The organism is Nocardia otitidiscaviarum NBRC 14405 (assembly GCF_000308635.1).
Lineage (GTDB): Bacteria > Actinomycetota > Actinomycetes > Mycobacteriales > Mycobacteriaceae > Nocardia > Nocardia otitidiscaviarum.
Window position 1 is genome coordinate 1 of the sequence record NZ_BAGD01000279.1, and the last position, 96738, is coordinate 96738.

The following is a 96738-nucleotide window of genomic DNA, read 5'->3' on the forward strand; positions in this document are numbered from 1 at the left end:
GTCGCCGGGGCGCAGTTCGGGGGCGGGTTCGTAGAGTGGCCGCAGGAATCGGGCGGTCTTCTTGACGTGGAATTCGGCGAATCCGAGCTCGTCGGCGCGGGTTCGGGCGGTGTCGATCTCGTGTTCGTTGTGGGCGAAGGCGATGTAGTCCCATTGCGCGTGCCCTCCGGCGTCGATGAACGCTTTCGCGTTGCGCAGGGCCTTGTCGGTGTCGACTTTGCGTCGATACACCGCATTGGTGTCCAGGCCGTCGATCGCGAAAATCGCTGAGACGCCGGGAATTGTCGCGAGCCGTGCCCACCAGTCAGGGCTGCGCAGGCCGCCGTTGGAGTAGATCCGGATCGCCGCCGTCGGGCTGGTGGCGTGGATGTGGGCGCAGATGTCGAGCAGTTCGGGAGCGATGGCGGGGTCACCGTAGGCGCCGCAGATATCGACGGTGTGGATGTGGGCGAGCACGTCGTCGGGGACGCAGCGCCGCAGCCGGGCCAGGTCCATGGAGGTTTCGGTGAGCCCGGGCGCGGTGCGGCCGAACAAGTTCCGTGCACACATGGGGCATTCGGCGTTGCAGCGGGTGCTGGTTTCCAGGTGCAGGTGGCGCAGGTCGGAGACGGTATACACGGGTCAGTCACCTCGGTTCGTGGGGAGCGGGGCGGTTTTGGTGGCTTTGATGCCGGCGATGCAGTTGCACGACGCCGCAGTGCAGGTGACGCTGTCGACGGGAAGATTCGGGTGGGAATCGAAGATCGACCCCAGGGGGCCGCCCTGGCGGCAGGAGGCGCGGTAGATCTCGTCGAAGCGGATCCACAGCGTTTCGGTGCCGACCCGGCAGGTCCAGCCGGGCCAGTGGTTGGCGTCGGCGTCGATGATCTGCGCGGGCGTCAGCACCGAAACGCTGCCGTCGCTGAACTCGACGTGCGGGTCACCGCCGAGCACTGCCGCGGCGCGGGAGACGGGCTGGGTGGTCTCGGTGGCCAACGCGGCGGTCAGGGCGGTGTGCTGGTCGGGGGTGTAGTCGGCTGGAGTGCGCCAGCCGTCGAGGAACATGATCTTGCGGTGCACCGGGGCGCGGCCGTCGGATTGGATCGTCGCCGCGAGGGCCATCACGGCGGCGAAGGCGGCCGGGTCGATCACGACGTTCACATCGACGCTGGTCTGGTCGGCGACGGTGGCGACGACGGTGCGGAAGTGGTCGCCGTCCGCGCGTTCGTGGTGGTAGCTGAGCAGTACATGGTCGAATGCGCGCGCGTGGGTGGTCCACCAGGAGATCGGGCGGGTGCCGTTGGACAGGATCGCGACCGCGATGCCTCGCGCGCGCAGGTCGGCGGCCAGGCGTGGCAGTGGCGGCCACAGGGTGATTTCGCCGCCGCTGAGCAGGAAGGTGATGTCGCGGCCCTGGTAGTGATCGGCGACGATATCGACGAACCGGCGCACCGAGTCGTAGTCGGGCCAGCGAACCCTGTTGTCGTGCAAATAGATCGGGCAGTAGTGGCAGGCGTAGTTGCAGACGCTGCTCATGATCCATTCGACGACGACCCGGCCGCGGGTGTCGGTGGGGCTGGTGGCGGTGATGGCGAGCGGGATGCGGGTCACGGTCGTGCTCCGTCCGGGCGGGTGGCGAGGATCAGGTCGGTGTGCAGCGGTTCGGTGAGCACGGCGTCCGCGCCGAAGGCGGCCACGAGCGCGGCGCGCAGGTCGGCTTCGTAGGCGGTGTACAGGTCCGCGCTGCCGAAATGGCGGGGTGCGCTGTAGGAGTAGGACAGTTGCAGTCCCACGATGGAGTCGATGGTGCGGCGCGTCGACCAGGTCCAGGACCGGGTTTCGATCTGCGAGAACGCCGAGTCGGCCAGGACGTCGACGTGGTCGCGGTCGGGGTGGGTATAGGTGCCGGACCCGGCGCGGCGCTCGGCACCGAGGTAGCTGGTGCGGATTCGGGTGACGATGTCGTGCCAGGGCGGTGGTGGTGTGGTCCCCGGTCGCCCGCTTCCGACGATCACGACCGCGCCGGTCGGCGCGACGAGCTGGTCCAGGGCGGTCAGGAGGGCTTCGCGATCGGTCCAGTGGAAACTGGATCCCATGGTGACCAGGTCGAGTGTCGGCAGGTCGAGGGTGGTCACCCGGTAGGAGTCGCCGTCCCGCCAGCTGATGTTGTCGATCCCGGTGGCGCGCGCGGCACCCTCGGCGAGCATGTCCGGGTCGGGGTCCACGGCATGGACGTGGGCGACGGTCGGGGCCAGGTGCACGGCGATCTGGCCGGTACCGCATCCCAGATCGAGGACCTGCTGGGTGCCGTCGAGCCCGAGGCGCTGGGTGAGATAGGTGAACAGCTGCGGTGGGTAGCCGGGCCGGTGGGCGGCGTAGTGGGCGGCGGTGCCGGTGAACAGGCCGCGCGGGTCGTAGCTCATCAGGCGACTCCTTGGCTGTCGGTACGGGTCGTGGCGTGGTCGAGCAGGTCCCGTGCGGTGCGGGTCAAGGCTGCGGCGGCCATGCCGGAGTGGTCGAGCAGTTCGTCGGGGGTCATCGGGTGCGGCGGGTCGACCCATCCGCGCACGGTGACCGCCCGTGCTGCGCCGCGCTCCCCGAACAGTGCGTGCACCGGCGCGGTGCGGCTGATCGTGGCGACGAGGATCGGCACACCGGGCGGGAACAGCTGCTCGAAGACGTCGGCCGGGATCGCGGCATCCCGCTGGCCGGGGGCTCCCAGGCAGCTCAGGTCGTGCACGTGCACATACCGCACCCGCGCTGCGGGCCGGTCGGCGCGCAGATCGGCCGCGGCCCGGCACAGTTCCCGGGCGGCCACGTCCCCGGCTGACACCAGGACCAGTTCCGGATCCGGGGTATCGGCGATGTGCGGCCAGATCGCGTACCCGTCGCGCAACTCGGCGGCCAGGGTGTCGCGGGGATGCTCGGGCATGCGGTGTTTGGACGCGATGACCAGGGCGGCGCGGCCGAGTTTGCGGACGGCGAAGGTAAGCGCCGCCGCCGTGCGGGGCGCGTCCGCTGGCAGGTAGACGTGCACGCGGGGATCGGCGAGCCCGATCACGACGTCGACCATGCTCGGGTTGGCGTGGCTGATCGTGTTGTGCCAACCGAGGCTGGTCAGCAGGTAGACCGGGCTCGGTCCGGGCGCGCGTCCGGCGGTGACGGCGAGCCGGTTGGTGATCAGCTGCTGGGTCAGCAGGGAGGCGGTGATCGGCGCGAACGCCTCGTATCCGAGGACCAGAGCGCGGCGGTCGACCAGGTGACAGCCCTGCGCCCAGGCGTGACACAGTTCCTCGTTGAGCACCTCGATCACCCATCCGGGGTCGGCGGGCGAGGTCGGGTCGACCCGGTTCGAGGACAACTCGTCCGGGCTGAACACCCGCAGCCCGTAGACGGTGTGCAGATCGCGCAGGGTGCGCGATATCGCGGCACCGAACTCGGCACCGGCGACCCGATCAGCGGCCATGTGCGCGGCGGCCAGGCAGCGGCGCGGCGGCGCGACGGTGGTCTGGGTACCGCTGCCGCCGTCGAGAACCGTGCGGACGGCGACCGCCGGTGCCGCGTCGGCGGTGAACAGTTCAGCGGGCCGATATCCGGTCAGCCAGTGCTGCAAGGCGGCGAACTCGGCCGGATTGCGGCGCGGGTCGCGCAGCGGGGTCTTGTGGACTCGCGGTGTGCGGGCGATCGGTGCGGCCCCGACGGTCTCCGGGGCACCGTGCCCTTTGTCGACGGTGATGACCAGCACGGTGGACGGGCCGTGCTCGAGCGCTGCCAGGCCGGTCAGAGCATGTGCCAGTGCGGTGGTGATCTGCGCGGTGTCGGGTCCGGCGGTGATGACTCGGTAGCCCAGCCCGCTCAAGTGCTGGGTGAGCGCGTCGGTGCCGAGTCCGGCCAGCAGGGCGGGTGCGCCCATACGCAACCCGTTGGCCAGCACCACCGGCAGCACGCGGCCGTGCGTGCCGGTGCCGGTGAGCGCGCGGGCACCCAGCCAGGCGGCGGCGGTGGCACCGGTTTCGCATTCGCCGTCCCCGATCAGGGCGACCACGAGCCGATCCGGGGCGTCGAGGGCCATACCGTGCGAGATCGCCAGGGCGGGGCCGAGTTGTCCGCCGAGATGGTCGTGGCCGGGGATCAACGGGGTGATCTCCGAGCCGTAGCGGGTGCGAGGGAACTGCGCACACAGCCGCCGAAGCCCCTCACGGTCGTGGCCGTATCCGCTCTCACCGCCGTCGAGCGCGCCGGTGATCCAGGCGTGCGCCAGCGCCGACGGGCCGGCGTGCCCGCCGCCGTGCACCACCCGCACGTCGATGCCGGGCAGTCGCCGGTAGGGGCCGAGCGCGGCGAGCATGGCGTTGACCGGTGGACATACACCCCAGTGCCCGGCCGGTATGGCTTTCACGTGGGCGGGGGTGAGCGGCTCGTCGCCGATGATGTTGTCGCGCAGGTAGAGCTGGGCCAGGCACAGGTAGTCCAGGGCCCGGCGCGCGGTGTCGACCTCGTCGACGCCCGCCGCTGCGGCGGCGGCGATTCGGTGTGCCCAGCCGGTCATGATTGCACCGCCGCCTGGTCGGCGGTCGCGGCGACAGCGGTGACTACCGCGGTGATGCGGGCCGCGCGCACGGCCGGATCGTGGGCTTCGATGACCATCTCCACCATCTGCGTCAGATCGGCGTCGGTGAGGTGGTCGATGGTCACTGCGGCGGTCTCGAGCGCGGCGGCCAGGTCGCGGGGAATCTGGTGGGCACGGCGATCGGGCAGTGCCCGCAACCGCAACCCCACCTCACGCTGCTGTGCCCAGGGTGGCGGGCGCAAGGCGGCGCGACCGTCGAGGTGGAACACCACCCGCGTGCATCCGGTGGTTCCGGGTTCGGCGTCGATGGGGTCGACGCGGTATCGGCAGCCCCGACGCGGACCGCGCGGTGCGGCGTAGTCGAGCACGATCACCGTCGCGCCGCCGATCGAGCGCACGGTGCCGATGGTGGTGATAGGCGTGGTCGGCAGCTCAGGCAGCATCACGCACCGCCCGTCCCAGGTCTACCGCCACCACGGCACCGCCGGGGCCGGTACCGGCGTGGCGGGCGGCCTTGGCCTTGAACAACGCCCGATCGAGCTGGGACAGCACCGTTTTCCCTCGCTGGGCGGGATCGGGTGTCGGCCACCGTATCTCGGGGCCGACGACGGTGGTCGCGAACGACACGGTGCACGGCAGCGCGGCCGCGCAGCGATCGCGCAGATCGGTGATCGCGTCGCCGAACCCGGTGCGGGTCACATCGGTGGCCACCACGATTACCTCGTCCCCGCCGAAGGTCGCCACACACCCGGCGGGGATGGTCTCGGCGAACCAGGTGCGCGCGAGCGCACCGAGCCGCGACATCACCACCGCGCCCGCCAGGTGGCCGAAGCTGTCGGGGTCGCTGGCGTTGACGCGTTCCATGTGGACTCTCAGGTCGTCCACGTCGCCGATCGCCACCCCCAGCACCGAGCCGCTGGCGGCCACGGTGCGCAGGGCCTCGGCGAAGGCGTCGGGGTACAGATCGCGGAAGGCCACAAGCCCGGTGGCTGGATCGGGGCGCGCGCCGGTCAACCACTCCGCGCGGCAGGGCACTTCGTCGAACAGGGGCTCACTCATGACAACCGCACTTCCTCGCCGGTCAGTAGGGGAATCACGTCGGACAACGCGCCGATGCGGGGTACGTCGGGGTGCGACGGCGCGGCGGGGTCGCGCACCAGATGGATGGCCGACCAGCCCGCCGCCAGCGCGCCGTCGATATCGAATCGGGCGCTGTCGCCGACCATGACCAGCTCGCCCGGGTCGAGGCGCATCGCCGACTCCACGGCCCGAAACGCCACCCGCGATGGCTTGCAGGCACCGATCTGCCAGCTGTGCAGCACCCGCTCGACATGCTCGACCTGTCCCCACGCATGCCCGGTGGAGTCGGGATCGGGGCCGATGGCGTTGGACAGCAAGCAGATTCGGAAACCGGCGTCCGCGACGGCGGCGAGGGTGGGCAGGGCGTCGGGGTACAACGGCGGATTCGCCATATCGGCCAGGCGTGCCCGCAGCACCGCCGCCACGTCGTCGGTGACCTCGGGGGTGGCGCAGGTGGTGGCCAGGATGTGCGCGAGCCGCGTCACCGGGGTCCGGCGGCACTTGCCGTGTTCGATCAGCACGGCGCGGATGTGTTCGACGTCGGCACCGAGCAGCGCGGCCAGTTCGGTGGCCAGCACTCCGCGGGGCATCTGGACCAGCACGCCCCCGATGTCGAAACACACAGCGCGGATGGTTGTTTCACGCATTGGCACCGGTCACCTCGGTCGTGGCTAATCGGTATCCGCTGGTCAACCCTGGTGCCGTGCGTGGGGTCAGCGTGCCGTGCACCGGGATCAGCGGATGGAGCTGCGCGGCTTGGCGCAGCGGCTCGAGGGTCAGGTGGTATTCGATCGCGGGTACCAGGTGCGCGGGGGCGGCCTCGGCGAGAGCGAGCGCGGCCGCCAACCCGCCACCGTGCGGGATGGTGCGGATGCCGCGCAGCCCAGCCAGTTCCACCATGGCCAGGGTGTGCGCGAGCCCACCGCACCAGCTCGGGTCCGGTTGCCAGATCTGCACGTCACCGGACAGGGCACGCAGCTGGTCGGCGGGATCGTAGTCGTGTTCGCCCTCCGCGCGAGCCAGCCCGTAGGCCAGCAGATCACTGGCCGGGACCGCCCCGGGTTCCTCTATCCAGCTCACGCCGACCTCGGCCAGCGCCGGCAGCATCTGCCGGGCGTAGTCGAGCGGCCACCGGCCGCCGACATCGACACAGAGGCGGGCGGCGTCGCCGACAGCGTCGCGCAAGCGCCGCAGCCGTTGGGCATCCCGGGAGGGCGGTTCACCGCGGTCCGCGCCGGGTAGCGCCCATTTCGACGCCCAGAATCCGGTGTCGGTCAGCCAGGCGGCGATATCGGCGGCGAGGGGGTGATCAATGTCGATGCCCAGCGCGGACGCGTACACCGGGACCTGTGTCCGGCGCTGCCCGCCGACAAGCGCGCCGACGGCAGCACCGTGGTGGAGACTGCGCAGATCCCACGCTGCCAGCTCCACCGCCGAGACCGCGAGCCGCACGTGCGCGCCGTGCACGTGTCGACCAGCCAGCGCCGGGGAGGCCAACACCCGCCAGGCATCGACATCGCATCCGACGACCACGGGCGCGACCTGGTCACGCACCACGGCCGCGACACTCGCGGACACGGGTCCGAAAGTGCCTGCTACACCGGTGCTATCGACGACTTCGACCGCGAACCGCACCGCGCTCTCCGGCCACACCCGGCCCGCTGGTGGCCGTTGGGCCGGGCACGCCCAGTCGGGCAGGACCTGACAATCGGGGGCCTGAGTGGGTGTCGGCGGCAGAGGTCTGATGCTCACCGCGGTGATCGTGTCGCCCATCAGATTCGAACCCCGGTCAACGGCTCGTCGGCGAAGCTGAAGTACCACAGCGGCCGGTAGTTCTCCCAGGGCTGCGGGCGCAATCCGGTCGGCCCGAATTGCTCCTCGATCTGGCGGCGCGCGGCCAGGTAGTACTCGATGCGCCGCGCCGGTTCGGCGACGTAGACGTCCATCAGCGGCGTATGGGACTGATACACCTGGAATTTCGGGAACGCCGTGCACACCGGAGTGAACTCGGCCAGCCAGCGCGCCATCACCTCCAGCGGGTCCAGGCCGATGATGTAGGTGAAGTCGGTGCGCACTCCGGCCGCCATCCCGTCGCCGAGCACGCGCACCATATCCGTGGGCGTGAGCGCGGCCTTGGAGTCCTTCAAGATCAGGTTACGCTGGGTGAACGCCTCCGCCGTGAGCGTCAGGTGGAACGGGCCCAGAGTGGCGGCCTCGGCCAGCCCGGCGGCGCTGGTCAGCACACTCGACAGGAAATGCAGCTCCCCCCGGCAGTTGTGGATGGTCATCGCCTCACGCACCTGCCGCAGATGCTTCAACGCCAGGTCCTCGAACCGGAAGCAACCGGTACACACGCAGATCTTCTGTACCGATGCCAGGTCGGGTTCGCCACGCTCGTCGGCCAGGGTCGCGAAGTAGGCGGCGAGATCGCCGAACCCCAGAGGCGGGTCGTTGGCCTCCTCGAGGGTGTTCGGGCAGAACACACACCCGGTGCACGCGCTACGCATGTTCGAGTTCAACGTGAGCACGCGACCGGCGTTGCGCCAGTACCCCAGCACCGCGTCGTCGGCTTCGTCGGCGTCGATGTCGGCGATCGGATCGCCGTGGAGCAGGATCCGATTGCCGTCCAGCCGGAACGGGGACCGTGACCGCCCCAGCGACAGGATCATGTACAGCTGATCATCCGGGCGCGTGCGCAACCGCAGCCGGAACCGCAACCGCGACACCCCGATATCGGCGTCCAACCCGCACGAGTTCAACGCGATCAACACGATGTCGTCGGCCCCGACACCCCACTGGTCCGCCAACCGATCCGCATGTGCCCTGCTGTCGAGCATGTCCAACCCCTGTCATTGATGTTGTCGTGCAACGAGATTCGCGCCGATATATCGGTGCTGCCGCGCGGTCGCGGCAGCACGGATCTGAATCAGCGGCCACAGGCCAATCGGGCATGCCCATCAACTCCCGTGCCCTGTCGTTGCCCCCGCGCCGACCGCGCCGTGCGGCGATCTCGCCTGGGTGGCAACCGTCGGCCCACTCCGATAGTGTGACCTACAACACGGTACCTAGCCACCAGGTGGTTGTCCACCAGGTGGTAGGCGGATGGGGGGTGTCCCCTGGTTGCGAGGTAGTGTCCAGCTGTGTCAAAACAGCCCGAATACGTAACGATCGCCGAGACACTGAAAGCCGAGGTGCTCGCCGGCGACTACGACAGCGAGCCGCTACCCAGCACCGGCACGCTGGCCCAGCGCTTCGACGTCAATATGAAGACCGCGGCCCGCGCCGTGCAGCACCTGGTCGCCGAAGGTGTACTGATCGCCCGCCCCGGGATGCGCGCCGTGCCCGTCCCGCCGGAGATGCGGGCCACGAAATGGCCGATGACCGGCCGCTACGCACGAGCTAGAGCCGCCCAGGGCCTACTATTCGGCAGCGACGTGTCCGGCTCGGTGCGCAAGGACACTGTCGCGCGCGAGTGGATCCCCGCCCCGCCTCCCATCGCCCAACTGCTGGGCGTTGCTCCCGGTACCCGGGTCTTCCGCCGCTCGAGCCGCACCTACGTCAACGACCGGCTCACCGAAGACACCACCATGCATTTCCCGGCCGCGATCATCGACGCCGCCCCTGGACTCGAGACCGACGACCGAATCCGTGTGGTGCCGCTGATCGAAGCGGCCGGTCATGTCGTCACGCGCACGGCGAACGAATTGCGCGCCCGCCATCCCAGCGAAACCGAACAGCGACTGTTCGGTATCGACGCCACCAGCATCGTCATCGAGCACAGCCACGGCACCTACGGTGCGCGCGGCGAAGCGCTCGAAGCCGTCGTCAACGTGCGACCGGCCGCCCACACCGTTCTGACCTTCGACACCTACGAAGGACCCGACAACGACCAGCAGGAGACCCGCCGTGCCCAGTGATCTCACCGCCGCCCGCGACCATCTGGCCATTGCGCTCGACACCGCCGACATCGACACCGCCGTAGCCATCGCCCGCGCGGTCCAGCCGCACATCGCCATCGCGAAGGTCGGGCTGCAACTGTTCAGCGCCGCCGGACGCGACGCGGTCAAGGCCGTACAAGACACGGGTATGGACGTCTTTCTGGACGTCAAACTGCACGACATCCCCAACACCGTGCGCGGTGCCAGTGTGGCGCTGGGAAATCTCGGCGTTCGGTACCTGACCGTGCACGCGGCGGGCGGAGAGAAGATGCTGCGCGCCGCAGTGGACGGACTCGCCGAGGGTGCCGCCCAGGCAAACCAGCCGACACCCACCGTACTCGCCGTCACCATCTTGACCAGTGAACCCAACGCCACCCCCGCACTACTCACCGAACGCCTCACCGCCGCCGTCACCGCAGAATGCGGCGGAATCGTCTGTGCGGCCACAGATCTGGCCTTGATTCGCGAAACGGCTCCTCAGATCACCACCGTCGTCCCCGGAATCCGTCCCGCTGGCAGCCCCGTCCACGACCAGGCCCGAGTCGCGACACCCGCAGAAGCCATCCACCATGGAGCCGACATCCTCGTGATCGGTCGTGCCGTCACCAGCGCCGACAACATCGCCACCGCCGCTGAGGACATCGCCGCACAGGTCGCACAAGCTCGTCGATCCGACCAATAAGGACGTCAGCGGAGCAAGCCGACCACGTGGCGGTAGGCCCGGCGGGTATCGGAGGCCAGGCGGCTCCAGGAGATCTCACCACCGGTCGCGAGATGCTGGTCGTAGGGGATCTCGACGACGGCGCGCACCCACGTGCCGAGATAGGTCCGGGCGTGTTCGGCGACCTCAGCCGTCGCGGTCGCGCTCTGACGGGTGACGACAAGGACGGCATCGGCGATGTGGTATTCGCTGTAATGGTCGTCGAGCCAGATCAGGGCGGGTTTGAGCCGGTTCACCGCGTCGGCCCGGCTGGCGAGGGTGATCACCAGCGCGATGCGCGGATCGCACAGCAGTGGTGCGACGGCGCGATTGGTGACCGGTGAGCCCCCGTCGTAGACGGGCAGGCATCCGGCCTCGCACAGGTCTCGATGTACCGACAAGTAGGACTCGCGACGCGGAAGCGCCTCGGGACCTCGGGGTAGCACGCCGGTGGTCGCGCTGGTCTCACCGCAGCTGGCCAGCACGACGTCGGCGAGGCTGCGATTGGTCATCGTCAGCCAGGACTGCACAGTGCCTGCGGCCTCCACCCGGTCACAGCCGCGCGAGGCCAAGTCTCCCCCCGTTGGCGTGGCATCGACGACGATCGGCGACACGGTCTCGTCGGTATCGGCCGTCGTGATCGCGGCCGCCAAGCCGAGCGCGGTCGTAGTGGTCCCGCCCCCGCCAGCGCAGCCGATGACCAGGACCGGAGGGATGTCGAGACGCAGCAGCCGCCCATCCCGGCCGTTGAGTGCCACCAGCTCGGTGGGCGAGCCCGGCGGGGCCGGAGCATCCAGGTCGATGACCTCCTCGCTGGTGTCAGCGTCGCTGATAGAACGCAGTTCAGACACTCGATACTCCTTCGCGTGGTCCGTCAACGCATCCGTTGACAGGTGGTTTCAGGCTTCTGGTCCCATCGGGTGGTCGGTGGTGCGCAGGCGGTGGGCGTCGCGGGTGAGTTCGTCGTAGCGGTCGGCGCGGTCAGGGTCGTGGTCGGGGCGGTCGCCGAGCAGGGTGGTGGGGTCGGTGATGTCGTGTTGTTCGCGCCAGGCGGCGATGTGTCCGGCGGTGGTGATCCAGTCCGCGCGCGAGACCGCGCCGGCCGGGAGCGGCCCGAGATGCGCCGACCACGCCGGTCGCTCGGCAGCGACCTGACCACCGAGCCACACCGTGCGCTCGAGGTGGTCCCAGTGAGCGTCCAGTTCGGAGTCCAGGCATGGATCCAGCGGGAGCGCCGGCGCGGGAGCCGCAGCCGGTTCCGGCGCGGAATCAGGCCCTACCCAGAGAAGTTCGTCCAGGGTCGAAGGCCCGAGGTAGACGGCGGCCAGACCCGCGCACTCGTACTGCGCGTAGGCGGCGGTGAGGATCTGGTCATCGGCGGTGCTCCATCGCTGACGGATCGCGTCCGGGATATTGCGTAGACCCGTCATCTGCTGGAATTGCTGACCTTCGGTCGCTAGTTCGCGGCGGATGAGGATGTCGTCGAGCAGCAGGTCCGCGACGTAGTACAGGCGCTCCCACAGGTCCGTATCAGGGTGTCGGGCCTGGACCTGGTCGGCGATGGCAACCATGTGCTGGTAGCGCATGATCTGCTGTTGGAGAAGGTGGATTTCGGCGATAGTGCGCAGCGACTCGGCGATGTCGCTGGCTTCGGGGAAGAGATCGTCCTCGGCCATGGTCATGTCCTTGCTGGGGTGGACCCGAGGGGGTCCGGGAGGGGAGGTAGATCGCCGCGGATGTCCCAGACCCAATGCGGCAGCTCCGATTCGGCGATGAGTTCATCCACGGCTTCCCGATGCTCGTCGGTGTCGACGAGGTAGAGCGCGGTCGCCGGATCGGTGTCGGTGAGTACGGCAGACGCCAGCGCTGTGGAGCTGGCCAGGTTGTAGCGCAGGCCCTTGACGAAGGCCCGCCGCTGGTCGGTCAGGTGGTCCAGCAGCAGTTTCTCGGACACCGATTCGTAGGGAATCCAGTTTGCGGTGACCGTCATCAGCGTCAGTTCTTGGAAGGACGGCACCCCGGAACGGTTGGCGCTGATCGTCCCCGCGACGATGAGCCGAGTCCCTTCGTCGGCTGCCCACAGGTCCAGCTCGGTGGTGAACCGTTTGGTCATCCGCTTGTGCAAGTCGTCCGGGAGCAGAAAGTAGATGTCGGGGAGTTCGGTCAGGGCCATGCGATATCCGATCCGGCCGTTGACGATTCCGGCGACCTCGCCGATGAGGAACAGCAGCCGTCGGCGGCGCCCGGTGTCGCCGATGAGGCTCATTGCCTTGGCGTGCCGGGCCGCCTGCTCGGTTTTGCGGGCGGGCGCGAATGCCTCTGGGAGATAGAGACTTTCGTTCAGGGGAGCACCCTTGGCCGTCTTGTCCCGCGCTGCGTCGAGCAGGTGCTTGCGCACTACGTACCAGTTGCGTTTGCCGCCCATGCCCGGTACCCAACGGTGGAAGCCCGCTTGCTCGTATAGGTAGTGCAGGGTTCCGCGCATCGTGAGCTTGGCGGGGTCGGCGCTGACGGAGTCGCCGGGTTCGCTGTCGCTGGCTGGTGTGGGTGCGGAGCCGTTGACCGACAGAGTGAAGGCCAGCCGCAGTTTTGTCTCCGGGCCGTCTTCCTCGATCGCGGCTCCGAGGAGCTGACCGAGGCCCGACAGTTCAGCAGGCGGTTCGTAGCTCTCGCACCCGGGTGCGTGGGCGGCTCCGGAGAGGGGCATCCGTTTGAGGATCAGATGGCCGCCGGGCGTGGCGGCGATGTACATCTCCACCCCCCCGCTCACGCACATGCAGCGGGGGCGGGTGTTGGTGTTGCGCGCTTCGGAGAGGGCCGCTTGCCACTCGGGATCCCCGGGTGCCAGTGTGCGGCCCGCGACGGTGAACGTATGGATCATGACCATCCTCCGAAGGCACCGAGTTCCAGGAACACAGCGGTCAGGGTGAGTAGCCCGCCCGCTTCCAGCCCGAGGGACAGGCGCCAGGATTTGTGTGCCGCGACGTGCTCGCAGCGGCAGGTCAGTGCGGCGCTCGTCAGCGAGGCACCGGCGGCGGCTGCCAACAGGAACAGCGTCACGGTGGCCCACTCCCGCGCTGTTCCGAAGTGGCCGCCCAGGGTGACCGTCATCGCGTGGACCCACATGCCGGTACCGAATTGCAGCAGTGCGAGTGTGCTCATGAGCACGGCGGCGGCTGGGATGCTGCGGAGTGAATCGTTCATCGGAAAACCTCTTCCCCCCAAGGGATGTGCCTACGTCGGTTCCGGTGCCCGAGGAGGCGGGCCGGGCGGGCTGGTCGCCGCCCCGGGCACCGATTCCGTCGGACCACCGCCAGGACGCTGAGCTGGTATCGCGCGGCCGGGCGGGCTGGTGCGCGATATCAGCGGCATCGACTGGTCTAGGTGGTGGTCCGCGGTCCATGGGCTGGCCTACCTTCGTTGCTGCCGTCGGTAGAGTCCGGCGTTCTGGTCGAACTCCCACACCTCGCCCTGATAGCGCAGCGCGCGATCAGGGTCGGAGGGGTAGACGGGTTCGGCGAGCCCGGCCTGGTAGGCGCGCGTCATATCGTCGGTGGCCATGGTCGGCTGGGCCTCCTCGGCGCCGGCCGCAGGCTGGTCGATCTGAATATCGGGGCGGTCGGCCAGGTCGAGTGCTATGCACTGCTCGAGGCCGCCCTTGTCGTCGTGCAGGAGCGGAGCCGGTGGCTTGTCGGTGTATCGGCAGGCGTTGACGTCGCACGAGGCCATCTGTTCACCGACTCGGGCGAGGCAGGGGCCCATCCACTGCGTGTGCCAGGCCGTGAGATCGTCGCGCCAGTCATCCACCCGGGAACCGGGGCGGTACGCCTTGCGATGCGCGACCATGAGCGCCAGCAGCTCATGCCGGACCGGCCGGTGCCGGTACCAGCATCCTTTGACACGGGTGAGCCGGTAGTCACGCCGCCACCACTCCACCCAATCCACGAGGTCGATCCACACCTCGAGTGCCCGCCCGCGCGGCATCGTGCGCCAAGACCACACCAGATCCACCGGTGCCTCGCCGATGACCCCACCGTCTTCGCTCAGCCACGCGATCAGCGCCGTGAGCCGATCGGCCTCGGGGGGCGTGTCCTGCGGTGCGGACAGCGGATCCTGCTGGTCGGTCACCGTCGCCACCCCTTGGTGAAGTCGGAGACAGCCAGCGTGGTGATCTCGATACCGTCGGTGGGATCGACCTGCGCTCGGGCGGGCGCGCCGACGGGAAGGTACCGTCCGGTAGCCACGACCTTGTCGTAGTAGGCCAGCGACGGTTTCACCAGCGCGGCCTGTTCCTCATCGCCTTCCCACCACGCCCGCACACGCAGCTTGATCCCCGGCAGGTTGCGGTAGATCAGCAGCGCTTCACCGGCATCCATGGTGCGAATCTCGTTGGGGCTCATGACCAAACGCTCGTGCGGCTGGTCCCGCCACTCGCCGTTCGCTCCCGGCACGGCCCGCCAGGTATCGACTTTCCCCAGCAGCTTGGAGGCCCGCTCGAGCAAGTCGTTGTCGTGCAATCCGGGCAAGATCAACTGTGCGCTGACCGACCCCAACAACTGCTCCGCCTGCGTGGCACCCCACCGGACCCGCAGCTGATCGCTGCCGTGGGCGAACATACGAATCTGGATCCCCCGCCCGCCCGAGTCGGTGACCTTGGCCTCCAGCTCAGGGATGGGGGCAACATTGGCGACCTCATCGAGTACCAGCTCCATCGGCGGGTCCAGCCGACCTTCCGGCATCCGCGACGCCCGTCGTTTCGCCGCGTAATGCAGCTCGTTGAGCAGGGCAGATACGAACGGGGCCATGGAACGGCCGGAGCCCTCGCTGAGCAGGTAGAGCGTGTTCGAGCCGCTGATGAGGGTGTCGAGGTTCAGGCTCTCTTCCGCGGAGACGTCGATGGCGGCCATCAGCGCCGGGGAGGCGAGCGGTTTGAGCAGGTTCGCGACCGTGCTCATGGTGTTGCCGTCGGTTCGGTGGTCGCCGGAATCGGTGGCCTTGCGGAAGTCGATGGCCCATTCGGGCTGGTGCTGGTCGAGGATCTCGGCGACCTCTTCGTTGGCCCCGTGCGCGGCCCACCGCCGCACGTCGGTCATCCGTTTACCCGCTGTCGCGGCCGCGTGGAGGTAGCACTGGATGACGGTGGTGGCTCGACCGACGTAGAACGCGGAGGCGTCGGAGCCCTGCCCCATCGGCCGGGCCGCCACCATGCCTTCCGCGCGGCGGATAGCGGTGTCCGGGTCTTCGCATCCGGCGATGAGCGACCAGCGGGCTTTGTTCGGCCATTCCGAGATGTCCTCGGGGTCGAACACCTTGATATCGCCCCGGCCCGCGCGGGCCCAGCAAGTGGCCCGCAACACATCGTGCTTGGTCGAAGTGACCGCGACGAAACCGCGGGCGAACAGCACCGGGGCCACGGCGGTGCGCCAGGTCTTGCCCGAACCGGACGGGCCGAACACCAGCAGGCTGTCGGTGGGGTGCAGGGCGATCGGCTGACCGTCGGCGGTGTTGATGCCCAGCCTGGTGACCAGCTCGTTGGCGGTGAACTCCGACGCCGAGCGGCCGTGCAGTGAGGGCCGCAGCGTCAGCGCCTTCGCCTTCGCTCCGTCTTCGTCGAGAATTCCGGCGACATCTCGCGTGGTCGACAACCCAGGGGTGGCGGCGGCGCGGCGGCGGCTGTGCCACCACACATAGCCGAACCAGAAGGCCGTGAACAGCAAGGCAGCGACGAGTGCGGCGAGGGTGTAGACCAGCCAGCCCGTACCCGGCCGCGGGTCACTCGCCCACGCGGCCGCCGGGTCGGCGGGATTGCTGATCCACCCCGACAATGTGGCGCGCATGCTGCCCGGCGTGGCGAACCCGTGCCCCGAGAGCAGCCCGGACAGGGCGGCACCGCTGAGCAAGGCTACGAGTGCGGTCCCGATGATGCCTGTGCCCCAGAGTATTTCGGGCGGTATGAGATGGCGGCGTGGTGTCGGCGGCGTCTCGGGGGGTCGTACGCTGGCCATATCAGCCCTGCCTTCCCTTGATAGCTCCGTCGGTGTCGGTGAGGTAGCGCTCGAACGGACTGCGGATATGCCGCATGAGAATCGGATCGCGGGAGCCGATCTTGACCAGGCATTGCCCCTGCCCGAGCTGCATGATCGTTTCCACCGATCCGGCCGGCAGCTGGTACATCGACGCACAGGCCGCCGCGTCGTCGTAGCGCTCTTGGCCGTAGATGTAGGCGATGGCCGCTTCCTGCATCAGCGCGCGAGCAGGGCTCTCCAGCGAAAAGTCGCTGATGTGATGAAACGCGGACACGGTCGAAAGCCCGAGGCCGCGACTGAGTTTCATGTTCCTGCGCAGCAACAGGCCGGTACTGCCCTCACCCAGATGCCAGCCTTCCTCCACCAGCATCTCCGTCTGCTGGTAGCGGCTGGAGCGTGCAGCCAGCCGGTTGCTCAACCAGGTGTTGATCAGCGTCATCACAATGCGCAGCGCGGGCCCGGAGTCGGGCAGCTGCGACACATCGAAATGGACGAGGGGGTGCTCCAGGGCGGCGCGGACATCGTCGGTCGTCGGCTGATCGACCAACCCCCGCAGATCGGTCTCGGCGAGCCGCCGCAGCGCCAACGCCACATCCCGGCCCCACAGCCGGGCTTCTTCCTTGTAGAGAGGGCCGAAGACATCGGTGTCGCCGTCGTTGGGGTACAGCATCCGCTGGGCCACCATGCCGATCAGCGGCTCATGTCCCTGCGCGACCGCCTCGTGAGTGACGAGGGACAACGCGTTGGTCGTCGCGGCTTTCTCGGTCTCCGACAGCGTCCGCCCCATGGTGTCCTCCACCACGGCGAAGACCAGCTGCGACTGCCCTTCCGGCCGATACTCCGCGCCTTCATGCTCACCCTGAAGGCTGATCGCGGGATCCAACAAATTGAGCCGCGGGCCACCGGTCCCGCCAGTGCTGAACACGATGGACGGCGCTTGGACCGCATCAGCGACACGGCTGTACTCACCGCGCCCCGACTGACGCTTCTTGTCGATGACGATCACCTGCCGCCCCAGAGGCAGCGTGCGGGTGGTGAATACGGTCTTCAGCAGAGAGGACTTCGCTTTGCCGACGTCACCGATAGCAACGACGTTGATATTGCTCACGTCCTGCCCGTACGCGGTGAACTGGTCGAGCGCGATCGGAGCATTGCTGGTCGCGTCGACGCCGTTGATGACGCCCTCATGTCCGCTGGGCATGCGCGAAATCGCCAGGTTGAGCGCTTCCGCCTGCCGCGTGGTGGTCGCGCCACCCTCGGGCCGCGGTTCATAGAAGCCCGCTCGATCCAGCACACGGCGACGCTTGGGCAGCGGCCGCCGGGGTGGTGCGACCGGCACGGGGGCAGGCTCGTCGGCGAGTTCGTAGTCCCAGTGCAGTCGTGTGCCGAAGTGCGAAAGCTCGCTGACGGACACGATTTTCGTCGTCATCGCTGACCTCCTCACGCTGTCCGCGCGGGCGCGGAGCCTGCCATGCCCCGGCACAACGGGAGCGTCGCTACCTGGGCCACGTCGTGGAAATTGGTCTGCCAGTCCAGCTTCGTGATGGCGGAATCGCTGGCGGCGCTGGTCACGCGCATACAGGCGCGCCGGACATCATCGGGATCACGGCCGGTGACCGCGACCCACATCGACCACGTCACGCCATGAATGCCGGACCCGGGCATGAGATCGCGCCGCCGCCGCACCGAGGCACTCATCATCACCTCGGTGCTGCCGTCGTCGATCTTGCCTTTCTTGCCCTCACTGGCCTGAACGGCAGCGTCCTGCGTCAGGTCGGAGGTGGCCTGCTCACGCGCCGCGTAGTCCGGCGTGAAGTCCATCCGCACACAGATCGTGCGCACGGTGGCCGAGCGCGGTTGGTCGTCGCCGCCTTCATCGGCTGGCACGCCGACCAGCAACGGGTGCAGCCACAGAGGCCCCAGTGGCGTCGGCGTGAGCCCGCCCGGCGGAACGTGAGCGACCCGGGTATACCAGCGGTTGTTGATCAGGACGTAGTCCTGATCACCGAAATAGCTCTGCCAGCACGACTCCCAATCCGGGGCGTCGCGGTCGTCGTCGAGGGCGTAGGACGGATCCATCAGCGCACGGATCACCGCGCAGGTGCGGTGCTCTCCGAGAACGGTCACCTCCCCCATCCCCGCCCCGCGCACCAACTGCTCGAACCGCTCGAGTTCGTCTTTGACCACACTGGCCCACCCGATTTCGGCGCGCCGATGCTCGCCCCACTGGTCGCGGCTGGCTGCCTCCGACAGGAATTGCCCGTCCAGCGGGAACTTCAGCACGTACCAGACTCGGTGTTCTTCGGCCAGCGGCCGGATCTGTTCGAGATTCGACCAATAGGAGTCGACCATCTTCTCGAGGCGGCCGTCGTCGCCGACGATTTGGTTTTGATACCACTCCAGGTGCGGAGTCAGGTCGTAGGCCACACTGCGGTGCAGCTGTTGAAGCCCTCGAATGAAGCTCTCGGGCTTGGCGAGCTGGGCGAGGACGTAGCCGTAGGACTGCCAGCTCGCCGCGTATGCCGGAGCCGACCGCAGTCCACCCTTGAGTCCCTGGACCTGCACCACGCACGACAGGTAGGCACCCTCGCCAGGGTTGGCGTGGCGCACGATGAACAGCCCATCGAAGCCGGTACCCGTCAGATCCAGCGGTTCGGCGCGCCCCACCGGAACCGGGCGCTCCCAGGCCGGATCGGCATCGGGGTTGTAGTCCTCGGACGGCTGTCCGGTGCGGTCGCCGCGGTCGGCCACCGAGAAATAGATGTGCTCACCGGATCTGCGCCGCAAGCGGTCGCGCCCCCACAACAGCACGCGCTGGGCATACGACGGTCCACCGGCGAACTGTTTGGTGGTGATCCAGGTCAGCCCGAGCACAGCAAAGCCACCGACCGCGCCGAGCAGACCTCCCAGCGCCATCCATGCGAGCACGGCCACGAAAGCAGTGACCGCCCAGGTGGTGACCATGGTGCGACTCATCCCCAGCAGGCCGCGCTTGCGGACCTCTGGATCGAGCTGCGCGGTGCGGGATTCCATGGTGGGTGTCGTCATCGCCGCGCCTGCCTATCGGTCGTCGTCGACGCGCGGTGCGGCGTCGTCGGAGATGGATTTGGCCTTGTTGACAGCGGAACTGACCGCTTGCGTGCCGACCGCCGCCGCCAGTACCGCACCGCCGGTCGCCGCGCCCGCTGCGGCCTTCCCGCCGGTTTCGGCCGCGCGTGTGCCCGCTGCAGCGGCACCATCGCCGCCGCTGTGCACGCCCGGGTGGGCACCGGGGCCGCCCACGGCCGCGCCGGAGCCGCTTTCGGCGCTCTTCTCCTTGTAGGTGCGGGTCAGCGGGTTGGTTGCGCCCTCGCCTGTGGTGCCAGAGCTGCCGCCGCTGGTCCCGTTGCCGCCCCCGGGCGTGCCGACCGAGGCCGGGTTCTCCGCTGGCGGGCTGCCGTCGGCGCGCGGGTTCGGCCGCTCGCCGCCGACGCCGCCGCCGCGGGCGAAGATCATGGCGTTGCCGGTCGATCCCAGCACGTCGCCGACGGTCGATGATCCCTGTCCGATGTCCTCGCTGTCGGCGGCCGTCGGCAAGATCGGGGCCCACTTCAACAGGGCCCACGGGGCGAGACCGACCATCACCATGGCCAGAGCGACAGTGAAGACCTGTGCGACCTGCCCCAATCCGGCACGGTCTTCACCGAAAACCTGGTTCGTCGTGGTGAAGATGCCCGCCAGCAGCAGAAACAACATCGGTACGGAGAACGCCAACCCCACGAAGACGTAGACCGGCCGCAGCGCCTTGTGCCGGTATTTTGGGTGCACGAGCATGAACAAGCTGATCGCCGAGACCATGCCCGCCAGCGGCAGGCCGAAGTCGTGGACCATGAGCCCGACCCACACCATCAACGCACCGACGAGCATCAGACCGAACATGACGATGGCCATCAACGATCCGCCGGGGAAGTTGGCGCTGGTCGCGTTGTTGAAGCTGGCGATGTTGGCCAGCAGCTCGCCGGTGGGCTGGCCGCCCAGTTGCGCCATGTCCTCCGTCATCGACGTGGTGACCTCGAGCAGCAGCGCGGCGAAGCCGGGCGCGAAGGTCGCAAAAAACAAGCTGAGCGGCAGCCAGCCGAACAGCGCCTCCGCCAACTCTCGGGGAGAGCCCTTCCTCGAGCTGCGCTGGATGGTGCCCACCGCCAAGACGGCCATCAGGATCAGGCCCAGGCCCATGCTGACGGCATACAGGTTGCGGAACCACTCACTGCTGGGGTCGAAGTGCGACGCCCCCGCCAGCGACTTGAGCACCTTCGTGGTCAGGTCGATCGAGCCCTCTTTCATCGCATTAGCCCACTCGTCGGGTGCCCCCAGCGGGTTCTCAATGAACTTCAGCGTCGCGGTCGAGGCGGCCGCGAGCCCGGATAACGCCGAGACGACCCACCGGCCCATGTGCCATTGGTTGGCCACCGCCACGGCTCCGCCGAGTGCTCGAGCGACCCGGTCACCAAAACCGGTGTTCTGGTCGATCCAGTTCGCAGTGCCAGCGAACAGATGCCCCACCCGCGCGTTCCAGGCCCGGCATGTGCTCGCCGGCGCGGCCTTCGGGTCGGTGGCCGTGTTGTTGTCAGCCTTGGCACAGTCGACGAAAAACGCGTGCGCGCAGTAGATTCCCAGTTCCTCCGCCGAGCATGGTTCTGTCCATGCCTTCTCGGGTACCTTGCCGCCGCCGGAGGTCGACCGCATCGCTTGCAGTGAGCTGCTGTCGGGTTGCTTGGCCCACTCGAATCCCCAGGTGTTCGAGGAAGCCGTCGCCCAGGACTTCAGATCATCGGCGCAGACATCCTTGGGTGGATGATATTCGGCATCCCCGGCAGGAAAGACCTTCGGCATCACCGACTCCGGTGGCTCCTTGCCCTCCCGCACGAGCTGCTCGGCTTGCGCCCGCAGCTGCTCGGTGCCGGTCGAATTCTGGGCGGCGAGGCCCTGACTGGCCATGAGCAGCTGTACACGTGCGGTGTCGGGCATGCTCCACCACATCAGCCGGTTCTCGTTGGTGAGCATTCCCGCCAGGTACGCGCCCATGTCACCGCCACGCGAGGCACACGCCCCTTGAAACCACTCCGCGGCGCGGAATTCCTCGGTGCCGCCGATGTACTTCTTCAGATCCGCCGGGAAGTCCGACGGCAGCGTGGTCGACGACACCACATCCGACGGGGTGGGCGGCTGCGCCGCCGCCCCGCCACTACCGGCTGCGACCACCGTGGTCGCCGCCACGAGCGTCAGCACCAATCGACGGATCATCATCGCCCCTTTAGTTGACGAAGAAGCTGTAGTAGCCCGTCTCGATGGGCTGTCCGGAATTCGACGGGGCCGCTGCCTCACCGGGCTCCGGGCCCGTGCGGAACCGCAGGTCGATCGCCTTCCAATCGCCGTCCTGCCAGACCATCTTCAAATCCGTGGTCGACCAGATGACTTGCAGCGACTTCTGTCCGGCGGCGTTCAGGACGAACTGGTCCGCAGTCAGCGTCCACACACTGATCTCGGCCACATCCTCGGTCAGAGACTGCACGGTCACGGTGGCCGGCACGGTGTTGAGCACATCGTGCTGGGCGGACGGAGAGGGGTCTTTGGCCCGCTCCAGCTGCACTTTCAGGGTCGAGCTCGGGTCACGGCCGATGAGCGCGGACTGCAAGGTATCGACCTGCCCAGGCTTGACCCGAGCCAAGGATTGCACCAGGTTGACCGCCGCTGTCGCCGCGCCGCCGCGGTCGCGGGTGTAGCCCGACGGAATACCGTTGTCGAAGTGCGTCGGTCCGTGCACCGTGCCGAATGACGGCGCGGTCGCGACGTCGTCCTCGCCGCCTCCACCGATCACCTTGGCCATGACCAGGACAACGACCAGGACCAGCACTGCGGCCAGCAGCACATACAGCCGCCGCCGCGACGGGCTGGCGTCGGCCCACACCGAGGCGATGCCCCTGCCGGATCCACTCGCCGTCGCGGTCGTCGACGATCGCGAGGTGGCCGCGGGCTTGTCGCCCGCGCGCACCTTGGAGAAGTCCTTGCCCATGTCAGAGCCTTTCTCTCGCTAGAGGTTTCAGACGAAGCTGGTAATGCCGACAACAATGACGGGCAAGGCCGCCAACGCGATGAAGCTGAGCAGCGCGTTGCCGAACTCCTCCTTGTTCTCGCCGATCTGTCCGGCGTACCCGGACTTTTTCGCCGCCCCGAACTTCGCGGCCGCCTTGACGGCCTGGAACGCGGAGAAGGCGAATGCCAGCGCCCAGATGCCGCCGAGCAACTTCTTCCAGGCGGTGTTGAACTCCACGCCGAACACATCGAAATTGGGGGTGACGCCCTCGAACGGATTCACCGCCGCGGCCAGCATCGGCGCGGCGTCGGCGGTGCCGGTGGACACGAGGACCGTCGCTGTGGCCGCGAGTGCGACCGCGGCCGCGCGCGGCAGAACTGTGCGCATGGGATGCGAAATGGGGGTGCTCATGATGGTTTTCTGCCTTCCTCTCAGGCGCCGAAGCGCAGCGAGCGAGAGTCGATCGGGTGGACTGCTGCGGACGACTCTCGCGCTGCGGCGGGTTCGTCCACGTCGTCGGTATGAGTGGCGCGCCCGCCGTCGGTGACACCGTGCTGGTGCAACTCGGAGGACGCCGCCAGCGAGGTGGCGGCCATGGCCGCCACCTGCGTCCACGCGGCGACCGTGTCCTCCGACAATCGGGCGTGGTCGACCAGCCCGCCGCCCGCCAGCACCGGATCGAACGGGACTTCGGCCATATTGCGAATCCCGCAGCGCTGCAACGCGGTCTGGATCCGGGATCGAACCTCGGCGGTCACGCCGGTCGGTGGCACGGTCAGCACGACGATGGCGTTGCTGATCAGACTGTAGAGATGGAGGCGGTCGTGCAGGTCGCTGAGCATGCGTACCACCGCTACCGCCGAATCCTCCCGCAGCGTCATCGGAATGACGAGCAGGTGGGCGTTGTAGACACACCACAGCCAATTGCTGCGGCGGCGATTGTTGCCGGTGTCGATGACCACCAACTCGCGGTACCGGCGCAGCACCGCGTCAATGACCCGGCAGTGCTCGGCAGAGATCAACGCCGTGCCATGCGGATCTTCGTCGGCGGCCAATACCTCGGCCCGGGAAGGCTGCAACCGCACGAACGAGTGAAAGGCCGCCCGCTCGGTCGCGGGATTGGTCAGATCGTCAGCGTGCTCGAGCAGATCCCACACGGTGGCGTTGTGGCGGCCCGGAGAGACGCGCGCGGCCAGCGTGCCCTCGGCCTCGTTGGCGTCCCAGATGACGGTTCCACCGCCGCGCTCGTGCGCGAAGATATTGCCCAGCATCAGCGCGGCGATCGTGCAGCCCTCGCCGCCCTTCGGATTGGCGACCACGATGCGCTGGTGACCGACCCACTGCTGACGGACAGCTGCGACAGCGGCGCGGGCGGTCACCTCCGGAGTCTTCGGCTTGAGCTTGAGCAGCCCGCCGGTCGCGGCATTGGCCCAGCCCCGGAACCCCCACCGTGCCGGATCGGTAGCGGCGTCCTCGGTCGAGGGACGCAGCTGGCTCAGCTCCGGCAGCGAAGGCCGCGCCTCGGCCAGATCGGCGGCAGTCGGCTCGAAGTGGTCGACCTCATCGGCGGGCAGGGCCGTGTCGGGTTCGGCCGTGGTGGACCTGTTGGCGAGGCGGCGGAGGTTGACACCGCCCTCGATGGGGTAACTGCGCTCGCTCATCACTGCACGTCCTCTCGATTGCCTGCTGCCGCTGGTGCCCGTCGCTGGTTTGCGCGAGAAGTGTTGTTTTTCAAAGGAATTCGCCTATCTGGTTGAGTGTGGGAGGAGTCGGACTATCGGCGTTCGACAGAGGCCACCTCCCAGCCGTGCGCTCCCTTCGCCAAGGTCACTGCGACCACCGCGGGAATGTGCATGGTCACCGTGCCGTCGGGCAGCGTGACCGCCTGGTCCACGACGACCAGTGCGTAGGCCGTCGTCGCTGTTGCGGGGGGAACCGGTTCCGCGCCGGGCCGCACCGTCGCCTCGAGTCGGGCGCGCTGATCGCGCCATGCCATCCAGTCCGCGCCGGGCCATGCTTGTGGTGCGCCGCTGGTCAGGGCTGTCGCATAGGACGGCGTCAGCAGCGGTGCTGTCCGCGCGGCCGCGTCGTCGGGGCCGCTGTCGGTGGTGGTGTCCCAGGTGAACCAGATCGTTGCGACCGCCAGCGCGACCGCGTCGGGGTCGGTGCGGTCCACGTCGGTGAATTCCGGCGGCAGGGTGGTCGCTGGAGTGGCTGCCGCGCGCTGTGTGGGTGACTGCATCCCTGGTGTCCACTGCTGTGCCCACGGTGCTGTCGACGTCGGCGCCGAGGGGCCAGAGATGTCGCCGCCACAGCCGGCCAGCGCGATCGCGGCGCTCACCGCGATCACCGTGACCACCGCTCTGTTCGTCGTCGGGAGGCAGGTGCTCATACGAACCTCCGAGCCTGGATATCGCCCGAGGGCAGGGGCGAGAACTTGACGACGTCCCCGTGCTGTGGGGCCTCGATGACCTGACCGTTGCCCGCGTAGATGGCTACGTGCTGTGGATCCGATCCCGCCGGGAAGACGAGGTCGCCGGGCATGAGCTGGTCGGCAGGGACGGCCCGACCGCGTGGGTCGTTGAGCTGGAGAGTGGTGTAGTGCTCCAGCACGATTCGCCCGCCGCTGGCCGCGCTGACCGCATAGATCGTCAGGCCCGAGCAGTCGAACCCGAGAGTGCCGTCGCTGCCGTGGGTGGGGCCGTCGGGATTGCCCCCGCCCCAGGCATAGGGAGTGCCCAGCCAGCGCCGCGCCGCGCCCACCACCCGGGTTCCGAAGTCGCCGTAGAGCGGAGTGGCGGTAGCGGCGGGCAGTGTCCAGCGGCGGGCGGTGTCGGGGATCTCTTTGACGTAGTTCTGTGTCTCGGTGTACGGGCAGACCTGCCCGAACTTCTTCGTACCGGGTCCGCCGCAGTTGTAGAACGACAGCATCAGCTCGATCGGATCGCCGGTGAGCGCGCCGGAGGCGAGTAGCTCTTTGACTTCGTCCAGGGCGCGGCAGTTGTAGGCCGCCTGCGACATCACCGCATCAGCGATGGAGTTGGGGTCTCTGGTGCCGTCGCCGTCGCCGTCGACAGCCACGGCTTCCCACGTGCCCGGCATGAACTGGGCGTAGCCGAGCGCACCGGCTGGAGACACGAGTCCCTTCCGGAATCCCGATTCGTTGCGCAGCTGAGCCGCGATCAGCGGCGCGGGAGTGGCCGGACAGGCTTGCTCCCCCTGGAGAATCCAGGGCACGAACGGTTCGGAGGCCGGGTATTCGGCGACCATCTTGGCGACGTCGAGACCGCCCGCGCCGACCGTGGGGCCACAGCCGACCCCGCCGTTCGGGCTGACGGCGGCCGCGAGCCGGACATCGCGGGTGACCGTCGTCCCGTCAGCGCGGATATCCGGGCCGGTGGGCTCGGGGGCGGTCTTGGCCTTGGCGAGCCAGGCCATCGGGTCGATCTGGCGGCCGCCGTCCAGACGGCCGCCGGGCACCACCTCGAAGTGCAGGTGCGGGCCGGTGGATTCGCCACCGTTGCCGACGTCGGCGATATGGTCGCCCGCGCGGACCCGCTGACCTGTGCGGACGAGGACGCCGTCGGGGTACATGTGGCCGTACACGGTCGAGACCTTCTCGCCGTCCACGATCGAATCCAGCACGATCCATTGGCCGAAGCCCGATGCCGGGCCCGCGTCGCGGACGACGCCGTCGGCGACGGCGTAGATCGGTGTTCCTTCGGCGGCGGCCAGGTCGACGCCGAGATGTCCTCCACCCCGGGAGCCGAACACGTCGCTGACCTGGTAGGTGCCTTCACGCATGGGGAAGATGACCGAGCCCGACGGCGCGACGATGCCATCGTTGGGCACCGGTAGGCAGTTCCGGGTGTGTGGCGGCTCGTACCCGCCGCCGGAGAACATCAGGGCGGCACCAGCCAGCACGCTGCCGCAGAGTGCGGCCGCTACAGCTTTCGAGCTAGTGCTCATCGAGAACACCGTCTTCCGTGTCAGACTTTCGTCGTCCCCGCCCAGGGCACGAAAATGTGGACTGTGGTCGGCGAAATCAGTACGCCCGCAACGGGTCACCGTGGCAGGGCGCGGCACCTCCTTCGCTGGTGGGAGAAGCGGCAGGCCGGGCAGGTGATCACGACGCGCAGCACAGTGCCCGCCCAGGCCGTCCGAGTCGTCGTGATCACCTCGCCTGTCCCTTCTCGTTGTGGTCGGTCGGATACCGGTGTCTAAGAGCCGATTTGGCGCAGGATGAACTGGAGCAGCTGTTGCACCCCATCGCCGTAGTTGACGTGGGCTCCGGAGGCGTAGAAGGTCGCGACCTCGATACCCTGCGCGGCGACGTCGACCAGATCGCTGATTCCCTTGTCACCGGCGGTCTCGAACAGCGCACTCGCCATCCCGCCCAGGTCACCGGCGCTGACCGCCTTGGAGAAGGCCACGCTCTGCGCGCCGACAGCGGTCTGTCCGCCCAGCCGCTCGACGTCCTGTTTCGGTGCGCCGGTGAACATGCCCGCCACCGCCGCCGCCAGGTCGATGCCCACCGGTGCCAGCCCGGTCATCTCGGCCCCGGCTCCGAGCAGGTCGCCGCGGGCCAGCTTCTCCACTGCCCGCCAGAGCACCTCTTGGGCTTGGCCGATGTCGTTGGCTATCCGGACGATGTCCAGATTCGCCAGCACGCCGACGATCAGGCCCGCGATGGCAGTCCAGCCCGAGGGGTCGAACATCGAGGCGGCGGAGATGATGCTGGCGATGAATCCGAGATCCACCCCGGCGGCCATCTTGATGATCGGCGAGAACAGGTTGTTGATGTCTCCGGCGAGCCGGTGCGCTTCCTGGATGTTGCCGGTGGCGATGGCTCCGGGCAGTTTGACGAAGGTGTCGAGGATCCTCGGCATGTTCGCCGCCGTGGCCGCCACGCCGGTGCCCGCGTTGGTGATCTGTTTGATGATCGTGTTGGGCTTGAGCAGCTTGAGGATGCCCAGACCCGAGGTCAGCGTCGAAGTGTCCAGCGATTGCAGCGCGTTGGTCGTGTTGGCGAGCTGCTCCACCCGAGGAGTCAACGCATCCGACGGGTTGACCGTCGCGGTGCCGGGCTGCCCGGCACCGGCTCCGGAAAGAATCTGCGAGGCGGTATTGGCCAGCGACACCGCTTGCGTGATCGCGCCGACGAGGTCGACCTGCGAGGCCGTGTCGAGCACCTTCGCGGCGTCGGCTTCCGGCGAGCCGGTCGGAGCCTGCTTGAGCTGATCCACCGCGTAGGGGTTCTGCTGGGCGAACTCGACCACATCTTGCAGCGGCTCGAGCGTGCCGACCAAGGCGTTGGCCCCCGCACCGACACCGGCCACCCCGGTGGTCGTCTGAATCGAACTCAGGTCGGTCTCCGACGGCAGCGACCCGGCGCGATCGGCGAGTGTGCCGACCGCCGAATTGAGTCCGGCGAGATCCGCTTTGGAGAAGTCACTGATCAGGCTGCTGGTCAGCTGTCCTTCAGCGCTGGTGGGGTCGGCGTTGCCCCCGAGAATTTGCCCGATGGCGCTGACGAAGGGGCTCGACTCGTCGACGCTGCAATACAGATCACCGCTCCCGCAGATCGAGCGCACCTTCGGAGTGAGGGCACCGAAGCCCTTCTCCCGGACTCCGGCGATACCGTGCCCGTTCTGGGACGGCCCCAGACTCTCGGCGGTGCGCGGGTCTCGCCGCGGATCGGACAGTAGTCCGACCGCCACGACTTGGGCGGCCGGGATCGGCCCGGTCCCGTTGCCGATTTCGGCCGCCACATCGCCCATGACGTCCGCGCCCTGGCTGTAGCCGCCGAGCACGACCTTGGTCTGCGCACACAGCCCGGTCAACATGTCGTTGACCTTGGCCACGCCCGCACTCTTGGACTGGTTGTAGGCCAAACCCTGATCGAATGCCGACGCGGGGTAGGGCGCGTACATGACGGTGACGTTGTTGCCGAGCCGCTGCTTGAGCCCATCGCCGATCGGCTTGAGCATCCCGACGGCCTGATACGGATCGGCACCGGCGTTGGTCTCCCAGGTCCCCGGGACCATGATCGCGGTGTACTGCGTGCACTGCCCCGGGGAATACACCGTCGGCACCGCGACGCCCTCACCTGCGCCGGTGCTGGCCGCTCCGACGCCGATCGCGGCGACCGCGGTGGCCGCTGCCAGGGGTTTCCACCACTTCCTCATTGCTCTTACTCCCCTCACGCGGGCGTGATCGCGGTGATGAACACGCGACCGTCGCGGGTGGTCGTCGAAACTCGCTGGGTGTACAGCGGTTGGGTGCCGTCGGGCCGCACTTCGGTGATGCCGACCAGGAACCGCTCGGGCTCTTCGGTGCGCACGGTGATGCAGTGCGCTGTCCCGGATGGAATGGTGTCGATGCCGGACTGAATGCGGTCGGCGGACGGCACGCTCGAGTCGTCGGTGACCAGCTCGCGCGCCCGGACCGCGTCGCGGTCGACGTAGTAGTGGTACTCGAAGGCCAGGATCACGTTCGGGCCGGTATCGGTCCCACCCGGCCCTTTGCCACGCACCAGGCCCGGCTCGGAGGCGGGGCCGCAGATCGCGGGATCGTCGGAGGAGGCCGTGACCGGCGCGACCGGAGGTGCCGAAGCGGAAGACGCGGGCGGCTGCGTCTCCGCCACGGTTGCAGGGACACCGTCGCGGTCGTCACCGATCACGGCCCAAGCGCCGACCGCCAGCGCAGCGACAGCGCACGCTACGACGACCAGACCGCTGCGTCGGCCGCGCGAGCGGGGTCCCGCCGTTGTGGGCGCGGTCCACTGCTTGCGCGGTTTCGGCGCGGTCACCAGTAGCGATTCGTTCTCCGGCCGCCCCGTTGCGGCCGAAGCATCGAACCAGTCCAGGAGTCCGGCCGGGCGCGGCCCGGTCTGCTGACGGTCGGCGCGGCTCATGGCAGTACCGCCGCCTGCACTGCGCCGAGTACGGAATTGATCGGGTCGGCAATACCCGCTCCGACCTGGTTCGGGTCGAGCATCGGCATCTCGGCCACCGCGTCCCGCAGTGTGTTCACCGCCTGCTCACCGGCCGGGCTCGATGCCGAGACATCCTCGAGGACGGTCTGCACCTGCGGAGTGGAGTCGGCGACCACCGTCGTCGCCTGGTCGGCGACCTCGGTGACAATCTCCACCGGATCCGGTATCGGCATCGGTGCGGGAACAGGCGCAGGTGCGGGTGCTGGCACCGGCTCGGTCTGCTGACCCCCCTCGGGGTCGGCGGCGCGCTCGTCGAGCTTGCCGCCCATCGCGGCTCCCAGCGCGGCACCGGCGGCCCCGCCGACCGCCGCGCCCAACACCGCCGCGGGCACCCCGACCACGACCGAACCAGCCACACAGCCGACACCGGCGCCGATCACCGCGCCCAGCGGGATAGCCACACCCACCGTGGCGGGGGCCGCGAGAGTGCCGATACCCGCCCCGATCAGGCCACCCGCGACCGCGCCGACACCACAGCCGACCAGCATCGGCACCGGGTAGGCCACCGCCGCACCCACGGCCGCGCCGCCCACGCCACCGGCCAACGTGGCCGCCGCACGGTGGTCGGATGCCTCACGCGAGTACCCGACAGCGTCGAATGCGCCCGCGACCTGCCATTCGGTCCAGTCCGACGCCGCCTGTGCGTCGTGCACGACCGGGGTCGGAACCCATTCCGGGGCCTCGAAGATCTCGGTACCCACGCGGATGAGCCGAGGATTGATGATCGGCGGCAGCGGAGTCTCGACAACGGTCTCCTCGTCGCTCTTCTGCTCCTGCGGCTGCGAGGGCTGAACTTGTGGGCGCGGCTGCGGGATATACGGCTGAGTCTGCTGCTGTGGTCGCGGACGGTTGACGATCGGCGGCAACGGCATCTCGTCGACCTCCACCGGCGCGGGCAAAGCCTGCGGCGTCGGAGCCGACGGGGTCACGCCGGGCTGCTCACGCGGTGCCGTCAGCCCCGGCTGCTCGGGATCGGTCACTCCGGGTTGATGTGTCGGCGCGCCGTAGGCCACGCCAGCGGTAAACACCACCGCCGTCAGCGGCAGAGTCGCCACCGCGATACGCGCACGCCGCCGGGCCGCCCGATTGGGCGCAACCGCAGTGCCCTGAGGGTCTGGTCGGTCGTTCACCTTTACTGTGGACATGCAGAGCTCTCCTAGTTTCTGCGCCAGCTCCGTGCCCGGTTGCCGCCGGTCATGGAGTGATTTCCGGGCTTCCCCCCGGTTGCCGCCGGGGGGAAGCCCTCTCTGTGATCACGTCGTATCGGCGCAATCACCACCTACGAGATCGCCGCCTGTCAGGCCGCCCTGGCGGCGATCTTGATCCGTCACCTCCTCAGTCTCGCTTTTTACAACCGGATTTGGCAACCGGCTGTGACAATCGGATATAGACGAGGCAGGGTGGTGCCGGTGAGTCGTACCGTGATCAGCGGCTTCGATCCAGCAGCCCTGGCGGCCGCCATGGACCGCGCCGGATTCGACGTGAGCGCCCTGGTGCGAAGGTCCCGGGTGGGGAAATCGACCATTCAGCACTGGCTCGGCGGTACGCGACGCCCTCAAATTCATCAGTTGGCGAAGGTCGCCGAGGCGCTTGAGGTCAAGCTCAGTGACCTCATCGTCGTCGCACCCGAAGCGCGGATGTTGAGCTACTACCGCAACATCCGCGGCTGCACGCAGGTCGACATCGCCACCGCCGCGGGATTGCCGACAAGTACCGTGTCGACCATCGAACGCGGCGAGCTGCTCTCCCTCACCGATGCGGTCGTCACCAAGCTCGCGGCCGCACTGGAGATCAGCGAGGCCGAGTTCCGCGACGCGTACCGTCGGACACAGGACCGCCCGCCCGGCACCCCCGCCTGAAGTCCTTGCCACGAGGCGGCAAACCAGACGGGCCGATGGCCAAACTCTGCCCGCACGGGAGGCGACCACCGAGCGCGTCGCCCCGGTGCCCCCGCAAACCGTGAGTAATGCCATACGTAAATGATACGAAAACTGACACGCAAAGCAACTGGTTTGTCGGCTGAGGTTTTCGCAACCATGGAAGTGCCAGTAGGAGACCATAAGAGGCCCGTTTGCCAGCAGGTACAGGTTTCTATTGAGAGAATCAGACATGATTGACGAGGCCCTGTCAGTGAGAAACGCTTGCGCGTACACTTTCGTATATGTGCGCATACGTCCTCGCGGCAGGAGCGTGATCTGATGGATGAAGCCACGGCGGCCCGGCTCGCCCGGCTCGTGCTCAAACGGCGACAAGACCTCGGAGTCAGCCGTCGGCAGGTCAGCCTCACCGGCGGACCCACCGAGCCGACCATGCTGAAGATCGAACGAGGCCAAGCCCGCCGCATGGAGCCGGACACCATGCGCAAGCTCGATTTCGCGCTGCGGTGGGAACCCGGCACGGCCGCGGCGATCGTCGCCGGCGACGATCCCGCACCGCTCCAGCGCGGGCGCGGTCGCCACGTCGCCGTCGGCCCCCCGTTGATCGAGGTGTCGGCCGAGACGATCGGACAGCTGGTCAGAGCTGCGCAGGAACTCACCGAGCTGGCCCCGGGAGAGTCGCGGAGGATGCAAGACGCAACCGAGCGGCTCAACACAGCGATTCAGCCGCTGTACGCGCAGTACGTCACCAAGCTTCTCGAGGCCAACCGCCGCCAGGGCGGCGCGCTCGCGCCGCTGGTGGCTCTGCTCGGCCCGTTTCTCGACCGGCCTGTCGGTCCGGCCGATCATGATTGGGAGGATGCCGCATATCGGCGATGGCTCGCCGGTATGCAGGTCGAAGGGATCGACGATGCTATGCGCAGGCGGTTCGAGGCGCGATTGGAGGAGGACACATGACCACGGCGGCGCTGTCGGTGGCTGAGCGCGTGAACATGCTGTTCTACGCCCTGCACAGCAGCACCGATCCCGAGCCCACGGCCGACGATGTCGCCGAGGCTCTGCGCGGCCGTGGCATCGAGGTCGATGCCGACTACCTGACCGGCATCCGCACCGGCCGTATCGCCGACCCGCCGCCGACTGTCCTTGCGGGGCTCGCCGAGCACTTCCGGCAAGAGCCCTGGTATCTCACCGATGACGGTGGCAGCGACCGTGTGCGCACTCTGCACATCCAGCTCGACACCCTCGCGGCACTGCGTGACGCCGGGGTAGGCGGCGTCCGGCTTCGGGGCGCGCCGACCTCGCGCGACCGCCAAGCCCTCATCGACAGTCTGAGAGACCGGCAGCGCCGGACGTCCTGACTGCTTCACCCCCCGCACCCCCTTCACTCCTGGATGGTCGCGTCGCTCGCCGAGTGGCGGCGCAGCAGCTCGCACGGGCATATCGTCTGAACGTCGACCACAGCGCGGAAGCGGTCGGCCCATCCGCCGACCAAGTGCTCGGTGGTCGGCACGATCAGGGTCGAGATCCCCGAGGCTTCCAGGGTCTCGAGCAGGAGCGCGAAGTCGTGATCACCCACCACGGCACAGATCCCCCGCAGATCGACGCCACCCTGCCGGGCGAAGGCACGCAGCGCCTCGACATGGTGTGGGCCCGCCGACCCCGCCAGATCGGTGCGCACGATCCCATAAGCGCGCGTGGTCATATCCGGATCCGTGGGCCGGGCGCGGTGGCTGCCGCCGAGCTGGTGAAGCTCTGGTGCGGAGGGTGCTCGGCGAGGTGGCGTCCGAAGGCGCCGACGGTATCGGGCCAGGGATTGGTGACCACGCCCGCCCGCTTGAACCAGGAGGGAGTGCCGTCCTGCCACACCGTGCGTGCGAGAGCGGAGTCCAGCCAGGCTTGATAGCTCGCCATCGCCACGTCGCTGATCTCGATCGGGTTACCCAGGTCGGCGGCCAGGCGCAGAGCCTCCACGATGTAGCGCGCCTGAAGATCCTTCATCGAGGGATTCGAGTTCGCGGGAGTGAAGGAATGCGGACCCGCGATCATGTACATGTTCGGGAATCCGGGCACGGCCAGCCCGTACCACGCTTCGGGACGGCCCCCCTGTTCGCTCCACATCTGGTGAAGATCGAGTCCACCGCGGCCTCGTACGGTGATGCCGCCGAAAAACTCGGGGGCTTGAAACCCGGTGGCCCACACGATCGTGGCGGCGGGCCGTTCGATACCGTCCCCGGCGAGGATCCCCGTCGGGGTCAGGCGCGTGATGCCGGTGTTGACCAGCGTGACCTGCGGCCGTCCCAGCGCCCGATAGAAGGCACCGTCGTCCAATAGGATGCGCTTCTCGCCGATCGCGTACGGCGGCAGCAACTTTCGCCGCAGCGACCGATCGCGGACGTGGCGGTACAGGTGTGCTCGGGCCAGCCATTCGGCCGGACGCGCGGGCCAGCCGCCCCGCATGATCGGCGCGAGAAGCTGGTCACCGGCGAGGCTCAGAGCAGCCCGGTTGAGGTGATGCGCGCCGGGCACCCGCGCGAGGATCTCACGCGCGACGGCCCCGAACTCGGCATCGGGTTTGGGCAGAATCCACGCCGCGCTGCGCTGGTACACCTGCAACATGTCCGCCGTCCTCGCCAGGTGCGGCACCATCTGCACCGCCGAGGATCCGGTACCGACCACAGCCACGTCGCCGCGCAGTCGCGGCGTGGCCGCCCATGCGCCACGGTCGGCCGAGTGGAAGGCGCGGCCGCGGTAGTCGTCGAGGCCGGGAATATCGTCCGGGATGTACGGGCGGTGCAGCTGACCGATGCCCCAGACCACCGCCGTCGTCCGGATCTCCCCCGAGGCGGTGGTCAGCGTCCACTCCCCCGCGCTGTCGTCGTAGATCGCGCTGCGTACCGCGGAGTTGACGCGCAGGTGGCGGCGCAGGTCGTACTGGTCGACGACTTGGTGCAGGTAGTGCAGGATTTCCGACTGCTGCGGGTAGCGGACCGTGGCATCGCGATAGGGAGCGAATTCGAAGGAGTACAGGTGCGAGGGCACGTCACAGGTGCATCCGGGGTAGCGGTTGTCCCGCCACACCCCACCAGGGACGTCGGCCTCTTCGAGGATCGCGAACTTCTCGATCCCGGCCTCCCGCAATCGGTAGGCCATGGTCAGTCCCGCAAAACCCGCGCCGACCACCACGACATCGAACAGGGCATTGGGTGAAAGGGTTGCCGACATCGGTTCTGCCTCCTCTGGGATGCGAGGACTCCCGCGTATCCGGGTACGTAGGGTCGAATGCGGATGGATGACACTGTGCCCGCCTGAAACACGGCGAACTTTCAAAAATTGTGAAAGTCCAAGTAAGACCGGGAATTCAGGCGGTTGAGGCTTCCCGGCCTCGAGTGAAAGTAATATGGTCTTAGCTAGCCGTCACGGCGAGATAGTTTCAAGCGCAACCCCTCCGGTTTGAGCGTGATTGTTTCCTTCACCCGAAGCCGGTAGTTCGGATCAGGAGTCAGGTCGAAATGTCGCAGTACGGTCGCCAGCACGAGTTGCATTTCGTGGTAGGCGAACTGACGACCGATGCAGGCCCGCGCTCCCACCCCGAACGGCCGATACAGTTCGGGGTGGCGGCTGCGGTTCCGCTCGGGAGTGAAACGATCGGGATCGAAGTCCTCGGGATCGCCGCCCCACAGTTCGTGTCGATGCAGCTGCAATAGCACAATGAATACCCACTCGCCACGTTCGAATGGATGCTTGCCGCCGAGCATGGTGTCTTGCTTCGCTTTGCGGAAATAGCCCGGAGCGGTCGGCCACAGCCGTAACGTCTCATCGATTATGCGCCGCAGATACCGGAGTTTCGCGACCTGATCGAACGTGATCTCGTCGGCGGTCCAGACTTCCGCGATTTCCTTCCGCGCCCGATCGGCGATCTCGGGGTGCAGCGACAAATAGTGCAGCGCGAACGCGAGCACTCCCGCCGTGGTCTCGTGGCCGGCGGTGAGGAAGGTCAGGATCTGATGGCGCACATTCGTCGGGTCCAGCAGCTCACCCGTCTCGGGATCCGGCACGGTCAGCATCCGGTCGAGCAGGTCATCGTGCTCGCCGGTGCCCTCGCGCATCCGCCGGGCGATCACGTCGTCAATGGTGCCGTTGACGAACTCGACGTCACGGCGATGCTGGGCGCGCTCGTCGCGGCGGACCGTCCTCTCGATGAGCGGGTGCGAATAGGCCGCCCGGTTGAGGTAGGACAGCGACCGCAGCATCGCCGCCACGACCGGATGCTCATCGGTACGACGGAACGACTGGAACTCGTAGCCGAACGCGGCCCGGCCGATCACCTCGAGCGCCGCCTTGTTGGTATCGGCGGGAATGTCGAGCCACACCCCCGGCCGCGCCGACCAGTAATCGACCAGCTCGGCGGCAACGGCCTGCATCGTGGCGTGATAGCCGCGCATCGCCCCCGCCGTGAACGACGGGGCGAGGATGGCACGTGCCTTGGCCCAGTTCGGTTCGCTGTTGTGCGCGGTAAACAACCCATCCCCGGCGACCTTGCGCAGGTCACGCAAGGGGATGCCGAGGAACTTCGCCCACAACGAATCATCGTTGATCTCCCGCAGCAAGTCGGGGTCCGACACATACGTCACGCGGGCACCGAGGATATTGCGCTCGTAGATGCCGCCGTAGCGCTGGGCCCCGCGCATCCCCCATTGGCTCGAGTCGGTGACGTGCAGATCCCAGACGTCGCCGAGCACCGGCAGCCGGTAGGGCGGGTGAGGAAGTTTCCGGTCACCGGCCCGAATCCGACCAGAGGCGGTTGGTGAGTTGGTGGTGGTCATCTCGCTCCGTCCAGTTGGGGGCATTCGACCATGGACTGTGCCAGCGTCCAGTGCCGCGCGATACGCCGTAGTGTCCGTGTCTCGTCGATGATGTCGCCGCCCGGAGACGACGCGTCCAACCGACGATGTGGACCCGGCACCGCGCCGCGGGCCTTGCGCCGCAACGCTCGCGCGATCTGCACCGCTTCGGCCGCCTCGGGGGCGACGTCGGTCGGCAACGGATCGGCGTAACGTCCCAGAACCAGCAGACAATCACGGATTTCGACCGTCATCCGATGCATCTGCCGCCGCGGACTCATGCCCGGATCAGCGGGCGCGGGCCGGGGGATCTCGACGCAGGTCGCCACCAGATCACTCCACATCGGCATCATCTGCCGCACCGTGCGCGAGGCCGAGTCGATGCCCAACCGCCGCAGAATCTCGGTACCCACCCGCACGCTGGCCACCAGAGAGCCCAATCCGACCATGTAGACGAAGTTGTTCTCGTTCGCGGCGAAGCGGAACTCGACGAACGCCGCGCCGGTGCCCGTCGCCGCGCACACGGCGCTGAGGAAGATCGACACAGCCTCTTCCAACGCCCAGCCACCGACGATCAGGATCAGGACGTAGGTCACCGTGTGCGCGGGGCGCAGCTGACCCGCCCGCAACTCGCGGACGCTGGCGGCGATCACCAGCAGCCCGGTGGCGGCGCACCAGATCGAGAAGATCGCGAAGTAGGCGACGGTCTGCCAGCCCTGCGTGCGGTCGATGTACTGCCCCAGGGCCCGCGCGTGCGACCCCAGCATCAGCATCAGCACCATCGAGACCACGACCGAGGCCCAAACCGTCCGGCTCATCCTCCGGTAGGACTGCGACGCCTGCTCTGACCAGCGCTCCGACCACGATTGCGTGAGCACGATCAGCGGTGCGAGGCCCGCCACGATGAACGTCGTCCCCAGCTGGCGGGTGAACCCGACGCTGAGCACGCCGAGGTCGGCCAGTGTGATCTGGACCGTTCCCTCGCGCAGGAGCGCGGCGACCACCGCGCAGAGCAGCGCGTAGGTCACCTGGCGTTCGCTCGGCCGTGCTCGACCGTGCAGCCACAGCAGCCGCAGCGCAGCCGTTATCGCGCTGACTCCGATGATCAGCCACGCGATGAGCGGCGGTGCCGACGACGTCACGGTTCCCCACCCCAGAACGACGTCATCGGCCGCGAAGACCGCCAGCGTGAGACACCCACCAGCAGCAGATCGGCGAACAGCTCCGCTTCAGCCTCCTGGTGGTCGGCGAACTGGCTGCGGCCCAGCACCCGCCGGATCAACGCCGGATCCACATCCGGCAACAACTGCTGAACACCGAGCAGCCCCGCGCCGTCGGCGTCATGATCGAGCAGCATATGGCCGGTCTCGTGGGCGATGATCTGGTCGATGTGGTAGTCGCTGGTCGCAGAGTCGTAGGCGATCACGTCGACATCCGTGCAGTCCAGCCACAACCCGCACGGGGTACCCCGGCCCGGGTCCAACGTTCCCGGCAACAACGCCGACTCCACCGGCATGAGCTCGATCGGCTTGCCGCGCCACTCCCCCAGCGCGCGCAAGAACGCATCCCGATTCCACGGGGAGGGCACCAGCGCCATCACCGCTTCACGCGCCGCCACCACCCGCCGCGTCGAATCATCCACCAGCACCACCCCCTGACCACGGCCTCTGACTATGCAGCTGGACTCTCGTCACTCGTGACACTCGCCTGGAAACAGCGGCAGACCCACCATCCGAGCACGGCCAGCAGCGGCCCGCCGTCACCAGGCCGGCCGCGCTGCCGCGAAAACCATCAATCATGGCTGGTGACCTCCTCTGGTCGAGTCAGCTCGGGGCCGCCGATCGGCAGCGTGTGGCTAATGGGGTCGGACGCTCTCTCACTCTGCGCCGACAATGGAATCCGCTGTCCAGCAACACGGTGTGCTGCCACTCCTGCTGTCTGGTGTCGATGGCAGGATCGCCGACCAGGCGAGGGGGTGTGTTCGCTGGTGGCGGTTGCCCGTGCACAACGTGGTCGACGAGATCGGCCCACCACATGGCGAGTTCTCCGACTCGCATCCACACCGTGTGCATCACATCCGGCGATGGCTTCGTGGGTGCCCGCAAGATCTGCACCGCATCGAGTTCGGCCATCGCCATCGCGTCGACCGTCTCGCCCAACGAAACCCCAGGGTGGGCGTGGCGCGCGTGGCGCAGGGTCCATACGTCGATCGCGCCTCGCAGCGCCAGGCGCATACCGGCCAGACCATCAACTGTCGGATACGCGCGGGCCACGGTGTGCAGGTCGGCCAGACCACGCGCGCAACTGGCCACCGGGTGCGCACTGGGGCTTATGCGCCGTCCCGGACACAGGGCAGCGAACAGCTCATGCCAATCGGGGAGCACCGGATTAGCGACAGGAGCGGTCGGCGTGCAGAGGGTTGTTACTTCACGGCACAGGTACTCAGCGGAGTCGAGTGCGAGGTCAGGGTCCAGGATCACCATGACAGCTTACCGAGCCCATCCTGTCGGGGCGCGGTGGCGCGGCGGGCTTGGTATCCAGCGCACATCGCTCAGTCCTTTGTCGTCGATGATGGCCGCAAGGGTGTCTGTGCAGGTCAGTGCCGTCATGACGGATCTTGCGGGTGCTTGTTCACGGGACACTAGGACGCTCATTCGCCGAATCTCGAACGTTTCCCTGCCGATTTATGGTGATTCCCTGCCGATTGGGAATGCGGCACCAGCAACCTCGGCCCTGCCAAACCACCACGGTTGACGCCATGTGATCGGCAGCAGGTACTCAACCCTCCCCCGCGAATTGCCTGGTCACTGCACCTACAGCGGGTAGAGACGCGGCCGCGGACTAGATCACGAGCTCACCAGCGCACGCGTATCGACGAGGCCGCCGCCGTAGCGGCCGTCGGCAGGGAATCACCATAAATCGGCAGGGAAACGCTCGTGCGCCAGCAGCGCCGATCTCTAACGTCGACAGATGCGGATCGGTCGCGCCGACCAGTGAGGAAACGCGTTGATTACTGATGGAGACGTTCGGTTCGATGTGGCACCCAGCTTCCACGGCCCGCGCGTTCTGCTCTGGTTAGAGGATTTCGCGGCCGATCCGCACCTTGTGTATGAGGACATGCGGGAGCGGTACGGTGCGCTGGCGCCCGTCGAGTTGGCACCTGGCGTCGCGGCCACCTTGGTGATCGGGTATCACACCGCGGTCCGCATCCTCAACGATCCGGATCATTTCCCCGCCGACCCTCGCCGATGGCAGCAGAGCGTCCCCGGTGATTGTCCCGTGCTGCCGATGATGGGATGGCGGCCCAACCCGATCCGCAGCGCTGGCGATGAGCATCGACGCTACCGCTCGGCGGCAACCGCCGCTCTCGATCGGATCGACCTTCACGCCCTGCGGGGGGTTGTCGAGAAGATCGCGGTCGAGCAGATCAATGGTTTCTGCGCCCACGGTTCTGCGGATGTGGTGCGGCAGTACGCGTTTCCCGTGGTCTTCGGGACGCTCAATGCCGTCCTCGGGTGCTCCCCGGAGATCAGCGAGCGGGCGGCGACGGGGCTTGCGGCGATGTTCGCCGCCGACGCCGACGCTACGGAAGGCAACCAGATCCTCGGTGCTGCGCTGCTGGATCTCATTGCGGCCAAACGTGCGACCCCCGGCGCCGATGTCACGAGCTGGCTCATCCAGCATCCAGTCGCGCTGGATGACAACGAAGTCCTGCACCAGCTGGTACTGCTGTACGCCGCCGGAATCAGTCCACCACAGCACCTCATCGCGACCACGCTGCTGCTGATGTTGACCGCCAATCGGTTCGGTGGCGAGCTGCTCAGCGGCACCCTATCCACTCGCGACGCGATCGACGAGGTGCTGTTCAACGACCCACCGATGGCCAACTACTGCATTACCTATCCGCGCCAACCGGTGCTCGTCGACGACGTCTGGCTGCCGGCGCATCAGCCCGTGGTGATCAGCATGGCGGCCTGCAACAACGATCCCGCGATCAGGTCCGGCGCTGAGCAGGTCACTGGTAATCGCGCGCACTTGGCGTTCAGCCTCGGTCCGCACGCCTGCCCGGCACGCTCGATGGGCTACATGATCGCCCAGGAGGCCATCGACCAGCTCCTAGACGCGCTGCCCGATCTCGCCCTCGCCGTTCCGCTGGAGGAGCTCACCTGGCAGCCGGGACCGTTCCACCGCGCGCTCGAGGCGCTCCCCGTCACCTTCCCGCCCAGCTCACCCATCCCGTAGTTCAGACAGGAGTCATTCGATGGACACCCACACCACCCCCCTCGTCCTCGATCCCGCGGGCACCGACATCCAGGGCGAAATCGCCCGCATCCGAGAGCGAGGGCCAGTGACCCTGGTCGAGCTGCCGGGCGGCGTGCGCGCATGGTCGATCACCGATGCCGACATTCTCCGGAACGTCCTGGCCAGCCCCGCAGTGTCCAAGAACCCTCGGGAGCACTGGCCAGCGTTCCGGAACGGCGACATCCCCGAGAACTGGCCGCTGGCGAACTGGGTCAACACCTACAGCATGTTCACCGCACACGGTTCCGATCACCGACGGCTGCGAAAGGTCGTGGCAGCCGCGTTCACGCATGGCCGCACCGCGCAGCTGCGGCCGCGCATCGAGCAGATCGTCAAGGAGCTGCTCGCGACCCTGGAGACCGCCCCAGCAGGTCGCGTTGTGGATCTGCGCGAAGAGTTCGCCTACCCGCTGCCTATCCGCGTGATCGGCGAATTGCTCGGCGTCCCTGACGATCTCAGTGCGCCTCTGCGCGCCTGTGTGGACAGCGTTTTCGACACCGGCGTGACCCAAGAGCAGGCCGTGGCCACCCACACGAGGATGATCGGCCTGCTGCAAGACCTGGTCGCGTATCGCCGCGAGCATCCCGGCGAGGATATGACCAGCATGCTCATCGGAGCGGTCGACGATCCGGACACCGATTTCACCGTGGACGAAGCAGTCGGAACGCTCTACCTGACGGTCAACGCCGGGCACGAGACGACGGTGAGCCTGCTCGACCACACGATCCACCTACTGCTGACCCATCCCGATCACCGCGCCGCCGCGATCGAGGGTCGACTCGACTGGGGGATCGTGATCGAGGAGGCGCTGCGGGTCGAGTCACCCGCCGCGCACGTCCCGCTGCGTTACGCGGTCACCGACCTTGAGCTCGGCGGCGTGACGATTGCCGCGGGCGACCCGATCCTCGTCTGCTACGCCGGGGCCAGCCGAGACCCCCAGGTCCACGGCGAGACCGCCGACGAGTTCGACCCGACCCGCGCGACCGCCGACAAGCACCTCGCCTTCGGCTACGGTGCCCACCATTGTCTGGGCGCACCCTTAGCGCGATTGGAGGCGCAAGTCGCCATTCCCGCGATCTTCGCGCGATTCCCGAACATGGCTCTCGCCGCTGGAGAGGATCCCGGCACGACGCCGGGCTTCATCTCCAACGGGCACCTCCACCTTCCGGTGGTACTCGGCCGGTAACCAGCAGTACGCGCAGTGCCGTGTGCGACCGACGGGGGTCGCACACGGCACACGCCTTTGCACCACCTTGTACTGTTGTGCCCAGCTTGCGGCTTGCTTCAGTGAGTGGACGGGGCGTTCCTATGAGCGATGTGGAATTTCGATCCGAAGAATTCACCTCCGATGACCAGGACCCTGCGGGGTCCTGGGACCAGTACCTCAAGGACAAACAGGGATCGGTCGGGTTGACGTTCCCTGGGGAGTTCCGGTCGAGGGCTTTCGCTCAATGGCTAGGTCCCATGCAGATGGTCAAATTCAGCACAGCCCCGCTCGACTATCGGCGTTCTGCCCGCAATATCCGCGCCGATGACGATGACCGCAGCTATCGGCTTCTCATCCCCTTGAGCGGGCACTTCACATTCGAGCAGGGAGACTCCCGGGAGTTCTTCTACCCCGGCAAAGTCGGCTTCTTCCGGTGGCACCGCCCCCTGTTCATGACTCAGGACGACGAGGTCACCGCACTGATCCTCACCGTCGGCAAAGACGCGGTCGATACACAATGCGCTGAGTCCGCACCACTTGCTCTGAACGAGAATCGCCCGCTGGTGCAAGCACTTCAGGGACAGGCCCGTCTGCTCGGCGAGGCCCAGGGCTGGACAGCAGCCGATTGGAGCGTCGCCTACAACAGCACGCTCGCGATCCTCAAGGGAGTCCTCAACCCAGACCCCGGTACCAAGCTGGGCACGCACGCGGACCTCGCCGAACGCGCCCGGCGGCTCATCGAATTGCACGCGAAAGACCCCGATGTGACCCCGGAGGCCATCGCCGCCATGATGGGCATCGGCGAGCGCACGCTGTTCACAAGTCTCAAGCTCGCCGGATACCCTCCCCCGACGACGATGCTGCGCGAGGTCCGCGTCGAGCGCGCACACCAGCGAGTGCGGACCGCGCTGCCATTCAACACGGACAGAGTCGCGTTCGAGGAGGGTTTTCCGAGCCCCCGCGCTTTCCGGGAAGCCTATCGAGAGCGCTTCGGAATGAGCCCGAAACAGATGCGCGAAAAACTGTTCGGTACCCCGGCTCGCAGCTCCGACAGTCCTGAGACGCAGGAGTGACGCAATAGCCACGCTGAGCCACACTCGAACTACTCTGGGATCCCTCAGCCATTGTTTCTCTCCAGCAAATCAGGGACAGCTCAATGACATTGCGGACCCGCGCCGTCTGCCCTCGCGGTGCCACCCTCATCATCAGCGAAGTTGGACCGGCCCATGGTCGGCCGGTGCTGCTCAGTCCCCCACTGGATATCGGCCTACGAGCACTCCAGCCCGTCATGGAGGGGCTGGCATCACGGGGGTATCGGGTGTTCGCCGGTGATCACCGCGGTCAGGGAACGAACGCGGTGAAGCGCGGACACCTGGACATCACCCTGACCGGCATGACTGCCGATGCCATGTCCGTCATCGACGGTCTGGGCCTGCGCAAACCGCACGTCGTCGGGCAGGGGCTAGGCGGACTGGTCGCGCTGGCGCTGGCGGCCTGGCGGCCCGATCTCATCGCCTCGGCCACAGCGATCGCCGCGTCGGCCGAAGCCGACGACCATCGCGAGACCAGCGCAAGCATCCTCGATGATCTCCGTGGGTGCCGCCTGCCCGTGCTCGCTCTCTCCGGCGCAGGCGAGCGCCCCACCCCCCACCACATCAGCGGAGCCGCGGTTGCCGCCGTCCCGGGCGGGCGGCAGGTCACTAACGTGGCGCTGGGCCAGCTGGACGTACTGATCGAGCATCTCGAGGAGCAGTTCGCCATCGCTGATCACGCCAGCGGCGATGCCACCGATGGCTGAGGACGCTCTCGACGACCTGGCAGCCCCGACCGCTGACCACCACCACACCCATGGGAGTGAGCGGATCAACGAGGGCAGCGGGCATAATGGGCTGTGCCGCAGAATGATTCGTGCACCACGGCGAGCAGTTCGGGCACCGTGAACGAGCAACAAAGGATTACGAAATGACTCCAGAGCCCATCGACTCCCGCGCCGCCGAACTTGCGCCACACGAGACCGCCCGCCGGATCGCCGAGGCAGCGGAGCATCTCATGAACGACGAAGGCGACGTCTTCGCTGCGGAGGCCCTGATCATGTCCATTCCCCCCGGCAGTGCGGCTGACATCGCCCCCATCGGGGAATCCGGCGCTGGCGAACCAGGCGATGCGGCAACGGATCAGCCACGCGGGTAGTCGCAGATAGCCAGGTCGCCGCCAGCGGCGGGTCCGTCGTCGGATGACCGGGCCCGATGAAGCTCAGGGTTCGAACCATCGTGCGGCCCGTTCACGGACGGGCCAGAATCGCTCCGGCCGATACGGGCCGCCCGCTGTAGTGGGGCACGGCGACCCGATGTGGTAGGGCAGCTCGCCATCGGCGTAGAGGTCGTCGACCTCCACCGGCGACAGCGCCCGCTCGCCCACCGCGCGGAAAGACCACCCGCCCGGGTTCGGCTCCCACCCGTCCGGGTCGATCTCGTACACGCGCCGCACGCTGCCGCCCACCGCGATCACCGCGTGCCGCGCGCACGTGCGCACATGTACCCCGACGCGCCACACACCCCGGTCCGCGTCGTACTGTGCGGGGACGCCCATCTCGCCGATTCCCGCGCGCGGATCATCCTGCTGGGTCTCCTGCGCGCGGGCCTGGTGCGAAATGACCACGACGCAGTGGCAGATCGTCAAATCCCCCCACCGGTCGCGCGCGGCTTGATCGGTCAGCCCGGCCGCGCGCGCAAGATCCTCCTGTGTTGCGCCGTGCGCGAAAGCGTCCGCGGCGACCCGATTCTCGAGCGCCGACACCGCAGGCCGCAGGACACCGGCCAGCTCGCCGAGCGCGGCGAGGTGAGTCATCCGCTGATCCGCGCCCGGCGAGATCTGGGTGTGCAGCTCGATCAGATCGAGTATCGCGCGGATACGCTCGATCGGCGCTGCGGGCAACCGATCGAACTCACCGTGCAGCAGCCTTAGCCGCGAACCCGCAGGCAACCGGCGACCGGGATCGGTACACATACGGACAGACTAGTCTGCGCCAGCTGGGCACGATGACCGTATGACGTTGTGCAGCAACGCCATACGGTTCTGATTCCATCGCGTGTGATGCAGCCTTCAGCGGCGTGCGCGGGTTCTGACGGCGGCGAATTGCTCGGCGTCCCAGCCGACGTGATCCATCCACGTCTGGATGTAGTCGCCGGTGAACAGCGGGCCAGGCAGCGCGGGGAGCGCGAACGCGGCTACCAGCGTGGGCAGCTGTTCGGCGATCACGCGCAGGTGGCGCGAGAGTTCGGTGGTGATCGCCGCCGCATACTGCGGTGTCAGGCGGCGGTTGGCGGTGTACCAGGTTCCGTGCGCCTCGATTCGACCCAGGGCGTAAGCCGCGGCCGCCGAAGCGGCGAGCTTGCGGGCGGTCGGGTCCGCGGTGGTGAACGCCGCCGTCGCCATGGCGGTGGCGGCCAGACGTTCGGCTGTCGCAGTGGCCAACTCGATGGCCGCCGAGTCGCGACCGAGAGCGCTGCCCGCTGCCTGGTGGCTGCCAGAACTCAACGCGGCGGCGATCATACGCTCACGATCGGCGAGCATCGCCACGTACCAGGGCAGCTGTGTCGGTGTGCCCGGCAGTTGCAGCGCGGTCAGAGCGCGGCCCTGTTTGCCCGCCGTCACCTGCATGATCTGGTTCTCGCCTTCGGCAGTCCGGATCGCGGCGAGGTTCCCGATCCAGTCGACGAGGTGATTGATACGCAGCGCGCCTTGAGCGGCTGCCCGGTCGCGGCACATCATCAGCACGTCGTTGGCGGTGTTGGACAGCAGCGGTTTGGCGAGCATCGACCACAACGCGTGCTCTGCGGCGGTGGCGGTGGAATCCGTGCGCAGATCACGCAGGCGGCGGCCGAGCACGCTGGTCGCATACACCGCGGCGAGCCCGGTGGCGAGATCCCGCTGCACCGCGTCGCGGTCGGCCATCAGCGTGCCGGAGCCGGGTCGCCGTTGGCGGCTGTAGTTCACCAGTCCGGCCAAACCTGCGCGGGCGCTGGCGATAGCAGCATTGGCGAGGTCGAGGCGGCCGTTGCCGAGAACGCTGATCGCGCGGTGGAAGCGGCTGCGCGGCGGTAGATCGCAGCTGAAATTCCCGTCGGCGTCAATCTGCGCCCAATCCCCGCCTAGTAGGGCTTCGCGAGGTAGCCATACCCCGTCGAACTTGATCAAGGCGTGGTCCATGGGCGCGGAGTCCTTGTCGGGCAGCCGGACTACACGCACGCCCTCGGCCAGCCCCTCACGCGTCCGCAGCTTCAGCAGGAAGGGCAGCACGCCTTCGTCTCGCCCGCCAACGATGAGTCGTGCGGTGACCACGACTGTTTTCGGCACGCGAACGTCGGCAACATTAGGCATGAACTTGATGGCCTCGGCGGCCGGGGTGGTCAGCCGGAAGCCGCCGGTGGCCGGTTCCCAGGTGGCGGTGGTCTGATGATCGGCGCCGTTGGTGCCGCCGAGTTCGGTCAGCATCAACACGCCCAGAGCCTCAGCGGTGTCCAACTCGGCCAGACACTCTTGCTGGTAGCGAGATCCGTTGCCCAGAGCAAGAATTGCGCCGATCGCCAGGTCGAAATGGCCGGTGAGGACGAGCAGCAATCTGGGCGCAGCGATCTGCGCCCAGTCACACAGCGCCCCGCGCAGTTGGGCATCGGCGGCGATCTCGCGGGCCGGACGGCCCAGCCCCGCGATGACCGCGCGCAGCAGGGCCGGGGCGTGTTCTGCTTGTTGCGCGAAAGTGAGGCCGGAGGTGGGCTGGTCGGCCAAGCCGGCGACGATGTCACGGACCCGGGTGTGCATCGCGATGTGCTCGCCGAAGATCACCCCCTGTAATGCTGCGACGGTGGCAGCGGAATCGGTGTGCCGCAGCGGTGGTTCGGCGAAGGTTCCGTCGACGGGAAGATCTGTCGTGGTCATGGCACTCACCTATCTTGCGATGCTGCCCGTGCCGCTCGAATGGTGGGGCGCGGCACGTTCAATTGTTACTTTTCGGACCATTTGCCGGTGGGCTTCCGGGCCGACTGGGAGGCGGGTTGTGTGTGGGGGGCTATCGCCGGTGTGAGGTTGTCACCGGATGTGCAGCCGAGGGGATGGAGGGAAGGTGACGGGGAGCGCCTCGAGTGCGCGGTGGAACGGCCCGGGCCGCCATGTGAGGCCCTCCGGCGCGACGGCGAGCGCGAGTTCGGGCAGCGCGTCGAGCAACTGGTCGATGGCGTCGCGGGCGATCAGCTGCGACACCGAGCGAGCGTTCGACGGACACGCGTGCGGGCCCGTCCCCCACCCCAGATGCCAACCGTTGCCAGCGTATTCACCGGTGTTGATCTCGGGACTGTTGTTGCAGGCCGCCATGCTGGTGATCACCGGCTGGTCGACCGGCAGCCACACGCCGTCGACCAGCATCGGCTGGCGCGGGTAGGTCAGGCAGTAGTTGGCCAACGGCGGGTCGGTGGTCAGGATCTCGTCGAGCACCGACTGCGTTGAAGGTGGGAAGCCGTTGATGGCGCTGAACCGATGCGCGTCGGTGAGCATCAGCAGCAGACTATTGGCGATGAGGTTCTGCGGGATCTCGATCCCGGCGCTGTAGCAGGTGACGAGCTGGTGGATCATCTCGAGATCGGTCAACCGGGAGGGGTGCTGGACCAGCCGCGTGGCGATATCGTCACCAGGCTCACGGCGCTTGAGATGAGTGAGTTCGAGCAGTGCCGAATCGAGCATGTTGTTGACCGTTGCGGTGTCAACACCCTCGAACAGAGCCGCACTGGCGGCCGCGACCCGCTCGCCGATCTCCGGCGGGCACCCGATGATCTCGTTAAGCACGGAGAACACCAGCGGCAAGCAGTACTGCGCCAACAGATCCGCAGATCCGTCGGCACAGAAGCTATTGATGATCGCGACGGCGTTCCGCTCCACATTGGCACGCAGCCCGTGCAGATCGACCCCGCGCAGCGCATCGTTGGTCGCCTGGCGGTAGCGGTGGTGGTCGGCGGTATTGCCGTTGGTACGCAGGGCGTTCGGCCGCCATTCGATCATGGGCATGATCGGCAGGTTCGCCGGCACGGTCTTCTGCCACGCCCGCGGATCAGCGGAGAAGTGCTCAGGGTCATTGAGGATGCGGACCGCGGTGTGATACCCGATCACCAAGGTGGCCGAGATTCCGGGCCAGAGCTCGACCGGAACCAAAGTACCGTAGCGTGATCGCATCTCGCGGTACGCGGCATGCGGATCGGCCGCGAACTCGGGGGTGTAGAGCGGCACTCGCGGTCCGAGCTGCTCAACCGCCAGGGTCGGAGTGTCGTCGTCGTGTTGGTGGACGATGTATTGCACAGGGGGTCTCCCGTAGAAGGGTGCATGAGTGGGAAGCGGTGGGATGTCCGTCGATGACGAAGGACGGCACCGCAGGAACGGACGTGTGCTCCACGGCAACTTGAGCTGCGGGGGCACTGCGAGCGAGCTGGTCGAGCGCTTCTTCCACGACGGTCGCTACCGACGTGGTGGGGCAGTGATGGGAACCCGCACCCAAGGCCAGATTCCTCTCTGTGCCGTGCCGTGCCCGACGCGATCAAGCACGATGCTGGACCGATTGCCCTCGGCGTGCCGGATACGTTCGATTCAGCTCAGTTAGCTAGCGCCGCTTGATGTTACCGATCGGAGCTACCGCGCGCACCGCCAACGAGTGAAGAGCAACACCGCCGCATCGCACTGTTCATCGCCCCCACCCGCTCACCGACCTGCCGGTATCCGCGCCGTCGGCCAGGTGGTAGGTCCGAGGATCGTTGGAGGGACCGAGATGTCGCCGCGAATCGGTTAACCAACATCAGCGTGTCGCGGCGCGCTGCATGGCCCGCCCGTGCAAGGATGTTCGGCATGGCTGGGAAGAAACAGCTGCCGTACACGCGCAAAACGTTCGGCTTCAAACTGCACCCGAATGTCGACAAACTGATCGACGATCTCGCCGCGCAGAAAACCGGCGGCGACCGCAGTAGGTGGCTGACGTTGATGGTGTCGGAGCAGAGCGGAACCCCGGTCGATGAGCTGCTCGTGCCGGACGACAAGAACCAGACGGCCATGCCGCCGTCGACCGGCGAGAAGAAGGCCAGCTCACGCAAGCGGAAGTCGGTCGCCTGAGATGGTGGCAGACGCGATGTAGGACGCGAGCCACCCAGCCCGTAGATGTTTGCGGGTTCTAACTGAATAACGACCTTGGGCCGAACCAGCCGAAGAATGGCTGAGGGCCCTCGCGCCTTGGACAAGTGCGAGAGCCCTCAATAAAGCCTCAGGGGAGAGCTGCAACCCTACTCCCCATCTTGGTAAGGCCCCTCAGCAACCCATAGACCAAGGACAAGTCTTTTGCTGAAGGAACCTAGGGTCGATGGTACCGCACTGCCAAAATCCAGCGCTACTGGATCGGTTCGTGTCGGTACGCCTGTGACCCCCCTGACACAAACAGTCAGCGAATCCACGCTGACCCTCAGCACCGAGAGCGGCGCTCTTGGTGAGCCGGCCGACGAGGCCGCAGCACGTGCCCTGTGGGCCGCCTTGACCGTGTACATCGCGGGCCGGGCGTGGATGCGGCTGTACGTGCCGCCCGCCCATCGTGGCGCGAAGGGCAAATACGACGACGCCAAGCGGCTAACGACCCGCAATCTGCCCGATCGGCCCGCAGCGGTGTGCATCTACGACGGCACCGGCCGTACCGGCGTGCTCGTGTTCGATTTCGACCCCAAGCCGCGGAACGGCTCTGCGGCCGCATGGGCCGAAGCACGCGCCGCCGTGGAACGCGACGCCGCGCAGCTGATCAGCTGGGTACGGCAGGCCGGTGGGCAGGTGGTCGCTGATCGCAGTCCGCGCGGCGGCATCCATGTGTATGTCCCTCTCGCTATGGGCGAGAGGCTGCGGTGTGCCTCGTTGCGGCCGTTGTATCGGCAGCTTCAACGACTGCTGCCGTCACTCGACATCAAGCCGATGGATGGCGAAAAGCAGGGATGCATCACGCCGCCCGGTGCCCGCTGCAAAGGCGGCGGATTCCGCACCCTCTACGGCGGGATGAGCGTGGCCGACGCTGTCGCTGCGTTCAAAACCCGTTCCGTGCCCCGGCTCGTCGCTCATCTACGAGCCCTCCTCGCCGACGAGGGCGAACTCGACGTACCCGAGACCACCGACGAGTTCCCGGTCGTGCCTGCGGTCGTCGAGCGTATCGGCGCCGACGAGCGTTTGCCCGCAGATCTGGTGACCGCGAGAGCCCTTCGGCCATGGGTTCCGGCCTTCCTGCGCTACGGCACGGTGCCCGAGCTGACCGACCCGGCCGGAGACCCGTGGACGCCCAGCCATGCGCGGCTGTCAGTGCTCAACCAGCACGCCGCACGCGGCTGGAGCCTCGCAGATATCCGAGCCACCAAGACCGATCCGGACTGGGCCGCGTTCTGGGCCGCCTACGCGTGCCGCAACGACCGAGTGAGGCGCCTGCGCGGGGATTGGGAGCGTGCCTTCGCCGCTGCCAAGACTCGCATGAGCAGCAAGGCGGAAAAATCGTCTCAACCCGCCCATGAATCCAACCAAGTGCACACAGGGGGGTTGGGGGACCTCCGAGATCTACGCTGGAAGCTCGCTGCCGCCCGCAAGTGGGTCCTGCTGTGCGGGGAGTTCCCCGGCCGCCAGCAATGGACAGCCCTGATCGTGGTGACGGCGCTCGCGGCGGCGCTGTCGATGACCGGAGGAGACTCTGCCGCCGTGGGCAAGCGCTGGTTGTCGGTCGCGGCCGGTCTGTGCGGGGAGGAAGCCGTCAGCACCGTCCTGCGCAAACTGCGGTCCACGCCGGGGTCGCCGGTCCGGTTTCTGTCCCGCTGGGACGCCCGCTCGCACTGCGGAGACCGCTATACCCTGGTCTCCCCTCGCTTGGAGGGCACGATCGTGCGAGCGGCGGACTGGGAGGCCCTGGCGGCGCGTCCGGAGCCGCTCGAGGCGATCTGGACCGAACTCGGGTTTGCGTCCTGGTGGGTGTACACCGTCTTGCAGGCCATCGAGCCCGGATTCGGCGAGACGGTGGCACCGGAGGAATTGGCGGCGGCCGCCCGCGTGAGCCTGAGTACGGTGCATCGCGCCAGCCGCCGACTTCAGCAGGCCGGCCTGGTCGACTTCGGTCACGGATGGATCGCGCGGTCCGGGCGTTCACCGCGGCGGGTGCCGGACCTCAGCGCGCGAACCGAACAGCGCCGCGCTGACCGGATCGTCCGTCACCAGCGCGAACGCGCTGAGTTCTGGAGCTTCTGGGATCTCGTCACCGCCAACTACGACGCCCGCGAGATCAGTGGCTACACCAGTGTCGAGGAGGTGAACCGGGAGACCGACGACTACCTAGCGGCCGCCTTCCCCGACGTGCGACCACCAGACGACGACGGCGGCGGCGATGACCTGGCCGCACTCACCCTGCTCCAGCTCGAGCTCGGTGCCGAGATCATCGACAACGCCCCAGAACAGCGGGTGATGCCCGCTGTCGGGCAGGGTCAGGGCTTCACACGCACGTACGGGATGGCGGACCTGTCGGGCCCGCCGTCGCGGTGATCTACCTCGAATTCACCGCAACCCAAGATGAACCGTCCAAGCGAGGGGTAGTCGGTGCCGGTGACATCCACGGCTGCGTGCCGCTGACGGATCCAGTTGCACACGTTCGACAGATTGGCCCAGCCGTCGGGACCGGCCTTGGCAGTCGTCGCGGCGCGCAGCTGGTCGAGAAGCCCGGACTCGAGTGTCAACGCAGGCGTTGACCCCGCCGTTCTTCGTCGAGACTTCCGTGCTCGCGCGGGGGGCGGCGGCGTATCCAGCTGTGCCCGCAGCTCACCGAGCCGCTGCTCCAGTAGGTAATCGAACAGGAAGGCCGGATTCCCGCTGTTGCGGAGATACGAGACCGCTGCGCGATGGTCGTCGATGAACCCCGCCAACCCACCGTGCGTATCCCTGATGGTCCGGCAATGCGTGGCTTTGACCCGCGCCGCGGGCCGGAGGTCGTCCAGCGCCCGGCACAGCAGGGCGCCCTCGGGAAAGTCGTTTACGGCCAACCATTCGGTGGTGTCGTCGCTGGTGCTGGCTGGAAATGTGGTCGAGTACATGATCGTGTAGCCCAGATCGGCGATGGTGCACACGAGAGCGTGTTCGTCCTCGCGCACCGTCGCGTCGGGCATACGCGCAAAGAACTCCTCCCATGCCTGCTGCGTGCGGCCGCCATCGAACGCGCCGACAGCTGCCGACATGTCGGCTACGCCGCCGACCACGTTGACGACCACCACCGCGTTCTTACCTTCGGTATCCATGTACCGCCTCCTTTGCCCGTCGACCCTTCACCGGGATCCGCCGCCATGCTGCGAATCCTCTACCGCCAATCACCAGCGCAACTCACCCCCGCGCCGCGCTGATCGCCGCCCAGCTGCGCGCAACACGCGGGGTCACCGAGACCACGAACTTGTCGCAGCTACACCGCCGGCCGCCGTCGGCCGCCGACCCGGACCCGAGTCGCTGGTGCTCGCCGGACCTGACTCAGCGCCTCTTCGGCGGCCGCGACCCGGGCCTCGGCCTCCTCCCGTACCCGCCGGAGCTCGCTCATGTACTGGGCCTCCAATTGGTTCCGGTCCTCACGGTGTTCGGTTGCAAGACGGGCGATTTCGGCATGATGTCCGCGATGCAGTTCGGCGATGTCGGCGTGCAACCCCCTCACCTGCACGTCGTACGAGCCGCGGAGCTGATCGAGCTGGAGGCGCAGAGCCTCGGCGGTGCGTTTCGACTCGGCGGCCGATTCCGCCGCGTCCTGCCGCGCCTGATCGCTGCGCTCGGCGGCCCGCTCAGCATCCGCACGCCGGGCATCCGCCTCCTCCGTCCGGGACTCTGCGTCCTGGATCCGGGCATCCGCCTCGGCTCGTACGTCGCGGATCTGTTGCGCGGCCTCGGCTTCGGCCCGTTCAACCCGCGCGGCCGCGTCCTGCCGCGCCGCAGCGATGTCGGCTTCGGCGTGCGCCTGGTGCTCGCTGACCCGCTGCTCGGCCGCGCGGGCGGCCGCTGCGGCCTGATCGGCCCGCCACTGCGCTTCTGCCACCAGCCACCGAGCCAGCTCTGTTGCCGCCTCTGACTGGGCGATAGCCTCCCGCGCGGCCTCGTTCGCGTCCTCCAAATCGGCTCGCGCCGTCCGGGCTTCGGCTTCGGCGTCATTGGCCCGCAGGTTGGCGGCCGCGATGTCGGCCTCGGCCTGCTGCTGGCGGTGCCGGAGCTCGGCGGCGAGGGCCTCGTCGTCTCGCGACACCTGCAACGTGTCTGCGAACTGGGTCAACCGCGCCCCCATGGTCGCGATTTGAGATCGCATGTCCTCGAGCTGCACCTCGAGTGACGCTCGCGCCATCGACACCCGCGCCGCGGAATCGGCAGCCATCTCCGGTGCCGGACCGGCATCGGCGGCCTTCTGCCTGGCCTTCCAGGCGTTCGCCCCATTGTGCGGCGGCCCGCCGACCACATCCGGCTCGTGGCAGTACTCGTTCGGTGCTCCCCGCCCGCCCGCGCCGCGCTTGGCGGGCCGCGTGCACCCCGGATACTTGCAGATCTTCGGCTCCACCTGCGTCGCCGGACCGTTTTCGCTGGTCATGCCTCGATTCTAGCATTCTATATCCGAATTTCATATCTTTTATTTATTTTCATATCCGATATGAAAACCGATACGAAATAAGCGGGTCAGGCAGCCGACCGTCGCGGGGGTAGGACGAGGTCAGTTCCCCCGGGTGAAGTGGCGGATTCGCAAGAGAAATGGTGATTCCGCCAGATCGCATGCGGGCGGAAGTGGCGAGCCCCAGGTCGCTGCGGGTGAAGCCTCGCCAGATAGCTCAGGAAGCGGCAGGCGATGGGCCCCCCTCCTAACCCTTCATCGTCACGTGACATACATAGTCCCGATCCGGGGGGGGCTCGCGGGGGTGCGCCGATCGACCCCCAAAGTGAGGCACATTGAGGGGGGGGCTCATCCCCGGTGCAGGCTTCAGTGCTGTTGGGCGGCGGCGTGCGCGTATCGCGGCGGGGCCCCGCGAAGGTTTGGGCGGAGAGAGCTCTCCAGCCCTGTTGGGGGAACGTCGTCCCTTTGTTCCCCCGCTACCCCCCCACGTGCGGGCCCCGGAGTAGCAGGCCGTCGAGCTGGTCGGCGAAGTTCTCGGGTAGGTAGAACGGGCTGTGGGGCGCGATTGGGCGAAGCGCTACCCGCTGAACGGTATCGACCCACCGGGCGCGCCACTGCCCCCGGGCCGGGCGGGTCAGGACTGCCGGTATCCAGACCGCCCATTCGTGCTTGGTAGTTGGTCACAGCCAGATACCGGCGAGCACACGCAGGATGTGGCGTAGGAGTCGATGCGCGCGTTGCGCGCGGCATCGGTGCGTGCCGAGTGTTCCTGTCGCTACGGCAGATCGAGCACCAATCGCCACTCATCGGCGGCCGTCGCGCCTCGGACCGGCTCGCGTACGAGCTTGGTCGCGTCCCGCAACCGGGCCTCGACGTCCCGCGCTTCGGCCGCCACCAGATCGGCCGCGTCCCCCTGCACGAGCACGGTCACCACGCCCGGCTCGGTCCTCACCCGCACCCGCTCACCCGCACGCGGACCCGCGACGGCCATCGACCAGGACACCCGCCGTCCCGCCGCGGCCGCCACCCGCAATACCCACGCCAGCCGACGCGCCTGATGTGGCGACATCTCCACGTGCAGGCGGTTGGGCAGCATCAGGTCCACGGTCACCTCGCGGCGGCCGCCGTGGTCGTAGCCGTAGGGAGGCCGTCACCGCCCGACTGTAGCCAGCGCCCCCGACGCGCGGAGGCCCGAACCACACAACGGTTGCGACCTCAATTCGGCCCGCCGTCTCTATCGCACCCCACCTTCATCAGACCACCCCTCCCCCCTTAGAGAACGAAGTACTGGCAATTCTGTCTGCCGTGAAGACTGTCGATCGAATGTAATGCCGATACTCCGGTAGATAGTCAATGAGACAGGCAGCAAGAACGATCTAGCGGCAGACCGATTGTCAACTTGACAAGCAATCTATCTGAATTGCCGATCGGAACCCTGGTAGCCAGGAATGCAGACAAGACGGACTTAAAACCGAACGGCTGAACTGTCGGTATTGATGCTATTCGACAGTCCATCAGAAAGTCCATACATTCAACTATTCGGTAAAACGGCCTAACGATCAATCACCTGCCATGGCGTTTCGCCGATCATCCGATCTTCCGGAAGTTGAGTCCTGCGGACGCTCGGGCGCGCGCACGGACGCCCGTCCGGGCGCGCGATTATCTATCATGCTGGTCCAGTAGTCAATAGGTGGAGTGGATCTTCTGCCGGTAGGTAGAAAACAAGATCAGGTCCACGGTCAGCTTCAAAGCCGGACAGCAGACTCGGCGAACCGAACGTCGACACGCCGATCCGGTTGCTAGGTGGTTGGTATCCCGAAGCTCTATGCTGCCAGTCGATTACACCGATTCGCGAACAGAAGTAGGAGAGGTCGGGATGACTCGCAGGATTGCGATAGCGAACCAGAAAGGCGGCGTAGGCAAGACCGCTACCGTGCTAGGGCTTGTCAGCGCGATCCTCGTCTACATCCGCTTGCTACTCAAGGCGAACCCTGGTCTACGGAAGCGGAAGGTGCTTGTCGTCGACTGCGATCCGCAGTGCAACGCCACCAACGGTCTCGGCGTCGACGTCGAACACGATGACACCATGACCGTCGCTGACCTCATCCGGGAGGGCAAGCCCGGATCCGCTGCCGAAGCGATCATGCCGACGAAATGGGACGGTGTCGATCTCATCCCCGCGACGACCCACCTCGCTGGTGTCCTCGAGTCCGGCGGCATGGACGTTGCCTACAACCTCGACATCGCGTTCGAAGACGTAGATCTCTCGGAGTACGTCGCGATCTTCTTCGACTGTCCGCCCACGCTGGGCAGCGGACTGTTCATCCCGCTGGTTGCTGCCCGCGAGATCTTGGGTGTCGCTGCACCGGAAGTGGATTCGGTGAAAGGTATGCGGCAGCTGCAAAAGACGGTCGACAAGATCAAGCAGCGTGCGAATCCCAATCTGGAATGGGCGCGGATCGTCATCAACAAGATGCAGGTCGGCGGCGAGTATGCCTTCCGCGCCAACGAGATCCGCGAGACATTCGGCGATCTGGTCTCGCCGACAGTGATCAACTCCTACGTGACCCGCGCCGACGCCCACGGAGCGCAGACGCCTGTCCACGACTACCCAGGCAGCAAGACCATCTACTACCGCGATGTGTACGACAGCCTCGCCGCCGAACTCGGACTGATCGAAAGGGATGCAGCATGAGCCCCCGTCCTGACCGCATACCCGCTGGCGGCCACCCTGCCGACACGATTCCCGAGCGCCCCCCTCGCGCCACACACGCGCAGGAAGAGGCCGCGCCGCAGTTGACGGCCGTGCGCGAGCCGCAGGTGTCCGCTCCCGAGCCAGACTACGAGGAGAGCGACGAGGCCGAAGTGTTCGACGGCGAGGGGGCTGCCGCCACCGTTCCCCAGGAACCGGCCAAACGTAGCCGCAAGGCAACACCCGCCAAAGCAGTGAAGGCCGCCGCTGCGCCACGGCAGACGACGGCGGTCCTGGACGCCAAGCAGAAGCTGAAGCTGCTCTCCAATGATGCATACTCAGCCGCGCAGGCCACCAAGCGTGCGAACGAGCGTGTCGAGGCACTCGCGGACACAGCGGTCGAGATGCGCAAGGCGGGCCTGTCGGCCTATCAGATCATGGGCGAGATCGAGAAGGCCGCCGAGCACGCAGGGGTCGACCTGCCCATGGCTGACTTCCTCGCCCTGCTGAAGCTCTGACCCCGCGTCCTTCACTGCCATACCCGCACGCACCCTCTCGTCTGGAGAACCTGTAGTGATTGCTGTGCTCACCCGCCCTGCCTCGCCGGTCGCCGCCCCATCCAGGCCACCGGCCGCGCCTGCTGGGTCCGAGGAATTCGCACACGCCGTCACCGCTGTTCGACAGTGCGGGTGGGTGCTGCTCGGTTTCTGGGCGCTGGTCTCGGTGGCAGCCAACGGCGTACACGCCGGTCTCGCTCAATCCGCCGGCGCCCCGGTCTCACCGCTGGGCGCGGCCGCCTTCGGCGTGCTCGCCCCGCTCTCGCTGCTCGGTGTCACCGAACTCATCGCTCGGCTATTGCGGCTGGCTCACGTCACCCGCGGATCGCATCTGATCTACGCCGCCTTGGGCCTGGCCATGGTCGGCGCGGCCGCCCTGGCGCTGGCCGCGTTCCGGCTTTCGTTCGCCGGACTCGAGGAATTCGGTGCGATGTGCGGTGTACCAAGGGATCTCGCATGGTTGGTGCCCTGCATCATCGACGGGGCGATCCTGGTCGCCGACGTCGCGGTGATCGCGGCGTCGACAGCTGCCCGTCTCGCACCGACCGCAACCCCGGCCGCACCCGTCTCCGCTGTGGTCCCGGCATCCCCCGCCATGCTCCCCGCTCGCCCAGCTGTCCCCGCTGTGCCGAACCGCGCCAGCGCACCCGCACCCACCCCGAACCCCGCACCGGTGGCGGCGAACTCGCCCACGGCCCGTACAGCCCCCGCGAAGCCCACCCCGAAGCCAGCGCCCACACCGAAACCGACTTCCGGGAAACTGACCGTCGCCGAAACCGCGCCGAGCAAGGCCATTCGGACGGCCGCGCGTCCCCGGCCCACCGAGGAACCTGTCAGGCCACGCCTACAGATGGTCATGCCGCGCTTGAACATCGCCGCCGACTAACCGAGATCTCCCAGCCAGCGCCGCGGCCGCCGCCCCGCACTGGCAACAGTGCCTCCCGGCTCCAGGTCGGACGAATTTATCAATCGGTTACCGGGAGGCGCAGGCGTGCACTGAGCTTATCGAGATGGGCGCTGAAGTTCGCGAGAGCGGCGCGCGCCGCAACCGTGCCGGTCTCGGTAAGCCTGTAGTGCTTGCGCGGCGGCCGGCCCTCTTTCACCGGGTCGATGCTCTCAGACTGTCCGATGATCCATGCGGCGCGTTCGAGTCGAGCCAAAATGGGATACAGTGAGCCACTGGGGATCTCGCAGCATTTCATTAGCTCGAACCCGTATCGGCTTCTGCTCGGGTCTTCGAGGAATTCGCGTAGCACACTGGCCACGGTTGGGGTGATCCTCACGCCATCCACGCTCCGAGCCTACATAGGACACCTAGCTTGGCATCTATATAGGGTATGAAGTGACCCTGCCGCGAGTAGTGAAGCGAGTCCCAGTCCTTGGCGCTGCTGTCCCTCTGGGGTACTGGGCCCGACCGACAATCACCCCAGGATCGTCCTCATGCCCTGGATCCCACGAGTTCAGTGGATGGGAATCGAGTACCTCGCGTGCGCGAGGTCGATGACTTGATTCTCTCGCCGAAACCTGCGCCGGTCTGTAGCTGCATGCCCGACGAGGGCCAGCGCGTCCAAGAACTCACGATGCCCAGACACCTGAGTCTCCACCGACTGGAAGGTGAGTTCCGAGGCCCGTGCCCGCACCTTCAGCGCGAGGCTCACCAACGCCGGCGCGAACGAATGCCTTCCGCTGCGGGTGGAGATGTCGTATCCGCGTGGGTACCACGATGTGGCCCTCCTGCCAGTCGGTCAGGAACTCCAAGCCCGTGGCCCCCACGTAGAACAGCGTGGGATCTTCTTCCGGTACATTCTTCAACGCCAACCTAACCGCGCGCAGATCGGCGATAGCCTCACGTGCCGCGGGGCTAGTGGCGGTACCAGAGGGGTTTGAGCTGCTGCACCCCCACTGACCATTCGATGCTACGTACGCGAACCCCGAGCGGCTGTTGTCGTAGTGACCGACAGCAGTGACGACAAGCGGACCGGGCGCTACAAGGCGGTCGAGATGGCCATGGATACCGCGTCTCGGATCATATGACCGCGTACGCCCCGGCTGATGCAAACCTGGTGAATCCGGCCCGGCGCTGATATGGGTGGCGTTGCCGTCGACGGTCATTCACTCACACCCATGTCCTGTTCGGTGCCTTCCGTCGGCAGACTGATGACTCGGGTCGGGCCCAGCTGAACGCGATTGGATCAGCGGTCAGCTTGAGAATCTATCAACCCAGAGGGGGCTTGCTGGCGCGAATCCAATGAATATCCACCACCAGCGGCTGAGCGAGCGTGCCCGCACCGACAGGTCATGAGAGCAGAACTACTTCTGATCGCTATCGAACGGGCCGGATCTCATGGCCATTGGCCCCTGTGCATTGCGCCGTTGTCCGTAAACGACTTCGTTGACCAAGTCTGTCCATTCGTTGGCCCGCGTGCCCAACGCGTGCCATGCGGCGTGCACGGTCTGCTCATCACCATCGTTCCGCAGAAGCGCCACGGCTTCCAAGTGAGCGGCCGCCATGCGGTCGACCGCGGCGCCAGGGGAATCATCGCAACCAGCCATAAATGGAGCCTGCGCCTGAGCCCAGTCGTCGACGGCGCGAATGAAAGCCAGCCGTGCCGCCTCATAGTGCTGCGACGACGAATCGGGTTGGACCCGTGCACGCAGCTCGGCGAGCGCCCGCGCGCAGCGAGTCACCGGGTGCGCATCCGCAGTGTCGCCGATATGCCCGCAGAAGGCGGCATACAGCTCATGCCAGTCCGGCAGAATCGCACGGCCCGACGGGCATCCGGTAGCGAGGTCGTCGAGCACGGTCATCGGGTCGATGTCGTGGTGTACATCTGCCATGACCGCCCCCGTTCACCTTCGCGCTGCCTGGTGCGGCCGCAACTCGGTCGCGCCGGTCAGAACGGCTGTGCCGAGAGCGGTTGGCAACCCCATCGAGCAGCGAGTCAGCATCCCCCCATCCACGCGTACGCGATCGGCGCGGCCCAGCTCCTCCAGCACCGCGGGCACCGCTGCGTCCGTGGTGCGCGCTTCGTGGATCTCCACCATCAGCTCGGCCGGCCACAGGGACAGCCGGACTGTGAGCTCGGCTGGCTCCGGGGCGAGCTGCGTGTAGATCGGTGTGTCGGTCCTCTGCGCCTCGATGGCCTCATCGACGACAGCCAAGACCACCGACTCCACGGGCTCGACCATGGCGCGCAGTCCCACCCGTGTCAGCACCTCATGGACCCGTAACTGCACCACCCCGTGCGCCGAGATCGTGGCTGTGCAGCGGAAGCTGACCACCTCCGAGCCAGTCGGCAATGGTGACAGCCCCCTGCCAGCGCGCCCGCGGGAGACCAGAGAATTCTCGGCCGGATCCAGGTACCAGACCTGCGCCTTCATCTCCCACAGCCGGTACAGAAGAGTCCGTCTCGGCAGCGGATGGCCATCGAGATGCGCCGTGGTCGGTACGTAGACGTGGCTGCCTCCCGCTGCTCTGAGTTCACGGAGCAGAGATCTCAGCTCTTCCGATTCGCTGGCGCGTTCACGGAAGAAATGCACCGTGCCGACCCCGTCCCGCGTGGCAGCGTCCTGCATCAGCCGCTCGACATCCGCGCGACGATCGGCCACCAGGTCCAACCGCAGGTACCCGAGGGCCATTCGACCCGACTCCATGCCGACCCCTTTCGATGTTCGAAACCTGGCAGGTCCCAGCCACGGCACGCCTACTGCGCGGGTCCGGGGCGATCTAGATGCGCCACATTGGTCGCGATGTCGACCACCGCGGAGTGAGGGGGCAGCGAGCCGCCACGAGGCTCCACAAGCCATCGGCGATCGGCGCCCTGGCCACCGTCTGGTGGTGGCAGGACGATCAAATCGGCGACCCATGCGTTCAACCGCAGCAGCGGAGCGAAGTCGTTGAGGACATCCGCTCCGGGCGGGCCGGTCAGGAACGTGGCCCGACGTGATCGCCGGTCGGCGATCACCGGCCCGAGCAGGTGACGATCGTTCAGACCGGTGATGATCAGTGAGGCGAGAGAACGCGGGACGACAAGGCCACTGACGGCCCCCGATCTCAATACGACGTGCCGGCCGCAGGGACTATGGGTCACGGGTAGCTGGAGCAGCGAGCGATACCGCATGCACGCGTGAGTGATCGCCGCAGGAACCGTGTTGTGAGCAGACGGCGTGACCCGATCGTCGGAACTGAATTCGTCACTGTCCGTTGGCATTTCGCAATCCCGTCGGTAAACCGACCACTCCGTGGGAGCGGGCCGGACCTGTGATCCAAGTCAAACACGACATACCATCAAACTGCAACCCGTCAAAATTGAATTCTCAGAATATCTGATAGGCACCTTGACTGCCCGCAGTCTGCAAACAGTCAGTGACCTACCAGTCAAAATGACTGGTAGGCTTCGGCTGAACCCTCGGGGAGGTAAGCGAATGGCCGGTACAACGGATGCGACAGTGGCGCGCCGACAGCTATCGCGCAGGCTGCGAGAGCTGCGTGAAGCTGTGCCGATGACCCAGGAGCAGGCCGCCGAACTCATGGAGTGGTCGGTGTCCAAACTGTCGCGGATCGAAAAGGGCCAGAACGGGGTCCGCGCCATGGATGTCGAGAACATGTGCAACATCTACAGGCGGCCTGACCAGGCCGACCGTCTCGGTGCACTTGCCCGCGCCGCCAAGAATCGGTCCTGGTGGCACGCCTACAGCGACGTCATCCCCGAGGGGTTTGACGTCTACATCGGCCTCGAACCCGCCGCGGATCGCTTTCGCTGGTACGAGAGTGGGCTAATCCCCGGCATCTTCCAAACGGCGGATTACGCCCGAACCCTCATCCGTACCGACCACCCCGAGGACACCGCAGACGAGATCGAGCGCCGCGTCCAGCTGCGGCTTACCCGGCAATCGCTGCTGACCCGCGAAGACTCCCCTCAGCGCTGGCATGTCGTACTCGACGAGGCGATCCTGCACAGGCCCATCGGAAGCCCCGCCATCATGCTGGCCCAGCTCGAACGACTGCTCGAGGTCTCAGAGCTACCCAATGTCACTATCCGAATCGTTCCGTTCCATATCGGCATGCACACCGGTGTCACCGCGGGTTCGCACGTGCTACTGGACTTCCCCAACAGCGCCGACGCCCAATTCGCTGAGGCCACCACCGTGTACGTCGAAGGCTGGACCGGCGCGCTGTGCATCGACCAGGCCGACGTCGTCGCGCGCTACGAGCGCGCATTCGACGGCATCGCCAGAGCCGCCCTGAGTTCCGAAGACTCCCGGGCGATGATTTCGAAAGCAGTGAAGGAGATGAACGCGAAATGACCACCGATGCCGACTGGCGCAAGTCCAGCTACTCCAATGGGTCTGGAAACTGCGTCGAGGTCGGTTTCTATGCCGACGGCACCATCGGTGTCCGCGATACCAAGCAACACGGACACGGGCCTGTACTTCGCTTCCACCCCGAAGCGTGGGCCAGCTTCGTAGTCAGCACCGCCGCCGGAGAATACGACCGCCCCTGACGTCAACAAAGCCGTTGACCAACCCCTGTGTCAACGATTAGGTTGACAGCCATGGAGCTCGAAGCGGACGAGCAAGCCCAGTTGCCGGACGACCTGCGGGACTACATCCCCGAATCCCGGCGAGATGATGCCTCCCTGTGGGATTGCATCGAGGCCGTACGAACTCACCTTGAGTCGCGCGAGGACCGGCAGTCGGCTGCCGCCGCTGTGAAGGCGTTGCAGCTGATTGCCGCTCACCGCGAAGCCGTCGACCGTGCCGAATCCGACCTCATCCAACAGGTGATCGCCCGCGGGTGGACATGGGAGGAACTGGGCACCGCGCTGGGTAAGCGCAGCCGGCAGTCGATGCAGCAGCACGCGAAGCGCGTCGGAGCCCGTGTTCGTCAGTCCGGGAGCCGCGCGCGCCCCTCGGAACGGAATCCGACGGAGCCCCGAAGTATCCATATGGATAGTGCACCGCCGCAGCCACTGCTCATCCCCACTGTGGGCGAACAAGCCGCCGATGCGAGCGGTGTGGAACAGGCTGTGCCTCGCGTGAATTCACGCGACGACGCCGCGACACGTTGGCAGCACGAGGGACCGACGGTACCGAATGCAACCGGGTACCTGTGGCGAATGGACCGGCGCGCCGAAGTACTGCGCCGCGCGGCCCGCTTCTGCCCCAGCTGCGGCCACACTCCCGCGACGATGTCCGACCTTGGGCGACTCCGAGAGGATCTCAAGGTCAGTTGGCTGCATCCGGATCCCCGACTCCCCGGCGAGGTCTCCGAAGTCCTGCACTGCGAGCACTGCCAACCGTCTCCCGGTGAGACCGCCGCTGTGTCCTGTCTACGATGCGACGACAGCGGGCCCCTGCTGGCCTACACTCTCGCCGCGGAACTGCGAGCTACCGGTGCCGTCCCGGCCGCAGTTATCGCATGGCTCGCGGACCACGGATGGCGCTCCCTCCCCGGCGGTGCTCTGATCTGCCCCGATCATCCAGCCGGAGCAGCCTGAGCCCATAAGGAGCTCCCCCGCTCGGTTCGCTGGGCCTTGCGTCGAGATACATCAATATATTTCGACATGCGCATCTACAAATATTTTTCGGACGAGTTGGAGTCGGACCGTCTGCCTAAGGTATCCATGTGGATAGCGTGGAGCTCGCGGCCGCCGCGGGCGCAGCGGAAACGGCCCCATCGGCGAAAGCGGCCAGTAAGAGGCATTACTCAACGGGCAGGCTCACGGGCGTGCATCTCGAGCTGGTCAGCGCTTGGCGGCAAGCGCTGACCGAGCCCACGACCTGGCGAACACCCGATGGTCGACCACCAGCCTCAAGTTCGGACTGCATCGCGGCCGCCGTCGTCGCTTTCCTCGAGACCGATCCGGATCCGCTGGACGTAGCGCGATACGCCACTCGAATCCGGCTCGCGCACAAGGAAGAACGGCTGAGCGAGCGCTTCCCCCAATCGCGCCCCGCATCGTTCTACCTGCCCGAGAACTTCGCCGACCAGCTCGACGCCCTGCTACTCCGGGCCCGCACGATCCACCAGGAGCTCGCCGACGCAGCCCGCGCCGAGGCCCGCGAGCTCTACCCCGGCGGCCGCCAGGCCGTGTCCCGGTACGTGCACGTCGTCGACCAGCTCGCCCAGCGTGGCCTGCCGGCCAAGGTGTATGTCGTGCCAGCGGGAACGGTGGCCCGGATGGCGATCGAGCGCTGGCGCCGCCGCGCTCCGAGGTCCGTGGTCGCGGCCGCGGTCGAGCACGCTCACGAACATCACACCCAGCTGCACCGGGCCCGCAGAGACATGGGCACGACGACACACTGAGCCCACTCCCCTATCGAAGCAGGTCACAGGTGCCGATGAAAGTATCCATATGGATACTATTCGCGGCTCCACGCGGTGGTGCTCCGGTCGGCGCCGGCGGAGCTGCGCGGCTAGTCGGTGACGGGGTCCCCGAGGCTGGGCAGAGCCTCGCGTGTCCACGTATACGGCGCGAGCACGAGCGTCACGTCCTGGCCGTAAGGCTCGATGAGGATGTGCTCGCCGCCGCGGGCCCGCTCTCGATACTCGCGGAAGCGGCTGCGCAGCGCGTTGAGCCCTACCGTGGCGCGAGCCTCTTCGGGCACGTCGACCGCTGTGCACCCGAACCGCCAGGTCTTGACCGACATCAGCACCGCTTCGGCGCGACCTCTCTTCGTGATCGCGAACGCCTCGCCGTCGTCGGTCGCCTCGGCAATGACTTCGCCCCACTTCTCATTGCGCAGGGTCTGCGTATCCACGGCTCGCACGCCTTGAACAGTACGCACTGTGCGGATTGTGCGCAAAGCAGTGCAACGGCCCTCGGAAATGCTTGTGACCTGCGGATACTTGCTCAAATGTGACATAGATCACTCCCGTTTGAGGTGAGTACAGTTCGTACAGTTGGTACAGTGGATTGTGTCAGGGGGAGAGCGAAAACGGAAGCCCGAGCCCCCGACGCGTCCCGCGAATCCGCATCGAAAGGATCACCTGTGCTTACACCGAGTAAGGCCGCCGCGAGCGTGCGCACCGCGCTGTGCGCGGAATCGCCCACCGCCACGTTCACCGATCTGGATACGCTGCGGTGGCTCGACCGCATGGCAACCGCGCAGCAGCCCGCCCCCGGCGGATATCTCGAGCCCGCCGCTGATCTGGCCGTGAAAGCTCTCATGGTGGCCGCCACCTTGTGGCCGTATCGGGGCGGCCGGGCGGCCGCCGGTATCCGGGCCGAGCTGAACGAACAGATCCGCATCTACAGCCGGTCGGCCGCCGAGTGGAGGCAGCGAGGCACGTCGGCTCTCACCGCATCGGTGAGCCCGCAGCGTGCCCGCGACTACGCGCAGACCTTCGACGACGCCGCCGACGCGCTCGCCGAGATCGTGCGCGCACTCGAAACCGAGTTCGCCGCCGATCTCTGACCGACCCCGCAGCCGAGAGGACCGGACGGCCGCTAACCGCCCGGTCCGCTCGCCTCACCGAGGAGCGAACCCCGCATGATTCCCAATCCGCTCGACCCCTTCGCCACCGAACCGCCCTACCCGTGCACCCGTGCATGCGCTCTCGCCGAGGGACACCTGGTGGACGTCACCGACCAGTCCCGAATATTCGAGTTCGGTCGCCCGGTCGCGCTCACCCGCGCCGCCCACCGCGCCGCTGTGGCCTGTCCGGACCAGCCACGCCGCGAACACCTGCGCCTGCTCGAGACCTTGCGCAGGGCCCGCACCGCGCTCGCGGCCGCTGTGCTGCACCACGACGGCGACCGCGTGCCGTTCCAGGTGTTCCGCCGCGACGCGGGCGGCGGACTGGCCGCTATCGCGCTGTACGTCGAGCGCGGCTACGGCGACGACGACGAACCGGTGTGCACCATTCTCGCCGACAGCGACGCATGAGCGGTACCGCCCCGCAGGCCCGCGCCCCGCCCCGTCGACCGACCCCGCCCAGGCCACCAGGACGACCCGAAACGGAAACGGGACCAGACAGCCGCTAACTGCCTGGTCCCGATCCCCAAGAACCATAGAGAGGGACAGACGAAATGACAACCATCGAGCGCGCTACGGACACCGTCGACCAGGCCCCAGCCACGGCCCAGGCCCAGGCCCCGACGACCCCGACGCCGATCGCGGAAGCCGATCGGCACCCCGTGGGATCGCTGGCCAAGGTTGACCCGAATTCCGTTGCGTTGGAGAAGAACCGGCGTCAACGAGTCGACAACAAACTCATCGGAGCCGTTCGCGCGTCGGGTGGCAATCTGTTCGCCGCCCACGGCTACTACGACAGCGAAGGTGTGCTGACCATCCGCCACGGTCAACACCGCACCCTCGCCTGTCGAGCCGCCGGTGTCGAGCTGAAAGTGGAGATCATCGCGGCGGACCTGTCCGGATCGGTCGCCGCCGAGGCCGATCGGATCAGCGAGCAGTTCAGCACCAATCACGACCAGTACGCCGCCGATGACACCGACGTCATGGACGCTGTGACCGAAATGATGGATCTCGGATTCTCGGCGAACCAGGCAGGGGCGAAACTGCGGATCGGCCGCAAGCGGGCCGCCGCCGCCCGCGACGTCGCCAAGTCCGCCACGGCCCGCGCCGCCGTCGACGCCTCACAGCTCAGCCTCACCGAAGCGCTGGTGCTCGCCGAGTTCGAGGGTGACGAGGAAGCCGAAGCGGAGTTGCTGCAAGCCGCCGCCGAAGGGCAGTTCGCCCACGTCGCCCAGCAGTTGCGCGAGGACCGCGACGCCCGCGCCGAACGCGCGCGCTTGTGCGCCGAACTCACCGACGCGGGTTACACCATCTTGACCGAGTGCCCACGCTATGACAGCTACGAACAGGTGTCACTGCACTTCCTGCGCCGTCCGGACGGGCGGATAGCCAACGGCGAGGACGTGAAGACCCCCGAGCACTGGGGGGTGTGGCTGGCGGTAGGTGAGGTGAAGACCGAAAACGCCAGTGGCGAAGTCGAAGTGCGTACCGGGTGGAAACCCGAGTACTTCTGTCTCGCCCCTGCCGCCGAGGGTCTGTCCGTGGTCGGCGGAGACGCGGCCGCGAGGGAAGAGAAGAAGCGCGTACAGCGTGAGCGTTCCACTCGCTGCAACGCGGCCGCCCGCGCCGCCACCGTGGTGCGCCGCGAGTTCGTGGCAACCCTGGTCAAGGGCAGCAAACTCCCCCCGAAGGCCGACAAGCTGACCGCCGCCGCACTTACCCGTGACCCCGCCCTGCTGACCGAGTACAGGGGCCGCGCGATCGCTGCGGAACTGCTCGGTTTCACGACCGACAAGCTCGCCGAAGCCGTCGAGAAGGCCAGCGAGGCCCGCGCCCGCGTGATCGCCTTCGCCTTGTTGTTGGGCGGATTCGAAGCGCGGATGCAGCCCACCGACGCCACCCCGAACTATTGGCGAGTCGGCGACCCCGACAAGACCCACGGATACGCCAGGCTCGAAATAGCAGCCCTCTACCTGCGCTTTTTGCGCGAGCGTGACTACGGGCTCGCCGACATCGAACGCGTGACGATCGGCGAGGCATCCACCGCCGACATCCGCGCCTAGCCCCGCCAGCACGACAGTTCGCCCCACATTCCGCGCGGGCCGGAACACCACCAGTTCCGGCCCGCGTCGTCATGTGTGTCGCAGATCACATCTCGAAGTTGTTCGCACAGTTCGTACAGTTGGTACAGTTAGATGTGTTGGGAGAGAGGAAGACCACACCCCCGACAGCACATCCGCAATCGCCGTAAGGAGTACGAGAAATGGCACTGGCATCCAGCTTCCGCAACCCCGTGGCCATCCAGGCGAAGGGCAGCGAGCCCGCTCAGCCACGACGCGATTCGCAGCGTCGTGCCGAGCATCTTCGCCACCGAGCCCCACGAGACCCGCAGCGCCCTGTACGCCTACATCCCGACCGTGGATGTGCTGAACGCCTTGCAGCGCGAGGGATTCCAGCCCTTCGCCGCAGCACAGACCCGCGTGCGCAACGAGGACCGCCGCGACTTCACCAAGCACATGCTGCGCTTGCGCCACGCCCGCGACATCGCCACCACCGAAGCGAACGAGATCATCCTGCTGAACAGCCACGACGGAACATCCAGTTACCAGATGCTCGCCGGAATGTTCCGGTTCGTGTGCACCAACGGGATGGTGTGCGGGGACACCATCGAAGACGTACGCATCCGCCACACCGGCAAAAACGTCATTGACGATGTGGTGGCAGGCGCGTACAGCGTCCTCGAGAATTTCGAACTCGTCACCACCGAGCGCGACGAAATGAAGGCCCTTCCCCTGTCCTCCCGCGAAGAACGGGCGTTCGCCGACGCCGCCAGGGAACTGCGCTGGAATTCCGAGGAGAAACCGGCCCCGGTCGCAGCCACGCAGCTGCTCGCGGCCCGCCGCTCCGCCGACAACAACCCCGATCTGTGGTCGACGTTCAACCGCGTGCAGGAGAACCTCATCAAGGGCGGTCTGGACGGCAGGACCCGCAACGACCGCAAGGCGCGCACCCGCCCGGTGAACAGCGTCACCGAGGACGTGCGACTCAATCGAGCCCTGTGGAAGCTCGCCGCGAACATGCGCGAGATCAAGCAACAGGGCTGACCCCAACCGGTCCCGGTGGGACCGGACGGCCGCTAACCGCCCGGTCCTGCCTGGATCACCTCATCCCCAGCAACACCCCCCAACCGACCCGAGGAGGTCACCCAATGTCCACCACCGCCGCGACCGTCCACCCGAGCGCATACGCGCTGACCGCGCTCACCGCCGCCGTGCGCGCGGGACACACCGCCCTGACCGGCGACGCCCCGGAGTTCCGCGACGCCGCCCGCCGGGAGGCGCTGACCGAGGCCGCCCACGAGGCCGCCGCCGCCGTCGTGCGACTCGCCACCGAGCTGGGAGCCAGCGACGATCAGGCGTTCGCGTGCTTGGACCAGGCGGTACTACCCCGCTAGTCCCGGGCCGCGCTCGAGGCCCGGACAGCCGCTAACTGCCCGGTAGTTCCGAGTGTCCGCCCTCCACCCATTCCCCGGCGCGCGTCGCGCCCGCCCTCGAGGCAGGAGCAGGCGCGGCGCGCGCCGATCTACGGAGAAAGGCACCCCGACAATGAATTTCGAACTGAGCCACCTAGGCCGCCGCCCGCACAGCACCGTGTTCGGTAGCGCCGTCGACGGCGACGACGCCACGGTGCGAGTCGTCGACACCGGCGAAATCCTGTGCCTGTCGCGGTTGGACGGCGAGGACGGATGGACCGTCGACACCGCGTTCGGCCCCGATGGCCGCCCCCTGTGGGTACACGCGTACGGCACCCGGACCGGGGACACGGTCACCGCCCCCCAACCCCTTGCCGACGCACTCACCGCGCGCTGCGCGGAGCGTGCCCACCAGTAGAGCCCGACATCCGATCGCCCCCATTCAGACGCGGACCCGGTTCTAGCGTCCGCGCCGCCGTTGCGCGATCACTCAATCATTCGCTACCCGAAGGATATTCCGTGAACGACTACGTATTCGTGACCCTGCTCAGCAACGTTCCGCCCGCCCACGCCCGCGAGGACGCCGCCGAAGCCATCCACGACACCGAGGCCCAGGCCCGCCGCTGGGCCGAAGAGCAGTTGCGCGAGTCGGTGCACCACTACGGCAACGGCTGGAGCTGGTGCGTCGCCGTAGTGCGCACCACCCGCGAGGACCACGAGGATTGCCGCTGGAATTTGCTGGACGATCTCGTTGCCCGCGCCTCGTGGGACAGCAGCGCCGAGGCCGTGCGGTGGGACGTTCTCGGGCCCGAGGGCCCCGCCGCCACCCCGTGGAGCGAGGTCCACGCGCGCGGCCCGGCGCGCAGCTGAGTAGACCCGCAGCGGCAACCGCTAGGTGTGATGTAGATCACTCTCCGAAATGATTCGCACAGTTCGTACAGTTGGTACAGTTGATTGTGTTGGAGGGGATCAGATCACACAGAAGGAGAACCCAATGTCGCAGCCTGATTTCAGCACCCGGTGCCCCCAGCGGTACGCGCGTCTGAGCCCGGTCGAGAACGGCGACCAGCTCGAGTGCAGCGCGTACCACGATCACAGCAGCCGCCGGTACGTGCTGATCACCGATGCCGACGCGTCGCGGGAGGCCGACCATGCGTGGACCCGGGAGCTGTTGCGTATCGCCGCGCTGCCGGAGCACGAGCGTACGGCGGAGATGCGCGCGCAGCGCGTGCACGACGTCGACCGCAAGCGGGTCGATGTCTATGCGGACGCGCTGCGCCGAGAGGCGCAGTACGCCCGCGCGTGGGACGGGGAGCTGTTGCGTATCGCCGCGCTGCCGGAGCACGAGCGCACCGCCGAGATTCGCGCGCAGCACCTCGACCATATCGACCGCGAACGGGTCGCGTCCTACGTGGAGAAGCTGCGCGGCGACCGTGCCGCCGGATTCCGTGTGCTACTGCGCGGCACGGGCAGCTGACCCGATTCCTCCCCGCGAGACCGGTAGGGCCGGACGGCCGCTAACCGCCCGGCCCACCGGTCTCGCATCCACCATCACCACCACCGAAGGAGACACCACACCATGGGCTCTCGCTCTACAACCACGATCATTACCCCCACCGGCCGCGCATCGTTCTATCTGCACTGGGGATCGCCCGAGTACCAGGTCCCCCGGATCGCCGAATGGACCTACGAGATGGCCATGCGCGCCGAAGAACTCACCGTCGACACGTGGGAACAGTGGGCCGCCGAGGTCAACGGGGACAAGGGCGGAGCGGCCGCCGCCGAGCGAATCGACTACGAGCCCGGCGACCTCGAGCACCGATACGAAGTCGAAGTCGGTCCCGAGCGCTTCGAATTCCGCTACTGGCATCGCGTCAAGCCGTGGCAAGACGGACCGTGGATTCGGGTGCTGCGGTGCGGATCGGTTCCCGATCTGCTCGCCGAAGCCGTCCGCCAGGTCGAACGGATGCGCAACTTCGCCGCCCGCTACCGCAAGGAAAATGGATTGGCCGAAGACTCCGAAGTGCCCGGACTCGAATCCGTCGCCGATATGACCGCGTGGCGATCGGAATGCGCCGACCGCGCCGATGTGTACGCCGCTCTGTTCTGTGAAGGTGCCCGCACGAGCGAGCCGGACAGCGACGCCTACCCCGAGCGCGTCGACGGCCAGAGCGACGCCGACTATGCCGCCGCGCGCAAGACGTTCTGTGTCGATGCCGCGCGCCACGTGGTCACCCTCGCTCGCGAGTACCGCGACAAATGCGAGTTCGACACCGCCGAACTTCTGTGGGCCGAGGCACGCGGACTCATCCGCGCGGCCCAGCGCATCAAGTAGAACCCCACCCCTAGGCCGAGCACGGGACCGGACGGCCGCTAACCGCCCGGTCCCCCGTCGGCCCCTCACCCGCCGAAGGAGCCCCCACCATGCACACATTCACCCCGGTTGAACGCCTCATCATTCGCTACGCCGCCGAGGACCACGCCGCCCACTACTACGGCACCGTGTTCGGTTTCGGCCGCGACGACGCGGCGCGCTACACCGCCGAAGGCCATTTGCGTGCCCTGGTCAGCGAATACGGATTGACTCCGGTGCACCGGGCGTTGGTCGAGGTACTGACCGAGCGGCCCGAGTTGCTGACGCGCAGCCCCGCCGAGCGCGCGGCCGGTGCCCAGGCCCGCGCCGCGCAAGCCGACGCCCAGGTGCAGGCCGCCGGAAAGGCGTTCAAGGCCGGAGACCTCGAGCGCGCCAGCAAGCTAATCGACGACGCGGAAACCTTCGCCCCGGCCCGCAACTTCGACGGATACCGCGAGAAGATCGCGGCCGCCAAGGCCACCGCGGCCGCCCCCGCCGCCCCGCTCGCCAGCTGACCACGAGAGGCCCCCGCATGCGCCCGCAATGCCCCTGGTGCGCCAGCCCCGCCACCGACGAGGAAGACCCCGACCTCACCACGCTGTGCGACTCCCACGCCGCCGAATACGAGGGTCTGAGCCTCCACCAGGCCGACCGCCGCGACCGCATCGAGTACGCGGAATGGCTCGACAGCATCCACTGACCACCCCGACTGACCGAAGGACAGCAACCATGACCACATCCCTGCCGTTCGCCGTCACCGTGCAGCCCGACAACTTCACGCAGTTGGACGACTTGGCGCGTCGCACCTACGGCGCGCCCCTGCACCCCGAGTCGTTGACCCACGCGCAGGCGTGGCGGATAGTCGCCGCCCTGCTCCCCGCATACCGCGCCGACCGTGAGCTGCGGGTGACCTATGAGGGTCGCACCCTCAGCGCGGCGACGGATGGCGACGCCGCCCGCCACGTCGTCGAGAAGTTCGCACGCGACGCCGCACCGCGCGCCGACGACGACCGCCCGCTGCGCCTCACGGTCGCGCCGACACTGTGGCAGCGGCTCACCGGTGCGCGCCCGGTTGTCATGTGCTGGGCTCCCCCGACTGCCGACAGCGGCCCGGCCGCCGACGACCAGGACGCCGCCGAGCATCGCTACGAGGATCACGGCAAGATCTATTTCTACTTCGCCGAAGGCCGCTGGCATCTCGATTCCACCAGCCTTGACGGGTACCCGCTGGACGGTCTCGGTTCGCTCGATTGCACCTATGGCGGATGCCCGGACCGGTGCACGACGTGCAAGACCCCCGAGGCCACCGCCGAGCGCGAGCAGGCCGACGCCACGCCGTTGCCGACCGGCCGCGAAGTGCTGGACATGCTGGCCGAGTGGTACGGATACACCTTGGTCAGGACCGATCGGACGGCAGAGGCCGCCCGCGCGGACCAGCTACTCGCCGACTTCCGGGCCGACGTGCGCGCCATCGAGGACCACACAGCGCGGTACACCGACGAGCCCGGAAGCGATCAGGACGCGGCCGTGACCGCGCGCTATGCCGACGCGCGCGCCGAGCTGTACGAGCACGCAACCGAGACGGCCGAACGCCTCCACGCACTCGCCAGCGCCGGACACCTGCCGAAGGCGTGGACGACGGCCCGCACCGCGCAGGTAGTCGCGGACTGACCGCGCCGTGCGGCCGCCGCCGGTGCGAATCCTGTGGGCGGATGTCGGGAGCGCGGCGCGGATGCGCCGCGCTCCCGCACGCGGTTCCGCAGGTGCCCCGCCGCCTCGTGCGGGGCGGAGCGGCGAGAAGTGGCGCGCATCACACAGAATCTATGTCGTACTGTTCGTACAGTTGGTACAGTTGGAGTCATGACCGACACACTCACCATCGCCCACACCGCCGCCGAAGGCACCCGGTTGGAGGGAACCCAGTACGGCGACGGAACTTACGAAATCATGTCCGCGCTCGAGCAGCGGATCGGCCGCTATTGGAAGTGGTCCCGCTCGCTGTCGCAGTGGATCGTGTACCGCTCCCGCGACCGCCAGCCGACGACATGGGTTATCAACGCGGCCGTCGAAGCGCTGACCACCGCCGGGTACACGGTGACCGTCGATATCGACCGCACCCACCGCGACCCTGCCCAGGTCGCCGCCGACCGCGCCGCCGACCGCGCCGCCTACGCCGCCGCCGTGCACGCCAAGGCTGAGCGTCACCGTGCGGCCGCCGACGCCGCCGACGCCCGCGCAGCCCGCGCACACGACTCATTGCCGCCCGGAGGCGAGCCGATCAAGTACGGCCACCACTCCCAGCGCCGACACGAACGCCTGCACGAGGCCGCCGACCGCACCGCGCGCCAGGCAAGCGAGGCCCGCGCGAAGGCCGCCGCGACCGAGCAACGCGCCCAGGTGGCCGAGAGCAACGCCACCACCCCCGAGCCCCCCGACATGATCCAGCGCCGCATAGCGCGCCTCGAAGCCGAGCAGCGCGCCGCCGAGCGCCGCCGCGACGGATACCGCCGCTCGCTGGGTATCAACGGCCAGACCGGAACCCCGATCATTGAGGAATGCCCCGCCGCGCGCGGCGACTACCGCGCTCGCCTGGTGGCCGAGATCGCCCAGCGCGCCGACGAGATCGCCCACCAACGCAGCTTGCTCGCCGCCGCGCAAGCCGCCGGTGCCGTCGTATTCACCCCGGACATGATCCGCCCCGGCGACTACGTCCACGCTCGCGGGCACGTCCGCCCGGAACCCGTCGTGCGGGTCAACAAAACCACGGTCACTTTGGACGTGGCCCCCGGATGGAACAACAAATACCCCATCAACAAGATCACGGGAATTACCAACCGCGCCGGAGAACGCGTCAGCTTCGACGCTCAGGGCCGCCGCAGCGACGAGCAGCCGACCGGTTGACGGAAAGACCGGCGGCCGCGCCCAGTGGCCGCCGGTCCCGCCGCCCCCAAGCCGCCTACGTCCCGCAGGAGCGCAGGGCCCGACCCGCCCGCCGAACCGCGACCGCTCAGGCGAGGGCCGCCGAGGCCGCTTACGCACCCCAGACGGGCCGTAGGCGGCCGCACCGACCAACTACATGCACACCCCGCGGCGCGTCTCTATTCGCGCCGCAGAACCCTCGGAAGGACTCCAGTCATGATCACGACGCGGGCAGGTACCGCTTTCGCCGCCGGAGCCGCGAGCACGCTGCTCACGATCGCGGCCGCCGCCGGACTGTGTGCCCTCGACCCTCTCACTCGTATCCGCACCGCCGCCGCCCGGCTGAGCATGTCCCCGGCCGCGCGCGCCGAGCTCGACCGGATGCGCGCCGAAGTGTTGGCGCGTGACGAAGCGAGCGCATGGGAGGCCCAGCGAAGCGACCAGGAGGAGCGGAGTCGATTCGACCCCGCGCTACTCGCTGGCTGTCGACACGAGCGCCTCGAAGATTTGAGCATGAGCCAGCTGATATCCGAACTCGACTACGCGCGCGTGAGCAAGCGCGCGGCCATCGCCGAATGCCACGTACTCGGACCCACCCCGAACGGAGACGAACACGCCCGCATGTGGTGGCAGCAGGTCGAGGCGTTGCGCAACGAGTTCAGACGACGCCGCGTTCAGTCCATCACCGCACACCGACTCGGCGTGCGAGATCGTATCCGGATGGCGCACGCGGCTCCCCGGGTGACCGACCTCGAAGCCGAGTACCCGCGCTACGGCCGGTTTCCGCCGCCCCCCTGCGAGCCCGACCCCGACCGCTACGCCGCCGAGGACAGCACGGGCGAACCGCCGCACTACGACGAAGACGACGCGCCCGCAACGTTCTGGAGTGATGGACCGCCGGAAGTGTATGACGAACCGCCGTTCTGAGTATTGGCCTCACCCGCCCGAGGACGAGCCAGCCCGCACGTTCGCCGGGAACCTCATAGAGAGTTCCCGGCGAACGCGATTCCGGCCCGGAAGAGTGTTCCACACTACGGTGCCGCCGCAGGCCGCACCAGCGCACGGAGGCCAGGCAGTGCGAACGCTCGAGCGGCCAGCGCCGAGCGCCACCGCCCATACTTGGCGAGGTACAGCCGATGCCCGCACAGCCACAGCGCCAGTCCCGCGCCCAGGTACCCCAGCGCCACCACCAGCCGACCAGGGAACAGCAGAGCCGCCGCCAGGCTGACCAGGCTATCGAGGACCAAGAGTGCCCCCACCCACCGCGCGACCGCCGAGCCGATCAGCCAGGACACGAGCGCCACCAGCGCTACGAGCGCGGCAACCCCCACGATCTGAGAAACCATCACCGCCCCTTTCATGGTCCCCGCCGCCCGCCCTGTCCGCGCGCAGCGCCTAGCGTCTCCCACGACCGAGCCCGGTCATGGCATCCCGTCCGCACCGAACAGCGTCGGACGGCCACCGCCGACCAGCAGCGCCCGCCGCACCGCATCCCCGTTCCAGCCGGTACGCACCGCATCCCGCAGCGCTTTGGAGCGCGCCACGCGCTCCGCACGGGTCAGCCCGTCGTGCTTCCACAGCGGCCGCTGCCCGCCGCCGCGCCGTTTGCTGCCCATGGAGGACAGGTTGTCCGCTTGCGTACCGAGCACAACATGCGGCGGTGACGTGCCGACCCACGCGGCCCGGACACAGATCGGATTGTCGCAGCGATCATGCATCGCTACCAGGTCCGGCGGTACCGGCTCACCGGTGGCCAGCGCCACCGCATAGCGGCTCGGCCGCACCATCACATCCATTCCGTCCCGGGTGACCCAGAATCGCCCGTACCCGTCATTGCCTAGGGCACCAATCCATATCCAGCAGTCGCCGACAGCCGGACCGCGCACAATCTTCGCCTCGAAGCGCGCGACCTCCACCGCATCCCCCACGGCCAGCGGTCGCGGAGCCGATAACGCGGCCGCCGATGAACCGCCCGGACCCGAGCCGCTCCCATTGGCCCGCGCGGCAACCCAGAAGCTCAGTTGCTCGCCGTCGGGGCGAGACGAATCGGCCGAACCCATTGCCGTACCACCACTCGACTACGAGGCCGGAGCCGACGGACTCGCCCCGCTGTCCGCTGCGCCTAGCGGTTGCCGCCCGGAATCAGCCGCCGACTTGTCCGCCACCGGCGGAGTCGGTGCCTGCTCGCTTCCACGAGTCGGTGTCTTTCCGTCGGTCACCGCGCCACCGCTCGCCGAGACCGACGCGGCCGCCGATTCGGCTTCCGGCTCGAGCGCCCGCAGCCGCTTGCGCAGTTCGCTCTGTGTGAGCCCGGTTCGTTCGATGAGATCCGACTCATTCAGTCCCAGCGCCCGCAATCGCGCGAGTATCCGGCCCTGAGCGGCGAGCGCTTTGGAGGTGGTCCGCTCGTAGGCCACGTGTGCCTTGTTGATCGCGGCATCTCGCCGCGCGGCCGCTTGTTCCAGCTTGTCCGCTATGCGCTCTTCCCCGGTGAACAACTCGTTGAACGCGCGATGAATCGCGGCCGCCCTGTCCAGGTCCGCCCGCGCGGCCGCTGCCGCCCGTTCGCGCGCGGCTTTGAGCGCGCCCGGTTGACTCTGCCTATTGGCCATCTTGGCAACTCCTCACACCTAGCGGTTCCTAGCCCGGCGACGGTCGCGGCGTGCGCGCCGGTGACGTCCGATCACCGAGAATTGATCACACCGTAACCCAGTAACCCCAGTTCAGAACAGCACCGCCGTCCCGGCGACCGCCGGAACCGGACCGGATTACCCCCGAATCCGGTCCGCTCGCTTCGCTCGCGTCTCGCGACCCGTCGACCCGAAAAGAGCGACACACCTTCTGCACTTCTGTGAGATCCCAGGGTTGACCTCTTTTCTCGGCGGCGGAATCCGCGCTACCGTGATGATCATGATGTCCGGTCCGCACCCGCTACACGCTGGTGACGGATACGAATACTTGACGCGTCAAGTAGCTTCGCAGGACCGTGACCGCGACCGGTCACGCGACCTGACCGACTACTACACCGAGCACGGCACACCGCCAGGGCAGTGGTGGGGCAAGGGCGCCGATCTCCTCGGGATCTCTGGCGCGGTTCGCGAAGAACAGATGCAAGCACTGTTCGGTGAAGGACTGCATCCCGAGGCCAACGCCATCATCGCCGAAGCGCTGGAGAACGGGGCGACGGTCAAAGAGGCCGTCGACCGAGCAAAGATCGGCCGAATGCTGTCGGAATTCTCGCCGAAGAAGACCGAGATCAGCGAGATCTACGACCGAAAGCTCAACGAGTGGATCGCGAAGCATCGGCGTCGACCCAATCACGACGTGCGCATGATGCTCCGTACCGACGCCGCGCACGAGCACCTGTGCGCCAAGCTCGGACGCAAACCCACCAGGCAAGAGATCAACGCCACGCTGGGCGCACAAAAGAAGCTGCACAAGCGGGCAGTCGCCGGGTTCGACTGCGTGTTCACTCCCCCGAAAAGCGTCAGCGTGATATGGGGCCTTGCCGACGACAAACTCCGCCGCGCCATCTACGAATGCCATCGAGACGCGGTGCTGGCCACGCTCGAATGGGCAGAGGAACACTTCGCGCTGACGCGCCGCGGAACCGGTGGCATACGGCAGATCGACGCCGAAGGTCTCACCGTGGCGATGTTCGAACACTACGACAACCGCACCGGTGACCCGAACCCTCACACCCATTGCGTTATCAGCGCCAGGGTGATGGGCTCGGACGAGAAATGGAGCGCCCTGGACGCACGCGCCCTGTTCGCCGGCGGCACCAGCCTCAGCTGCATGTACAACGCCCTGAACGCCGCCAACCTCAAACACCGCATCGGGTTCGCGTTCGAAGATGTCGAGCACCGCGGTAAGGAACCCGTTCTCGAGATCAAGGACGTCGCTCGCGAGCTGCGAGACCTGTTCTCCCGTCGACCCGACATCGTCCGGGTCACCGAACAGCTGATTGCCCAGTACCGAGCCACACATGGGCGCAACCCATCCAAGCGGGTTCAGATCAAGCTGGCCGAGCAAGCCACCTTGGCAACGCGTGATGCCAAACCGGTTCCCAAGTCGCTGCGGGAGATGGTGGAGGAATGGGATCAGCGCTTCATAGAGTTCGATGATCAGCACCGGACCGGGCAAGAGTTCGTCGCTGAAGTCTTGCGCTGGCACACCGATCCCCATGCCGTCCGGCCCTACGACGCCGAGCACGCCGCCATCAGAGTCGGGGTCGAACTTGGCGGCCGCGAGGGCATCCTCAGCACAAACCCCTCTGCCGTCGACTCCGCGATCGCGGATGCGTTGCGTCGGTACCAACTCAGCGATGCGATCGAATTCCACGCAGCATTCGCCGAAGTACGTTCGCTGCTCAATCCGAGGGCACCGACCAACGCTCTTGCGGCCGTTGATGCGGCTTGCGCAGCCGCTGATGCTCGGGTGTACGACCCAGTGCGGATCGCACGAGAGGTCACAGAGAAGGTCGCACGACGGCGTGCCACCTGGACTGAAGCACATATTCGGTCGGCGACCTGGGACCGGCTGGCACGCTGTGATTTCCCCGATGTCGCAGCCCTGAGAGCTGCCGTAGAGGACACGGTCGCAAACGTGCGCGACCAGCACAGCATCCAACTCACGATCGACCCGGACGAGTATCCGGAAGAGGTGTGCCGTCGAAACGGCGAGAGCCAGTTCGACACCGTCGCAGTCACTACGATCCGCTACTCCAGTGAGCAAGTGCTCGCAGCGGAGAATGTGCTGCGCGAGGCCGCTCAGACCCCCACCGCAGACTTCCTGAGCCGTACCGCCGTCGACCGCGCCATCGCGCAGGTCGAAGCCGATGAGGCGAGTGCCCGCGGCGCGGACTTCCGGCTGAACTCCGGACAGCGCGAGATCGTCACCCATCTGTGCACCTCGGGAATGCGGCTCGATGTCGCTGTCGGTGCAGCTGGTGCGGGCAAGACCACCGCAATGAAGGCGGCGGTACGGGCATGGCTCAACGATGGCCGCCAGGTGGTAGCGTTGGCCCCATCCGCCGCGGCCGCCGACGTTCTCAGCCAAGACGTCGGCGTCGACGCACGCACCATCGACAGCCTGCTGATGCGGGTGCGCATGGGCAACCCGTCGGGCTTGGTGCGGGGAGCGATGATCCTCGTCGACGAGGCCGCGATGGCCAGCACACCCAACCTCTATGAACTGCAACGCATCGCTGACACCGCCGGCGCAGTCGTGCGCTACGTCGGTGACCCATATCAGCTCAGCGCCGTCGAATCCGGCGGCATGATGCGGCTGCTCGCACAGGAAACCAAGGCACCCGAGCTCGTGACCGTCGTGCGCTTCCGCACCGAAGGAGAAGCGCCCGCCAGTCTGCAAGTCCGCAACGGCGACGCCCGGATCGCGTTCGACTGGTACAAGGACCAGGGACGCATCACATCGGGCATGAGCGACGAGTTGCGGGAGAAGATCCTCGCCGAATACGTGCGAGACCGCGCCGCCGGAACCGTGAGTCTCATGATGGCCGCAACCGTCAGCGACGTCACGGCGCTCAACGGTGCGGCACAGGCCATGTTCGCTGCCTCGGGCGAGGTGCGGACCGCAGGTCCACGCACCGCCCTGTCCGATGGGCACCACGGCTACATCGGCGACATGGTCGTCACCCGCAAGAACAACAATCGGCTCCGGGTCACACGCGGGAAGCGGGCCGGTTCCAGTGTCGACAACGGCAACCTGTGGCGGATCACGAAGATTCACGAGGATGGTTCGCTCACCGTGGTCGGCAGCTCCCACCGGGGAGTCGTACACCTGCCTGTCGACTACGTCCGGACGCACACCGAACTCGGCTACGCGACGACAGTCCACCGGTCGCAAGGCATGACCGTGGACCGCGCGTACCTGTTAATGAACAAGGCACTCGGGCGTGCACTGGCCTACGTGGGACTGACCCGCGGCAAGTCGTGGAACGGGGTCTACATCGCCACCGACACCGCCCCCGACCCAGGAATCGAGATTCAGCCCGACGACCCCGACGAACCCATCACCGAACGCGATATCTGGCTACGCGTGCTGGCCCGCGAAGACGACAACCTCACCGCGACCGAAGTGATGCGTGCCGAGCAGGCTCGCATCAGCGACCCCACCCGGCTCCGACAGATCTATCACGAGATCACCGCCACGCTCGCCGACACCCGAGGCCGCGATCTACTCGAGCGTGCGCTCCCCGTCGCGATCTACCACGAGATCAGCAACAGCGAAGGGTTCCCAGCCCTGCTCGCCACCATCGCGGTAGCCGATCAGCACGGCCTGAACACCGTCGCGATGATCAACCACATCAGCACCGCCGGGTGGCGCGATGAGGGACAGAGCCTGCTCTCAGCCCGCGACACCACCGCCGTACTGCGCGCCCGTGCCGACACCTGGATCGCCGAACAACTGCACAGCGACGGAACCCCCGCCTCCACCCGCGTCGACACCCTCGGCCTGAACGAGTTCACCGACACCGCCGCCATCATCGGCGCCGTCGCGGAGACGAACCGCGCTACCCATCTGGGCACCACGCAGCGCCGCGGGCGGTTCTATGCGGTGCGTGACGCCGAATACGACGGCATCCCACCAGTCCCCTCGCGTCACCCCGGAATGAACGGCGCGTTGGCCGATCTGGCCGAGGAGATCCGCGCCCGGCTGGTCGGAAGCCACGCCGACACGCGCGCCCCGGCCGCCGCACCGCGCACCAGTAGCGAGCGCGCGGCCGCACTCGACGAGTACACCCATACCACCGATCCGGTGGACCGCCGGGCACGGTTGCGTCGAGACTACGAGACCTATGTCCGCGACCTCGAGCGTGCCCGCGCCACCTACTTGCTCGACCACTACCTGACCGACGATCTTCTGCGGATCGTGGAGTCGGGCCGCCGGTACACCAGCCTCCTGGACACCATCGGACTAGCCGACGAGCACCGCCTGGACGCGGCCGCGTTAGTGGCAGACATCTGTACCCGTGGAGGTCGCGACCGGGGCGAAAGCCTGCTCACGGTGCGCGACGCCTCCGCCATCCTGCAGTACCGGGCCGATGAGTGGATCGCCGATCACATCGTCACCGTCGACAACCCCGTCACGGTGCTGCCGGTCGAATCCCTCGGTGCCGCCGACACCGACACGGAGGCACTGACCCAGGCTGTCGTGGCACTGAATCGCGGCGCGGACGTCCTGGCATGGCAGCCGCGCACCGAGCGATTCCGTGCCCTCGAACAACTCGGCTCACCACCAGGGCTGCGCCCGATCCCACCCGAATACCCGGGCATGGACACGGCCGTCGCCGACTACGCCGACGAGCTGCGCCGACTTCTGCTCGATCTGCCGGACGACACCCCGGACTGGCGGGCTCGCGCCGCACAGCGGCGGCCGGGAGACCACGACGCGATCGACATCGACGAGTGGATTTCACTTGCCGCGGCCAACACCGAACTCGCCTATCCCGACCTGGACAGCATCGAGCGCGTGGTCCGATTGCGCGCCGAACTCGCCGCAGCTCAGGCCCAGACCGACCTGCTGACGGCCACGCTGTTCGCTGGGACGAACATCTACGACAGCGCGATCGAGGATATCGTCCGCCGGGTCCGCGCCCGTGCCGACGAACTGGCACCACTACTGCGCGAGCTGCGCGACGCCCAAGACATTCTCGTCGACGCCGAGCGCGAGCTGGTGCTCGCCGAGGACGCCTACCACCAGCTACTCCACGCCACACCCGACGCCGCCGACGAAGAGTTCCTGCACGGACTCGCCGATCGGATGGAAGCCACCGAGGACCCGGCCGTCCTGGCGCGACTGAACGATCTGCTCGCTCGATACCTGGACGCCACCGATGGCACCGACGCGCGCACCGACGCACTCGCCGCTCAGGAAATCGCCACCGCCCGCCGCACCATGGAGCGAGCACGCGAATTCGCCGAACAGGTCCGCGCCGACATCGGCGCAGCCGAGCGAGCCCTGGACGCCGCGGCTGCCCAACACCGCGTAGTCGATGGGTTGGACGTGCAATACGTGCGCGATCTCGCCACCCAACTCGCCGGGACCGATCTGGTCGCTGCCCGCGCGGCCGTACTGCGCCTGAATGCACAGCTGCGCACAGCGCGAGCACATGCTGTCGACGCACTCGTTGACGAGAGCGGTATTGACGCTGACGCCGCCGTCGCGGAACTCGACCGCTGCACGGTGCCGACCCAGACCGAGCAGCACGAAGCAATGACCCGCGTGCTCGGGCGCGAATCCCGGGAGACCGACTCGCTGCCCGCGCCCGACGCTGCGGAGACCGTGGACGCGGCCGTGAACCTCGCCCGCCGGCGGATGCGCGAAATCGAGACCGCCTACGACCGCGAACAGACACCCGCGCCGATCGACGACCGCAATGCGATCGTCCGGCTGGTCCGCGCCCGCGCCGACGCCTTGCTTCCGTGGGCCATCGAGGCCCACCGCGCCGAACTCGCGTGGAAGGCCGCCGACGCCGCGGCTCTCGCCGCCGACGCCGACCACGAACGGGCCCGCACCAAGGAATCCGATCCCTGGACCGCTGCCGCTGCCGATCCGTTCGTGCGGGACATGCAGGAACGCATCGACGCGCTGGATCCGGACTCCGAAGCTCACGCCCCGCTGCGAGCACAGATGACCGAGATGCTCGAGCAGTACAAGGCGGCGGCCGCCGACACCGCCGACACAGAACTCACCGTCGAACGCACCCGCGCCGAACAAGCCGCTGTCGCGGCGCGGGCGCGCGCCGACCAGCTGCGAGCGGCCGCCGACACCGCCCTCCGCGCGCTCGCCGAGCGCCAACACGAGCCGATCACCACCGCGGGCTCCGAATCGGCGGGAGCTGTCGGTAGCGTTCGGAGGCCAGTCGCAACCCAGATAGAGCGGGGCGAGCAGCTGGAACACCTCACTGTCACCGCCGACACCCCCATGGACCAAGCCGCCGCCGCCTACCTGCAGACCCTCACCGAAGCGGCGGTCCTGCCCGGCGAGCCGGATCGGCGGGCACCGAGCTGGCTGCCCGCGCCGCCACCAGCTGAGAACACCAGCGCGATGGCCGACCGTGCTCGTGAGCAGTACACGGCGATCATCGAGCGCACGGTGTGGCTGGGTGGTCAGGTCGCTGATGAGCGACCGGCGTGGTCGGCGCATCTCGGGCCGCTCCCGGCCGGCGCGGTCTCGCGCGCGGACTGGATCACCACCGCCGGACACATCGCCGCCTGGCGCGAACAACACGACATCACCGACCCCACCACCCTGCTCGGCGACCGCCCAGCTCATGACCCCGACCGCGCCGACCGCTACGACGAACTCACCCGCGACGCCCACCGCCTCCGCACCACCGCCGTCGACGACGCCACCCGCCACGCCCAACACGACGCCGAACAGGAACGCCAGCGCGAACTCGACCGACAACGACAGCGCGAACTCGACCAGCAACGCCAGCACTACCGCCCCACCACCCCAGACCACCCGACGGGATTAGAACCCTGAAGCCACCCCGTCAACGGACATGTTGACGGGACCGCGCATGCTTCTCGTCTTGAGGCACACGCCCCCGGAATCTGGCCTCTGACGGGGCGGTTGAGTGGTTGCTCGAGTTACCATCGACGCTATGACTGCGAGCACGTCGACGAGCGCCGCCGGTAGCAGCGCTGCCGTGCTGGCCGCCTGGTACCACGACAACGGGCTGGACAGCGACGAAGCCTATGTGGACGCGTTCACCGTCGATGCGGCCGCGTTCGCCGAACTCGACGCCGACGCCGCCCGGTGACCTCCGCGCACCCGGATGCCGCGCGGCCGCGGCAGGGTGAAGTGTGGGCGTTCGCGCCGTCGATTGCGGGCCGCGCCGCGCCGTCGTCACTCGGTCCGGATCTGGTGCTGGTGGTGTCCAACTCCCGCGACAACGCCATGCTCCCCCACATCGCGGTGCTCCCGGTCGCCAACGCCCCGGCCACCGACCTCACCGTGCTCCTGGAAGTCGGCGACCCCCGGCCCGGAATGACGGTAGACGTCACCCGGGGCCGGACCATTCCCAAAAGATGGCTGGTCAGCTGCGAAGGCAGTGTGACGCGCAAGAAAATGCGCGAGGTATTCGCCGCGGAGGTGCAATACCGCTGCCCCGAACCCGAATAGCCCCGATCCATTCATCACGCGGGTCAGCGCCGCAAAAGCGCAGCGCTCGAGGCGATTTCGCCGATACGCTCAACCCCGTGCGCAGTCCTCACCATATCGGTCCCAGTGATCCCGCTCCCGCCGGCACCGACGACGCGACCGTACTCACCGGCACCATCGCCGAGGAACCGGTGCTGTTCCTACTCACCCGCTACCGCGTCGCCCAGCGCACCGAGGACGGCGTACTCCTCTGCGGTGACGCGCTCGACGCGGCGCTGCGCGCCCGTGGCGCGCAGCCCATGACCGATATCGACTTCGACCGAGAGCCCGCGCCCGGATGGCGCGCGGTGATCGACACCCGCCACGGCAGCGTGCAACTTATCGCCCCCGGCGACGAACTGATCCACGAAGGAGACCTCGCGTGCGAGCCCTCCTGGTCTCAGCAGATCGCCGAGCGCCAGCACGAGGGCCGCGGACTCGTTGTCATCACCGGTGCCGCCGCACCCACGGCGGCGGCCGCCCTGGAGATGATCGCCGCCGGATTAGCCAACTGGCTGCGCGTACCGATCGAACTGACCCTCTGATCAAACGTAGGCTGCATCGGCGACCAGAGGAAGGAGCGCGGCCGCTGCGGCGCGGGCCACCGCCGTCAGCGGCGGGGCGAGCGGCGCGGAGCGATGGACAACAGCCCGGCCACCATCATGCCGACGGCCGCGCCCACCGCGCCGCCGGCCAGCGCGCGCCCCACCCGCTTCCGTCGGCCTCGTGCAGGAGCCGGGGCGGGGTGACGCACCTTCACCACGATCACCACAACCACGACCAGCACAGCAAAGGCCGGATATATCAGCAGCATCGACATGCGCACGGACCTCTCCCCGACTGCCTGGTTCGGATCCAGGACAGGCTGGCGGTTGTGACGGACCGATCGCCACGGTGGGCGGGATCACTCTAGTACGCCGGGCAGCGTGGCCTGGTCCATCCGGTGAAGGACACGACACGCACGCACTGCGCGATCGTGGACAACACCGACTGCGCGGCTACGATGACCGCACGCCAAGTCGCTGGCTGGCATCTCGAGCTGCATCTCCCGCCCACGCCGGGACCGCGGCACCGACAGATGCACAAGGGTCCCGGACCGTCGCGACCGTCCACCGTGCATGCATCGACCAGCAGGCGGGGGACGCGTGGGGTGCCTCGCCGGAACAGAGAGTCGAGCATGGTCCGTCACGACGCCAAAGCGAAAAAGGCCCGTCGCTCCCGCGCCGAAGCACACGAACTCCCATACAAGACCGCCTACGACGCCGATCCGCGCCGAAGCCCCCTCACCACCGTATCCGCTGAGCACCAACCGATTACGGTTATGCTGCCGTCGACCCCCGACGCTTCAAACATCACGGTGGTCTATCGGCAACTCTCGATCCCCCGCGACGCACTCTATGCCGACATGGACTGGTTCAGCCACGAGGTCGCCGTCACCCACTCCTACCCCGGGGCGGCGACAGGGACATGGAGACTGAACCTGGCCGCGTGGGGCCAGCACGGTCAGGCATGGCTGATGATGCCGTGGCCCGATGTCCACCCTGACGCCGTCTTCGAGATCTGGCACACCGACAAGGAGAAACGTCTGGGCAGCTGTACCGGTCGGCAGTTACTCGACCTCTGGGCGCCACAAAACCTCACCGCCGAGTGCGAACGCGACCCCGAACTGATCGACGTATCGTCACTTCTCAGCGTCCGGGTCGAGAGTCGCCATGAGTGGCCGACATTCGTGATCGGTTGCGTGTGGTTCAACGACGATCCCGACGACGTATATCAACTGCACTGCACGCGCTGCCGCTACGGGATCGGTTTGGGCCCATGGGAATACGCCTTCGAGGATGCTCTCGAACACAACGACTACCATGCGGAGAGCCCTCGCGGCGAAGAGCTGCCGCGTCCCGCAGATGCACTGTCCGAGCAGCACGAGCAGATCGCGGACCGGCTGATCGACCTTGTCGACGCCTTCCACCGTCGAGCAGAACACGCCGAGCAGCGTGACGAGTTCGTACCAGCGGAGTTCACCGCCTCCGTAGAGACCGAAGCCCGGGCGCTCGGTGAACAACTACACATCGAAGGCGGCCCCGACCTGATGCGCAAGGTCGGCCGACGGGTGGCCGCACAAGTCGATGTCCCGCGCTATCTGGATTTCTGGTGGAGCGGCATCGGCACGTGGAGGGCGTGACCCCCGCCGATACCCGGGTCCCGCCCCACGGTGAACCTCGCTCGTCGGAGGGGATCGAAATCAGGCCGTCAGGGTCCGCACACGCAGAACGGGGCTACGGCCTGCGCCCGCCGAGCCCTGCGGGCCCCGTCGGCACCGGCGGTGGATTGGCGGCGCAGCTCGACCGGCCATGCGCGGGGGTAAGGAGGCCAGCTTTCCGCGGAGTCTGGAAAGCCGACCGAGCACGCGCGAGGCCGGTCGGCCGCGCCACCGCGAACACTAGCGACCCCGCCATGTCCCGGGCCAGGCCCTGGCAACTGACTGGCACACCAAGTCAGGCGTCCATCGTCGCCGCACCCCGCGCAGGCTGTGCAAATCGGGCAATTCATGACAATTCGTGCCTTCGTAAGGTTTATGCCTTGACAACACCGCCCCGGCCCCTGTTTGCCCGGTGCCGTCGTCGATGGTGCCGCTGGGTAGCGGGTGATGCGCTGTTTATGTCGATCGACGCCCGAAGATCGGGCGTCGATGTGCGAGAATAACGGTGTTGCGCAACATATGCCGGGATCTGGCGAAGGCATGGTCGCGGCCGGACGCCAGCATGTACTCCGCCCTATGGGATGGCCCAGTCTATGGCGGGCCACGGCACACCGCGCCGCGACCGCACCAGGCCCGCGTCAGGCTATGCCGACGCCGGAATCGGAACGTGAGGCCATGCCCACGTGGCCGAGGCAATCAGCTACGCATTCGCTCGCGGCGGCCGCCCCCGGCCGTCAGGGCTCGGTGCCCGGTCGCCGCCGACCAGGAAGGCATCTGACCATGAGCAAGAACAGCAGCAGCGGTAGCACCCCGATGGACCGCGAAGCCGCCGACCGCATCGGCGAAGCAGCCGAACGAGACCCCGCCAGCCCGACGGCGACCAGCGGTTTCGCCGACCGCGCCGACAAGGCCGCCGACCGCAACGAGCGCGATCGGTAATCGGCACACGCCGCGCGTGGGATGGGGAGCACTGGTTCGCAGATCGGCACCGCGCCGAAACCGAAAGCGTCGGGATGGTCGATGGGGTCAGGGGTCGCCGTAGTATCTGCCGAATTTTGGGCGGAAATGAGTACTGCTGCAGCTCGGGAGGCTGGCGCCCCCGAAGAGCGCACCCCCGAAGAGTGGAAGCCCGGGGACCTTAGTGGGGAACCCCGGGCTTCATGTCACTGGCGGCGGCCCGGCGGATTCGTTCCGAAGAAGCTGAGTACGCAGCCGAGGACCGTCACTGCGGCATCCCAACCCGCGAGGAGCCCAGCCGCGCTGGCGAGGCTGACAGCCAGTGACAACGCAACAAGCGGATGCACCGGCTCCCTCGGGTCGGGCGCAGGCGGAAACGGGTCGTTCTCAATGGTGGATGGGGGGTCTACCCTCATTCCTGGACCTCTGTTCGTTGACGGACGCTGTCTATTTCGTGCCTCCCCCGAATGCAACTCGGGGGAGGCACACCCTTTTCGAGGGCGGATTCATTGCAGCATCGAGGGGTGCACGGGTGGATACACTTAGAATCGGTGCATGTCACAGGGGTTGGGCATCACCCAGCGGAGGCTCCTCAGCGCGCTCTACGCGGCACCCTTCCGAGATTTGCTTCGCTGGGAACTCGACTTCGACGAGTTCGATGAAGGCGAGGTTTGGGCCACCCCTCTCGGCGTCTACCCCACCGGGGCCGCGGAGCTCTCGGATGGTTCTGAGTTCTATCTGATCGCGCAGCTGGCTCTCGCCGAATTCCACCATCCAACACTGCGTGATAGCCCTCGTCGGTCGCCCGAATTACGCAGGCTCGGATTAATGTCCTGGTTCTCGCTGAACACCCAGCCGAGCACCTCGACCGATCGTGACCTGTTGAGAAGCTGGCGGGCTGCCTACAGACGTGCAGCACGCAGCCTCACCGCCCGCGGATTCATCGAGACGGTACAAGCCAATGTCCACCTAGAGGACCTCGGGCAACTGACCTGGGGCAGCGGTGAGCTGGCAGCTCGTAAGGTCGTGCTGGCGAGAATCAGTGAGACTGGTCGCCAGCACGTGCTGCAACGTCGAGCCGAACTCATTGCTGACCCAAGCGGTTACGCCGATGACCTTCGCCGCGCACTACACGCTGCCGGGTTTCACGACATCGCCGAACCCCACCCGCAACCTCCACCATCCAATAGCGGGCCCCGACGGTCCCGTATCGGCGCCCTCCAGAAACGCGTCCAACTGGAAGAGGCCGCGCCCGGAGCCAGCACACGGCCAGGTCCTCTACTAGGGCGAGGAGACGTGGTTGCCCACTTCACAGCTGAAGACTTTGACACCGATCACATCGAAACTGTCCTTAGAGCGTGGCATCGAGAGGAACAACGCAAATCGCGGGAGCTGTTCGGCGACAACGGCATTCCGCTGCACGAGCAGCTGTTCAGCCAAGAGGATATCGAGGAGCTGCGGCGGCGACTTGCCTAGCGCGGCATCTTACGGGCAGATCATGCAGCCCGAGCTGTTCTGAGTTGTACGGAAAACGATGACTCCCCCGACTACGCGGCACTCAGACCTGTAACGCATGCCGTGTACGCGGCAACGTCCACCCTTCGGTGGCTAGCGATACTTCGGCGCTGACCAGGACCTACACCCATATCCGTTGCTTTTCGGCGATTACTACCGGGACCCAGGTCAGTGGGGAACAGCGAGTTTCGGGATCACTACCCAGGCCGCGACCGCAGCGACGACGAGCCCCGCGCCCCCGGCGGCGGCCGCTGCCCACTCGCCTTGTGCCGAACGAATTATCACGTGGATCAGGAACGACAGCGGCAGGAGCAGCAGGATCCGGCGACCGGCACGCCTGTGTCCGGCACCGAGCAAGGTGATTCCGCCGAACACACCCACCATCGCCATCAAGACGACCGTGATGGACACCAGTGCCACGTCGAGACCCCTCTGCCGGTGATCGAAAACCCAATGCGGCCAACCATAAACCCAGTCACCGACACCGGAGGGCTTCTACGAGCGCTCGGTTTCCTCCAAGAACACCCGCAACCCCTCGCCGACCTTCCCGGCGGCATGTTCCAGTTGCTCGGGAGTCAGATACTTGCCGAAGGCAGCGGCATCGAGCAGCTGGGCGCAGACCTGCCTCAGGTTGAGGGCTGCCCAGTCGCGGCGATCAAGTTCGGGCATGAACGCGAGCCTACCTCGAGTCGAACTATTGTTCGAACCGCTTGGTTTGATTCAGAACAGCGTCCCAGTCGCGTCCGGCGGCGCGGAGCGAGCGCGTGTGCGCTGCCGCTCACCGAGAGCGCGCCCGCACCGCTCCAGCAGCACCGCAATCTGAGCGTCAACGTCGTCCAGCTGCCCTTCGAGGAAGGCGACGTCGTCGCCGGTGGCCGCGTCGAGTTCGGTGAGGATCTCGGCGCGGTCGGCCCGCAACCCGGCGAGCTTGCCCGCCGCGATTTGCTCACGTAGACGCTCCACCTCATCCGCTGCGGCCATGCGACCCAGCCTAGGGAATCGAGGCGGGGCCTTGCCTTCTCTTCCGTCACAGGCTCGTTCACACAGGGGCCCGAGTTTGTCGGTGCTGACTGCGATGATGCCGTGACCGGGTGCCCGATGCGGATCAAAGGAGAGCTGTGACCACCACCAGTGCCCGTAGCTACTACGGTCCTCAGATTCTGGCTGAAGAGATCGGGTTGCAGCGCTGGCAGTTCGAGCGCGCGTCGGCCGCCGGGTTGTTGCCCCGACCTGAGCACACCCGTGGCTGGACACCCGAGCAGGCCGAACAGATCCGCAATCTGGTCCCGGCAATCGTCGGACGTTTCGGTGCTGAGCATCCCATCGGCGCGGCCCGGTGTGCCGACCGGCTCGCCGCCCGTCTCGCGATGACGGTGCAGCCCTGCGATATCGAGGCGTTGGCCGAAGCCGGGCACCTGGAGGTCGCCGACACCTTCACCAAAGGCGGCCGCACGTACGACCTTTACGCCCCCGCGCACGTCGATGCCCTGCCCGCCGAGAGTGTCGCCGCGATCCTCACCGCACGCACCGAATGGACTGCGGTCTCGGTCACCGCCGACGACGCCTGCGCACATCTGGGTTGGAAGTTCGACGAGCTGACGCGCGTGGCCCACGAACGCCGGATCGCTACGGGACGGCTCGGCCGTTACCGCCGCGCCGATATCGACGCCCTGGCCGCCGATGAGGATCTGTGCGAACAGATCCGGCTCGACCGCGTCATGACTGCCGACGCCGCAGCCGGGCTTCTCGATGTCGAGCGGCGGCATTTCGATATCGCGGTCGAGAACGCCTGGATCCGGCCGGTCCGCCACCACGACAAGGAAGTCGGCCGGTATCGCACTGTGGCCGTGCCGCTGTACCGAACCGGCGATATCGAGGCCCTGCTCGAGCTCCCGGATGTCGATTGGGCGCAGGTTCGAGCCACCCCGAAGGGGGTCAGATCGCCGTTGTTGGAGCTGGTCGGCGGCCGGAAGCTCACGCGGGCGAAGGCGATTCGCTCGTTTCTCCAGTGGTTCGGTGCTGACCACGGCATCGAGATGTGGGGCTGGTGGGTACCCGGACCGGATCTGTGGGAGATCGACTGGGAACGTATCGACGGCGGCCCCACGAAACAGGACGTCGCCGCCGCTATCGAGGGCAATCCCGCACTGCGGCGCTACCGCCGCGACATTCAGCTGCATTCCCACGCCGGCGCGGCCATCCGATTCGCCCGAGAGATGCTCGCCCCCGGCGCCGCGGTCATCCTCGACACCGAGACCACCGACCTGTTCGGCCGGGTGTGTGAGATCGCGATCATCGACGCCTGCACTGGCCGGGTCCTGCTGGACTCGCTGGTCAACCCTGGCTGTCCGATCAGCCCCGACGCGATCGCCATCCACGGCATCGGCGAGGGCGACGTCACCGCCCCCGGGGTGCCGGATTGGAAGACGATCTATCCGCGGGTACTCAAGGCGACCAAGGGACGTACCATCTTGGCCTACAACGCTGACTACGACCGGACTGTGGTCGCCGCCGACTGCCGCGCCGCCGGGATAACCCGCTCCCGGCTGGCCGACCCCGCACGATGGGCCGATGTCATGGTGCCGCGCTCGGACCATGCCCGCATCCGCGACTGGCTGCCCAACGGCGGCGGGCATCGAGCGCTGGCCGACGTCCAGGAAACGCGCCGCCACCTGCAACGCATGACCGCGCCCTAGATCGTGTCTCCACGCCGCCGCCCGCGCCTGCGTTCGTCCGACACGTCACCGAGCGCGTCCGTGCGCACGAGGCCCGCCCGCCACCCAGCTGGCGTCATCGACACGGACCCACGCGTGCCGGACCGTCCACTCGGCACCCTGCCGCGGCGGGTACCCGAGGTGCTGGCCCGCATCCCGGCGTGGATGACGTTCCAGGCGGGCCCTTTCACGCTGCGCTGTCCGCCCCGACGGATACGCATCGGGTGAGATCTTCGGCGCTGAGAAGCCCTTCTTCCCACGCGCCGAGCAGTTTTAACCACAACCCGGAGTTGACGTAGTTCGGGTCCGGTTTGCGGTGCCGGGCGAATTCGAGATCGTTGGGCAATGGATGCCGCGCGACCAGGTCCAGCAACGCGGCGAGATCACCGCCGCGGGCAGCGGAAACGGCGGGTACGAGCTCCGAGGTGTGATCGATGCTGTCCTTATGCCCGGCCATGTGCATCAGCCCGGGAAACACGCGTCGTCGGATCGTGTCGACGACATCGGCCGGGGTGGGAGTCAGCGGGCCGATGAGGTAGACCTCGCGAGTGGTAGCGTCGTCGCCGGGTCGGTCCAAATGCAATTTGCAGCGCTGTAGTACATAGGTTGCGTACAGGCGCTCGGTTGTGCCGTAGCGCTTGAGCCAGAACGAGCTATCGGCCTCCCAGTCGATTCGGTAGCGGCCGTGGGCATCCCATTTCGCGACCTGACCGTAGATCTCAATGAGATTGCCGCATCGCTTGCCTCGGGCTGTTTTGGCGACACATTGCATGTCGTATATCTCGCCGTCGTAGCCGTATTGGTTGTCGCCGATCACCAGCACGGTCTGAGTGCGCTCCGTTGAGGCGGTGCCGGCTATCCCGCTGAATTGCTCGCATTCCCCGGCTGCGGTCCCGCGTTCGGGTAGCGAATCGCGCAGTGCTCGCGTCGTCGTCTCGACGGTTGAGTTCGACGCGACCCTCTGGCTCAGGCGGTTCTTTCGACGCGCCCGTTTTTTGTCACTCGATTTACCCATGGAAGCGGTTTTACCAGCATCAACGTAGGGACTCAGGATGGCGCACCGGGCGCTGAATCCGCGAAACCCGCGTCCTGTGGCGCGGCTACTGTGGTGGGAAGTCCGGATCACCACGATGCGGTCCGGCCCGCATGTTCCACAGGCGGCAGCCGCGCGCTGACACTGCAACCGGCGAGATGATCGGTTCGCTCGAGAGGAAACGCCAATGGGTCCCCACCACCTGATGGCACAGACGAGCGCACCGGGTTCGGTAGGTTGCTCACATCATTCTGGCATGAGGAGCCGTTGACCGACGAGGAACAGGTCGCGCTCGACGACCTTCGTGAGCGCACTCCGCACGAGCCGATGTCATTCGACTGACCGCAGCGTCGGGCGACACACTCCAATCCGGTTGTTGACCTTGACTGCCCACCCCCCGGCCATGGCGGGGCGCTGTCGTCAGCAGCGCACCTACAGGAGTGCTTGGCCGCTGACACAGAAATCCGCCCCGTGGATGGCCCGTAGCCGGTCCGGGGGTAGGTCCACCCCTCCCCCGCCGCGTTCGGGGCCGTGAGAGAGGCACAGGGACTAGTCTGCGAATAACGGTCGTTATCGCAAGACTTCGCTAGGATCGGCCGAAGCGACGTCGACGAACGCGGCGGCGGCGGAATCGCTCGATTCCGAGTTATCGCAAAACATCTCGCTGGGAGGCTCGAAATCATGCACGAGGCGATCGTCGACGCCCTCGGCCAGCACCACCCCTACGCCCGACACATCGACACCTTCCTGTCCGACTTGCGCAACGAGGGCAAGGCCACCAACACCCTCACCGCCTACCGCAAAGACCTCATCGCCTTCGCCGCCCACACCGACGGCGAGATCGGCGAACTCGATGTCGAACCCGTGCGCGCGTTCCTGTCCGAGCAAGCCGAGCTCGCCGCCTCCACCCGCGCGCGTCGCCGCGCCTCGGTATCGGCGTTCTGCCGGTGGGCGTATCGCCACGACCTCATCACCGCCAACCCCGTCGACAAGACCAACCCCGTCTCCGTGCCCAAAGGTCTGCCACGCCCCGCCGCCACCCGCGACGTCGCCCGCCTGCTCAACGCGATCTGCTCCCGCCGCCCGGCCCGGACGGTGCCCCTCGATGTCATCCGGGACCGGGTCCTGTTCGAACTGGTCTACGTCACCGGCGCGCGAATCAGCGAAGCCTGCGGCGTCCACGTCGAAGACCTCGATCTGCGCGTCGACGACGAGCACGTGAGCCTGCACGGCAAAGGAGGCAAGATCCGCACCGCTCTGCTCGACGACCGCGGATTCGTCGCGCTGCTGCGCCTCTACCTCAATCGCGCGGGCTACACCACCGGCCCTCTGTTCCGCGCCAGCATCAACGGAGCCGGCGGCCCGCTGACCCCCAGTGCCGCCCGCGCACGACTCCACACCTACTGTGCCGCAGCGCAAGTCACCATCACCCCCCACCAGCTGCGTCACACCCACGCCCAGGAACTCACCGACGCCGACGTCAACCCCGAAGTCATCCGCCGCCGCCTCGGGCACTCCCGCCTGGAAACCACGTTGATCTACGCCCAGGCCAAAGACTCCATGGTGGACAACGAAATCCGCGCCGCGCGCCGCCGCCGCGACGCCGCGCGCCGATAGCGGGCAAATTGGTCAACCCGTCGGTCGCTCACGGATGCATCGCGAAGCAAAAGACAGACCTCGCAACACAGATCTACGCTGAACCTGTCAGCTCCGGCCCAAAAGAGGTACTCCCGCGAAATGCAAAGTCTCGAAAGCAGATACGCCGACGCCATCGAACGCACGAAGCGGATAGTTCACGGCACCCCCGAGGTCGATATCGCCGAGATCCGCGCTGAAATCGAGCGTCTCGATCACGAGCTACGGCACACGCGCATGGAGCCGGACCGCCGCGAGGAACTGCTCAAGCTCAGCGGTGCAGCCACTGCCGTGCTGGCGCGCCAAGTGCACGCCGCGCGTAACCCTCTCGTCATCGACCCAGCCCCGCACCATCCCGCGCCGACACGGCGGGGAAATGCGATCACCGATGCCGCGTGTCGCTACAGGGACCGCGGCATCGAGCGATAAGCCCGCCGGTGGCCGGGCCCAGAGCTCAGCTCTATTGGATACGCTCAACCACAGTGGGGATCGGCTGCGAGGACAACGGCCTGCCCTGCGTTCTCCACTCGACGATGTCGCTGTTACTCGGGGGGCGAGGACCATCCTCCGTCAAATACTGGGACACCATGCTCACGAAGGCCAAGGCGTCGTCACACTCCTCGGCGACCGCTCCCCGCAACTTCGTCTTGGCGGTCACCAGGCGCAGAACGTAGTTGAGTCGTCCCAACGCGCGCCCGACCTCCACCGCATGCTGCGGCATCGGAACATCAGGGTCATCGCCGTCATCGAACCGGGTCCGGTCACGACGCGTCGTGACCTTGACGCGCGGGGTCGGCTCCAGCGGTGCCACCGGCGAGCCCTGCACGCCTTCGCGCTGCGCGAGCAGCAGTTTGATCGCGTGGATGACGGCGGTGTTCAAGCTGATGTGGCCCTGCTCGGCCACCACACCCAGCTGTCGATGAAGATCTTCGGGAAGACGCAAGGTGAATGTCTTGTCTGCCATGGTGGCAGAATAACACCATTCTGGTGTCTTGCAGCTGATTGTGAATCGCGCGTGACATGCATTCGAACAGGCGACTACGTCATCCGCATTGCGCCTGCTGATCCGAGGCCGGGTTCAGGGTACCGGTGAGCGGCGCGACCGTCAGCAGCTCGGAAGCGCCCTTGGTCCCCCGCTCGCGCAGGAGGCGCGCCAGGACGGGCACACCAGCGGCGGCGAACTCGTCGGCTACCTCGGCGAGCAGGGCATCGTCGCGCTGGGCCAGGGCATCGCCCAAGCGGCGATCGGTCGCGGTGAGATCAATCATCGGAGTCCCCCTCGGGTGCGTGGGTGTCGTTGTTCTGGTCTCGTGCGTGCTGGCTATCTTCCCGGGGCGTCGTGCTAGATGTCCAGGTGGATCTGGTTGTTGTGATCGTTGATCTGCGGCGCATCGGCGATGATGGATGAATGATCCCTGGTTCGCCGCCGTGCTGGCCTGTCCTTCCTGATGACCGTGAGGAGTTGTTCCGAGGCGCAGCGCAGTTCTACGCCCAGTTCCGTCCGCCCTACCCGCAGGCGCTTTTCGATGATCTGGTGAGCCGGGCCCGCGTCGGTCAAGGTGGCGTTCTGGTGGACATGGCGTGCGGTACCGGCGAGATCGCGATACCGCTGCACGGTGAGTTCTCACGGGTGCTGGCGAGTGATATCGAACCGGGGATGATCGAAGTCGGCCGTGACAAGGCGGCGGCGGTCGGCGCGAGCAATATCGAGTGGCGTGTAGGTCGGGCCGAGGATGTCGTGGTGAGCGCGGCCGACGATGTTCGCTTGGTGACCTTGGGAAATGCGTTCCATTGGGTGGATCGCGTCGCGGTCGCCGGGCGTGCTCTGGAGTGGTTGGAGCCGGGGGGATGTATCGCGATTTTGGGGAGCAGCACCCCATGGAGTGGCTCCGAACCATGGCAAGCGGTGGTAGTTGAGTGCCTCGAGCATTGGGCCACCGCTGTGGCAGAGGTGTCGCCCGCTGCGCCGGGCGGGTCGGGGGATGCGGCGGCGCAGCGGGTCACCCACGACGAGGTGTTGCGAGATGTCGGTTTCGGCGAGGTTGCCCAGTACGAGTTTCCGACACCGCACACCTGGACTGTGGACGAGCTGCTCGGGTTCTTGTGGTCCACCTCGCGAACCGGGCGACTTCGTCAGCATCCCGCCATAGCGCGTCGATTCGAAGCCGACCTGCGGGATCGGTTGCGTGTGTACGACGAGTCCGGTCAGCTGCGCGAAAGTGTCGCGCACTACTACATTCTGGGCCGTCGCCCATAGCGGGCGCGGCGGCCTCGAGGGTCAGGGCACGAGGTCGGGGCGGTCGAATTGCGCTCGGTAGGCGTCGAACCCCTGGCCGCACACTCGAGAGCACACGGTGAGTTTTCCGCCTGCAACGGAGTCAGCGGCCCAACTGCGTTCGATAGCGGTGAAGAACGCGCCGGACAGGATGTCCTCGAGGTGGTGGCCGGTGGCGTCGAGGGTGTCGGGGCCTCCGCAGGAATCAAGGAGGTCGCGGACCTGCGGGTCGGTGGCTGCGCCGGTGGGGCCGTACAGCTGCGGCAGGGTGGCTTGGACGTACATCCAGCAGCAGGGATAGACGTGGCCGCTGGCGGAGATGAAGACCTGGTCGGTGGCGAGGGCGAGGCATCGGATGGTGCAGCTGTCGAAGAACGCGTCGAAATATTCTGCGCGGGCCTCGATCTCGCGGGCCCACAGCACGACCTCGTTGACCAGGCGCGTGTCGGCAGGGGGTCGTAGTTCGCCGACGATCGCGCCGGTGCGGTCGTAGATGGGGGCGGCGTCGATACC

The 96738-nt window shown here is 67.3% G+C and carries 97 protein-coding genes and 2 pseudogenes; 44 read left to right on the plus strand and 55 right to left on the minus strand.

Annotated features, from left to right (window positions below):
- From ON31_RS32255 to ON31_RS32295, 9 genes and pseudogenes are all read right to left on the minus strand, one after another.
- Positions 1 to 618 (minus strand): annotated as a pseudogene (locus ON31_RS32255) (radical SAM protein); the annotation flags it as partial.
- 3 nt (positions 619 to 621) lie between these two features.
- Positions 622 to 1590: a radical SAM protein gene (locus ON31_RS32260; RefSeq protein ID WP_039819001.1), complete on the minus strand. Its 969-nt coding sequence runs from the start codon at positions 1588 to 1590 to the stop codon at positions 622 to 624.
- Positions 1587 to 2402 carry a class I SAM-dependent methyltransferase gene (locus ON31_RS32265; protein ID WP_039819002.1) on the minus strand — a complete coding sequence of 272 codons (816 nt, stop codon included), beginning with the start codon at positions 2400 to 2402 and terminating at the stop codon, positions 1587 to 1589. Before ON31_RS32265 ends, ON31_RS32260 begins: the two co-directional genes overlap by 4 nt.
- Positions 2402 to 4528 carry a phosphoketolase family protein gene (locus tag ON31_RS32270; RefSeq protein WP_085996526.1) on the minus strand — a complete coding sequence of 709 codons (2127 nt, stop codon included), beginning with the start codon at positions 4526 to 4528 and terminating at the stop codon, positions 2402 to 2404. Before ON31_RS32270 ends, ON31_RS32265 begins: the two co-directional genes overlap by 1 nt.
- Positions 4525 to 4992: a hypothetical protein gene (locus ON31_RS32275; RefSeq protein WP_039819003.1), complete on the minus strand. Its 468-nt coding sequence runs from the start codon at positions 4990 to 4992 to the stop codon at positions 4525 to 4527. Before ON31_RS32275 ends, ON31_RS32270 begins: the two co-directional genes overlap by 4 nt.
- Complete coding sequence (locus tag ON31_RS32280) at positions 4982 to 5608, minus strand: nucleotidyl cyclase domain-containing protein (RefSeq protein ID WP_039819004.1); 627 nt, start codon at positions 5606 to 5608, stop codon at positions 4982 to 4984. The genes ON31_RS32275 and ON31_RS32280 overlap by 11 nt, the downstream gene beginning before the upstream one ends.
- Positions 5605 to 6252: an HAD family hydrolase gene (locus ON31_RS35080; RefSeq protein WP_255222351.1), complete on the minus strand. Its 648-nt coding sequence runs from the start codon at positions 6250 to 6252 to the stop codon at positions 5605 to 5607. Before ON31_RS35080 ends, ON31_RS32280 begins: the two co-directional genes overlap by 4 nt.
- A 16-nt stretch (positions 6253 to 6268) precedes the next feature.
- Entirely contained in the window at positions 6269 to 7402 is a 1134-nt protein-coding gene (locus ON31_RS32290; RefSeq protein WP_051038179.1) for a mandelate racemase/muconate lactonizing enzyme family protein, read from the minus strand.
- Complete coding sequence (locus tag ON31_RS32295) at positions 7402 to 8466, minus strand: hypothetical protein (RefSeq protein WP_039819005.1); 1065 nt, start codon at positions 8464 to 8466, stop codon at positions 7402 to 7404. The genes ON31_RS32290 and ON31_RS32295 overlap by 1 nt, the downstream gene beginning before the upstream one ends.
- A 303-nt stretch (positions 8467 to 8769) precedes the next feature.
- Here ON31_RS32295 and ON31_RS32300 point away from each other — a divergent pair, with 303 nt between their 5' ends.
- Entirely contained in the window at positions 8770 to 9546 is a 777-nt protein-coding gene (locus ON31_RS32300) for a GntR family transcriptional regulator (RefSeq protein ID WP_081592910.1), read from the plus strand.
- Entirely contained in the window at positions 9536 to 10249 is a 714-nt protein-coding gene (gene pyrF, locus ON31_RS32305) for an orotidine-5'-phosphate decarboxylase (RefSeq protein WP_039819008.1), read from the plus strand. The genes ON31_RS32300 and pyrF overlap by 11 nt, the downstream gene beginning before the upstream one ends.
- Before the next feature lie 5 nt (positions 10250 to 10254).
- On the opposite strand, the gene ON31_RS32310 is transcribed toward pyrF, so the two are convergent.
- The 17 genes from ON31_RS32310 to ON31_RS32390 all read right to left on the minus strand — a co-directional run bounded on the left by ON31_RS32310 (position 10255) and on the right by ON31_RS32390 (position 30394).
- On the minus strand, positions 10255 to 11118 hold the full coding sequence (locus tag ON31_RS32310; protein ID WP_051038181.1) for a hypothetical protein: 864 nt from the start codon (positions 11116 to 11118) through the stop codon (positions 10255 to 10257).
- A gap of 48 nt (positions 11119 to 11166) precedes the next feature.
- The gene (locus tag ON31_RS32315; RefSeq protein ID WP_147287262.1) at positions 11167 to 11943 is read right to left on the minus strand and encodes a hypothetical protein; all 777 of its coding nucleotides are present in this window, start codon (positions 11941 to 11943) and stop codon (positions 11167 to 11169) included.
- Positions 11944 to 11945: 2 nt separating this feature from the next.
- Positions 11946 to 13148: a DUF1173 family protein gene (locus ON31_RS32320; protein WP_039819089.1), complete on the minus strand. Its 1203-nt coding sequence runs from the start codon at positions 13146 to 13148 to the stop codon at positions 11946 to 11948.
- The gene (locus ON31_RS37140; RefSeq protein WP_039819010.1) at positions 13145 to 13471 is read right to left on the minus strand and encodes a hypothetical protein; all 327 of its coding nucleotides are present in this window, start codon (positions 13469 to 13471) and stop codon (positions 13145 to 13147) included. The genes ON31_RS32320 and ON31_RS37140 overlap by 4 nt, the downstream gene beginning before the upstream one ends.
- A gap of 207 nt (positions 13472 to 13678) precedes the next feature.
- On the minus strand, positions 13679 to 14395 hold the full coding sequence (locus ON31_RS32330; RefSeq protein WP_147287261.1) for a hypothetical protein: 717 nt from the start codon (positions 14393 to 14395) through the stop codon (positions 13679 to 13681).
- The gene (locus tag ON31_RS32335) at positions 14392 to 16167 is read right to left on the minus strand and encodes a type IV secretory system conjugative DNA transfer family protein (protein ID WP_051038187.1); all 1776 of its coding nucleotides are present in this window, start codon (positions 16165 to 16167) and stop codon (positions 14392 to 14394) included. Before ON31_RS32335 ends, ON31_RS32330 begins: the two co-directional genes overlap by 4 nt.
- 106 nt (positions 16168 to 16273) lie before the next feature.
- Positions 16274 to 17722 (minus strand): putative type IV secretion/conjugal transfer ATPase, encoded by a 1449-nt coding sequence (locus ON31_RS32340; RefSeq protein ID WP_051038189.1) that lies wholly within the window; start codon positions 17720 to 17722, stop codon positions 16274 to 16276.
- A gap of 11 nt (positions 17723 to 17733) precedes the next feature.
- Positions 17734 to 19341 (minus strand): hypothetical protein, encoded by a 1608-nt coding sequence (locus ON31_RS32345; RefSeq protein WP_039819011.1) that lies wholly within the window; start codon positions 19339 to 19341, stop codon positions 17734 to 17736.
- A gap of 12 nt (positions 19342 to 19353) precedes the next feature.
- On the minus strand, positions 19354 to 21564 hold the full coding sequence (locus ON31_RS32350; RefSeq protein WP_147287260.1) for a hypothetical protein: 2211 nt from the start codon (positions 21562 to 21564) through the stop codon (positions 19354 to 19356).
- A 22-nt stretch (positions 21565 to 21586) separates the two neighbouring features.
- Complete coding sequence (locus tag ON31_RS32355) at positions 21587 to 22345, minus strand: DUF8175 domain-containg protein (protein ID WP_039819012.1); 759 nt, start codon at positions 22343 to 22345, stop codon at positions 21587 to 21589.
- A 27-nt stretch (positions 22346 to 22372) separates the two neighbouring features.
- Entirely contained in the window at positions 22373 to 22777 is a 405-nt protein-coding gene (locus ON31_RS32360) for a hypothetical protein (RefSeq protein ID WP_051038193.1), read from the minus strand.
- A 20-nt stretch (positions 22778 to 22797) separates the two neighbouring features.
- Positions 22798 to 24027: a MinD/ParA family ATP-binding protein gene (locus ON31_RS32365; protein WP_039819013.1), complete on the minus strand. Its 1230-nt coding sequence runs from the start codon at positions 24025 to 24027 to the stop codon at positions 22798 to 22800.
- 113 nt (positions 24028 to 24140) lie between these two features.
- On the minus strand, positions 24141 to 24608 hold the full coding sequence (locus ON31_RS32370) for a hypothetical protein (protein ID WP_051038195.1): 468 nt from the start codon (positions 24606 to 24608) through the stop codon (positions 24141 to 24143).
- 146 nt (positions 24609 to 24754) lie between these two features.
- Positions 24755 to 26335, minus strand: a complete 1581-nt coding sequence (locus ON31_RS32375) for a peptidoglycan DD-metalloendopeptidase family protein (RefSeq protein WP_081592913.1) — start codon at positions 26333 to 26335, stop codon at positions 24755 to 24757.
- 251 nt (positions 26336 to 26586) lie between these two features.
- On the minus strand, positions 26587 to 28554 hold the full coding sequence (locus ON31_RS32380; RefSeq protein WP_051038201.1) for a cutinase family protein: 1968 nt from the start codon (positions 28552 to 28554) through the stop codon (positions 26587 to 26589).
- Positions 28555 to 28568: 14 nt separating this feature from the next.
- The gene (locus tag ON31_RS35085; protein ID WP_051038203.1) at positions 28569 to 29282 is read right to left on the minus strand and encodes a DUF8176 domain-containing protein; all 714 of its coding nucleotides are present in this window, start codon (positions 29280 to 29282) and stop codon (positions 28569 to 28571) included.
- Positions 29279 to 30394 (minus strand): hypothetical protein, encoded by a 1116-nt coding sequence (locus ON31_RS32390; RefSeq protein WP_218007422.1) that lies wholly within the window; start codon positions 30392 to 30394, stop codon positions 29279 to 29281. The genes ON31_RS35085 and ON31_RS32390 overlap by 4 nt, the downstream gene beginning before the upstream one ends.
- A gap of 390 nt (positions 30395 to 30784) precedes the next feature.
- Here ON31_RS32390 and ON31_RS32395 point away from each other — a divergent pair, with 390 nt between their 5' ends.
- The 3 genes from ON31_RS32395 to ON31_RS32405 all read left to right on the plus strand — a co-directional run bounded on the left by ON31_RS32395 (position 30785) and on the right by ON31_RS32405 (position 32598).
- Complete coding sequence (locus ON31_RS32395; RefSeq protein ID WP_157533830.1) at positions 30785 to 31222, plus strand: helix-turn-helix domain-containing protein; 438 nt, start codon at positions 30785 to 30787, stop codon at positions 31220 to 31222.
- 339 nt (positions 31223 to 31561) lie between these two features.
- Positions 31562 to 32197: a hypothetical protein gene (locus ON31_RS35090; RefSeq protein ID WP_051038205.1), complete on the plus strand. Its 636-nt coding sequence runs from the start codon at positions 31562 to 31564 to the stop codon at positions 32195 to 32197.
- On the plus strand, positions 32194 to 32598 hold the full coding sequence (locus ON31_RS32405; RefSeq protein ID WP_039819017.1) for a hypothetical protein: 405 nt from the start codon (positions 32194 to 32196) through the stop codon (positions 32596 to 32598). The genes ON31_RS35090 and ON31_RS32405 overlap by 4 nt, the downstream gene beginning before the upstream one ends.
- Before the next feature lie 23 nt (positions 32599 to 32621).
- Here the strand turns inward: ON31_RS32405 and ON31_RS32410 are convergent, their stop codons facing one another.
- The 6 genes from ON31_RS32410 to ON31_RS37145 all read right to left on the minus strand — a co-directional run bounded on the left by ON31_RS32410 (position 32622) and on the right by ON31_RS37145 (position 38564).
- On the minus strand, positions 32622 to 32942 hold the full coding sequence (locus tag ON31_RS32410) for a hypothetical protein (protein ID WP_039819018.1): 321 nt from the start codon (positions 32940 to 32942) through the stop codon (positions 32622 to 32624).
- The gene (locus ON31_RS32415; protein WP_051038206.1) at positions 32939 to 34462 is read right to left on the minus strand and encodes a flavin-containing monooxygenase; all 1524 of its coding nucleotides are present in this window, start codon (positions 34460 to 34462) and stop codon (positions 32939 to 32941) included. Before ON31_RS32415 ends, ON31_RS32410 begins: the two co-directional genes overlap by 4 nt.
- Before the next feature lie 185 nt (positions 34463 to 34647).
- Complete coding sequence (locus ON31_RS32420; protein WP_039819019.1) at positions 34648 to 36063, minus strand: cytochrome P450; 1416 nt, start codon at positions 36061 to 36063, stop codon at positions 34648 to 34650.
- Entirely contained in the window at positions 36060 to 37223 is a 1164-nt protein-coding gene (locus ON31_RS32425; RefSeq protein WP_039819020.1) for an MAB_1171c family putative transporter, read from the minus strand. Before ON31_RS32425 ends, ON31_RS32420 begins: the two co-directional genes overlap by 4 nt.
- Positions 37220 to 37723, minus strand: coding sequence for a hypothetical protein (locus ON31_RS38330; protein ID WP_255222352.1), 504 nt, complete (start codon positions 37721 to 37723; stop codon positions 37220 to 37222). Before ON31_RS38330 ends, ON31_RS32425 begins: the two co-directional genes overlap by 4 nt.
- A gap of 181 nt (positions 37724 to 37904) precedes the next feature.
- The gene (locus ON31_RS37145; RefSeq protein ID WP_147287258.1) at positions 37905 to 38564 is read right to left on the minus strand and encodes a hypothetical protein; all 660 of its coding nucleotides are present in this window, start codon (positions 38562 to 38564) and stop codon (positions 37905 to 37907) included.
- Positions 38565 to 39117: 553 nt separating this feature from the next.
- Between ON31_RS37145 and ON31_RS32440 the strand changes: the two genes are divergently transcribed.
- The 5 genes from ON31_RS32440 (at position 39118) to ON31_RS32460 (ending at position 43780) form a co-directional block, all read left to right on the plus strand.
- Positions 39118 to 40323 (plus strand): cytochrome P450 family protein, encoded by a 1206-nt coding sequence (locus ON31_RS32440; protein WP_085996527.1) that lies wholly within the window; start codon positions 39118 to 39120, stop codon positions 40321 to 40323.
- A gap of 19 nt (positions 40324 to 40342) precedes the next feature.
- Positions 40343 to 41569: a cytochrome P450 family protein gene (locus ON31_RS32445; RefSeq protein WP_039819022.1), complete on the plus strand. Its 1227-nt coding sequence runs from the start codon at positions 40343 to 40345 to the stop codon at positions 41567 to 41569.
- A gap of 122 nt (positions 41570 to 41691) precedes the next feature.
- Positions 41692 to 42663: a helix-turn-helix domain-containing protein gene (locus ON31_RS32450; RefSeq protein ID WP_039819023.1), complete on the plus strand. Its 972-nt coding sequence runs from the start codon at positions 41692 to 41694 to the stop codon at positions 42661 to 42663.
- Between the two features lie 215 nt (positions 42664 to 42878).
- Positions 42879 to 43388: an alpha/beta hydrolase gene (locus tag ON31_RS35095; protein ID WP_051038209.1), complete on the plus strand. Its 510-nt coding sequence runs from the start codon at positions 42879 to 42881 to the stop codon at positions 43386 to 43388.
- Between the two features lie 164 nt (positions 43389 to 43552).
- A complete protein-coding gene (locus ON31_RS32460) occupies positions 43553 to 43780 on the plus strand; it encodes a hypothetical protein (RefSeq protein ID WP_039819024.1) in 228 nt (75 codons plus the stop codon).
- Positions 43781 to 43843: 63 nt separating this feature from the next.
- Here ON31_RS32460 and ON31_RS32465 read toward each other — a convergent pair whose 3' ends face one another.
- The 3 genes from ON31_RS32465 to ON31_RS32475 form a co-directional block, all read right to left on the minus strand.
- Entirely contained in the window at positions 43844 to 44596 is a 753-nt protein-coding gene (locus ON31_RS32465) for a hypothetical protein (RefSeq protein WP_147287257.1), read from the minus strand.
- 96 nt (positions 44597 to 44692) lie between these two features.
- On the minus strand, positions 44693 to 46435 hold the full coding sequence (locus ON31_RS32470) for an acyl-CoA dehydrogenase family protein (RefSeq protein WP_169335061.1): 1743 nt from the start codon (positions 46433 to 46435) through the stop codon (positions 44693 to 44695).
- A gap of 243 nt (positions 46436 to 46678) precedes the next feature.
- The gene (locus ON31_RS32475; protein ID WP_306306438.1) at positions 46679 to 48052 is read right to left on the minus strand and encodes a cytochrome P450 family protein; all 1374 of its coding nucleotides are present in this window, start codon (positions 48050 to 48052) and stop codon (positions 46679 to 46681) included.
- A gap of 414 nt (positions 48053 to 48466) precedes the next feature.
- Here ON31_RS32475 and ON31_RS32480 point away from each other — a divergent pair, with 414 nt between their 5' ends.
- Together ON31_RS32480 and ON31_RS32485 are read left to right on the plus strand one after the other, a co-directional pair.
- Complete coding sequence (locus ON31_RS32480; protein ID WP_039819028.1) at positions 48467 to 48736, plus strand: hypothetical protein; 270 nt, start codon at positions 48467 to 48469, stop codon at positions 48734 to 48736.
- A 300-nt stretch (positions 48737 to 49036) separates the two neighbouring features.
- Entirely contained in the window at positions 49037 to 51169 is a 2133-nt protein-coding gene (locus tag ON31_RS32485; RefSeq protein WP_039819030.1) for a hypothetical protein, read from the plus strand.
- On the opposite strand, the gene ON31_RS35100 is transcribed toward ON31_RS32485, so the two are convergent.
- The 3 genes from ON31_RS35100 to ON31_RS32500 form a co-directional block, all read right to left on the minus strand.
- Positions 51112 to 51915 (minus strand): OST-HTH/LOTUS domain-containing protein, encoded by an 804-nt coding sequence (locus tag ON31_RS35100; protein ID WP_051038211.1) that lies wholly within the window; start codon positions 51913 to 51915, stop codon positions 51112 to 51114. The genes ON31_RS32485 and ON31_RS35100 overlap by 58 nt on opposite strands.
- Positions 51916 to 52073: 158 nt before the next feature.
- A complete protein-coding gene (locus ON31_RS32495; RefSeq protein WP_039819031.1) occupies positions 52074 to 53231 on the minus strand; it encodes a coiled-coil domain-containing protein in 1158 nt (385 codons plus the stop codon).
- A 793-nt stretch (positions 53232 to 54024) separates the two neighbouring features.
- Entirely contained in the window at positions 54025 to 54360 is a 336-nt protein-coding gene (locus ON31_RS32500; protein ID WP_039819032.1) for a hypothetical protein, read from the minus strand.
- 765 nt (positions 54361 to 55125) lie between these two features.
- Between ON31_RS32500 and ON31_RS32505 the strand changes: the two genes are divergently transcribed.
- The 3 genes from ON31_RS32505 (at position 55126) to ON31_RS38430 (ending at position 57384) form a co-directional block, all read left to right on the plus strand.
- Complete coding sequence (locus tag ON31_RS32505; RefSeq protein WP_039819033.1) at positions 55126 to 55944, plus strand: ParA family protein; 819 nt, start codon at positions 55126 to 55128, stop codon at positions 55942 to 55944.
- Positions 55941 to 56459, plus strand: coding sequence for a hypothetical protein (locus ON31_RS32510; RefSeq protein WP_039819035.1), 519 nt, complete (start codon positions 55941 to 55943; stop codon positions 56457 to 56459). Before ON31_RS32505 ends, ON31_RS32510 begins: the two co-directional genes overlap by 4 nt.
- Before the next feature lie 175 nt (positions 56460 to 56634).
- Positions 56635 to 57384: a DUF2637 domain-containing protein gene (locus ON31_RS38430; protein WP_051038213.1), complete on the plus strand. Its 750-nt coding sequence runs from the start codon at positions 56635 to 56637 to the stop codon at positions 57382 to 57384.
- A 79-nt stretch (positions 57385 to 57463) separates the two neighbouring features.
- On the opposite strand, the gene ON31_RS36095 is transcribed toward ON31_RS38430, so the two are convergent.
- From ON31_RS36095 to ON31_RS37150, 4 genes are all read right to left on the minus strand, one after another.
- Positions 57464 to 57790, minus strand: coding sequence for a PadR family transcriptional regulator (locus ON31_RS36095; RefSeq protein WP_115061716.1), 327 nt, complete (start codon positions 57788 to 57790; stop codon positions 57464 to 57466).
- Between the two features lie 1018 nt (positions 57791 to 58808).
- A complete protein-coding gene (locus ON31_RS32525) occupies positions 58809 to 59336 on the minus strand; it encodes a hypothetical protein (protein WP_147287256.1) in 528 nt (175 codons plus the stop codon).
- A gap of 12 nt (positions 59337 to 59348) precedes the next feature.
- Complete coding sequence (locus ON31_RS32530; RefSeq protein WP_039819038.1) at positions 59349 to 60137, minus strand: hypothetical protein; 789 nt, start codon at positions 60135 to 60137, stop codon at positions 59349 to 59351.
- 65 nt (positions 60138 to 60202) lie between these two features.
- Positions 60203 to 60709, minus strand: coding sequence for a hypothetical protein (locus ON31_RS37150; RefSeq protein WP_147287255.1), 507 nt, complete (start codon positions 60707 to 60709; stop codon positions 60203 to 60205).
- A 214-nt stretch (positions 60710 to 60923) separates the two neighbouring features.
- Between ON31_RS37150 and ON31_RS32540 the strand changes: the two genes are divergently transcribed.
- From ON31_RS32540 to ON31_RS32555, 4 genes are all read left to right on the plus strand, one after another.
- A complete protein-coding gene (locus ON31_RS32540; protein WP_039819041.1) occupies positions 60924 to 61805 on the plus strand; it encodes a helix-turn-helix domain-containing protein in 882 nt (293 codons plus the stop codon).
- Positions 61802 to 62002, plus strand: a complete 201-nt coding sequence (locus ON31_RS32545; RefSeq protein WP_039819042.1) for a DUF397 domain-containing protein — start codon at positions 61802 to 61804, stop codon at positions 62000 to 62002. The genes ON31_RS32540 and ON31_RS32545 overlap by 4 nt, the downstream gene beginning before the upstream one ends.
- Before the next feature lie 51 nt (positions 62003 to 62053).
- Positions 62054 to 62998: a hypothetical protein gene (locus tag ON31_RS35110; protein WP_051038214.1), complete on the plus strand. Its 945-nt coding sequence runs from the start codon at positions 62054 to 62056 to the stop codon at positions 62996 to 62998.
- 230 nt (positions 62999 to 63228) lie between these two features.
- Positions 63229 to 63807 (plus strand): hypothetical protein, encoded by a 579-nt coding sequence (locus ON31_RS32555; RefSeq protein ID WP_039819044.1) that lies wholly within the window; start codon positions 63229 to 63231, stop codon positions 63805 to 63807.
- A gap of 110 nt (positions 63808 to 63917) precedes the next feature.
- Here ON31_RS32555 and ON31_RS32560 read toward each other — a convergent pair whose 3' ends face one another.
- Positions 63918 to 64262: a type II toxin-antitoxin system prevent-host-death family antitoxin gene (locus tag ON31_RS32560; protein ID WP_039819045.1), complete on the minus strand. Its 345-nt coding sequence runs from the start codon at positions 64260 to 64262 to the stop codon at positions 63918 to 63920.
- A gap of 231 nt (positions 64263 to 64493) precedes the next feature.
- On the opposite strand from ON31_RS32560, the gene ON31_RS32565 reads away from it, so the two are divergent.
- From ON31_RS32565 to ON31_RS32625, 14 genes are all read left to right on the plus strand, one after another.
- Positions 64494 to 64919, plus strand: coding sequence for a hypothetical protein (locus ON31_RS32565; protein ID WP_147287254.1), 426 nt, complete (start codon positions 64494 to 64496; stop codon positions 64917 to 64919).
- Positions 64920 to 64994: 75 nt separating this feature from the next.
- Entirely contained in the window at positions 64995 to 65390 is a 396-nt protein-coding gene (locus ON31_RS32570) for a hypothetical protein (RefSeq protein WP_039819048.1), read from the plus strand.
- A gap of 143 nt (positions 65391 to 65533) precedes the next feature.
- Positions 65534 to 67042 carry a hypothetical protein gene (locus tag ON31_RS32575; protein ID WP_039819049.1) on the plus strand — a complete coding sequence of 503 codons (1509 nt, stop codon included), beginning with the start codon at positions 65534 to 65536 and terminating at the stop codon, positions 67040 to 67042.
- Positions 67043 to 67174: 132 nt separating this feature from the next.
- Positions 67175 to 68083, plus strand: a complete 909-nt coding sequence (locus ON31_RS32580) for a DUF932 domain-containing protein (protein ID WP_115061713.1) — start codon at positions 67175 to 67177, stop codon at positions 68081 to 68083.
- 104 nt (positions 68084 to 68187) lie between these two features.
- Entirely contained in the window at positions 68188 to 68433 is a 246-nt protein-coding gene (locus ON31_RS32585) for a hypothetical protein (RefSeq protein WP_039819050.1), read from the plus strand.
- Positions 68434 to 68584: 151 nt separating this feature from the next.
- Positions 68585 to 68869, plus strand: coding sequence for a hypothetical protein (locus ON31_RS32590; RefSeq protein WP_115061712.1), 285 nt, complete (start codon positions 68585 to 68587; stop codon positions 68867 to 68869).
- Between the two features lie 101 nt (positions 68870 to 68970).
- Positions 68971 to 69321 (plus strand): hypothetical protein, encoded by a 351-nt coding sequence (locus tag ON31_RS32595; RefSeq protein ID WP_039819053.1) that lies wholly within the window; start codon positions 68971 to 68973, stop codon positions 69319 to 69321.
- Between the two features lie 124 nt (positions 69322 to 69445).
- Positions 69446 to 69928, plus strand: a complete 483-nt coding sequence (locus tag ON31_RS32600; protein ID WP_039819055.1) for a hypothetical protein — start codon at positions 69446 to 69448, stop codon at positions 69926 to 69928.
- Positions 69929 to 70030: 102 nt separating this feature from the next.
- Positions 70031 to 70786, plus strand: coding sequence for a hypothetical protein (locus ON31_RS32605; RefSeq protein WP_039819056.1), 756 nt, complete (start codon positions 70031 to 70033; stop codon positions 70784 to 70786).
- Positions 70787 to 70875: 89 nt separating this feature from the next.
- A complete protein-coding gene (locus ON31_RS32610) occupies positions 70876 to 71319 on the plus strand; it encodes a hypothetical protein (protein WP_039819057.1) in 444 nt (147 codons plus the stop codon).
- A gap of 17 nt (positions 71320 to 71336) precedes the next feature.
- A complete protein-coding gene (locus ON31_RS37155; RefSeq protein WP_157533833.1) occupies positions 71337 to 71504 on the plus strand; it encodes a hypothetical protein in 168 nt (55 codons plus the stop codon).
- A 29-nt stretch (positions 71505 to 71533) separates the two neighbouring features.
- Positions 71534 to 72475 (plus strand): hypothetical protein, encoded by a 942-nt coding sequence (locus ON31_RS32615; protein WP_039819059.1) that lies wholly within the window; start codon positions 71534 to 71536, stop codon positions 72473 to 72475.
- A gap of 189 nt (positions 72476 to 72664) precedes the next feature.
- Positions 72665 to 73705, plus strand: a complete 1041-nt coding sequence (locus ON31_RS32620) for a DUF3560 domain-containing protein (protein WP_039819060.1) — start codon at positions 72665 to 72667, stop codon at positions 73703 to 73705.
- 234 nt (positions 73706 to 73939) lie between these two features.
- Entirely contained in the window at positions 73940 to 74650 is a 711-nt protein-coding gene (locus ON31_RS32625; RefSeq protein ID WP_039819062.1) for a hypothetical protein, read from the plus strand.
- A gap of 104 nt (positions 74651 to 74754) precedes the next feature.
- Here the strand turns inward: ON31_RS32625 and ON31_RS32630 are convergent, their stop codons facing one another.
- From ON31_RS32630 to ON31_RS32640, 3 genes are all read right to left on the minus strand, one after another.
- The gene (locus ON31_RS32630) at positions 74755 to 75069 is read right to left on the minus strand and encodes a hypothetical protein (protein WP_147287253.1); all 315 of its coding nucleotides are present in this window, start codon (positions 75067 to 75069) and stop codon (positions 74755 to 74757) included.
- A gap of 75 nt (positions 75070 to 75144) precedes the next feature.
- Positions 75145 to 75639 carry a hypothetical protein gene (locus ON31_RS32635; protein ID WP_172544872.1) on the minus strand — a complete coding sequence of 165 codons (495 nt, stop codon included), beginning with the start codon at positions 75637 to 75639 and terminating at the stop codon, positions 75145 to 75147.
- A 162-nt stretch (positions 75640 to 75801) separates the two neighbouring features.
- Positions 75802 to 76335 (minus strand): hypothetical protein, encoded by a 534-nt coding sequence (locus ON31_RS32640; RefSeq protein WP_039819063.1) that lies wholly within the window; start codon positions 76333 to 76335, stop codon positions 75802 to 75804.
- Between the two features lie 253 nt (positions 76336 to 76588).
- Between ON31_RS32640 and mobF the strand changes: the two genes are divergently transcribed.
- The 4 genes from mobF to ON31_RS32655 all read left to right on the plus strand — a co-directional run bounded on the left by mobF (position 76589) and on the right by ON31_RS32655 (position 84441).
- Complete coding sequence (gene mobF / locus ON31_RS32645; protein ID WP_147287252.1) at positions 76589 to 83236, plus strand: MobF family relaxase; 6648 nt, start codon at positions 76589 to 76591, stop codon at positions 83234 to 83236.
- Positions 83237 to 83357: 121 nt separating this feature from the next.
- A complete protein-coding gene (locus ON31_RS37160; protein ID WP_157533834.1) occupies positions 83358 to 83516 on the plus strand; it encodes a hypothetical protein in 159 nt (52 codons plus the stop codon).
- Complete coding sequence (locus tag ON31_RS32650; RefSeq protein ID WP_039819065.1) at positions 83513 to 83878, plus strand: putative type II toxin-antitoxin system PemK/MazF family toxin; 366 nt, start codon at positions 83513 to 83515, stop codon at positions 83876 to 83878. Before ON31_RS37160 ends, ON31_RS32650 begins: the two co-directional genes overlap by 4 nt.
- A gap of 77 nt (positions 83879 to 83955) precedes the next feature.
- Positions 83956 to 84441 carry a hypothetical protein gene (locus tag ON31_RS32655; protein ID WP_039819067.1) on the plus strand — a complete coding sequence of 162 codons (486 nt, stop codon included), beginning with the start codon at positions 83956 to 83958 and terminating at the stop codon, positions 84439 to 84441.
- 65 nt (positions 84442 to 84506) lie between these two features.
- Here the strand turns inward: ON31_RS32655 and ON31_RS32660 are convergent, their stop codons facing one another.
- The gene (locus ON31_RS32660) at positions 84507 to 84716 is read right to left on the minus strand and encodes a hypothetical protein (protein ID WP_039819068.1); all 210 of its coding nucleotides are present in this window, start codon (positions 84714 to 84716) and stop codon (positions 84507 to 84509) included.
- Positions 84717 to 85073: 357 nt separating this feature from the next.
- Here ON31_RS32660 and ON31_RS32665 point away from each other — a divergent pair, with 357 nt between their 5' ends.
- The 3 genes from ON31_RS32665 to ON31_RS37170 all read left to right on the plus strand — a co-directional run bounded on the left by ON31_RS32665 (position 85074) and on the right by ON31_RS37170 (position 88529).
- Positions 85074 to 86078, plus strand: coding sequence for a hypothetical protein (locus tag ON31_RS32665; protein WP_147287250.1), 1005 nt, complete (start codon positions 85074 to 85076; stop codon positions 86076 to 86078).
- Positions 86079 to 86876: 798 nt separating this feature from the next.
- Positions 86877 to 87035, plus strand: a complete 159-nt coding sequence (locus tag ON31_RS37165) for a hypothetical protein (RefSeq protein ID WP_157533835.1) — start codon at positions 86877 to 86879, stop codon at positions 87033 to 87035.
- A gap of 573 nt (positions 87036 to 87608) precedes the next feature.
- Positions 87609 to 88529, plus strand: coding sequence for a hypothetical protein (locus ON31_RS37170; RefSeq protein ID WP_147287248.1), 921 nt, complete (start codon positions 87609 to 87611; stop codon positions 88527 to 88529).
- A gap of 207 nt (positions 88530 to 88736) precedes the next feature.
- Here ON31_RS37170 and ON31_RS32675 read toward each other — a convergent pair whose 3' ends face one another.
- The 3 genes from ON31_RS32675 to ON31_RS32680 form a co-directional block, all read right to left on the minus strand.
- Positions 88737 to 88988 carry a hypothetical protein gene (locus tag ON31_RS32675; protein WP_039819071.1) on the minus strand — a complete coding sequence of 84 codons (252 nt, stop codon included), beginning with the start codon at positions 88986 to 88988 and terminating at the stop codon, positions 88737 to 88739.
- Positions 88989 to 89063: 75 nt separating this feature from the next.
- Positions 89064 to 89237: a DUF6374 family protein gene (locus ON31_RS37175; RefSeq protein WP_157533836.1), complete on the minus strand. Its 174-nt coding sequence runs from the start codon at positions 89235 to 89237 to the stop codon at positions 89064 to 89066.
- 51 nt (positions 89238 to 89288) lie between these two features.
- The gene (locus tag ON31_RS32680; protein WP_039819073.1) at positions 89289 to 89549 is read right to left on the minus strand and encodes a hypothetical protein; all 261 of its coding nucleotides are present in this window, start codon (positions 89547 to 89549) and stop codon (positions 89289 to 89291) included.
- A 137-nt stretch (positions 89550 to 89686) separates the two neighbouring features.
- On the opposite strand from ON31_RS32680, the gene ON31_RS36100 reads away from it, so the two are divergent.
- On the plus strand, positions 89687 to 91264 hold the full coding sequence (locus ON31_RS36100) for a 3'-5' exonuclease (protein WP_051038216.1): 1578 nt from the start codon (positions 89687 to 89689) through the stop codon (positions 91262 to 91264).
- A gap of 205 nt (positions 91265 to 91469) precedes the next feature.
- On the opposite strand, the gene ON31_RS32690 is transcribed toward ON31_RS36100, so the two are convergent.
- Positions 91470 to 92297, minus strand: coding sequence for a hypothetical protein (locus tag ON31_RS32690; protein ID WP_147287247.1), 828 nt, complete (start codon positions 92295 to 92297; stop codon positions 91470 to 91472).
- Positions 92298 to 92996: 699 nt separating this feature from the next.
- On the opposite strand from ON31_RS32690, the gene ON31_RS32695 reads away from it, so the two are divergent.
- Both ON31_RS32695 and ON31_RS32700 read left to right on the plus strand, forming a co-directional pair.
- A complete protein-coding gene (locus ON31_RS32695; RefSeq protein ID WP_039819075.1) occupies positions 92997 to 93932 on the plus strand; it encodes a tyrosine-type recombinase/integrase in 936 nt (311 codons plus the stop codon).
- 120 nt (positions 93933 to 94052) lie between these two features.
- Entirely contained in the window at positions 94053 to 94379 is a 327-nt protein-coding gene (locus tag ON31_RS32700; RefSeq protein ID WP_039819077.1) for a hypothetical protein, read from the plus strand.
- Between the two features lie 31 nt (positions 94380 to 94410).
- On the opposite strand, the gene ON31_RS32705 is transcribed toward ON31_RS32700, so the two are convergent.
- From ON31_RS32705 to ON31_RS37180, 3 genes are all read right to left on the minus strand, one after another.
- Positions 94411 to 95016 carry a toxin-antitoxin system HicB family antitoxin gene (locus ON31_RS32705; RefSeq protein ID WP_306306439.1) on the minus strand — a complete coding sequence of 202 codons (606 nt, stop codon included), beginning with the start codon at positions 95014 to 95016 and terminating at the stop codon, positions 94411 to 94413.
- Positions 94994 to 95218, minus strand: a complete 225-nt coding sequence (locus ON31_RS32710; RefSeq protein WP_039819079.1) for a hypothetical protein — start codon at positions 95216 to 95218, stop codon at positions 94994 to 94996. Before ON31_RS32710 ends, ON31_RS32705 begins: the two co-directional genes overlap by 23 nt.
- A gap of 74 nt (positions 95219 to 95292) precedes the next feature.
- Positions 95293 to 95508 (minus strand): hypothetical protein, encoded by a 216-nt coding sequence (locus tag ON31_RS37180; RefSeq protein ID WP_157533837.1) that lies wholly within the window; start codon positions 95506 to 95508, stop codon positions 95293 to 95295.
- A 12-nt stretch (positions 95509 to 95520) separates the two neighbouring features.
- Between ON31_RS37180 and ON31_RS32720 the strand changes: the two genes are divergently transcribed.
- Positions 95521 to 96207: a class I SAM-dependent methyltransferase gene (locus ON31_RS32720; protein WP_157533838.1), complete on the plus strand. Its 687-nt coding sequence runs from the start codon at positions 95521 to 95523 to the stop codon at positions 96205 to 96207.
- A 21-nt stretch (positions 96208 to 96228) separates the two neighbouring features.
- On the opposite strand, the pseudogene ON31_RS32725 reads toward ON31_RS32720, so the two are convergent.
- A pseudogene (locus ON31_RS32725) lies at positions 96229 to 96738 on the minus strand (radical SAM protein); the annotation flags it as partial.

Excerpts from the sequence above, each read along its gene's own strand:
- ON31_RS32265 (WP_039819002.1), bottom strand. The coding sequence starts at position 2,402 with ATGAGCTACGACCCGCGCGGCCTGTTCACCGGCACCGCCGCCCACTAC.
- ON31_RS32270 (WP_085996526.1), bottom strand. The coding sequence starts at position 4,528 with ATGACCGGCTGGGCACACCGAATCGCCGCCGCCGCAGCGGCGGGCGTC.
- ON31_RS32275 (WP_039819003.1), bottom strand. The coding sequence starts at position 4,992 with ATGCTGCCTGAGCTGCCGACCACGCCTATCACCACCATCGGCACCGTG.
- ON31_RS32280 (WP_039819004.1), bottom strand. The coding sequence starts at position 5,608 with ATGAGTGAGCCCCTGTTCGACGAAGTGCCCTGCCGCGCGGAGTGGTTG.
- ON31_RS32290 (WP_051038179.1), bottom strand. The coding sequence starts at position 7,402 with ATGGGCGACACGATCACCGCGGTGAGCATCAGACCTCTGCCGCCGACA.
- ON31_RS32295 (WP_039819005.1), bottom strand. The coding sequence starts at position 8,466 with ATGCTCGACAGCAGGGCACATGCGGATCGGTTGGCGGACCAGTGGGGT.
- ON31_RS32315 (WP_147287262.1), bottom strand. The coding sequence starts at position 11,943 with ATGGCCGAGGACGATCTCTTCCCCGAAGCCAGCGACATCGCCGAGTCG.
- ON31_RS32320 (WP_039819089.1), bottom strand. The coding sequence starts at position 13,148 with ATGATCCATACGTTCACCGTCGCGGGCCGCACACTGGCACCCGGGGAT.
- ON31_RS37140 (WP_039819010.1), bottom strand. The coding sequence starts at position 13,471 with ATGAACGATTCACTCCGCAGCATCCCAGCCGCCGCCGTGCTCATGAGC.
- ON31_RS32340 (WP_051038189.1), bottom strand. The coding sequence starts at position 17,722 with ATGACGACGAAAATCGTGTCCGTCAGCGAGCTTTCGCACTTCGGCACA.
- ON31_RS32345 (WP_039819011.1), bottom strand. The coding sequence starts at position 19,341 with ATGACGACACCCACCATGGAATCCCGCACCGCGCAGCTCGATCCAGAG.
- ON31_RS32355 (WP_039819012.1), bottom strand. The coding sequence starts at position 22,345 with ATGGGCAAGGACTTCTCCAAGGTGCGCGCGGGCGACAAGCCCGCGGCC.
- ON31_RS32360 (WP_051038193.1), bottom strand. The coding sequence starts at position 22,777 with ATGAGCACCCCCATTTCGCATCCCATGCGCACAGTTCTGCCGCGCGCG.
- ON31_RS32365 (WP_039819013.1), bottom strand. The coding sequence starts at position 24,027 with ATGAGCGAGCGCAGTTACCCCATCGAGGGCGGTGTCAACCTCCGCCGC.
- ON31_RS32370 (WP_051038195.1), bottom strand. The coding sequence starts at position 24,608 with ATGCAGTCACCCACACAGCGCGCGGCAGCCACTCCAGCGACCACCCTG.
- ON31_RS32375 (WP_081592913.1), bottom strand. The coding sequence starts at position 26,335 with ATGAGCACTAGCTCGAAAGCTGTAGCGGCCGCACTCTGCGGCAGCGTG.
- ON31_RS32380 (WP_051038201.1), bottom strand. The coding sequence starts at position 28,554 with ATGAGGAAGTGGTGGAAACCCCTGGCAGCGGCCACCGCGGTCGCCGCG.
- ON31_RS35085 (WP_051038203.1), bottom strand. The coding sequence starts at position 29,282 with ATGAGCCGCGCCGACCGTCAGCAGACCGGGCCGCGCCCGGCCGGACTC.
- ON31_RS35090 (WP_051038205.1), top strand. The coding sequence starts at position 31,562 with ATGGATGAAGCCACGGCGGCCCGGCTCGCCCGGCTCGTGCTCAAACGG.
- ON31_RS32405 (WP_039819017.1), top strand. The coding sequence starts at position 32,194 with ATGACCACGGCGGCGCTGTCGGTGGCTGAGCGCGTGAACATGCTGTTC.
- ON31_RS32410 (WP_039819018.1), bottom strand. The coding sequence starts at position 32,942 with ATGACCACGCGCGCTTATGGGATCGTGCGCACCGATCTGGCGGGGTCG.
- ON31_RS32415 (WP_051038206.1), bottom strand. The coding sequence starts at position 34,462 with ATGTCGGCAACCCTTTCACCCAATGCCCTGTTCGATGTCGTGGTGGTC.
- ON31_RS32420 (WP_039819019.1), bottom strand. The coding sequence starts at position 36,063 with ATGACCACCACCAACTCACCAACCGCCTCTGGTCGGATTCGGGCCGGT.
- ON31_RS37145 (WP_147287258.1), bottom strand. The coding sequence starts at position 38,564 with ATGGTGATCCTGGACCCTGACCTCGCACTCGACTCCGCTGAGTACCTG.
- ON31_RS32445 (WP_039819022.1), top strand. The coding sequence starts at position 40,343 with ATGGACACCCACACCACCCCCCTCGTCCTCGATCCCGCGGGCACCGAC.
- ON31_RS32450 (WP_039819023.1), top strand. The coding sequence starts at position 41,692 with ATGAGCGATGTGGAATTTCGATCCGAAGAATTCACCTCCGATGACCAG.
- ON31_RS35095 (WP_051038209.1), top strand. The coding sequence starts at position 42,879 with ATGGAGGGGCTGGCATCACGGGGGTATCGGGTGTTCGCCGGTGATCAC.
- ON31_RS32460 (WP_039819024.1), top strand. The coding sequence starts at position 43,553 with ATGACTCCAGAGCCCATCGACTCCCGCGCCGCCGAACTTGCGCCACAC.
- ON31_RS32465 (WP_147287257.1), bottom strand. The coding sequence starts at position 44,596 with ATGTGTACCGATCCCGGTCGCCGGTTGCCTGCGGGTTCGCGGCTAAGG.
- ON31_RS32480 (WP_039819028.1), top strand. The coding sequence starts at position 48,467 with ATGTTCGGCATGGCTGGGAAGAAACAGCTGCCGTACACGCGCAAAACG.
- ON31_RS35100 (WP_051038211.1), bottom strand. The coding sequence starts at position 51,915 with ATGGATACCGAAGGTAAGAACGCGGTGGTGGTCGTCAACGTGGTCGGC.
- ON31_RS32495 (WP_039819031.1), bottom strand. The coding sequence starts at position 53,231 with ATGACCAGCGAAAACGGTCCGGCGACGCAGGTGGAGCCGAAGATCTGC.
- ON31_RS32505 (WP_039819033.1), top strand. The coding sequence starts at position 55,126 with ATGACTCGCAGGATTGCGATAGCGAACCAGAAAGGCGGCGTAGGCAAG.
- ON31_RS32510 (WP_039819035.1), top strand. The coding sequence starts at position 55,941 with ATGAGCCCCCGTCCTGACCGCATACCCGCTGGCGGCCACCCTGCCGAC.
- ON31_RS32525 (WP_147287256.1), bottom strand. The coding sequence starts at position 59,336 with ATGGCAGATGTACACCACGACATCGACCCGATGACCGTGCTCGACGAC.
- ON31_RS32530 (WP_039819038.1), bottom strand. The coding sequence starts at position 60,137 with ATGGCCCTCGGGTACCTGCGGTTGGACCTGGTGGCCGATCGTCGCGCG.
- ON31_RS37150 (WP_147287255.1), bottom strand. The coding sequence starts at position 60,709 with ATGCCAACGGACAGTGACGAATTCAGTTCCGACGATCGGGTCACGCCG.
- ON31_RS32540 (WP_039819041.1), top strand. The coding sequence starts at position 60,924 with ATGGCCGGTACAACGGATGCGACAGTGGCGCGCCGACAGCTATCGCGC.
- ON31_RS32545 (WP_039819042.1), top strand. The coding sequence starts at position 61,802 with ATGACCACCGATGCCGACTGGCGCAAGTCCAGCTACTCCAATGGGTCT.
- ON31_RS35110 (WP_051038214.1), top strand. The coding sequence starts at position 62,054 with ATGGAGCTCGAAGCGGACGAGCAAGCCCAGTTGCCGGACGACCTGCGG.
- ON31_RS32570 (WP_039819048.1), top strand. The coding sequence starts at position 64,995 with ATGATTCCCAATCCGCTCGACCCCTTCGCCACCGAACCGCCCTACCCG.
- ON31_RS32575 (WP_039819049.1), top strand. The coding sequence starts at position 65,534 with ATGACAACCATCGAGCGCGCTACGGACACCGTCGACCAGGCCCCAGCC.
- ON31_RS32580 (WP_115061713.1), top strand. The coding sequence starts at position 67,175 with ATGTGTTGGGAGAGAGGAAGACCACACCCCCGACAGCACATCCGCAAT.
- ON31_RS32585 (WP_039819050.1), top strand. The coding sequence starts at position 68,188 with ATGTCCACCACCGCCGCGACCGTCCACCCGAGCGCATACGCGCTGACC.
- ON31_RS32590 (WP_115061712.1), top strand. The coding sequence starts at position 68,585 with ATGAATTTCGAACTGAGCCACCTAGGCCGCCGCCCGCACAGCACCGTG.
- ON31_RS32600 (WP_039819055.1), top strand. The coding sequence starts at position 69,446 with ATGTCGCAGCCTGATTTCAGCACCCGGTGCCCCCAGCGGTACGCGCGT.
- ON31_RS32605 (WP_039819056.1), top strand. The coding sequence starts at position 70,031 with ATGGGCTCTCGCTCTACAACCACGATCATTACCCCCACCGGCCGCGCA.
- ON31_RS32610 (WP_039819057.1), top strand. The coding sequence starts at position 70,876 with ATGCACACATTCACCCCGGTTGAACGCCTCATCATTCGCTACGCCGCC.
- ON31_RS37155 (WP_157533833.1), top strand. The coding sequence starts at position 71,337 with ATGCGCCCGCAATGCCCCTGGTGCGCCAGCCCCGCCACCGACGAGGAA.
- ON31_RS32615 (WP_039819059.1), top strand. The coding sequence starts at position 71,534 with ATGACCACATCCCTGCCGTTCGCCGTCACCGTGCAGCCCGACAACTTC.
- ON31_RS32620 (WP_039819060.1), top strand. The coding sequence starts at position 72,665 with ATGACCGACACACTCACCATCGCCCACACCGCCGCCGAAGGCACCCGG.
- ON31_RS32625 (WP_039819062.1), top strand. The coding sequence starts at position 73,940 with ATGATCACGACGCGGGCAGGTACCGCTTTCGCCGCCGGAGCCGCGAGC.
- ON31_RS32630 (WP_147287253.1), bottom strand. The coding sequence starts at position 75,069 with ATGGTTTCTCAGATCGTGGGGGTTGCCGCGCTCGTAGCGCTGGTGGCG.
- ON31_RS32640 (WP_039819063.1), bottom strand. The coding sequence starts at position 76,335 with ATGGCCAATAGGCAGAGTCAACCGGGCGCGCTCAAAGCCGCGCGCGAA.
- ON31_RS37160 (WP_157533834.1), top strand. The coding sequence starts at position 83,358 with ATGACTGCGAGCACGTCGACGAGCGCCGCCGGTAGCAGCGCTGCCGTG.
- ON31_RS32660 (WP_039819068.1), bottom strand. The coding sequence starts at position 84,716 with ATGTCGATGCTGCTGATATATCCGGCCTTTGCTGTGCTGGTCGTGGTT.
- ON31_RS32665 (WP_147287250.1), top strand. The coding sequence starts at position 85,074 with ATGGTCCGTCACGACGCCAAAGCGAAAAAGGCCCGTCGCTCCCGCGCC.
- ON31_RS37165 (WP_157533835.1), top strand. The coding sequence starts at position 86,877 with ATGAGCAAGAACAGCAGCAGCGGTAGCACCCCGATGGACCGCGAAGCC.
- ON31_RS37170 (WP_147287248.1), top strand. The coding sequence starts at position 87,609 with ATGTCACAGGGGTTGGGCATCACCCAGCGGAGGCTCCTCAGCGCGCTC.
- ON31_RS37175 (WP_157533836.1), bottom strand. The coding sequence starts at position 89,237 with ATGCCCGAACTTGATCGCCGCGACTGGGCAGCCCTCAACCTGAGGCAG.
- ON31_RS32680 (WP_039819073.1), bottom strand. The coding sequence starts at position 89,549 with ATGGCCGCAGCGGATGAGGTGGAGCGTCTACGTGAGCAAATCGCGGCG.
- ON31_RS32690 (WP_147287247.1), bottom strand. The coding sequence starts at position 92,297 with ATGGGTAAATCGAGTGACAAAAAACGGGCGCGTCGAAAGAACCGCCTG.
- ON31_RS32695 (WP_039819075.1), top strand. The coding sequence starts at position 92,997 with ATGCACGAGGCGATCGTCGACGCCCTCGGCCAGCACCACCCCTACGCC.
- ON31_RS32700 (WP_039819077.1), top strand. The coding sequence starts at position 94,053 with ATGCAAAGTCTCGAAAGCAGATACGCCGACGCCATCGAACGCACGAAG.
- ON31_RS32710 (WP_039819079.1), bottom strand. The coding sequence starts at position 95,218 with ATGATTGATCTCACCGCGACCGATCGCCGCTTGGGCGATGCCCTGGCC.